Annotated in this window: 124 protein-coding genes, 2 tRNA genes and 1 pseudogene (1 of these 127 cut by a window edge); 77 read left to right on the top strand and 50 right to left on the bottom strand. The window is 67.5% G+C overall.

All coding sequences use genetic code 11. The features are described 5' to 3' along the window. Together U3A55_RS07860 and U3A55_RS07855 are read right to left on the bottom strand one after the other, a co-directional pair. Positions 1–204, bottom strand: partial view of a TatD family hydrolase gene (locus U3A55_RS07860; RefSeq protein ID WP_330990935.1) — the beginning only. Its footprint begins 639 nt before the window's first position; 204 of the gene's 843 nt are visible here — the first part of the coding sequence; it begins with the start codon at positions 202–204; its stop codon lies beyond the left edge, outside the window. A 32-nt stretch (positions 205–236) separates the two neighbouring features. After that, positions 237–677: an NYN domain-containing protein gene (locus U3A55_RS07855; RefSeq protein ID WP_330990934.1), complete on the bottom strand. Its 441-nt coding sequence runs from the start codon at positions 675–677 to the stop codon at positions 237–239. Positions 678–812: 135 nt separating this feature from the next. On the opposite strand from U3A55_RS07855, the gene U3A55_RS07850 reads away from it, so the two are divergent. Further along, the gene (locus tag U3A55_RS07850) at positions 813–992 is read left to right on the top strand and encodes a hypothetical protein (protein ID WP_330990932.1); all 180 of its coding nucleotides are present in this window, start codon (positions 813–815) and stop codon (positions 990–992) included. Here the strand turns inward: U3A55_RS07850 and U3A55_RS07845 are convergent. Continuing rightward, entirely contained in the window at positions 983–1264 is a 282-nt protein-coding gene (locus tag U3A55_RS07845; protein WP_330990931.1) for a hypothetical protein, read from the bottom strand. The genes U3A55_RS07850 and U3A55_RS07845 overlap by 10 nt on opposite strands. Before the next feature lie 100 nt (positions 1265–1364). On the opposite strand from U3A55_RS07845, the gene U3A55_RS07840 reads away from it, so the two are divergent. From U3A55_RS07840 to U3A55_RS07815, 6 genes are all read left to right on the top strand, one after another. Further along, entirely contained in the window at positions 1365–1529 is a 165-nt protein-coding gene (locus U3A55_RS07840) for a hypothetical protein (RefSeq protein WP_227261905.1), read from the top strand. A 29-nt stretch (positions 1530–1558) separates the two neighbouring features. Further along, a complete protein-coding gene (gcvT, locus tag U3A55_RS07835) occupies positions 1559–2638 on the top strand; it encodes a glycine cleavage system aminomethyltransferase GcvT (protein WP_330990930.1) in 1080 nt (359 codons plus the stop codon). A 3-nt stretch (positions 2639–2641) separates the two neighbouring features. Next, positions 2642–3019, top strand: coding sequence for a glycine cleavage system protein GcvH (gene gcvH / locus U3A55_RS07830; protein ID WP_330990929.1), 378 nt, complete (start codon positions 2642–2644; stop codon positions 3017–3019). 152 nt (positions 3020–3171) lie between these two features. Next, entirely contained in the window at positions 3172–4500 is a 1329-nt protein-coding gene (gene gcvPA / locus U3A55_RS07825; RefSeq protein WP_330990928.1) for an aminomethyl-transferring glycine dehydrogenase subunit GcvPA, read from the top strand. A gap of 1 nt (position 4501) precedes the next feature. Beyond that, a complete protein-coding gene (gene gcvPB, locus U3A55_RS07820; RefSeq protein WP_330990927.1) occupies positions 4502–5926 on the top strand; it encodes an aminomethyl-transferring glycine dehydrogenase subunit GcvPB in 1425 nt (474 codons plus the stop codon). 32 nt (positions 5927–5958) lie between these two features. After that, positions 5959–6375 carry a CopG family ribbon-helix-helix protein gene (locus U3A55_RS07815; protein WP_330990926.1) on the top strand — a complete coding sequence of 139 codons (417 nt, stop codon included), beginning with the start codon at positions 5959–5961 and terminating at the stop codon, positions 6373–6375. Here the strand turns inward: U3A55_RS07815 and U3A55_RS07810 are convergent. Next, positions 6336–6542 carry a MarR family transcriptional regulator gene (locus tag U3A55_RS07810; protein ID WP_442978288.1) on the bottom strand — a complete coding sequence of 69 codons (207 nt, stop codon included), beginning with the start codon at positions 6540–6542 and terminating at the stop codon, positions 6336–6338. The genes U3A55_RS07815 and U3A55_RS07810 overlap by 40 nt on opposite strands. Before the next feature lie 129 nt (positions 6543–6671). Next, a complete protein-coding gene (locus U3A55_RS07805; protein WP_330990924.1) occupies positions 6672–8147 on the bottom strand; it encodes an RAD55 family ATPase in 1476 nt (491 codons plus the stop codon). 104 nt (positions 8148–8251) lie between these two features. Between U3A55_RS07805 and U3A55_RS07800 the strand changes: the two genes are divergently transcribed. Further along, positions 8252–8917, top strand: coding sequence for a MarR family transcriptional regulator (locus U3A55_RS07800; RefSeq protein WP_330990923.1), 666 nt, complete (start codon positions 8252–8254; stop codon positions 8915–8917). Positions 8918–8924: 7 nt separating this feature from the next. Here the strand turns inward: U3A55_RS07800 and U3A55_RS07795 are convergent, their stop codons facing one another. Further along, entirely contained in the window at positions 8925–9914 is a 990-nt protein-coding gene (locus U3A55_RS07795) for a HEAT repeat domain-containing protein (protein WP_330990922.1), read from the bottom strand. Between the two features lie 240 nt (positions 9915–10154). Beyond that, entirely contained in the window at positions 10155–10319 is a 165-nt protein-coding gene (locus U3A55_RS07790) for a DUF7838 family putative zinc beta-ribbon protein (protein WP_330990921.1), read from the bottom strand. Between the two features lie 77 nt (positions 10320–10396). On the opposite strand from U3A55_RS07790, the gene U3A55_RS07785 reads away from it, so the two are divergent. Continuing rightward, positions 10397–11671 carry an MFS transporter gene (locus U3A55_RS07785; RefSeq protein ID WP_330990920.1) on the top strand — a complete coding sequence of 425 codons (1275 nt, stop codon included), beginning with the start codon at positions 10397–10399 and terminating at the stop codon, positions 11669–11671. Positions 11672–12655: 984 nt separating this feature from the next. Here U3A55_RS07785 and U3A55_RS07780 read toward each other — a convergent pair. Continuing rightward, positions 12656–12862: a hypothetical protein gene (locus tag U3A55_RS07780; RefSeq protein WP_330990919.1), complete on the bottom strand. Its 207-nt coding sequence runs from the start codon at positions 12860–12862 to the stop codon at positions 12656–12658. Between the two features lie 48 nt (positions 12863–12910). On the opposite strand from U3A55_RS07780, the gene U3A55_RS07775 reads away from it, so the two are divergent. Further along, positions 12911–14149 (top strand): ABC transporter substrate-binding protein, encoded by a 1239-nt coding sequence (locus U3A55_RS07775; RefSeq protein ID WP_330990918.1) that lies wholly within the window; start codon positions 12911–12913, stop codon positions 14147–14149. Here the strand turns inward: U3A55_RS07775 and U3A55_RS07770 are convergent. Both U3A55_RS07770 and aspS read right to left on the bottom strand, forming a co-directional pair. Beyond that, the gene (locus U3A55_RS07770; protein ID WP_330990917.1) at positions 14146–14781 is read right to left on the bottom strand and encodes an NAD(P)-dependent oxidoreductase; all 636 of its coding nucleotides are present in this window, start codon (positions 14779–14781) and stop codon (positions 14146–14148) included. The genes U3A55_RS07775 and U3A55_RS07770 overlap by 4 nt on opposite strands. A gap of 60 nt (positions 14782–14841) precedes the next feature. Next, positions 14842–16152 carry an aspartate--tRNA(Asn) ligase gene (gene aspS / locus U3A55_RS07765; protein WP_330990916.1) on the bottom strand — a complete coding sequence of 437 codons (1311 nt, stop codon included), beginning with the start codon at positions 16150–16152 and terminating at the stop codon, positions 14842–14844. An 85-nt stretch (positions 16153–16237) separates the two neighbouring features. Here aspS and U3A55_RS07760 point away from each other — a divergent pair, with 85 nt between their 5' ends. Together U3A55_RS07760 and U3A55_RS07755 are read left to right on the top strand one after the other, a co-directional pair. After that, on the top strand, positions 16238–16501 hold the full coding sequence (locus U3A55_RS07760) for a glutaredoxin family protein (protein WP_330990915.1): 264 nt from the start codon (positions 16238–16240) through the stop codon (positions 16499–16501). Positions 16502–16618: 117 nt separating this feature from the next. Then, positions 16619–17152: a cob(I)yrinic acid a,c-diamide adenosyltransferase gene (locus tag U3A55_RS07755; RefSeq protein WP_330990914.1), complete on the top strand. Its 534-nt coding sequence runs from the start codon at positions 16619–16621 to the stop codon at positions 17150–17152. Here U3A55_RS07755 and U3A55_RS07750 read toward each other — a convergent pair. Further along, on the bottom strand, positions 17142–18866 hold the full coding sequence (locus U3A55_RS07750; protein ID WP_330990913.1) for an adenine deaminase C-terminal domain-containing protein: 1725 nt from the start codon (positions 18864–18866) through the stop codon (positions 17142–17144). The two genes, U3A55_RS07755 and U3A55_RS07750, sit on opposite strands and share 11 nt — an antisense overlap. A 187-nt stretch (positions 18867–19053) precedes the next feature. On the opposite strand from U3A55_RS07750, the gene U3A55_RS07745 reads away from it, so the two are divergent. Continuing rightward, on the top strand, positions 19054–19308 hold the full coding sequence (locus U3A55_RS07745; RefSeq protein ID WP_330990912.1) for a DUF7553 family protein: 255 nt from the start codon (positions 19054–19056) through the stop codon (positions 19306–19308). A 37-nt stretch (positions 19309–19345) separates the two neighbouring features. Next, positions 19346–19420: transfer RNA gene (locus U3A55_RS07740), tRNA-Val, on the top strand. Positions 19421–19443: 23 nt separating this feature from the next. Here the strand turns inward: U3A55_RS07740 and U3A55_RS07735 are convergent. Continuing rightward, positions 19444–19938 carry a hypothetical protein gene (locus tag U3A55_RS07735; protein WP_330990911.1) on the bottom strand — a complete coding sequence of 165 codons (495 nt, stop codon included), beginning with the start codon at positions 19936–19938 and terminating at the stop codon, positions 19444–19446. A gap of 138 nt (positions 19939–20076) precedes the next feature. Here U3A55_RS07735 and U3A55_RS07730 point away from each other — a divergent pair, with 138 nt between their 5' ends. Beyond that, the gene (locus U3A55_RS07730) at positions 20077–20394 is read left to right on the top strand and encodes a hypothetical protein (RefSeq protein WP_330990910.1); all 318 of its coding nucleotides are present in this window, start codon (positions 20077–20079) and stop codon (positions 20392–20394) included. A gap of 55 nt (positions 20395–20449) precedes the next feature. On the opposite strand, the gene U3A55_RS07725 is transcribed toward U3A55_RS07730, so the two are convergent. Both U3A55_RS07725 and U3A55_RS07720 read right to left on the bottom strand, forming a co-directional pair. Continuing rightward, complete coding sequence (locus U3A55_RS07725; RefSeq protein ID WP_330990909.1) at positions 20450–21469, bottom strand: DNA-methyltransferase; 1020 nt, start codon at positions 21467–21469, stop codon at positions 20450–20452. Positions 21470–21494: 25 nt separating this feature from the next. Beyond that, entirely contained in the window at positions 21495–21779 is a 285-nt protein-coding gene (locus U3A55_RS07720; RefSeq protein WP_330990908.1) for a hypothetical protein, read from the bottom strand. 88 nt (positions 21780–21867) lie between these two features. Here U3A55_RS07720 and U3A55_RS07715 point away from each other — a divergent pair, with 88 nt between their 5' ends. Beyond that, positions 21868–23019 carry a helix-turn-helix domain-containing protein gene (locus U3A55_RS07715; protein ID WP_330990907.1) on the top strand — a complete coding sequence of 384 codons (1152 nt, stop codon included), beginning with the start codon at positions 21868–21870 and terminating at the stop codon, positions 23017–23019. Between the two features lie 174 nt (positions 23020–23193). On the opposite strand, the gene sucD is transcribed toward U3A55_RS07715, so the two are convergent. Then, a complete protein-coding gene (gene sucD, locus U3A55_RS07710) occupies positions 23194–24063 on the bottom strand; it encodes a succinate--CoA ligase subunit alpha (protein WP_330990906.1) in 870 nt (289 codons plus the stop codon). Next, the gene (gene sucC, locus U3A55_RS07705; RefSeq protein WP_330990905.1) at positions 24060–25202 is read right to left on the bottom strand and encodes an ADP-forming succinate--CoA ligase subunit beta; all 1143 of its coding nucleotides are present in this window, start codon (positions 25200–25202) and stop codon (positions 24060–24062) included. Before sucC ends, sucD begins: the two co-directional genes overlap by 4 nt. Positions 25203–25310: 108 nt before the next feature. Between sucC and U3A55_RS07700 the strand changes: the two genes are divergently transcribed. From U3A55_RS07700 to U3A55_RS07685, 4 genes and pseudogenes are all read left to right on the top strand, one after another. Continuing rightward, positions 25311–26267: an NADPH:quinone reductase gene (locus U3A55_RS07700; protein ID WP_330990904.1), complete on the top strand. Its 957-nt coding sequence runs from the start codon at positions 25311–25313 to the stop codon at positions 26265–26267. A 96-nt stretch (positions 26268–26363) separates the two neighbouring features. Further along, complete coding sequence (locus tag U3A55_RS07695; RefSeq protein WP_330990903.1) at positions 26364–27707, top strand: sodium-dependent transporter; 1344 nt, start codon at positions 26364–26366, stop codon at positions 27705–27707. A 95-nt stretch (positions 27708–27802) separates the two neighbouring features. Beyond that, the gene (locus U3A55_RS07690) at positions 27803–29347 is read left to right on the top strand and encodes an acyl-CoA carboxylase subunit beta (RefSeq protein WP_442978290.1); all 1545 of its coding nucleotides are present in this window, start codon (positions 27803–27805) and stop codon (positions 29345–29347) included. Positions 29348–29354: 7 nt separating this feature from the next. Beyond that, positions 29355–29591: pseudogene (locus tag U3A55_RS07685) on the top strand (hypothetical protein); the annotation flags it as partial. Here U3A55_RS07685 and U3A55_RS07680 read toward each other — a convergent pair. Beyond that, positions 29588–29752, bottom strand: a complete 165-nt coding sequence (locus U3A55_RS07680; protein WP_330990900.1) for a hypothetical protein — start codon at positions 29750–29752, stop codon at positions 29588–29590. The pseudogene U3A55_RS07685 and the gene U3A55_RS07680 sit on opposite strands and share 4 nt — an antisense overlap. A 25-nt stretch (positions 29753–29777) precedes the next feature. Beyond that, complete coding sequence (locus U3A55_RS07675; RefSeq protein ID WP_330990899.1) at positions 29778–31169, bottom strand: NCS2 family permease; 1392 nt, start codon at positions 31167–31169, stop codon at positions 29778–29780. 102 nt (positions 31170–31271) lie between these two features. Between U3A55_RS07675 and U3A55_RS07670 the strand changes: the two genes are divergently transcribed. Genes U3A55_RS07670 through U3A55_RS07660 form a run of 3 tightly spaced genes read left to right on the top strand, consistent with a single transcriptional unit; the run spans position 31272 to position 34465 of the window. Next, positions 31272–33113: an acetyl-CoA carboxylase biotin carboxylase subunit gene (locus U3A55_RS07670; protein ID WP_330990898.1), complete on the top strand. Its 1842-nt coding sequence runs from the start codon at positions 31272–31274 to the stop codon at positions 33111–33113. Between the two features lie 44 nt (positions 33114–33157). Beyond that, positions 33158–33457, top strand: a complete 300-nt coding sequence (locus U3A55_RS07665) for a hypothetical protein (RefSeq protein WP_330990897.1) — start codon at positions 33158–33160, stop codon at positions 33455–33457. A gap of 36 nt (positions 33458–33493) precedes the next feature. Then, positions 33494–34465, top strand: coding sequence for a biotin--[acetyl-CoA-carboxylase] ligase (locus U3A55_RS07660; RefSeq protein ID WP_330990896.1), 972 nt, complete (start codon positions 33494–33496; stop codon positions 34463–34465). On the opposite strand, the gene U3A55_RS07655 is transcribed toward U3A55_RS07660, so the two are convergent. The 3 genes from U3A55_RS07655 to U3A55_RS07645 are packed head-to-tail and all read right to left on the bottom strand — an operon-like array spanning position 34462 to position 37223. Further along, on the bottom strand, positions 34462–34902 hold the full coding sequence (locus tag U3A55_RS07655; RefSeq protein ID WP_330990895.1) for a universal stress protein: 441 nt from the start codon (positions 34900–34902) through the stop codon (positions 34462–34464). The two genes, U3A55_RS07660 and U3A55_RS07655, sit on opposite strands and share 4 nt — an antisense overlap. 26 nt (positions 34903–34928) lie before the next feature. Continuing rightward, on the bottom strand, positions 34929–35951 hold the full coding sequence (locus tag U3A55_RS07650) for an amidohydrolase family protein (RefSeq protein ID WP_330990894.1): 1023 nt from the start codon (positions 35949–35951) through the stop codon (positions 34929–34931). Between the two features lie 24 nt (positions 35952–35975). Next, positions 35976–37223, bottom strand: a complete 1248-nt coding sequence (locus tag U3A55_RS07645) for an HD domain-containing protein (protein WP_330990893.1) — start codon at positions 37221–37223, stop codon at positions 35976–35978. A gap of 90 nt (positions 37224–37313) precedes the next feature. Between U3A55_RS07645 and cofD the strand changes: the two genes are divergently transcribed. From cofD to asd, 6 genes are read left to right on the top strand one after another with little or no spacing between them, the layout of a single operon-like run. Next, the gene (cofD, locus tag U3A55_RS07640) at positions 37314–38303 is read left to right on the top strand and encodes a 2-phospho-L-lactate transferase (protein WP_330990892.1); all 990 of its coding nucleotides are present in this window, start codon (positions 37314–37316) and stop codon (positions 38301–38303) included. Then, entirely contained in the window at positions 38303–39040 is a 738-nt protein-coding gene (locus tag U3A55_RS07635) for a tRNA-dihydrouridine synthase (protein ID WP_330990891.1), read from the top strand. Before cofD ends, U3A55_RS07635 begins: the two co-directional genes overlap by 1 nt. Then, entirely contained in the window at positions 39033–39869 is an 837-nt protein-coding gene (locus U3A55_RS07630; protein WP_330990890.1) for a triphosphoribosyl-dephospho-CoA synthase, read from the top strand. The genes U3A55_RS07635 and U3A55_RS07630 overlap by 8 nt, the downstream gene beginning before the upstream one ends. Further along, positions 39866–40474, top strand: a complete 609-nt coding sequence (locus tag U3A55_RS07625) for a DUF447 domain-containing protein (RefSeq protein WP_330990889.1) — start codon at positions 39866–39868, stop codon at positions 40472–40474. The genes U3A55_RS07630 and U3A55_RS07625 overlap by 4 nt, the downstream gene beginning before the upstream one ends. Positions 40475–40498: 24 nt before the next feature. Beyond that, complete coding sequence (locus U3A55_RS07620) at positions 40499–40678, top strand: 30S ribosomal protein S17e (protein ID WP_145848469.1); 180 nt, start codon at positions 40499–40501, stop codon at positions 40676–40678. 50 nt (positions 40679–40728) lie between these two features. Next, on the top strand, positions 40729–41760 hold the full coding sequence (gene asd, locus U3A55_RS07615; RefSeq protein ID WP_330990888.1) for an aspartate-semialdehyde dehydrogenase: 1032 nt from the start codon (positions 40729–40731) through the stop codon (positions 41758–41760). Here asd and U3A55_RS07610 read toward each other — a convergent pair. Beyond that, on the bottom strand, positions 41757–42716 hold the full coding sequence (locus U3A55_RS07610) for a D-2-hydroxyacid dehydrogenase (protein ID WP_330990887.1): 960 nt from the start codon (positions 42714–42716) through the stop codon (positions 41757–41759). The two genes, asd and U3A55_RS07610, sit on opposite strands and share 4 nt — an antisense overlap. A 106-nt stretch (positions 42717–42822) precedes the next feature. Here U3A55_RS07610 and U3A55_RS07605 point away from each other — a divergent pair, with 106 nt between their 5' ends. Further along, positions 42823–43050: a hypothetical protein gene (locus U3A55_RS07605; protein ID WP_227261948.1), complete on the top strand. Its 228-nt coding sequence runs from the start codon at positions 42823–42825 to the stop codon at positions 43048–43050. 280 nt (positions 43051–43330) lie between these two features. On the opposite strand, the gene U3A55_RS07600 is transcribed toward U3A55_RS07605, so the two are convergent. The 3 genes from U3A55_RS07600 to U3A55_RS07590 form a co-directional block, all read right to left on the bottom strand. Continuing rightward, positions 43331–43672 (bottom strand): DUF5615 family PIN-like protein, encoded by a 342-nt coding sequence (locus U3A55_RS07600; protein ID WP_330990886.1) that lies wholly within the window; start codon positions 43670–43672, stop codon positions 43331–43333. Continuing rightward, entirely contained in the window at positions 43672–43953 is a 282-nt protein-coding gene (locus U3A55_RS07595) for a DUF433 domain-containing protein (RefSeq protein WP_330990885.1), read from the bottom strand. The genes U3A55_RS07600 and U3A55_RS07595 overlap by 1 nt, the downstream gene beginning before the upstream one ends. A gap of 127 nt (positions 43954–44080) precedes the next feature. Continuing rightward, positions 44081–45268, bottom strand: a complete 1188-nt coding sequence (locus U3A55_RS07590; RefSeq protein WP_330990883.1) for a hypothetical protein — start codon at positions 45266–45268, stop codon at positions 44081–44083. A gap of 131 nt (positions 45269–45399) precedes the next feature. Between U3A55_RS07590 and U3A55_RS07585 the strand changes: the two genes are divergently transcribed. Genes U3A55_RS07585 through U3A55_RS07560 form a run of 6 tightly spaced genes read left to right on the top strand, consistent with a single transcriptional unit; the run spans position 45400 to position 49973 of the window. After that, on the top strand, positions 45400–46005 hold the full coding sequence (locus U3A55_RS07585; protein ID WP_330990882.1) for a class I SAM-dependent methyltransferase: 606 nt from the start codon (positions 45400–45402) through the stop codon (positions 46003–46005). Between the two features lie 39 nt (positions 46006–46044). Further along, on the top strand, positions 46045–47328 hold the full coding sequence (gene hisD, locus U3A55_RS07580; protein ID WP_330990881.1) for a histidinol dehydrogenase: 1284 nt from the start codon (positions 46045–46047) through the stop codon (positions 47326–47328). Between the two features lie 55 nt (positions 47329–47383). Then, the gene (locus tag U3A55_RS07575; protein WP_330990880.1) at positions 47384–48304 is read left to right on the top strand and encodes a metal-dependent hydrolase; all 921 of its coding nucleotides are present in this window, start codon (positions 47384–47386) and stop codon (positions 48302–48304) included. A gap of 40 nt (positions 48305–48344) precedes the next feature. Then, a complete protein-coding gene (locus tag U3A55_RS07570) occupies positions 48345–49109 on the top strand; it encodes a hypothetical protein (protein ID WP_330990879.1) in 765 nt (254 codons plus the stop codon). After that, positions 49106–49744, top strand: a complete 639-nt coding sequence (locus U3A55_RS07565) for a hypothetical protein (protein WP_330990878.1) — start codon at positions 49106–49108, stop codon at positions 49742–49744. Before U3A55_RS07570 ends, U3A55_RS07565 begins: the two co-directional genes overlap by 4 nt. A 31-nt stretch (positions 49745–49775) precedes the next feature. Beyond that, positions 49776–49973: a dodecin gene (locus U3A55_RS07560; protein ID WP_330990877.1), complete on the top strand. Its 198-nt coding sequence runs from the start codon at positions 49776–49778 to the stop codon at positions 49971–49973. Here the strand turns inward: U3A55_RS07560 and U3A55_RS07555 are convergent. Further along, entirely contained in the window at positions 49970–50335 is a 366-nt protein-coding gene (locus tag U3A55_RS07555; protein WP_330990876.1) for a HesB/IscA family protein, read from the bottom strand. The two genes, U3A55_RS07560 and U3A55_RS07555, sit on opposite strands and share 4 nt — an antisense overlap. A gap of 48 nt (positions 50336–50383) precedes the next feature. Next, the gene (locus U3A55_RS07550) at positions 50384–50917 is read right to left on the bottom strand and encodes a mechanosensitive ion channel domain-containing protein (protein ID WP_330990875.1); all 534 of its coding nucleotides are present in this window, start codon (positions 50915–50917) and stop codon (positions 50384–50386) included. Positions 50918–51024: 107 nt separating this feature from the next. On the opposite strand from U3A55_RS07550, the gene U3A55_RS07545 reads away from it, so the two are divergent. Together U3A55_RS07545 and U3A55_RS07540 are read left to right on the top strand one after the other, a co-directional pair. Next, the gene (locus U3A55_RS07545) at positions 51025–51405 is read left to right on the top strand and encodes a DUF7522 family protein (RefSeq protein ID WP_330990874.1); all 381 of its coding nucleotides are present in this window, start codon (positions 51025–51027) and stop codon (positions 51403–51405) included. 60 nt (positions 51406–51465) lie between these two features. Beyond that, positions 51466–52647, top strand: coding sequence for a pyridoxal-phosphate-dependent aminotransferase family protein (locus U3A55_RS07540; RefSeq protein WP_330990873.1), 1182 nt, complete (start codon positions 51466–51468; stop codon positions 52645–52647). On the opposite strand, the gene U3A55_RS07535 is transcribed toward U3A55_RS07540, so the two are convergent. Both U3A55_RS07535 and U3A55_RS07530 read right to left on the bottom strand, forming a co-directional pair. Beyond that, positions 52639–52944, bottom strand: coding sequence for a DUF7116 family protein (locus U3A55_RS07535; RefSeq protein ID WP_227261960.1), 306 nt, complete (start codon positions 52942–52944; stop codon positions 52639–52641). The genes U3A55_RS07540 and U3A55_RS07535 overlap by 9 nt on opposite strands. 309 nt (positions 52945–53253) lie before the next feature. After that, on the bottom strand, positions 53254–53490 hold the full coding sequence (locus tag U3A55_RS07530) for a DUF5816 domain-containing protein (RefSeq protein WP_330990872.1): 237 nt from the start codon (positions 53488–53490) through the stop codon (positions 53254–53256). A gap of 70 nt (positions 53491–53560) precedes the next feature. On the opposite strand from U3A55_RS07530, the gene U3A55_RS07525 reads away from it, so the two are divergent. Both U3A55_RS07525 and U3A55_RS07520 read left to right on the top strand, forming a co-directional pair. Beyond that, positions 53561–54931 carry a bifunctional metallophosphatase/5'-nucleotidase gene (locus U3A55_RS07525; protein WP_330990871.1) on the top strand — a complete coding sequence of 457 codons (1371 nt, stop codon included), beginning with the start codon at positions 53561–53563 and terminating at the stop codon, positions 54929–54931. Positions 54932–54954: 23 nt separating this feature from the next. Continuing rightward, complete coding sequence (locus U3A55_RS07520; protein ID WP_330990870.1) at positions 54955–55359, top strand: universal stress protein; 405 nt, start codon at positions 54955–54957, stop codon at positions 55357–55359. Here the strand turns inward: U3A55_RS07520 and U3A55_RS07515 are convergent. Continuing rightward, the gene (locus U3A55_RS07515; protein WP_330990869.1) at positions 55340–56236 is read right to left on the bottom strand and encodes a mechanosensitive ion channel family protein; all 897 of its coding nucleotides are present in this window, start codon (positions 56234–56236) and stop codon (positions 55340–55342) included. The genes U3A55_RS07520 and U3A55_RS07515 overlap by 20 nt on opposite strands. Positions 56237–56315: 79 nt before the next feature. Here U3A55_RS07515 and U3A55_RS07510 point away from each other — a divergent pair, with 79 nt between their 5' ends. Beyond that, positions 56316–57083 (top strand): proteasome assembly chaperone family protein, encoded by a 768-nt coding sequence (locus U3A55_RS07510; RefSeq protein ID WP_330990868.1) that lies wholly within the window; start codon positions 56316–56318, stop codon positions 57081–57083. A 229-nt stretch (positions 57084–57312) separates the two neighbouring features. On the opposite strand, the gene U3A55_RS07505 is transcribed toward U3A55_RS07510, so the two are convergent. The 3 genes from U3A55_RS07505 to U3A55_RS07495 all read right to left on the bottom strand — a co-directional run bounded on the left by U3A55_RS07505 (position 57313) and on the right by U3A55_RS07495 (position 61901). Next, positions 57313–59013: a YcaO-like family protein gene (locus U3A55_RS07505; RefSeq protein ID WP_330990867.1), complete on the bottom strand. Its 1701-nt coding sequence runs from the start codon at positions 59011–59013 to the stop codon at positions 57313–57315. A 48-nt stretch (positions 59014–59061) separates the two neighbouring features. Then, positions 59062–59883: a transcriptional regulator TbsP gene (gene tbsP / locus U3A55_RS07500; protein ID WP_330990866.1), complete on the bottom strand. Its 822-nt coding sequence runs from the start codon at positions 59881–59883 to the stop codon at positions 59062–59064. A gap of 62 nt (positions 59884–59945) precedes the next feature. Further along, a complete protein-coding gene (locus U3A55_RS07495) occupies positions 59946–61901 on the bottom strand; it encodes a hypothetical protein (protein WP_330990865.1) in 1956 nt (651 codons plus the stop codon). Between the two features lie 111 nt (positions 61902–62012). On the opposite strand from U3A55_RS07495, the gene glyA reads away from it, so the two are divergent. The 3 genes from glyA to U3A55_RS07480 all read left to right on the top strand — a co-directional run bounded on the left by glyA (position 62013) and on the right by U3A55_RS07480 (position 65251). After that, positions 62013–63260 (top strand): serine hydroxymethyltransferase, encoded by a 1248-nt coding sequence (gene glyA, locus U3A55_RS07490; protein WP_330990864.1) that lies wholly within the window; start codon positions 62013–62015, stop codon positions 63258–63260. An 87-nt stretch (positions 63261–63347) separates the two neighbouring features. After that, positions 63348–64241 (top strand): tetrahydrofolate dehydrogenase/cyclohydrolase catalytic domain-containing protein, encoded by an 894-nt coding sequence (locus tag U3A55_RS07485; RefSeq protein ID WP_330990863.1) that lies wholly within the window; start codon positions 63348–63350, stop codon positions 64239–64241. A 32-nt stretch (positions 64242–64273) separates the two neighbouring features. Continuing rightward, complete coding sequence (locus U3A55_RS07480) at positions 64274–65251, top strand: alpha/beta hydrolase (RefSeq protein WP_330990862.1); 978 nt, start codon at positions 64274–64276, stop codon at positions 65249–65251. On the opposite strand, the gene U3A55_RS07475 is transcribed toward U3A55_RS07480, so the two are convergent. Beyond that, complete coding sequence (locus tag U3A55_RS07475; protein ID WP_330990861.1) at positions 65246–65962, bottom strand: DUF7117 family protein; 717 nt, start codon at positions 65960–65962, stop codon at positions 65246–65248. The genes U3A55_RS07480 and U3A55_RS07475 overlap by 6 nt on opposite strands. A gap of 379 nt (positions 65963–66341) precedes the next feature. Here U3A55_RS07475 and U3A55_RS07470 point away from each other — a divergent pair, with 379 nt between their 5' ends. Continuing rightward, positions 66342–66794 carry a DUF7528 family protein gene (locus U3A55_RS07470; protein WP_330990860.1) on the top strand — a complete coding sequence of 151 codons (453 nt, stop codon included), beginning with the start codon at positions 66342–66344 and terminating at the stop codon, positions 66792–66794. A 39-nt stretch (positions 66795–66833) separates the two neighbouring features. Next, positions 66834–66980, top strand: a complete 147-nt coding sequence (locus tag U3A55_RS07465) for a hypothetical protein (protein WP_330990859.1) — start codon at positions 66834–66836, stop codon at positions 66978–66980. 214 nt (positions 66981–67194) lie between these two features. Here the strand turns inward: U3A55_RS07465 and U3A55_RS07460 are convergent, their stop codons facing one another. From U3A55_RS07460 to U3A55_RS07450, 3 genes are read right to left on the bottom strand one after another with little or no spacing between them, the layout of a single operon-like run. Then, the gene (locus U3A55_RS07460; protein WP_330990858.1) at positions 67195–68784 is read right to left on the bottom strand and encodes an SLC13 family permease; all 1590 of its coding nucleotides are present in this window, start codon (positions 68782–68784) and stop codon (positions 67195–67197) included. A 50-nt stretch (positions 68785–68834) separates the two neighbouring features. Next, a complete protein-coding gene (locus U3A55_RS07455; protein WP_330990857.1) occupies positions 68835–69071 on the bottom strand; it encodes a hypothetical protein in 237 nt (78 codons plus the stop codon). 57 nt (positions 69072–69128) lie between these two features. Then, positions 69129–69389 (bottom strand): amphi-Trp domain-containing protein, encoded by a 261-nt coding sequence (locus U3A55_RS07450; protein ID WP_330990856.1) that lies wholly within the window; start codon positions 69387–69389, stop codon positions 69129–69131. A gap of 75 nt (positions 69390–69464) precedes the next feature. Between U3A55_RS07450 and U3A55_RS07445 the strand changes: the two genes are divergently transcribed. Next, positions 69465–69701 carry a hypothetical protein gene (locus U3A55_RS07445; RefSeq protein WP_330990855.1) on the top strand — a complete coding sequence of 79 codons (237 nt, stop codon included), beginning with the start codon at positions 69465–69467 and terminating at the stop codon, positions 69699–69701. Here the strand turns inward: U3A55_RS07445 and U3A55_RS07440 are convergent, their stop codons facing one another. After that, positions 69702–70928: an AI-2E family transporter gene (locus U3A55_RS07440; protein ID WP_330990854.1), complete on the bottom strand. Its 1227-nt coding sequence runs from the start codon at positions 70926–70928 to the stop codon at positions 69702–69704. 79 nt (positions 70929–71007) lie between these two features. Between U3A55_RS07440 and U3A55_RS07435 the strand changes: the two genes are divergently transcribed. Next, positions 71008–72309 carry an MgtC/SapB family protein gene (locus U3A55_RS07435; protein ID WP_330990853.1) on the top strand — a complete coding sequence of 434 codons (1302 nt, stop codon included), beginning with the start codon at positions 71008–71010 and terminating at the stop codon, positions 72307–72309. Between the two features lie 56 nt (positions 72310–72365). Next, entirely contained in the window at positions 72366–73742 is a 1377-nt protein-coding gene (locus tag U3A55_RS07430) for a class-III pyridoxal-phosphate-dependent aminotransferase (RefSeq protein ID WP_330990852.1), read from the top strand. 36 nt (positions 73743–73778) lie between these two features. Here the strand turns inward: U3A55_RS07430 and U3A55_RS07425 are convergent, their stop codons facing one another. Continuing rightward, positions 73779–74168, bottom strand: coding sequence for a CBS domain-containing protein (locus U3A55_RS07425; RefSeq protein ID WP_330990851.1), 390 nt, complete (start codon positions 74166–74168; stop codon positions 73779–73781). Between the two features lie 39 nt (positions 74169–74207). Next, entirely contained in the window at positions 74208–74531 is a 324-nt protein-coding gene (locus U3A55_RS07420) for a hypothetical protein (RefSeq protein WP_330990850.1), read from the bottom strand. 115 nt (positions 74532–74646) lie between these two features. On the opposite strand from U3A55_RS07420, the gene U3A55_RS07415 reads away from it, so the two are divergent. From U3A55_RS07415 to U3A55_RS07380, 8 genes are all read left to right on the top strand, one after another. Continuing rightward, on the top strand, positions 74647–75558 hold the full coding sequence (locus U3A55_RS07415; protein WP_330990849.1) for an A/G-specific adenine glycosylase: 912 nt from the start codon (positions 74647–74649) through the stop codon (positions 75556–75558). 58 nt (positions 75559–75616) lie between these two features. Beyond that, on the top strand, positions 75617–76204 hold the full coding sequence (locus tag U3A55_RS07410; RefSeq protein ID WP_330990848.1) for a thymidine kinase: 588 nt from the start codon (positions 75617–75619) through the stop codon (positions 76202–76204). A gap of 24 nt (positions 76205–76228) precedes the next feature. Continuing rightward, positions 76229–76492, top strand: a complete 264-nt coding sequence (locus U3A55_RS07405) for a hypothetical protein (RefSeq protein WP_330990847.1) — start codon at positions 76229–76231, stop codon at positions 76490–76492. Between the two features lie 44 nt (positions 76493–76536). Beyond that, positions 76537–78612 (top strand): OB-fold nucleic acid binding domain-containing protein, encoded by a 2076-nt coding sequence (locus U3A55_RS07400; RefSeq protein ID WP_330990846.1) that lies wholly within the window; start codon positions 76537–76539, stop codon positions 78610–78612. 38 nt (positions 78613–78650) lie between these two features. Continuing rightward, on the top strand, positions 78651–80297 hold the full coding sequence (locus U3A55_RS07395; protein WP_330990845.1) for a tRNA uridine(34) 5-carboxymethylaminomethyl modification radical SAM/GNAT enzyme Elp3: 1647 nt from the start codon (positions 78651–78653) through the stop codon (positions 80295–80297). A 426-nt stretch (positions 80298–80723) separates the two neighbouring features. Further along, positions 80724–81287 (top strand): carboxymuconolactone decarboxylase family protein, encoded by a 564-nt coding sequence (locus U3A55_RS07390; protein ID WP_330990844.1) that lies wholly within the window; start codon positions 80724–80726, stop codon positions 81285–81287. A gap of 113 nt (positions 81288–81400) precedes the next feature. Then, a complete protein-coding gene (locus U3A55_RS07385; RefSeq protein ID WP_330990843.1) occupies positions 81401–82366 on the top strand; it encodes a hypothetical protein in 966 nt (321 codons plus the stop codon). A 19-nt stretch (positions 82367–82385) separates the two neighbouring features. Further along, on the top strand, positions 82386–82820 hold the full coding sequence (locus U3A55_RS07380; protein ID WP_330990842.1) for a hypothetical protein: 435 nt from the start codon (positions 82386–82388) through the stop codon (positions 82818–82820). A 54-nt stretch (positions 82821–82874) separates the two neighbouring features. Here the strand turns inward: U3A55_RS07380 and surE are convergent, their stop codons facing one another. Both surE and U3A55_RS07370 read right to left on the bottom strand, forming a co-directional pair. Further along, positions 82875–83660, bottom strand: coding sequence for a 5'/3'-nucleotidase SurE (gene surE / locus U3A55_RS07375; RefSeq protein ID WP_330990841.1), 786 nt, complete (start codon positions 83658–83660; stop codon positions 82875–82877). A gap of 39 nt (positions 83661–83699) precedes the next feature. After that, entirely contained in the window at positions 83700–84470 is a 771-nt protein-coding gene (locus U3A55_RS07370) for a ZIP family metal transporter (RefSeq protein WP_442978289.1), read from the bottom strand. A gap of 155 nt (positions 84471–84625) precedes the next feature. Here U3A55_RS07370 and rqcH point away from each other — a divergent pair, with 155 nt between their 5' ends. The 4 genes from rqcH to U3A55_RS07350 are packed head-to-tail and all read left to right on the top strand — an operon-like array spanning position 84626 to position 88510. Beyond that, a complete protein-coding gene (gene rqcH / locus U3A55_RS07365) occupies positions 84626–86758 on the top strand; it encodes a ribosome rescue protein RqcH (protein WP_330990839.1) in 2133 nt (710 codons plus the stop codon). Continuing rightward, entirely contained in the window at positions 86759–87151 is a 393-nt protein-coding gene (locus U3A55_RS07360) for a hypothetical protein (protein ID WP_330990838.1), read from the top strand. A gap of 35 nt (positions 87152–87186) precedes the next feature. Further along, a complete protein-coding gene (locus U3A55_RS07355; RefSeq protein WP_330990837.1) occupies positions 87187–88254 on the top strand; it encodes an mRNA surveillance protein pelota in 1068 nt (355 codons plus the stop codon). 58 nt (positions 88255–88312) lie between these two features. Then, positions 88313–88510 (top strand): hypothetical protein, encoded by a 198-nt coding sequence (locus tag U3A55_RS07350; RefSeq protein WP_330990836.1) that lies wholly within the window; start codon positions 88313–88315, stop codon positions 88508–88510. Here U3A55_RS07350 and U3A55_RS07345 read toward each other — a convergent pair. Genes U3A55_RS07345 through U3A55_RS07335 form a run of 3 tightly spaced genes read right to left on the bottom strand, consistent with a single transcriptional unit; the run spans position 88507 to position 92330 of the window. After that, positions 88507–89232 (bottom strand): MBL fold metallo-hydrolase, encoded by a 726-nt coding sequence (locus U3A55_RS07345; RefSeq protein WP_330990835.1) that lies wholly within the window; start codon positions 89230–89232, stop codon positions 88507–88509. The genes U3A55_RS07350 and U3A55_RS07345 overlap by 4 nt on opposite strands. A 32-nt stretch (positions 89233–89264) precedes the next feature. Beyond that, the gene (locus U3A55_RS07340; protein ID WP_330990834.1) at positions 89265–89660 is read right to left on the bottom strand and encodes a DUF6789 family protein; all 396 of its coding nucleotides are present in this window, start codon (positions 89658–89660) and stop codon (positions 89265–89267) included. Between the two features lie 39 nt (positions 89661–89699). Next, a complete protein-coding gene (locus U3A55_RS07335) occupies positions 89700–92330 on the bottom strand; it encodes an ATP-dependent helicase (protein WP_330990833.1) in 2631 nt (876 codons plus the stop codon). Between the two features lie 253 nt (positions 92331–92583). On the opposite strand from U3A55_RS07335, the gene U3A55_RS07330 reads away from it, so the two are divergent. Next, on the top strand, positions 92584–93132 hold the full coding sequence (locus tag U3A55_RS07330) for a hypothetical protein (protein WP_330990832.1): 549 nt from the start codon (positions 92584–92586) through the stop codon (positions 93130–93132). Here U3A55_RS07330 and U3A55_RS07325 read toward each other — a convergent pair whose 3' ends face one another. The 3 genes from U3A55_RS07325 to U3A55_RS07315 are packed head-to-tail and all read right to left on the bottom strand — an operon-like array spanning position 93133 to position 94756. After that, a complete protein-coding gene (locus tag U3A55_RS07325; protein ID WP_330990831.1) occupies positions 93133–93507 on the bottom strand; it encodes a DUF7522 family protein in 375 nt (124 codons plus the stop codon). It lies immediately after the preceding gene. A 38-nt stretch (positions 93508–93545) separates the two neighbouring features. Beyond that, positions 93546–94496 carry a zinc-dependent metalloprotease gene (locus U3A55_RS07320; RefSeq protein ID WP_330990830.1) on the bottom strand — a complete coding sequence of 317 codons (951 nt, stop codon included), beginning with the start codon at positions 94494–94496 and terminating at the stop codon, positions 93546–93548. A 38-nt stretch (positions 94497–94534) separates the two neighbouring features. Then, a complete protein-coding gene (locus U3A55_RS07315) occupies positions 94535–94756 on the bottom strand; it encodes a hypothetical protein (RefSeq protein ID WP_330990829.1) in 222 nt (73 codons plus the stop codon). Between the two features lie 93 nt (positions 94757–94849). On the opposite strand from U3A55_RS07315, the gene U3A55_RS07310 reads away from it, so the two are divergent. The 7 genes from U3A55_RS07310 to U3A55_RS07280 all read left to right on the top strand — a co-directional run bounded on the left by U3A55_RS07310 (position 94850) and on the right by U3A55_RS07280 (position 99523). Beyond that, positions 94850–95911: a M20/M25/M40 family metallo-hydrolase gene (locus U3A55_RS07310; RefSeq protein WP_330990828.1), complete on the top strand. Its 1062-nt coding sequence runs from the start codon at positions 94850–94852 to the stop codon at positions 95909–95911. Between the two features lie 40 nt (positions 95912–95951). Then, positions 95952–96137: an LSM domain-containing protein gene (locus tag U3A55_RS07305; protein WP_145848348.1), complete on the top strand. Its 186-nt coding sequence runs from the start codon at positions 95952–95954 to the stop codon at positions 96135–96137. Further along, a complete protein-coding gene (locus U3A55_RS07300; protein ID WP_145848346.1) occupies positions 96134–96310 on the top strand; it encodes a 50S ribosomal protein L37e in 177 nt (58 codons plus the stop codon). Before U3A55_RS07305 ends, U3A55_RS07300 begins: the two co-directional genes overlap by 4 nt. 197 nt (positions 96311–96507) lie before the next feature. Then, complete coding sequence (locus U3A55_RS07295) at positions 96508–96723, top strand: zinc ribbon domain-containing protein (RefSeq protein WP_330990826.1); 216 nt, start codon at positions 96508–96510, stop codon at positions 96721–96723. After that, positions 96724–96894, top strand: a complete 171-nt coding sequence (locus U3A55_RS07290) for a hypothetical protein (RefSeq protein ID WP_330990825.1) — start codon at positions 96724–96726, stop codon at positions 96892–96894. It begins immediately after the preceding gene. A gap of 250 nt (positions 96895–97144) precedes the next feature. Beyond that, entirely contained in the window at positions 97145–98614 is a 1470-nt protein-coding gene (gene purF, locus U3A55_RS07285) for an amidophosphoribosyltransferase (RefSeq protein WP_442978287.1), read from the top strand. 45 nt (positions 98615–98659) lie between these two features. After that, on the top strand, positions 98660–99523 hold the full coding sequence (locus U3A55_RS07280) for a hypothetical protein (RefSeq protein ID WP_330990824.1): 864 nt from the start codon (positions 98660–98662) through the stop codon (positions 99521–99523). Here the strand turns inward: U3A55_RS07280 and U3A55_RS07275 are convergent. Further along, positions 99517–100074, bottom strand: coding sequence for a DUF420 domain-containing protein (locus U3A55_RS07275; RefSeq protein ID WP_330990823.1), 558 nt, complete (start codon positions 100072–100074; stop codon positions 99517–99519). The two genes, U3A55_RS07280 and U3A55_RS07275, sit on opposite strands and share 7 nt — an antisense overlap. Positions 100075–100195: 121 nt before the next feature. Here U3A55_RS07275 and U3A55_RS07270 point away from each other — a divergent pair. The 4 genes from U3A55_RS07270 (at position 100196) to U3A55_RS07255 (ending at position 102967) form a co-directional block, all read left to right on the top strand. Continuing rightward, positions 100196–100280: transfer RNA gene (locus U3A55_RS07270), tRNA-Leu, on the top strand. Positions 100281–100739: 459 nt separating this feature from the next. Next, positions 100740–101237, top strand: a complete 498-nt coding sequence (locus tag U3A55_RS07265; RefSeq protein ID WP_330990822.1) for a helix-turn-helix domain-containing protein — start codon at positions 100740–100742, stop codon at positions 101235–101237. Between the two features lie 87 nt (positions 101238–101324). Then, on the top strand, positions 101325–102452 hold the full coding sequence (locus tag U3A55_RS07260; RefSeq protein ID WP_330990821.1) for an acyl-CoA dehydrogenase family protein: 1128 nt from the start codon (positions 101325–101327) through the stop codon (positions 102450–102452). Further along, positions 102452–102967: an HAD family hydrolase gene (locus tag U3A55_RS07255; RefSeq protein ID WP_330990820.1), complete on the top strand. Its 516-nt coding sequence runs from the start codon at positions 102452–102454 to the stop codon at positions 102965–102967. The genes U3A55_RS07260 and U3A55_RS07255 overlap by 1 nt, the downstream gene beginning before the upstream one ends. Here the strand turns inward: U3A55_RS07255 and U3A55_RS07250 are convergent. Then, on the bottom strand, positions 102952–103197 hold the full coding sequence (locus U3A55_RS07250) for a DUF5822 domain-containing protein (RefSeq protein WP_330990819.1): 246 nt from the start codon (positions 103195–103197) through the stop codon (positions 102952–102954). The two genes, U3A55_RS07255 and U3A55_RS07250, sit on opposite strands and share 16 nt — an antisense overlap. A gap of 83 nt (positions 103198–103280) precedes the next feature. On the opposite strand from U3A55_RS07250, the gene panB reads away from it, so the two are divergent. The 4 genes from panB to U3A55_RS07230 form a co-directional block, all read left to right on the top strand. Continuing rightward, a complete protein-coding gene (panB, locus tag U3A55_RS07245) occupies positions 103281–104093 on the top strand; it encodes a 3-methyl-2-oxobutanoate hydroxymethyltransferase (RefSeq protein WP_330990818.1) in 813 nt (270 codons plus the stop codon). 406 nt (positions 104094–104499) lie between these two features. Then, positions 104500–104748, top strand: a complete 249-nt coding sequence (locus U3A55_RS07240) for a DUF7127 family protein (protein ID WP_330990817.1) — start codon at positions 104500–104502, stop codon at positions 104746–104748. Further along, the gene (locus U3A55_RS07235) at positions 104745–107015 is read left to right on the top strand and encodes a CDC48 family AAA ATPase (RefSeq protein WP_330990816.1); all 2271 of its coding nucleotides are present in this window, start codon (positions 104745–104747) and stop codon (positions 107013–107015) included. The genes U3A55_RS07240 and U3A55_RS07235 overlap by 4 nt, the downstream gene beginning before the upstream one ends. A gap of 53 nt (positions 107016–107068) precedes the next feature. Continuing rightward, a partial coding sequence (locus U3A55_RS07230) for a tRNA sulfurtransferase (protein WP_330990815.1) occupies positions 107069–107974 on the top strand: 906 nt, incomplete at its 3' end.

Genomic DNA, 107974 nt, shown 5'->3' with positions numbered 1-107974 from the left:
CACCACCTTGATGGTCGTCTCGAACACGTGCTCGAAATCCTCCCGCGATTCGGGGAGGGGGCCGAGGTGCCAGGAGGGCTTGTTCACCACGAGCAGGTGGGTGCCGCCGCTCCGCGAGAAGTCCTTCACCGCCTCGACGCCCCGCGCGTGCTCGGGGTCGAGATGCATGTGGTTGTCGAGAACCGGCGTGCCGAGGTCGCGCATATCCACGGATAGCGGGCGGCCGCCTGAAGAAGCTACTCTTCGAGCAGCACCGCGTCCGTCGCCGCGTTCCGCAGCGCGTCCGAACTCCCGTGCTCGCCCGGCGTGACCGCGAGCGTGTCCACGCCCGCCCGCGCGGCCTTCTCCAGCACGGGCTTGAAATCGATATCGCGGGAGGCGATGGCGAGCACGTCGATACCGCCCGTTACCGCGAGCTCGGTCGCGTCCACCGCAAGCTTCACGTCCACATCCCCGCTCGTCACCCGCACGTCGTACCCCCGGGCCTCGCCCGCCTGAATCAACCCCGGCGTCGCGTGCTGGTCGAGATACAGCCGGGTGACCGCGAGCGTCCCCGCGTCCGCCGCGGCCTCCCGCACGTCGTCCAAATCAACGTCGAACTCCTCGCGCAACACGTTCGGCCCGTCGACGAACAGGCCGACCCGCCGCCCGCCGTCCACGAGGTCGCGCAATCCCATACACCGAGGAGAGAGCTGACTCCGCCTAACAGTTCCGGTCCTCCGCCCGACGTACCCTGATTCGAGCGCGAGAGTTGAAACCGGAGGCCGACACAGCCCGGAGTGCCAGCCACGAATCACACCAGCTGGCACACCATGCACTGCACCAACTGCGACAACACCACTGACTTCTCGCTCACGCTCGCCCACACGTTCCCCGTCGGCACACCCGTCTCGGACGGCCCGCCCGCGGTCTCGCTCACGCTCCAGTGCCGCCGCTGCGACAGCCTCGCGGTCGACGGCGACCCTCTCGAAACGCTCCGGGATTACCTGTAGGCGGCCTCACGGAGGCGGCGCGCCACGTCCGTCACGCGATCCGCGGACCAGAACCGACTGAAGTACTCGCGGTCCCGCACGGTCGCGAAACCGCCGTTCTCGAGCTCCTCGATTGCGGCGTCCATCGCCTTGGACAGGCTCGTCCCTCGATAGACGCGTTCCCGACCGTTTCCGGTTTCCACGTCGACGCGAACTGTCGCGTTCACCGTCGACCCGTCGTGGACGACCGACGGGCCCGCGCGCAAAACGACGACACGTTCCGTGCTGGCCACTCCATCTGAACCCCGAAAGTGAACGGACCTGGACACGTTTGTGACTATTTCGTCTAAATAGCTACAAGGCCATAAGACTGCCGGCCGGTCTAATCGGGGTATGGACGAGCGGATTCTCGGAACGACGAAAGTGACGGACCGGTGGCGGATGAGTCTCATCAAAGCTGTCAGAGAGGAGTTCGAAGCACAGGGAGAGAGCGTCGAGGTCGGCGACCAGGTCGTGTTCAAGAAGGTCGGGGAGAAGATCGTCATCGAACCCGCGTAGTTTTCACGTCCGCGTGAGACGACACGGGTATGTCACTGCGGACTCCACCGCTCCGCGACGTACACGCCGCCGCCGGCGCGAAATTCACGGACTTCGGCGGCTGGGAGATGCCCGTAGAGTTCGACTCCATCCGCGAGGAACACACGGCCGTCCGCGAGGACGCCGGCATCTTCGACGTCTCCCACATGGGACAAATCGAGGTCTCGGGTCCCGACGCCGAGCGCCTGCTACAGCGCCTCACCACGAACGACGTGAGCGCGCTCGACCCCGGCGACGCCCAGTACTCCAGTATCGTCACCGCCGAGGGCCACCTCCTCGACGACACCGTCGTCTACGACCTCCCCGACCGCGACGGCTTCCTCTTCGTCCCGAACGCCGGCCACGACGAACAGATGGCCGACCGCTGGACGACTCACCGAGACGACTGGGGTCTGGACGCGACCGTCGAGAACCGCACCACCGAGTACGGGATGGTCGCCGTGCAGGGGCCGAACGCGCCCGACCTCGTCGCCGACGCGACCGACGGCGACGTGCTCGACCTCTCGATGTTCGAGACGACACGAACCGAGGTCGCGGGCGTCTTCTGCCTCGTCTCCCGGTCGGGATACACGGGCGAGGACGGCTTCGAACTCGTCTACGACAACGCGGACGCCGAGACCGTCTGGGGCGCGTTCGACTGCCAGCCGTGCGGGCTCGGCGCGCGCGACACCCTCCGCATGGAGGCCGGCCTCCTCCTCTCCGGGCAGGACTTCGACGCGGAGTCGAACCCGCGAACGCCCTACGAGGCCGGCATCGGCTGGACCGTCAAACTCGACACGGAGTTCGTCGGACGGGACGCGCTCGAACGCGTGAATGAGGAGGGCGTCGACGAGAAGTTCCGCGGCGTCGTCCTTCTGGAGCGCGGCGTCCCCCGACACGGCTACGACGTGACCGACGGTGACGGCCGCGTTATCGGCGAACTCACGAGCGGCACGATGAGCCCGACGCTCGACGAACCCATCGGACTCGGCTACGTCTCCACCGACTTCGAGCCCGGCGACCGCGTCGGCGTCGTCATCCGCGGCGACGAGAAGAGGGCAGAACTTACGACACCCCGCTTCCTCGACTGAACCATGAGCTTCGACGTACCCAGCGACCTGTACTACCTCGAATCGCACGAATGGTACGACCCCGACACCGGACGGGTGGGAATCAGCGACTTCGCGCAGGACGAACTCGGCGACGTGGTGTTCGTCGAACTCCCCGACGAGGGCGACGCCCTCGAACAGGACGACCAGTTCGGCGTCGTGGAGTCCATCAAGGCCGTCAGCGACCTCTACAGTCCCGTCTCCGGCGACGTCTCGGACACGAACACCGACCTCGAGGACGCGCCCGAACTCGTGAACGACGAACCGTTCGGCGACGGCTGGATGCTCGAAATCGAAGGCGTCGACGAGTCAGAGCTGGACGACCTCCTCACCGCCGAGGAGTACCGCGAGCAAATCGAGTGATTCTGCGGCGTCCGTGCCTACTCCGAGTCTGAGGCGGTTGGGGTGATGCACGAGCGTGTATTTTTCTGGCGTGTTCCGGGTTCCGGAACCGGGAGTATGATATCCGCTCGTTCGCATGAGTCGGGTATGCGAACGCACTGTGGTGAGACGCGATGAGCGGCGCGGGAGGGAGTCCGTACGCGCCCCACACGCCCGACGAGACGGCGGAGATGCTCGCGGCCGTCGACGCCGACTCCGTCGAGGACCTCTTCGACATCCCCGAGTCGGTTCGGTTCACGGACGAGTACGGCCTCGACGCCCGGACGGAACAGGAGACGCGACGCGAAGTCGGAAATCTGCTCGCGCGCAACGACGACCTTACGGAGTTCCTCGGGCGCGGCCACTACGACCACTACGTCCCCTCGCTGGTGGACACAATCAGCCAGCGCTCCGAGTTCATCACCTCGTACACGCAGTACCAGCCCGAAATCACGCAGGGATTCCTCCAGGTGCTCTTCGAGTACCAGAGCCTCCTCGTCGAACTCACGGGCCTCGAAATCGCGAACTGCTCTCAGTACGACGCCGCAACGGCGCTCGCTGAAGCCGCGCTGCTCGCGAAACGCGTCCGGCAGGCGGACGGCACGCGCGTTCTCCTCCCCGAAAACACGCGCGACGAACGCGTGGGCGTCGTCGAGAACTACGTCGCCGGCAACGACCTCACGGTCGAAACCTACCCCACCGCGAACGGAACCGTCGACCTCGACGCCCTCCGCGAGACCGTGGACGACGACACGCTCTTCGTGTACGCCGAAAACCCGAGCACCGAGGGCGTCATCGAGGAGAACCTCGACGCCGTCGGCGATCTGGCGGACGACCACGACGCACTGTTCTGCCTCGGCAGCGACCCGGTCGCGCTCAGCCTCCTCCAGCGCCCCGCGGACGTGGGCGCGGACGTCGTCGTCGGCGACGCCGCCGTCCTCGGGATGCCCACGAGCTACGGCATGGGCCTCGGCCTGTTCGCCTGCCGGGAGGACTTCCTCCGGCAGGTCCCCGGCCGATTGGTCGGCGCGAGCGAGGACGCCGCGGGCAAGCGCGCGTACACGCTGACGCTCCAGACGCGCGAGCAACACATCCGCCGCGAGCGCGCCACCTCGAACATCTGCACGAACCAGGCGTGGGTCGCGCTTCGCACCGCCATTCACGCCGCCCAGCTCGGCCCCGGTGGGCTCGTCGACCTCGCCGAACAGATGGTTTCCCTCCCCCGCGACCTAGCGGCCGAACTCGACGACATCCGGGGTGTCCGCGCGCCCGTCCACGACGGCCACCACTTCCGCGAGTTCGTCGCGCACACCGACCAGCCCGCGCCCGCCGTCGCCGCCGACCTCGAAGCCGAGGGGTTCGCCGTGCACGCCGTCGGCGACCACGAACTCCAGGTCTGCGTGACCGACGCGAACGAACCCGCGATTCCGGACCTGGTCGCGGCGTTCGAGGAGGTGGCCTGAGATGGAGCGCTACGACCAGGCCCGATTCAGTCAGGAGGACGACGCCGAGTACGAACCCCTGCTCTCCGAGAAGAGCACGAACGAAGTCGACGTCGAGTCCTCGCTCCCGGACGACCTCACGCGGGACTCGCTCGAACTCCCCGCCCTCTCCGAGCCCGAACTCGCGCGGCACTACGTCCGCCTCAGCCAGCAGAACTACGGCGTCGACACCGGCCCGTACCCGCTCGGGTCCTGCACGATGAAGTACAACCCCAAGTTCACCGAAGACCTCGCGGCCCGCCCCGAGGCGGCCGTCCACCCCGACCGCTCCGCGGAGAGCGTGCAGGGCACGCTCGGCCTCCTGCACGGCCTCCAGGAGCAGTTGAAGGCGATTGGCGGGATGGACGCGGTGACGCTCCAGCCGCCTGCGGGCGCGGCCGGCGAGTTCGCCGGCATCCTGCTCGCGAAAGCCTACCACGAGTCCCAGGGGGAGGGCGCACAACGCGACGAAATCGTCATCCCCGACTCGGCGCACGGCACGAACTTCGCGTCCGCCGCGCTCGGCGGGTACGACGTGGTCGAACTCCCCTCGGCCGAGGACGGCCGCGTCGACCTCGACGCCCTGGAAGCTGCCGTCGGCGAGAACACCGCCGCCTTGATGCTCACGAACCCGAACACGCTCGGACTGTTCGAGCGCGACATCGAGGAAATCGCGGACATCGTCCACGACGCCGGTGGGTTGCTCTACTACGACGGCGCGAACCTGAACGCGCTCCTCGGGCGTGCCCGCCCCGGCGACATGGGCTTCGACATCATGCACTTCAACGTCCACAAGACGTTCGCCACGCCGCACGGCGGCGGCGGCCCCGGCGCGGGACCCGTCGGAGTACGAGAAAACCTCGCGGAGTTCCTCCCGAACCCCCAGGTCAGGGAGACCGAATCGGGCTTCGAGTTCTTCGAACCCGCGTCCAGCATCGGGAAGGTGCACGGGTTCTACGGGAACTGGCTCGTGCTCGTGAAGGCGTACGCGTACATCGCCCGACTCGGTGACGACGGCCTCAGCGACGCCTCGGCGAAGGCGGTGCTGAACGCGAACTACCTCGCGGAACGGGTCGAGTACGACGTTCCGTTCGGGCCGTTCCACCACGAGTTCGTCGCGTCCGCGGGCGACCAGGACGCCGCGGACGTGGCGAAGCGCATGCTCGACTACGCCGTCCACCCGCCGACGACGAAGTGGCCGGAAATCGTGAGCGAGGCGCTGATGACCGAACCCACTGAGGTAGAGGGAAAGCGCACGCTCGACCAGCTCGCTGCCGCGTTCAACGCCGTCGCCGACGAAGACACCGAAACTATCGAGAACGCGCCGGAGCGGACGACCGCGCGCCGCATCGACCAGACGGAGGCAGCGCGCAATCCGCGACTCTCCTGGCACGCCCTCGATAACTAAGGATTAATAATCTCGTCCGCCTCTGTTAGCATATGGCCGTCGTCAGCGTCTCCATGCCGGACGAACTTCTCGAACGAATCGACGACTTCGCGGACTCCCACGGCTACACCGGCCGCAGCGAAGTGTTCCGGGAGGCCGCGCGCAACCTCCTCGGCGAATTCGAGGACAAACGCCTGGAGGACCGCGAACTCCTCGGCGTCGTCACCGTCCTCTTCGACTACCAGAGCACGACCGTCGAGGAGCGCATGATTCGGTTGCGCCACGAGTACGAGGGACTCGTCTCCTCGAACGTCCACAACCACGTCGGCGACCACTACTGCATGGAGTTGTTCATCCTCGACGGCACGCTCGAAGAGATATCGGAGTTCGTCGGGCGCGTCCGCGCGACCCAGGACACGCTCACCGTCGACTACTCCGTCATCCCCGTCGACGGCTTCGCCGGCCTCTGAGGCGCGTACAGCTTCTTCCGCGCGTCGAGCGGATAGACGCGCTCGTCCACCAGCTCCGCGTCCGCGAGCAACCCGATAGCGTGCCTGGTGGTGCGCTTCGACAATCGGCTGCGCTCCCTGATATCGGCCTGCGTCAGCGGCGACTCCGTCTCCAGGACCTTGTACACGAGCTTCGCGCTCGGCGGGAGGGACTCAATACGTGATTCGGCAAAAACGACCACTGGACTGCTGTGCCATATCAGACCGCACTCCGGCCAGGGACCTATCGGTTTCCATCGCGACAGACATAGCCGGTATCACCGGTGGTTGCGGGGCGCCGACAGCACGTTGACGTACGGCGGCTCGGTCGTGTACTCCACGAGACGCGTGCTTCCGAGCGCGCCGCCCGGCGACTTCTCCAGTTTGATGTACTGGAGGCCGGTGCCGTCCAGCCACGTGCGCGCTATCTGCCACGCGCCCTCCCGGTAGAACGCGGCCAGTTCGTCCGGCATCGTCGCGGGATCGTGAACGTACATCGTGTGGTCGTCCGGCCCGTGCAGGGTCGATTCCCGCCAGTACCTGAGTTCGCGGGCGCGCTCCTCGCCGAGCGACTGCACGACCGTCGCCGTGTTGACGACGGTGACGTTCGCCCGCTCGCCGCGCCGCTCGTCTATTTCGCGAAACACGTCCTCGGCGCTGAACGTCTTCCCCAGCGAGAACACGTTCCGATGGCGCTCCTCGTCGCTCTCGACGGCGTCCACGACGAACAGCCGGTTCTCGTCGAACAGGTCGTCGAGGTCTCCGATACGGTCCGCGACGAGGTGACGGAGGTGGTCGAGACTCGTGTTCACAGCGGGGACGAGCGTCACCGTCGCACCGTTCGCGAGCGCTTCGACGACGACGCTCACGACGAGCGCGTGAACGCCCGCGTTCCCGTCGTGCGTCACGAGCGAGGTCGTCTCCCGGAGCAGCCCACCCCCGAGGAGGTCGTCGAGCCCGTCGACACCCGTCGACAACTGTCCGCGCCCGGCGAACTCCGGGGGGAGCGAGCGGTTCCGCGGAACGACGCGGATGGTGCCGTTCGCGAGGTGGAGTTCGTACCGGCGGAGGTCGTGGTCGACGCCGCGCATCTTCGGAATCTCGATGAACCGATGGTACTCGCCGGCCGTGTCGTCGCGCCACACGCGGAACACGCCGTGGAACTTGAACTCGGACGGGTGGTAGTCGGGGACGGTGCCGTCCGCGTCGTCAACTCGCTCGGCGGTGAATATCGAGGTGGCGTCGAACGCCTCGCTGAACAGCCGAATCAGGTCGAGCGTGGCGCGGTGGAACTCGCCGTCCGACGACGCGACCAACCGCACGCCCGACAGGCTGTCGAAGACGACGCGGTCGGCGGGCGCGAACCGTTCGAGGTGTCGTTCGACGTGCGTCGCGCTGAACGGCGGGTCGAACTCCGCGCCGACGACGGCGTCCTCCCCGAGCGTCTCCAGCGTCAACTCTCCCTGCTCGCCGTCGAGTGGGTCGCCGGGCGTCGCGTGGACGGAGGTGATGGTGAGGTTCTCGTGGTGCATTTCGAACGAGAACTCCTCGAAGGCTTCTCTGAGTCCCTGCGGGGACTGTTCGGTCGAGATGTAGAGACAGCGCTCCCCGCGTTCGAGGCCCGCCTGAAGGAAGTTCATCGCGAGCGTGGATTTCCCCGTACCCGGGCCGCCGGTCACGAGGTAGGCTCTGTTCTCCGGGAGGCCACCGTTGAGCGCGCGGTCCAGGATGTTGTCTCCGGTTGGTATCCCCATTCTATCCCTTGATTACGACTCCTCTCCACAAACTCAAATACTTTGGTATACAGTTGGTATGTACCTCGGTACTTCTATTCCTGCGGGGATACCACGCATAGGGTATGCCGAACAGTGAGGATCACGGTGTCGACGCGTTCGTCCTCCGGTCGGACTACCGCGCCGACGTTCTCGCCGCCCTCGCACGCGAGGGTCCCGCGACCCCGACGGACCTAGCCGAACGAACCGGCTACCGACAACCCCACATCTCGCGCACGCTCTCCGAACTCAGAGACCGAAACGTCGTCGAACTCCTCGTACCCGAAGACCAGCAGCGCGGCCGGCGCTACGGCCTCTCCGACCGCGGCACCGACGTGTGGGAGCGATGCCGGCAGGACATTCAGGGCGTCGACTGGTCGTTCGACGACCCGGAGACGGAGAGCGAACACGCTCTCCTCGACCTCCTCCACGACGAATTTGGCGACGCCCTCCGGATGGTCGGGCTCTACGACGGCGACCACGTCACCATCCTCTACGCGACCGAAGACGCCGTCGACGAGTACACGGACGCGGAGTTCGAGCGCGCGCTCCGGCGTCTCGTCCGCGACTACTCACTCGACGAGATGCAACTCCCCCAGGCAAACTTCCGCTTCGAAATGAAAATGTTCGAACGGTTCTCCCTCCTGCGAGTTCGGACCGGCACCGGCATCCAGGCGTCCGCGTCGTTCGAGGCCGACCACGACCTCCGCGTCCCATCCTTCGCCCGCCGCATCGCCGCGCTCTTCTCCTGACCGGAGGCTACCGAGGCGCGCCACACCGCGGACACATCGGCGGCCCGCCCGACGACGGGAGCGCCAGCCCGCAATGGGGGCACTCGCCGTCGGGCGCGGTCATCTCCGCCACTGCCGCCCTCGTGGTGCGCCGTACGCCCGCCAGCGTCCCCACCTCGTCGGGCACGTCCCCTCCGCCGTCACCACGGATTGCGTCGAGCGCGAACGCCGCGCGTTCGGCGACGAACGCCTCGCCGTCCGCCGCCGCCTCCAGCGCGCCCTCGGGGAGCGTCGCGTCGGCACCGGCGCGCGCGAGCAGGCCGACCGCCTCCGCCGCCCGCCCGCGAACGTGGACGCGGTCGTCGTCCAGTCGGCCGGTGAGAGCGTCCGCAGCGGAGGCGAGCCGGCCGGGGTGTTCGGTGCCGACCGCGACCAGCGCCGACACGAGGTGGTAGCGAACGCGGTCGCTCCCGTCGTCGAGATGGTCGGCGAGCGCCGCCACGTGGTGGCGGAGCCTACCCGGGTCGCCGAGCGCGACGCACTCGAGCGCCTGCGCCAGCCGCTCTCGCACCTCGGGCTCGTCGAACTCGAGGCCGACGCGGAGGTCGGCGAGCACGGCCGGCGACGCGACGCTCGGGTGGTCGAGCGCGACGTACCCGAGCGCCTCCGCACACCGCGCGCGAACGAAGTAGAACTCGTCGTCGTCCCGCAAACGGTCGGCGAGCGCGTCCGCGACCGGGCGAGCCGCGTCCGGGTTGGCGTCCGCGAGCGCCGCGAACAGCTTCGCCGCGCCCAATCGGAACGACCGCTCGTCGTCCGTGAGGAACGGCACGACCGCGGCCGCAACCCCGGCGACCGCGTCGGGCCGGTCGTCCGCGAGGTCGCGGAGCGCGTTCAACGCCTGTCGTCGCGCCGCCTCGTCCGCGTTCACGACCCGCGCGAGGCCGTCGCTCGCGGCATCGTACTCGCCGTCCCGGAGAAGCGCGCGCAGTCGGTCCGTCGCTGGCGGGTCGTCCATCGGCCGGTGACTCGTTCGTTCGCGTCCGCCGCCTTCAAGACTCGGGTTCCCGCGCTACGTCTGGCTCTGGTAGAGGAGAACGACGATGGCGACCCCGACGAACAGGTCGGGCAGGAAGCCGAACACCCCGAGTCCGGCCGCGGACTGAACCCGAACACCGAATTCTATATTTCGAAATATGGTTTATCGGGTGGTTCGAGAGCCGAGGGCTTACCGGCGGGAAACGGGAAAAACGCTGCTCTAGACTGCGGTCGAGTCGATTCCGTTGATTCGGACGAACCCGAAACCGCAGTCGGGGCAGTACCACTTCGTCTTCAGGCCGAGGTGGAGGTGCGTGGCGGCGGCGCGGTAGAACTCGCGCTCCTCGTCGCACTCCGGGCACTCGTGGTCGAGTTCGCGGGCCATACGCGGTTGCTCGAACCGTGTCGTGTTGAATCGTTCGGTCCGACCCTTCAATAGCCGGGAGCACGAGCACCCCCGTAATGTCCGAGACGCCCGACCCGCTGGACGCGTTCCGCCAGTTCGCAGCGCTCGAACGCGGCGTCCTCGTCGTGTCGGTGGCGATGTTCGCGTTCAGCCTCGCATTCCAGATGACGAGCCGGTACGTGCCCGAGTACCTCACCGTACTCGGCGCGAGCGCCGGCGTGGTCGGCCTGTACGGAAGCCTCGGCAACCTCGTGAGCGCCGTCTACCCCTATCCGGGCGGCCGGCTCTCGGACCGCGTCGGGTCGCGGCGCGCGCTCACGGTGTTCGGCGCGCTCTCCACGCTCGGCTTCCTCGTCTGGTGGGCCGCACCCGCACTCGCAACGCCCGCGCTCCCGGCGTGGCTCTGGATATTCGCCGGACTGTTCCTCACGCAGGCGTGGAAGTCGCTGGGGCTGGGCGCGACGTTCGCCATCGTGAAACAGAGCGTCACGCAGGACCGGCTCGCCACCGGGTTCGCGAGCACGGAAACCTTCCGACGTGTTGGCTTCCTCCTCGGCCCGCTGCTCGCCGCCGGTATTCTCGCCGTGAGCGTGGACTTCGCCGTGGGATTCCGGTGGGTACTCCTCGTCGCTGTGGCGTTCGCGCTGCTCGCCACGCTCGGCCAGCACTGGCTGTACGACGCCAGCCAGGACTCCCTCGGGAAGACCTTCTCGGGAATTGCGAGCGTTCGGGCCGACCTCCGCGGTCTTCCGAGCGAACTCCGCCCGCTCCTCGTCGCGGATACGCTCGTCCGCTTCGCGAACGGCATGGTGTACGTGTTCTTCGTGCTCGTCGTCACCGACCTCCGCGACCTCTCCTTCGCCGGGTTCGGTGTCATCTTGGGTCCCGCCGCGTTCTTCGGCGTTCTGCTCGCCGTCGAGATGGCTGTCGCGCTCCTCAGCATGCTCCCCGTCGCCCGGCTCGCCGACCGCGTCGGCCTCAAGCCCGTCGTCGCGCTCGGATTCGCGGTGTACGCCGTCTTCCCGGCCGTTCTGATTCTCGCACCCGCGGACCAGTGGGTGTTCGTCGCGCTGTTCGCGTTCTCCGGCCTCCGGTTCGCCGGGCTGCCCGCGCACAAGGCGCTCATCGTCGGCCCCGCCGCCCGCGACGAAGGAGGGAGTACTACGGGCGCGTACTACCTTGTGCGGAACGTCGTCGTGATTCCGAGCGCGCTCCTCGGCGGCCTGCTCTACGACCACAGTCCCGTTCTCGCGTTCACCCTCGCATCCGGTGTCGGCGTGCTCGGCGTCCTCTACTTCCTCGCCCGCGGTGAACGGTTCCACCCTGAATAAACCATATCAGACTATACAAACCTCGAAAAACAAGCCCCACCGATCCCGTATTACATCAGGGTGACAAAGGTGCTGGGGTTGAACTTGAGCTCCAACTAGACGGTAGTAGTGGGGTTCAACTCAACTCCTCGGTCTACAAACCTATCTACGGCTTCAATTCGCTATCTACGGCTTCAATTCGACCGCCGCAGACTACGACACTAACACAGAGGGGCGTATCGAGTCAGCGAGTTAGACGACGCTGAGTCGGATTGGAACAATGGAAATATAAGTAATTCGGAATATAATTAACGTTATTCGCGCGTACAACCGGACTTGTCGTAGATCCTGATCTCGTCAAATAGCCTTTATTGGGTTTATTTCAACTACAGCAAATTTTAGTACCTTCTCTTCAAAGCTGAGTACATGATCAAAATACTCTCAGAAACTCCTCAGGCACGCGTGGTCGATCTCTTGCTCTCATTAGTAGTCCTATTGACCGTGACCGATCACTTCACAACATTAAACCTCGCGACAACTAGTGAGTACATCTTTTTTCTCATCACCCCGCTCGGGTTTCTTCGACTCTATCTTGACTACCGATATCGTGAAAAACGCTCCTAAAAAACAGATTGATACTTTCCAGCACGTGTATAGTGACTTTCGCGGTGATACGTCCTACTTCAGGTATTAGTTAGGCACTTGCGGCGGTGGGTGTCGAGGTGCACTCGATTGACTCTGCTGTGGCGATGAGTGCCGCCTCTGAAATCGAACCGGTCACGCTGTACTGGTAGTCACCACATCCCCACGTGACTATCCCGATACTCCATACATCCTGGTACGCCGGTCTCCTCGTGTATCGAGACTGTCTCACCACCAGGAGTGGTCTCCATCTGGTGGTTCCGCTTCATCATTGACAGAGACGTGGTTTCGTTCACGTATTGGAGTGACGCGCTCACGTTCTCCTCGGAGCGAGTGACACCGACCTGTTCGAGGTCGTATCCCTCAAGGAACGTTTGGCTCGGGGAGCGCGAAGCTCACGTTCTGTGCGGCCGCACTCCGCGAGTCATACGTCCGGACCGACGGGAGTGTCGTCGTTTCAATGGTCGCGTCAGCTGGGGACTCGTACTCGAACGTGGTGTTCGGGACGCCCGTGTTGAACGTGAGGTTGTAGACGGTCGTCACGGTCGTCGTCTCATTCTGCAGTGACATCGGCCTCAGACAGTAACGCCTTTGGTTCTTTAGGCCACCCTAAATCACATGGCTCCGGATCCGGACGAACCCACGGACACGACGCGCAGGAGATACCTCGCCTCCGCCGGCGCGCTCGCCGGCAGCGCCCTGCTTGCGGGCTGCCAGGGCAGCGGCGATACGACGACCGCGACGACAACCGACTCGACGACCGGGGGAACGACGGACGCCGGCACCGGAACGACCGACGCGAACCAGCCGTATTCGGTGTCGATGGCACCCGTCGGCGAGGTGGGGTTCGAGGAACCACCCACGAACGTGATGGTGTACAGCCTCCTCTACGCGGACATGGCGGTCGCGTACGGCTACGGCGACGCCGTCAACTCCCTCGGATTCAGCACGAACGCCGCTGGGTCACTCCACGCCTACTACGACCAGCTCGACGGCGTCTCCTTCGACCAGGAGGGACTCACTCAGCTCAACGAGGGCGGGTCCGGTATCACCGTCGACAAGGAGGTGTTCTACGACCTCAACTCCGACCTCCACCTCATCGACCCCGCGCTCGTCGTCTCCTTCGACGGCTGGGATATCGACGACGTGGAGGAGATCCGCGACAACGTCGCGCCGTGGTTCGGGAACGTTCTCAGCCGCCGGAACACCGAACCCCCCGAAGCGTACGCCGACAGCTACGAGTACTACACGCTCTGGGAGATTTCGGAGAAGGTCGCGCAGGTGTTCCAGGCGCAGGAGCGCTACGACGCGCTCGCCGCGATTCACGACGACGTGCTCTCCACGATTCAGTCGAACCTTCCGCCGGAGTCCGAGCGGCCGACCGTCGCGTCCGTCATCTTCATCGACGGCACCTTCTACCCCTCCAAGTTCAACGCCGACGGGTTCGCACACGCCCACACTCGGCCGATGCAGGCCTCGGGCGCGTTCGCCGAGAGCGACGTGTCCTACCAGTCTTCGTACGACTACGAGCAGATGCTCGAAGTCGACCCCGATGTTATCGTCAACCGCTACAGCTACTCCTACTACGACGTCACGAGCGTTCGGCAGACGCTCGAGGAGGATGAGGTCGGTAGCCGGCTCTCCGCGGTCGAGAACGACCGCGTGTACGCCGGCGGCAACCCACTTCAGGGTCCCGTGATGAATCTCTTCCAGCTCGAGATGACGGCGAAGCAGCTCTACCCTGACGTGTTCGGCGAGTGGCCGGGCTACGACGGCGGTCCTTACCCCGAGATTCCCGAAGAAGAACAGCTGTTCGACCGGGACGAGGTTGCGGCCATCATGAACGGCGACCTCTAGTAGCCGACGCCGACGTTCTCGTGGACGTGCTCGCCCGTTTCGAGTTCGTCCACGAACGCGACCGCGAAGTCCTCCATCGTGATGTAACTCTCGCCCTCGTCGTCCGCGACGAGCTCGTCAACGTTCGTTCTGTACTCTCCTGTGCGTTCGCCGGGTTCGATCATCGCCGCGGGCGCGACGTACGTCCACGCGATGTCGTCGGCGTCGCGGAGACGTTCCAGGGCGTCGATGGCGGAGCGTGCGAGGTCCCCCCAGTCGTCCGGGAACTCCTCGGTGTCCACGAGCAGGGTGTCCGGCGCGACGTGCAGGCCGCCCGCGCCGCCCGTCCACACGAGCCGCTCGACGTCCGCGCGCCGCATTCCCGCGAGCACGGCGTCCATCATCTCGGGGAGGACGCTCGGACCCTCGCTTCCGGCGGGACCGAGCGCGGACGCGACGGCGTCGTGGCCGGCGGCGAGGCGCGCGACCTGGTCTGGGTCGGTGGCATCCCCGACGACGCTCGTGAAGTCCTCGTCCGCGATGTCGTCGACGCCGCTCCGGGAGACCCCGGTGACGGTGTGGCCGCGGTCGAGGAGTTCGCTCGCGATTCGATGACCGATGCGTCCGCTCGCGCCGAGCAGTAGTACGCGCATACCCGGATGGTTCGTCGCGCGGATGAAAGGAGTTCGCGAGTGAGCGCGCGCTGCCGGCTTTTAGGGCGTGAGCCGGTTCGGGTCGCGCGGGAACAGGATGGCTTCCTTGATGTTGTCGAGGTCGCAGACCTGCTGGACGAGCCGGTCGATGCCGAGGCCGTACCCGCCGTGGGGCGGCGTGCCGTAACTCAGCGCGTCGAGGTAGAACGCGAAGTTCGACTCGTCCACGCCCTCCGCCTGCATCATCTCACGCATCTTCTCCACGTCGTGCTGGCGCTGGCCGCCCGAGGAGAGCTCCTGGCCCTTGTAGATGAGGTCGAACTTCCGGGAGGCGATGTCGTCGCCCTCGACGTTCTGCATGTAGTAGAACTTCTCGTCGGGGTAGCCGACGACGAAGAACGCGGGATGGCCCTGGTCTTCGAAGTATTCGCCGAGCAGTTTCTCCCCCTTCGTGTCGAGGTCGGTCGGGTCGTCCGGGAAGTGCCCGAACTCGTCTTCGAGGATGTCGAGCGCCTCGTCGAACGTGATGCGCGGGAAGTCCTCCTCGGGCACCGTGAGGTCCACGTCGAGTTCGTCGAGTTCGTGTTCGGCGTGCTCCGCGACCTGTTCGAGCGCGTACCGGAGGCTTTCCTCCTGCACGTCCATCACGTCGTCGTGGTCCTCGATGTACGCGAGTTCAACGTCGAACATCGCGATTTCGGAGACGTGCCGGCTGGTCGCGAAGTCCTCCGCGCGGAACGCCGTGCCCGTCTCGTAGATCTTATCGAAGCCCGACGCCATGAGAATCTGCTTGTAGAGCTGGGGGCTCTGGGAGAGGAAGGCTTCCTCCTCGTAGTAGACGACGGGGAACAGCTCCGCGCCGCCCTCCGCGCCGCCCTTCGAGATGAGGGGGGTGTCCACGTCGACGAAGCCCTCCCGCTCGAACCAGTCCTCCATCGCGTCCATCAGCACGGACTTCAGGGTGAAGATGGCCTTCACTTCGGGCTGGCGGAGGTCGATACCGCGGTTGTCCAATCGGGTGGAGAGGTCGGCCTCGACATCCTTCGAGATCTCGAGCGGGAGCGGCGCGTCCGCCTCGTCGATGAGTTCCAGCGACTCGGGGACGAGTTCGACGCCGCCGGGCGCCTGCTCGGACTCGGTAACTTCGCCCGAGATACGGACGACGTCCTCCGCGCCGAGGTCCTCCGCCTGCTCGAACAGCTCGGGTTCGCGGTCTTCCTTGAACACGGCCTGCAGGAGGCCTTCGCGGTCGCGGACGATGACGAAGACGAGGCCGCCGAGGTCGCGGAGTTCGTGGACGTGCCCCGCGATGGCGACGGTCTCGCCGTCCATCGCCGGCGTCACGTCGCCGGTGTAGGTGCGGTCTATCATCTACAGTCGCGTAGTCTACTCGTCCACTTGACTACTGCTATCTCCGCCGGAAACTTCTATGTGGCCGGCCGCCCGAGAGTCGGGTATGAGTGACCTCGTCCTGTACTCGCTCGACGGCTGTCCGTACTGCCAGAAGGTCCACGACGCCCTCGACGAGCACGGTATCGACTACGAGACGAAGTGGGTGGAGGGCCTGCACTCGAAGCGAAACGAGGTCAAGCGCGTGAGCGGCCAGCGTGCCGTCCCCGTCCTCATCGACGACGACCGGGGCGTGACGATGGCCGAGAGCAGTAACATCGTGGAGTACGTTGAACGGACGCTCGCGCCGCGGGCGGCGGCGGAGCGATGACTGTCACCTCGTCGTGCGGTCGCTCCGCGACCGCGCGCCTGCTCGCGTCGCAGCCAACGCGTGGGAACATCGTGGAGTACGTCGAGCGAACGCTCGCATCGCGGGCGGAGGCCTAGGATGAAGATCTACACGAAGCGCGGTGACGAGGGGAAGACGGATTTGCGGGATATGTCGCGGGTGTCGAAGACGAGTCACCGCATCGAAGCCTACGGGACCGTGGACGAGGTGAATTCGCTCGTCGGGACGGTGCGGCCGACGGGCTACGAGGACGTGGACGACTGGCTGGAGACGGTGCAGAACCACCTGCACGTCGTGCAGGCGGACCTCGCGAACCCGGAACCCGAGGAGGGCAACCCGGTGGTCGAGGAGGAGCACACGGCGCAGGTCGAGGAGTACATCGACACCGCCGAGGAGGAACTGGAGCCGCTGCAGCGGTTCATCCTGCCCGGGGGAAGCGAACCAGGGGCGAAGCTTCACCACGCGCGCTCGGTGTGCCGGCGGGCGGAACGGCGTGTCGTCGCGCTCGCGGGCGAAGAGGAGATAAACGAGGACGCGGTCGCGTACCTGAACCGGCTCTCGGACGCGCTGTTCGAGTTCGCGCGCCTCGTGAACGCTCGTGAGGGCGTGCGCGAGGAGTCGCCTACGTACTGAGTCCGACTGTTTCCTTGTTCTTCACGTCGGCGTAGCCGTCGACGGTGAGTTTGAGCGAGGGCACGCCGACGAACGTGAGCGTCTGGAGCGCGAGGAACGGCCGGTCGGCGGTGGCGCCGAGGCCGCGGAGCGCTTCCTCGACCGCGCCGATGTGTTGCTCGGTCTCCGTCACGTCCCGCGTCGTGCAGAACCCGTAGAGCGGCGCGGGGAGTTCCGTGACGACCTCGTCCTCGTCGACGACGACCCAGCCGCCGCCGAGTTCGGCGAGGCGGTCCGCCGCGGTTCGCATGTCGGCGTCGTTCGTGCCGACGGCGAGCACGCCCGCGGTCTCCCACGTGATGGTGGTCGCGACCGCGCCCCTGTCCAGTCCGACGCCGGTGAGGAAGCCGACGAACCCGCCGCGGTTCGCGGGACTCCGGTCGTACAGCGCGGCCTTCAGCACGCCCCTGTCCGGGTCAGCGTGCAGTTCGTCGTCCCGTACGTCGGGCGAGACGGTGGTTTCGGAGGTGAGGAGGCCGCCCTCGTGTTCGATGGCGCGCACGTCGTCGGCGTCCGCCGGGGCCGGAACGGCGAGGAAGTCGTCGGGGAGTCGGGGCGTGGTGTCGTACGCGCGCTCGGGGTAGTCCACGGGCTGCGGGCCGACCTGGAGGTCGTGGGTGTCGACGACGACCTCGCCGCCGGCGACGACGGTGGAGACGTCCACGTCGTCGAGGGAGTCGAGGACCAAGATGTCAGCGTCCGCGCCGGGCGCGAGCGTGCCCTTCCCGTCCAGCCCGAAGTGTTTCGCGGGCGTGAGGGTCGCCATTCGGAGGGCGTCCACGGGGTCGACGCCTTCCTCGATGGCGCGCTCGACCGCGGTGTCCATCGCGCCGTCGACGAGGTCGCGCGGCCACGTGCCGTCAGTGGACAGCGAGAAGTCCGCGTCCCCGACTTCGGCGTAGGCGTCGCCGAGCGCTTGTGCGTCGTCGCGGATGGTGCCGACGCGCGCGATGCTGTGGATGCCGTTCTCGACGCGTTCGACGTGGTCGCGGCCGCTGATGGACTCGTGGTCGTCGTCCACGAGCGTGGCGAGTTCCGCGAGGGCGTCGCCTCGACAGCCGGCGGCGTGGGAGCCGACGGTGAGGCCGCGGTCGTGTGCGGCGTCGTAGAGGCTGTGAAGGGGGCTTTCGTGGCCGACGGCGTGAATCCACGCGGCTTCGCCGACGCCGACGACGCGCTCGCGGTCGAGGGTAGCGGCGAGGTCGTCTGGCGTGCAGAGCGGACTGGTGAACGTGTCGAGACACGGGCCGGGCGGAACCGTCACGTGCACCGAGACCGGGAGGTCGGCGGTCGCGTCGAGCATCGCGTCGACGGCGTCCGCGTCCGCGAGTTCGCCCCAGGACGCGAGTTCGGTGACGAGCGTGGTGCTGCCGCCGCGGAGCGCGTACTGGTAGGAGTAATCGAACGCCTGGTGGAGGTCGAGGTGGGTGTGTGCGTCCACGAACCCGGGGACGACGGCTTTCTCGCTGGCTTCGACGACCGTGGTGTCGGGGCCGATGACGCGGTCGGGGTGTTCGGTGAGCGCGGCGACGGTGTCGTCCACGACGGCGACGGCGACATCGTCGAATCGTCGGGTTTCGGGGCGGTAGACGCGGCCGCCGCGGACGACGAGGTCCGCGTGTGTGTCGCCGCGTGCGACGCGCTGCACGTCGCGTACGGGGTCCGTATCGGGCATAGGAAGGGGGTGTTCCGGCGGCGTGAAAGCGGTTGTGATAGCCGCCGGGGTGGGACAGACAACGTCGGGAGTGATGCCAACCGACGTCCAGTTTTAGGCACGCCTAACAACGACTAAAGCGTTCCGATTTAGGCTGGCCTAAATATCTGCCACAAGCGTTTTCTCCACGAGACACCTCCCCACAACTATGAACGAGAAATTCGAGGACGTCCGACACCACGTCGAACGAGCCGTCGAGGACGCCCGCGAAGGCCTCGAAGAGGAGTTCGAGGACGCGGAACGACGCGCCCGCGAACTCGTCGGCAAAGAGAAAGAACCCGAGCCCAGCCGCGTCGAAAAACTCCAGCAGAACCTCAAGGACCTCGAACAGAAAGCCGAAGGCGACGCCCGCGACGCCCTCCAGAAGGCCCGCGACCGCCTCGGCAAGTCCCGGTCCGAATAAGCAGTCTTAAGTTTTCCACCCGGCTACGAGTACATGAGGGTCGGTGGTCTAGTTCGGTTATGACGGCTCCTTCACACGGAGCAGGCCGACGGTTCAAATCCGTCCCGACCCACTTAGCGGTCTTTTGCGGACGGCTTAGTTTTGGAGTCTCCGCTCGATTTCCTGGAACGCGTCCGTTTCTCCGGTTGTGATGAATCGTACTCGTTCGCCGCTTTCGTGGTTGACGTGGAGGACGATGCGTTCGTCGGCGTCGAGTCGGTAGAGCCATGGTACGCCGGCCGCGGCCAGAATGGTGGACAGGCCGGTGCCGAGGCCGACGACGGAGAGCGGTCCGCCGCCGTTGAGGAGGACGTAGTCGGTGAATAGGTAGCCCATGAGACTGGCGATGATGGCGAACAGGTACGCGATCGACCGGAATCCCGACACGGATTTATCGCGGTCTACTCGCGTCTCGGTGACAGCCGTCTGGTCGATTGACGTGGTCTCGTCGGGTCCCTGGTAGTGGAGGGTTCCGTCCGAGTACCTCAGATCGCTGTCGGTCTCTCCGAGTAGGGCTTCGTTCTTGAATACGCCCCTAATTCGGATGGGGTCTTGTTCGGTGTCGGTTTCTTCGTCCGTATATCGGCTCACGCGTCGGGTACACCTGTTGCGAGTGCCGTCGCCCTGTCCGGTATTAAAAATATGGCTTGTCGAGCAGCGGTGTGCTGTATGGGTGGATGGCCCGATAGATTCCGACAATTTTTGTCGGTGGAGCGCGGTTGGTGTGGTATGACTAGTCGTGGGTCTTCTGGGGGGTCGCGTGCGCGGCTGCCCGAGGTCGTGCCGTTCGAGGTGTCTCGTGTGTCGCGGGAGAACTGGGAGGACGGGTCGCGCGTCGCCGACGGGAACGCGTCGTCGCTCCGGGGGCGGTGGGGGACCGTGGGGTCGTCGTGGGAGGTGTCGGTGTTCGTGGCGACTCGGGAGACGGTGCTGTTGCGGGTGCGGACGCCGGTCGGCCGCGAGCGGTTCTACGAGACGACGCAGCGGGACGTACAGGGTGCTGTGACGGCGCTCGACACGTCGTCGCGCTGGCGGCAACTGGACTAGGGTTCCGGTCGGGTTCGCCGTTACGGCTGAGCGCGAGCATGCCGCTCGCGCTCGCTCAGACCGGTGTGTGGCTGGCGCGGTAGCCGTCCGCGACTTCTTCGACATCGTCGACCGCGTAGAGCTGGATGTCGCGTTCGCGCTTGGTGCGGACGGGGAGGTCGTAGTTCGACGCGGTGTACGCGAGGTCGTCGTCGGTCCGTTCGACGTACGCGCGGTGGGCGTCGAGGCGTTCGCGCGCCACGGTTCGGGAGCGCTCTGGTATCCCGTCGATGGTGTCCGCGAACCGGTCGACGAGCGACGCGTCGAGTTCGTACCCGACGGAGTTCCGGGCGGCGCACATCGCGGCGGTCGTGGTGGTGCCGGTCCCCCAGAACGGGTCGAGGACGAGGTCGCCGTGCGTGGAGTACATGTTCACGAGTCGGTAGGGGAGTTCGAACGGGAACGCGGCGGAGCGCTCGCGGTCGGCGTTCTCGACCGCCTGGAGTTCACCCGTGATGTCCGTCCAGAGGTCGCTGAACCACTCGTTGCGTTCCTCCCAGAAGTACGCGGACGCGTAGCGGTCGTCGTCCATCGGTTCGAACCCGCGCTTCCCGCCCTTCCGGAAGACGAGGACGTACTCGTGTTCGAGCGTGACGTACGCGTTCGGCGGGAGCATTCCGCTCCCCATGAACTTCGCGGCGCTGTTCGTGGGTTTCCGCCAGACGATTTCGGGGAGCGGACTGAGGCCTCGCTCCGTGAGCGCGTTCGTGATTCGTGAGTGGTTCGGGTACACGCGGAACTCGTCGAGCGTTCGGGTGGCGTCCCCGACGTTCACGCACGCGATACCGCCGTCGGCGAGCACGCGCGCGACCTCGTCCCAGACGGCGTCCAGCTGGGCGTGCATTCTGTCGAACGCCGTGTCGCCGTCCCCCTCGTCGAGCGCATCGCCTACTGCGGGGTCGGCGTCGCGGAAGAGGTCGTCCCACATCTCTATCATGGGGTACGGGGGTGAGGTGACGACGAGGTCCACCGAGCCGTCCGGGAGGGCGGCCATGTCGCGGGCGTCCGCGGCGAGCGTGCGGTGGGTGGTCTGCATTCGTTCTCGTCCTCGATGGCCGTCCCTATGGTGTTTTCCTCTCCGCCAGCCCCGCGAGCTGGAGGGCGCGGAGGACGCCGAGGTAGAGCGCGCACGCGGCGATGACGAGGATGCCGAGGAGGGAGACGAGCGCGGAGAGCGGGACGAACCGCGCCTCGAACCGGTAGTACCCGAGGTTCCCCGCGGCGACCGCGACGATGGCCGCGACCGCGGCGACGGTGATGAGGGAGATCCCGGAGAGCACGACGGCGGCGATCCACGGGTGGACGAACCGGTTGAGGAACGCGCGAACCGAGCCGAGCGTGGACATATCCCGGCGTACGCGGGCGGGGGAGAAGTGTGGTGTGGTTTCGCGGACGGGACAACGCGCCTAAGTGGCGGCGCGCCGCATCGCCGGTATGGACTCGCGGCTCTCCCGGGAGAATGCGCTCTTCCACCGGGTGTGCGACCGCCTCGTGGACGCGTCCGGCCGGACCGACCACGAAAAAGGCGTCTGTGTGGCGGTCGCGGGTGTCGACGGCGTGTCGTACGCGTGGCTCGGCACGCGGCGGATGACCGAGACTGTCGAACCGCGGGCGGCCGCGCCGCGGAACGACGGGTTCGAGCGCGTGCCGGAACCCACGGTCGGCGGTGACGGCCCGGTCGGGCGCGCGCTCGCCGACCGCGAACCCGCTGTCGCGCCCGCCGCCGCTATCGCCGACGCGGAGCGCCGTGAGGCCGCGGAAGCCGATGGAGTCGAGCGTATTGCGGCGGTTCCGCTCCTGTGGAGCGACGCGCTCTACGGTGTTCTCGTCGCGCACGCACGCGGCGAGGGCGCGCTCTCTCCGGAGTTCGTGGCGGTGCTGGCGGATGTCGGCGCGCTCGTTGGCGCGGCGCTCGCCGCGTCGGAACGCCGCCGCCGCCTCCACGCGGGCCGCCTCGTGGAGCTCGACCTCCGCGTCACCGACGCGGGGAGTTTCCCGTACGACGCGACGCGCGAACTCGACTGTCGTGCGACGATGCTCGGGTACACGGACGACGACGGCGCGTTCACGGTGACGTTCGGCGTCACCGGGCCGGACGCGACCGCTGAACGCGTTCGAGCGGTGACGGACGACGCGGGCCTGCGCGTGTCCGAACCCGCGTCCGGCGGTGTGGTGGCGGAGACGACGCGTCCCGCCGGATCGGTGCTCGGCGCGCTCGCCGACGTGGGTGCGACGCTCGCTGACGGGAGTGTCGAGAACGGCACCGCCAGCCTCACGGCCCGCCTCGCGCCCGGCGCGACCATCCCCGCGGTCGTGGACCGCCTCGACGCCATCGCCGCCACCGTCTCCATCGCGTCGAAGCGCGAAATCGACCGCGGGGAGGCGACCACCGAAGGAGCGCTCGACGCGCTCACCGACCGCCAGCGCACGATTCTCACCACCGCCTACGAGAACGGCTACTTCGAGTGGCCGCGCGACGCGACCGGTGACGACCTCGCGGCCGACCTCGACATCGCGCCCGCGACCTTCCACCAGCACCTCCGCGCCGCCCACCGCAACCTCCTCGACGAACTCCTCGCCGAGTAGCCAGCACGACCGCTCACGACGTTCTCGACTGCTCGACGCTCCATGAGACTGGCATCCATGCTGGTCACGCACGACGCAACAAAAAACGGACTCGAAAGTCCAGCCAACCATCGTGCGGTCGGGTGGGGATCTGCAACGGGTAAACGGTCGCCGGAGGCGACCGTTTAGGGGTTGCTAGAGCAGGTCTTCGATGTGGTCGACGACTTCGTCGGGGGTATCTCCCACAGGAACGCCGGCGTCGTTGAGGGCGTTGATTTTGGACTCCGCGGTACCCGTACCGGAGCCGGAGACGATCGCGCCGGCGTGGCCCATGCGTTTTCCGGGGGGTGCGGTGCGGCCGGCGATGAAGCCAGCGACGGGCGTGTCCATGTTCTCAGCGATGTAGGCGGCGGCGTCCTCCTCGTCCTCGCCGCCGATTTCGCCGCACATCACGACGGCGTCGGTGTCGGGGTCGTTCTCGAACGCTTCGAGGGCGTCGATGAAGTCCGTGCCGATGATGGGGTCGCCGCCGATGCCGATGGCGGTGGTCTGGCCGATGCCACGGCTGGTGAGAGTGTCGACGACCTGGTAGGTGAGGGTGCCGGAGCGGGAGACGAGGCCGACGTTCCCGGACTCGAAGATGTTGCCGGGGAGGATGCCGAGCTTCGTCTCGCCGGGCGTGATGATGCCGGGGCAGTTCGGGCCCTGGAGGCGCGTGTCGACCTCGCTGAGGCGCTTGTTCACTTTCGCCATGTCCTGCGTCGGGATGCCTTCCGTGATGGCGACGACGAGGTCGAGGCTCGTGTCGAGCGCCTCGAAGATGGCGTCCGCGGCGAACGCGGGCGGAACGAACACGACTGACGCGTCGGCGTCCTCGGCTTCGACGGCTTCGTCCACGGTGTCGTAGACGGGGACGCCGGCGACTTCCTGCCCACCCTTCCCGGGCGAGGTGCCGGCGACGACGTTCGTCCCGTATTCGAGCATCTGTTCGGTGTGGAACTTGCCTTCGCCGCCCGTGATACCCTGTACCACGACGCGGGTGTCTTCGTCAACTAGGATACTCATTGGTCTTCCTCCGCGTATTCGACGGCGCGCTGCACGGCGCCTTCGAGGGTTTCTTCGACGGTGACGAGTTCGTCGTTCAGGATTTCGCGGCCCTCCGCGGCGTTCGTGCCGGCGAGCCGGACGACGACGCGCTTCGGAATCTCGTCGAACTGTTCGAGGGCTTCGTTGATGCCCTTCGCGACTTCGTCACCGCGCGTGATACCACCGAAGATGTTGAACACGACGCTGTCGACGTTCTCGTCGCTGAACACCATGTCGAGGGCGTTCGTGACGCGTTCGGCTTTCGCGCCGCCGCCGATGTCGAGGAAGTTCGCGGGCTTCCCACCGTAGTAGTCAACGAGGTCGAGCGTGGTCATCACGAGACCCGCGCCGTTCCCGATGATGCCGACGTTACCGTCCAGGCGGACGTAGTCGAAGCCGTACTCGTTGGCCTTGGCTTCGAGTTCGTCCTCTGCGGCTTCGTCCTCCATCTCCGCGAGGTCGGGGTGGCGGAAGAGCGCGTCCTCGTCGATGTTGAGGACGGCGTCCGCGGCGACGACGTCGTCGTCGCTCGTGACCATCAGCGGGTTGATCTCTGCGTCCGCGGCGTCCTTCGACGCCCAGAGGTCGTAGAGCGTCGTGAGGATGCTCGCCACGTCGCGCGCGACGGCCTTGTCGACGCCGGCGTCGTAGACGACCTTCCGCGCCTGATAGGGATGCATGCCGAACGCGGGGTCGATGTGTTCGCGGGCGATGGCGTCGGGGTCCTCCTCGGCGACTTCCTCGATGTTGACGCCGCCCTTCGTCGACACCATCGCGACGGGCTTGCCCTCGCCGCGGTCCATCGTCACGCCGACGTAGAGCTCGTTCGTGAAGTCGACTGCCTCCTCGACGAGCACTTTCTCGACGGTGTAGCCCTTGAGGTCCATCCCGAGGATGTCCTCGGCGGCCTCCCGGGCTTCCGTCTCGTCCTCGGCGAGCTTGATACCGCCGGCTTTCCCCCGGCCGCCGACGTGGACCTGCGCCTTCACCGCGACAGGATACCCGAGTCGCTCCGCGATGGAGACGACGTCGTCGACGGTGGACGCGACTTCCGACCCCGGCGTCGGGATGCCGGCGTCGGCGAACACGTCCTTCGCCTGATATTCGTGAAGCCTCATGTGCGTTCGTTACTCCCGCCGGGCGTCGCTTAAAGCCGTCCATTTGTGCAAGCGTACCACCCCGGGAACGACGAACACTTATCCGGGTTCGCGGCGACTCTCGGGTGTATGCGCGCAGTCAGATTCCACGAGACGGGCGGGTCGGACGTGCTTCGAGTGGAGGACGTGGCGACGCCGACACCCGGCCCGGACGAGGTGCTGGTGCGGGTGGAGGCCGCGGGCGTGAACCCCGTGGACACGTACAGTCGCCGGGGGAAGCGCGAGCCGCCGGCGTTCCCGATGACGCCGGGCGCGGACCTCGCGGGCGTCGTCGAGGCGGTCGGCGCGAACGTCACCGAGTTCAGCGAGGGCGACCGCGTGTTTGGCACGGGACTCGGACGCACGCAGCAGGGGACGTACGCGGAGTACGCGGTCGCGCGTCCGGGCCAGCTCGCGGGCCTGCCGGACGGCGTTTCGTACGCTGAGGGCGCGGCGGTCGCGCTCGTCGGCGTGACGGCGTGGCGCGCGCTCGTCGACCACGCGGGGCTCGACCCCGCGGAGACCTGCCTGGTTCACGGCGGTAGCGGCGGCGTCGGACACGTCGCGGTCCAGATAGCGGACGCGGCGGGCGCGACCGTCGTCACCACCGCGAACGAGGAGTACGGCCACTCACTCCCCGAACTCGGCGCTGACGTGGTGCTTGACTACGCCCGTGCGGACCTCGCGGACGCGGTGGTGGAGGCGGGGCGGCCGGACGTGATTCTCGACCACCGGCTCGACGAGTACCTCGACCTCGACGCCGCGGTCGCCGCGCAGGGCGCGCGCGTCGTCGGCATCGGCAACACCGCGCCCGAGGCGGGGTTCGCGGACGTGACGGCGGCGCGCCGCGCGGAACTCACCGTGTCGCTGATGAGCATGTTCAACACGCCCGACCTCTCCGCGGTTCTCGCCCGGCTCGCTCGCCTGCTGTCGGCCGGCCAGCTCGCCCCCGAGGTCTCGCGGACGTACGACCTCGACGAGGCCGATGCCGCGCAGCACGCCGTTCTGCACGACTCCGTCTTCGGGAAGCTCGTCATCACGCCGTAAGTGTTTGATTCGGAGGTAATCGGCTGTGTTCGGGCTGTTTCCCGACCGATCTTCTATGGGTTTAAGTAGTCGGGTTGTCGATTGTCGTGGTACGCTATGGCAGAACGAGAGACCTGGGAGACCCGTCTCGGGTTCATCCTCGCGGCGGTCGGGAGCGCAGTCGGCCTCGGGAACATCTGGGGGTTTCCCTTTCAGGCCGGACAGAACGGCGGCGCGGCGTTCCTCGTCGTCTACCTCGCCGTCGTCTTCCTCATCGGCTTCCCCGCGATACTCATGGAGTTCGTTGTCGGGCGGCGAAGCAGGCGAAACCCGATAGACGCATTCCGCGAACTCGGTCACGGCGCGTGGGCTATCGCGGGAATCGTCGGAACGTTCACCGCGTTCTGGGTTCTCTCCTTCTACAGCGTCATCGGCGGCTGGGTGCTCCGCTACCTCGGCGGAAGCGTCACCGGCGCGTACTTCGGTGACGCCACTGCGTACTTCAACGCAATCTCGACCGGCCCCGAAGCGGTCGCGCTGCACGCTGTGTTCATGCTGCTCGTCGTCGGAATCGTCGCGTTCGGCGTCGAGGACGGCATTGAGCGCTCCGCGAAGGTGATGGTTCCCAGCATCGTCGTCCTCCTGTTCGGCCTCGGTATCTGGGCGTCGACGCTCTCGAACGCGGGCGCGGGCTACGACTACTACCTCTCCCCGAACGTCGACGTCATCGTCGACAACATCGCGTCCATCCTCCCCTCGGCGGTCGGTCAGGCGTTCTTCACGCTCTCGCTCGGAATGGGCGCGATGATCGCGTACTCCTCCTACCTCGGCCGCGACGACAGCCTCCCCCGCGACGGCGGTATCATCGTCATCTTCAACACGCTCGTCGGACTGCTCGCCGGGTTCGTCGTCTTCCCGATCCTGTTCAACCTCGGCATCGACCCCGGGAGGGGCGGCTCCGGAACGGCGTTCAAGACGCTCGGCGGCGCGTTCGGACAGATTCCCTCCGGGAAACTCGTCGGCATCGTGTTCTTCTTCGTCCTCCTGCTCGCCGCGCTGTCGAGCGCCATCAGCCTCCTCGAAGTCGTCACGTCGTTCGCGGTGGAGAACACGTCCTACAGCCGCCCCGCGGTCGCGGTCGGCGTCGGCACGCTCGTCTTCCTGCTCGGCGTCCCGTCCGCGCTCTACTCGGATTACCTCACGTGGTTCAACCTCCTCGCGTACGACCTGTTCCTCCCGGCCGCCGTCCTCCTGCTCGCGCTGTTCCTCGGCTGGGTGTACCCCCACGGCGCGGTCGACGAACTCAGACAGGGCACGGCCGTGAGCGCGACGTTCAGCACGGTCTGGCTGTGGTTCGTCCGAATCGTCATTCCGGCCGGCATCCTCCTGACGCTCGTTCTCGGCGTTCAGGAGCTCCTCGTGCAGGCCGGAGTCCTCGAATCCGCGATACTTCTCTCCTGACACCGACTTCGGTGTGACTTCCTGCCAAGGTCGGAACGCCTTTTTGACTGCTGGTCGTTGGCCCGCGTAATGACAGGGTGTTCGAGTCGATGACGATGGACGACCGCATCGAGGAACTCCGCGAGAAGAAGGCCGAAGCCGCGAAGGGAGGCGGGGAGGACCGCATCGAGTCCCAGCACGAAAAGGGGAAGATGACGGCGCGCGAGCGCATCGACTACTTCCTCGACGACGATACCTTCCAGGAGTTCGACCAGCTCCGCACCCACCGCAGCCACAACTTCGGGATGGAGGAAGACCAGATTCCCGGGGACGGCGTCGTCACGGGATACGGCGAGGTCAACGGTCGGAAGGTGTTCGTGTTCGCGCACGACTTCACCGTCTTCGGCGGCTCTCTCGGCGAGGTGTTCGCGGAGAAGGTGACGAAGGTGATGGACAAGGCGATGGAGGTCGGCGCGCCCGTCATCGGCCTGAACGACTCCGCCGGTGCGCGCATCCAGGAGGGCGTGGACGCGCTCGCGGGCTACGCGGACATCTTCCACCGGAACCAGCAGGCGTCCGGAGTTATCCCCCAGATTTCGGCCATCATGGGGCCGTGCGCGGGCGGCGCGGTGTACTCGCCCGCCATCACCGACTTCGTGTTCATGGTGAAGGACACGAGCCACATGTTCATCACCGGCCCGGACGTCATCGAGACCGTGACGGGCGAGGAGGTCGGGTTCGAGGAACTCGGCGGCGCGACCACGCACTCCAGCACGTCGGGCGTCGCGCACTTCGCGGAGGACTCCGAGGAGGACGCGCTGGACAACATCCGACGCTTGCTCTCCTACCTCCCGCAGAACAACGTCGAGGACCCGCCCCGGGTGGAGCCGTGGGACGACCCCGACCGGCGCGACGAGGAGCTCAAATCTATCGTCCCCGACCAGCCCCGGAAGCCGTACGACGTGACGAACGTCGTCGATTCGGTGGTGGACGAGGGGTCCTTTTTCGAGGTGCAGGAGAACTTCGCGAAGAACCTCGTCGTCGGGTTCGCCCGCCTCGACGGCCGGAGCGTCGCCATCGTCGCGAACCAGCCGCGGGTGAACGCGGGGACGCTCGACATCGAGGCGTCCGAGAAGGGCAGTCGGTTCGTGCGGTTCTGCGACTCCTTCAACATCCCAATTCTGACGTTCGTGGACGTGCCCGGGTTCCTCCCCGGCACCGACCAGGAACACAACGGCATCATCCGGCACGGCGCGAAACTCCTCTACGCGTTCAGCGAGGCGTCCGTTCCCCTGATGACGGTCATCACGCGGAAGGCGTACGGCGGCGCGTACGACGTGATGGCGTCGAAGCACATCGGCGCGGACGTGAACTACGCGTGGCCCACGGCGGAAATCGCCGTGATGGGGCCGAAGGGCGCGGTGAACGTCCTCTACAGCGACGAACTGGCGGAGGCCGAGGACACCGACGCGAAGCGCGAAGAACTCATCGACGAGTACCGCGAGGAGTTCGCGAACCCCTACACGGCCGCCGACCGCGGGTACGTGGACGACGTCATCGAACCGCAGGAGACGCGACCGCGGCTCATCGACGACCTCGAAATGCTCACCGGCAAACGGGTCGACCAGCCCGAGAAGAAACATGGAAACATCCCGCTATAACGTCTCCCTGCCGGAGGACGCGAGCGAGGACGAGGCCGCCGCCATCGCGGCGGCCGTGAGCGCGCACCTCCGCGACCGGGAGGCCGCGGCGGCCGCCGCCGAGGCGAGCGGTGAGGCGTCCTGGGACGGCGAACGCTGGGGGTTCGCGGGACGCGTGAACGCCCTTCAGTCCCGGGAGGTTCGGGTGCCTGACGGCGCGCCGACCGACCCGTGGAGCGCGGCGGGGCGAACCGAGCGCTTCTAGCGGTACCGGCCCGTCACCGCACCCGCGGCGAACACGAACAGGCTGGCGGCGGTCGCGGCCGCGAGCGGATACGCGTCAAGGGGCGGCGTTGGTATCAGGGCGGCCCACGCGAGCACGGTGAACGCGACGACCGAGACGAAGATTCCTGTCGAATCGAGCACGACCCGTGGTTCGGGTGCCGGGGTCTTAGATTGTGGCGAGGACGCCGCTCGTGCGGACGGCGAAGTAGACGACGAAGGCGAGGGCGAGGAGCCACTGGCCGACGCTGACCTCGCTGTATTCGCCCGCTGCGGCCTTCATCAGCGGATAGGAGACGATGCCGGCGGCGATGCCGTACGCGATGCTGTACGTGAACGGCATCACGATGATGGTGAGGCCGGCAGGGACGGCGTGGGTCGGGTCGTTCCAGTCGACTTCGGTGACGTTCCCGAGCATGATGATGGCGACGACGACGAGCGCGATGTGGCTCGCGTAGAGGGGGACGGCGGCGGCGAGCGGGACGAACGCGAGCGCGAGCAGGAAGAGGAGGCCGACGACGAGCGCGGTCAGGCCCGTCCGGCCGCCGGCTTCGACGCCGGTCGCGGATTCGATGTAGGCGGTGACGGTGGACGTGCCGAGCATCCCGCCGACGGTCGTGCCGATTGCGTCCGCCATCAGGGGTTTCTCCATCTCCGGGAGGTTCCCGTCCTCGTCGAGGAACCCGCCGACCTGACTGACGCCGGTGAGCGTGCCCGCGGTCTCGAAGAAGTCGATGAAGAAGAACGTGAACACGACGAGCGCGAACCCGAACGCCTCGACGTGCTGGAACCCCTCGACGAACGCGCCGGCGAGCGGCGTGATGTCGTACTGGGGGTCGGGAACGGTCGGGGCGAGCTGGGGGGCGACGCCGAGCGAGGCGACGGCCCAGCCGACGGCGGTCGTCCCGAGGACGCCGAGGATTATCGCGCCGCGCACGCCGCGGGTGTGGAGGGCGAGCGTGAAGAACAGGCCGAGGACGGCGACCAGAGCGACCGGGTTCTGCGCGACGTTTCCGAGCGTGACGATGGTGTCCGGGTGGCTGACGACGACGCTCATTCCTTCGAGGCCGATGATGGCGAGGAACAATCCGAGCGCGCTCCCGATGGCATACTTCACGGGTTCGGGGAACAGTTTGATGACGTACTCGCGCGCGCCGATGGCGGTGAGGACGATGAAGAGCACGCCTTCGGTGACGATAGCGGCGAGCGCGGTCTGCCACGGAATCCCCATCACGCCGACGACCGTGTACGCGAAGAAGGCGTTCAGTCCGAGGCCGGGCGCGAGCGCGAACGGCCGGTTGGCGTAGAACGCCATCACCAGAATCGCGACGGCGGACGCGAGGATGGTGACGACCGCGAGCATCTGCTGGACTTCGGGGACGGTGTACCCGGGAACCGCGATGCCGGGTTTGTCCTCCGTCGCAGCGAGTATCGCGGGATTGACGACGACGATGTAGCTCATCGTGAGGAACGTCGTCAGTCCCGCGAGCACTTCGGTTCTGAGGTCGGTGTCGTGGTCGTCGAGGCTGAAGGTGGCGGCGATCCAGGCGCGTACGGTCATCCTTCACCCACTGGTGGGGGAGGAACTGTTAGTGGTGTCGGTTCCCGTCTCGACCCGTGCTGAACCGACACAATGAGTAGGCCGGTGGGTGAACCCCCATCTATGTTCGAGAAGGTTCTGGTGGCGAACCGCGGGGAAATCGCCGTGCGCGTGATGCGTGCGTGCGAGGAACTCGGCATCGACACCGTCGCCGTGTACAGCGAGGCGGACAAGCACTCGGGTCACGTCCGGTACGCGGACGAGGCGTACAACATCGGGCCCGCGCGCGCGGCGGACTCCTACCTCGACCACGAGGCCGTCATCGACGCGGCCCAGCAGGCGGGCGCGGACGCCATCCATCCCGGGTACGGTTTCCTCGCGGAGAACGCGGAGTTCGCGGGGAAGGTCGAGGACGCGGCGGGCGTGACGTGGGTCGGCCCGCGCAGCGACTCGATGCGCCGGCTCGGCGAGAAGACACAGGCGCGGAAATCGATGGACGCCGCGGACGTACCCATCGTTCCCGGAACCACCGACCCCGTCACCGACCCCGAAGACGTGAAAGCGTTCGGGGAGAAACACGGCTACCCCGTCGCTATCAAGGCCGAGGGCGGCGGCGGCGGCCGCGGAATGAAGGTCGTCGAGGGGCCGGACGAGGTCGCGGACAAACTCGAATCCGCGCAGCGCGAGGGCGAGGCGTACTTCGACAACGACACCGTCTACCTCGAACGCTACCTCGAAAACCCGCGGCACATCGAGGTGCAGATCGTCGCTGACCACCACGGCAACGTCCGCCACCTCGGGGAGCGCGACTGCAGCCTCCAGCGCCGCCACCAGAAGGTCATCGAGGAGGGTCCGTCGCCCGCGCTGACGGACGACCTCCGGGAGAAAATCGGGGAGGCCGCGCGCCGGGGCGCGGACGCGGCGGACTACTACAACGCGGGGACGTTCGAGTTCCTCGTGGAGGACACCCGCGAGAAGGGCGCGGGCGAAGTGCTCGACGCGGACGCGGACTTCTACTTCCTCGAAGTGAACACGCGGATTCAGGTCGAGCACACCGTCACGGAGGAACTGACGGGCATCGACATCGTGAAGTGGCAGCTCAAAATCGCCGCCGGCGAGGAACTCGACTTCTCGCAGGACGAGGTCGCCCTGGACGGGCACGCGATGGAGTTCCGCATCAACGCGGAGAACGCCGCCGACGAGTTCGCGCCCGCGACCGGCGGGACGCTCGAAACCTACGACACGCCGGGCGGCATCGGCGTGCGGATGGACGACGCCCTGCGGCAGGGCGACGACCTCGTGACGGACTACGATTCGATGATCGCGAAGCTCGTGGTCTGGGGGAGCGACCGCGAGGAGTGCATCGAGCGCTCGCAGCGCGCGCTCGCCGAGTACGATATCGAGGGTATCCCGACCATCATTCCCTTCCACCGCTTGATGCTCACCGACGACGCGTTCGTCGCGGGCGAGCACACGACCAAGTACCTTGACGAGGAACTCGACGAGGCGGCGGTCGCCGAGGCGCAGGAGAAGTGGGGGACGGAGACCACGGGCGAGTCCGGCGAGGAGGATGTGGTGGAGCGCGAGTTTACGGTCGAAGTCAACGGCAAACGATTCGATGTCGACCTCGAAGAACGCGGCGCGGCCCCCATCGAGGTGTCAGCGGGCGGTGACGCCGGTGGCGACGGTCAGCGCCCCGAACCCGCGGGCGGCGCGGACGACGACGGCGACGACGTGGTCGTCGAGGGCGACGGCGAGCGCGTCGAAGCCGAGATGCAGGGCACCATCCTCTCCGTCGACGTGGCGGAGGGCGACGAGGTCGCGCCGGGCGACGTGCTGCTCGTCCTGGAGGCGATGAAGATGGAGAACGACGTGGTCGCGTCCAGCGGCGGAACGGTCACGCAGGTCGTCGTCGAGGAGGGCGAATCCGTCGACATGGGTGACGTGCTCGTCGTCATCGAGTAGGCGTCCCAATCTTTATTTTCGGCCGCGCGAATCGCTCGCGTGCCATGTCAACAGTAAGCGTTCGGGAGGGGGTTCGGTACGGGTTCTCGCTGCTCTGGTACCTCGTCGGCGTGTGGCTGGTCGGCGGCCTCGTCGCGTTCGCGGGCATCACCATCACCGGCGGCACGATGGGGTTGGCGATGGACGGGATGTCGCGCGGGTACGCCGCGGAACCGAACACCGCCGCGATGTTCGCGGGCGGCGCGCTCGTGCTCGTCGGCGGCGCTATCGTCTACGCGGGGTCGCTCGGCATCCTCTACAAGATTATCGCGGACGCCGTGAAACGCGGGAACGAAGTCGCCTAACGAGGGCTTCTTACCGCCGCGGTCGTACACTCGGGTATGACCGACACCAGGCAGGCCGTCCTTCGGGCGCTCGCGGACGGCCCGCTCTCGGGGCCCGCGCTCGCGGAGCGCCTCGATGTCTCCCGCGCGGCCGTCTGGAAGCACGTCGAAGCGCTCCGCGACGAGGGCTTCGGGATAGCGAGCACGGACGCCGGCTACGAACTCACCGAGATACCCGAGTACGGCGGCGACTCGGTTGCGTTCGACCTCGACGCGCCCTTTACGGTCGAGTACCACGACACCGTGGAGAGCACGAACGACCGAGCGCGCGCCCTCGCCACCGACGGCCGCGAAGACGTCGTCGTGCTCGCTGACCGCCAGGTCGGCGGGCGCGGCCGTCGCGACCGCGCGTGGGACTCGCCCTCCGGCGGTATCTGGATGAGCGTCGTTCTGCGCCCCGACATTCCGCCCGCCCGCGCGCCGCTCCTCACGCTCGCGATGGCCGTCGCCGTCACCGACGCCGCGCGCGAACACGGCGTCGACGCGACCATCAAGTGGCCGAACGACGTCCTCGTGAGCGAAGTGAACGAGGGCACGCCGGACGCGTCGTCCGGAGGGGCCTTGGTGAGCGACGGGAAGCTCTCCGGGATTCTGACCGAAATGGAGGGTGAGGCGGGACGCGTGTCGTGGGTGGTCGTGGGCGTGGGCGTGAACGCGAACGTCGACCCCGCGGACCTGTACGAGGACGCGACCAGCCTTCGGAACGAGGCCGGACCGGTCGAGCGCCGCGCGTTCGTGCAGCGGGTGCTCGAGCGGTTCGACGACCTCCGCGGCGACCTCGAGCGCGTGCTGCCGGCGTGGCGCGAGCGCACGAGCACGCTCGGGCGGCGGGTGCGCGTCCACCTGCCGGACGGCGACCTCGTCGGCGAGGCCGTGGACGTGACCGAGACGGGAGCGCTGGTCGTCGACACGGGCGAGGAGCGGCGGGTGGTGCACGCGGGCGACTGCGAGCACCTCCGGCCGGTTTAGTCCTCGACGCGCACGGTGAGCACGGGGACGTGGCTGGAGCGCACGACCTTCTCCGCGACGCTCCCGAGGAGCAGGCGGTCGATACCGCCGCGGCCGTGCGTCCCCATCACGACGAGGTCGATGTCGTTGTCCTCGGCGTACCGGACGATTTCGCGGCTCGGCGTGCCGTTGAGGAGGACGCGCTCGACCGGAACGCCGGCGTCCGCGGCGATGTCCGCGACGATGTCGATGGCCTCCTCGCCCTCCTCAGCGAGCAGGTCCGAGACGCCCTCGGTCGTGGTTTCGGCGCCGAGCGAGGCGAAGCTCGCGGTGTTGACGACGTAGACTGCGTGCAGGGTCGCGCCGTGTTCCGCCGCGAGCGAAACCGCGTGTTCGACCGCGCGACGCGTCTCCGCGGAGCCGTCGGTCGGCACGAGAACCCGGTCGTAGAGCCCCATCTATGTGTGAATAAGTCGCACGCGGCTTAACTCTTGAGGAGGACGCGCTTCACGTCGCTCTCGCCCGCGCGCCGCACGACCGCGCGCACGGCGTCCTGATAGCCCGCGAGGTTGTCCGAGTCACCGTCCAGGACGAGCAAGCGCGCCTCGCGTCCCTCCTCGATAGTGCCGTGGTTCCGGTCGAGAACCTCCGCGCCGTTCCGCGTCGCCATCCCCAGCACCTCGGGCGCGGTGCAGTCGCTGAGTTTCGCCGCGAACTCCATCTCGCGGAACATCGAGGGACTGTTGAGGAAAACGTTGTCCGTGCCGAGCGCGACCGTGGTGAAGTCGCTCAGCTCCGCGATATCGGGCAGGCCGACGCCCGTGGTGAGGTTCGAGCGCGGACAGACCGCGATGGGAATCTCCGCGTCCATCACTCGCGTGAGGTGTTCGGGGTCCGCGTGCACCATGTGGACGAGGAGGTCCGGGTCGAGGTCGATGGCAGGATGGATGTCGGTCGCGTCGCGCTCGCCCGCGTGAATCGCGAACGGCTTCCCGGCGTCCCGCGCGGCGTCGCGCTCCGCGCCGAACTGGTCGTCGTTCGCGCCCGTCGCGCCGTACCCGTCCGCCACCGGGAGCACGTCGTCGGCGTCCCCGCGTCCCATCACGAACGGCCGGAGCGCGCGGCCTTCCGCGGCCTCGTGAAGCATCTCGACGCCGCGCCGGCCGCCTTCCCGGAACTCGATGAAGTCCGAGGTCCCCGTCTGCTCCATGAACGCCATCGAACGCCCCATCGCCTCCACCAGTTCCGAGCGGGAGGCCTGCCGCAGCAGTCGGTGCTTGAGGCCGTCCGGCGGCGCGACCAGTTCCTCCAGCGTCAGCCCGCGCCCGGCCTCCTTCGCGATGGAATCCCCGATGTGGGTGTGCGCGTTCACGAACGCCGGCAGCACGATGTCGTCCGACTCCGTCTCGCACTCCTCGACCGCCGCGATTTCGCCGTCCTCGACGACGACGCGCCCCTCGATTGCGTCGAACGTCGGACCGGCGAGGATGGTTCCGTCGAGTTCCATACGTGGTGTCGGACCGCCGTCGCCTTATTCGTTGTAGTCGTCGAGGCTCGCGTACTCGCCCGTGGTGGTCTCGCTCACGAGCGCGCCGTCCATGTCGAGGCCGAGCACGCGCTCCGCCGCCCGCCCGACGGGTTCGGTGAGGCCGTCGGGCGCGTACACGCCGAGCCGCCACTGCTCGCGTTGGGCCATCTGGAGTGCGCGCACGAGCGTGGACTGCTCGTCCAGCCGCCGCACCTCGCCGTTCACGAGCACGCCCGTGGTGGACTCCCGCATCGACGGCTGGCCCTGCACGTCCAGAATCACGTTCTCGCTGTCGACGCCGGCGTCCGCGGCGATGTCGTCCTCGAACGCGGCGACGGTGTCGTGGTCGGGGTCGAACAGCGGTTCCTCGGGGTCGAACACGTCGTCCGCCACGTCGTCCAGTTCCGCCCAGACGGCGCGCTTGTAGAGGTCGCGGTCGGCGAGGCGGTCGGCGAGCGCGCGCGACGCGTCGTGTTCGCGGAGGCGTACGAGGAGTTCGTAGTCGTCCATCCGCCGCAGCCGTTCGCCGGTCACGTCGGTCGATTCGAGGAGGCGTTCGCTCGCGCGGCGCAGCATCGCCTTGGAGATACGGGCGACGTGGTGGCTGTACACGGTCGGGTTCATCAGCGCGCGGGCGAGCAGGAGGGACTCCGCGGTCTGGACGTTCCCCTCCTTGAGGACGAGCCGGCCGTCGATGAACGTGAGTTCTCGGACGAGCCGGCCGGTGTCGATGGTGCCGTAGGGGACGCCGGTGTGGTGGGCGTCCCGGACGAGGTAGTCCATGCGGTCTACGTCGAGTTCGCCGGCGACGAGCTGGCCGAGTTCGTCCTCGCCGGTGACGAGCGCGGTCACGCGCTCGGGGTCGAGACCGTGGTCGTCGAGCACGCCCGCGATGGGTTCGGATTCCACGAGACCGGCCACGTCGTCGTGGTACTTGCCGGTGCGGCGGTGGATGAGGTCCTCGACGTTGTGGCTGTAGGGGCCGTGGCCGATGTCGTGGAGGATGGCGGCGGCACGCACGCGCTCGGCGCGCGGACCGTCGATGCTGAGGTGGTCGAGCGCCCGGGACGCGAGGTGGTAGACGCCGAGGCTGTGTTCGAAGCGCGTGTGGTTCGCCGAAGGGTAGACGAGGGAGACCGTCCCGAGTTGCTTGATGCGGCGCAACCGCTGGACGGGCGGCGTGTCGAGGAGGGCGGCGGCGACGCCCTCGACCTCGATGTGGTCGTGGACGCTGTCCTTCACCGTGTGCATACGCGGTGGTTCGCCGGCATCACGTAAAAACGACCGGACAGGACGGCCGGCGGCGCAAGCGTTTAGCGCGCGGCGGCCACACTCCCGGGTATGGTGACGTTTCTCGCCGGCGGCACGGGGACGCCGAAACTCCTCGCCGGCGCGCGCAGGGTGTTCGACGGCCCGCACACGGTGGTGGGGAACACGGGTGACGACGTGGAACTCGGCGGTCTCCTCGTCTCCCCGGACATCGACACCGTGCTGTTCGACGGCGGTGGCGTGCTCGACCGGGAGACGTGGTGGGGTATCGAGGGCGACACGACGGAGACGCACGAGGAACTGACGCGCCTCGCCGAGGCGGCGGATATCGACCCCGAACCCCGCTACCTCCCCGACGAGAAGCAGACCGCGGGCCGGCGGATTGCACGCTGGCGGCGGTTCTCGGGCGCGTGGGAGTTCATGGAACTCGGCGACAGGGACCGGGCGGTGCACGTGTTCCGGACGAGCCTCCTCGACGAAGGTCACTCGCTGACAGAGGTGACGCGGACGCTCGCCGACGCGTTCGGCGTTGACGCGGACGTCGTGCCGATGAGTGACGACCCGGTGGCGAGCATCGTCCACACGCCCGAGCGCGAACTCCACTTCCAGGAGTACTGGGTCGCGGAGCGCGCCGAACCCCCGGTGGAGCGCGTGGAGTTCCGGGGCGCTGCGGACGCCGAGGCGAGCGACGCGGCGCTCGCGGCCGTGCGGGACGGACCGGTGGTGGTCGGGCCGTCGAACCCGATTACGAGCATCGGGCCGATGCTGGCGCTGGACGGCCTGCGCGACGCGCTCCGGGAGACGACGGTGGTGGCGGTGTCGCCGTTCGTCGAGGACGAGGTGTTCAGCGGACCGGCGGCCGAACTCATGGAAGCCGAGGGGTACGACGCGAGCACGCGCGGGGTCGCGGACGCCTACGACTTCGCGGACGCGTTCGTGCTCGACACCGAGGACGGCACGGACCTCGCGCGTCCCACGGTCCGAGCGGACACGCGGATGGACGACGACGCGGACGCTCGCCGCGTCGCCGAGGCCGCCGCGGACGCGCTGGAGGTGGCGTAGTGTTCGAGCCACGGGTCGCGCTCGCGAGCCTGAGCGGCGACGCGGACGCCGCGTGGGCGCGCGCCGCGAGCGAGTACGCGGATCTGGCGTTCCTCGGCGGGCTCGCGCTGGACGACGCGACCCGCGCGGCGGCCCGCGAGATGGTCGCCGACCGCGAGCGGACTGAGTTCCTCCCCGACGACCCGCTCGACTTCCTCGCGGGCGAACTCGACGCGCTCGCGGACGCCCCCCTCCGGGGCGGGTTCAACGTTCGGACGACGACGCTCGCCCCGCTCCGCGCGGCCGCCCGCGAGTGCGCCGCTCGCGACGCCGTCCTCGAAGTGAACGCGCACTGCCGCCAGTCGGAGATGTGCGCCGCCGGCGCGGGCGAGTCCCTCCTCCGGGACGCCGACCGCCTCGCCGAGCAGGTGGCGGCCGCGAGCGACGCGGGCGCGACCGTCTCGGTGAAGGTCCGCGCGGAGGTCGACGGCGTCGACCTGCCCGCGCTCTCCCGGGAACTCGACGTGGCGGGCGCGGACTGCCTGCACGTCGACGCGATGGACTCCGAGTACGTGATTCGGGACGTCCGGGAGTCGTTCGACGGCTTCATCGTGGCGAATAACGGCGTTCGCGGCCGCGAGACTGCCCGCGAGTACCTCGACTACGGCGCGGACGCGGTGTCGGTGGGGCGGCCGAGCGACAACCCGCGCGTCCTCGCGCGAGTGAACGACGCCGTCCGGGAGTGGTTCGATGCGTAGCCCCGGCGCGAACGCGGAACTCGCCCTGCTGCTCGAAGTGGCGGGCACGCCGAAACCCGGGAACGTCGACCGCCACCGCGACTTCCCCGACTTGCGGTTCGAGCACTTCCTCGCGGGCGCGGTCGGCGCGCGTCCCGGCCTCGACGACGCCGAGTCCGGCGCGCCGGTCGGCGAGGCGTTCGAGCGCGCGGTCGTGGGGATGAGCGAGCAGTCGGGCGGGAACACCCAGTTCGGTTGTCTCCTCCTCCTCGTGCCGCTCGTCCGCGCCGCGAGCGAGCGCGCCCTCACGCCCGAAGCGCTCACGCACGTCGTCGAACACACGACCGTCGCGGACGCCGCGGGCTTCTATCGCGCGTTCGACCACGTCGACGTCTCCGTCCCCGACCTCCCCGAGGACGCGGACGCGCTCGACGTGCGCCGCGGGGGAGACGCCGTCCCCGAACTCGAAGCCCGCGACCTCACCCTCTACGATATCATGGCGGAGAGCGCGCCCGAGGACGGGAACGCCGTCGAGTGGACGACGGGCTTCCGGCGGACGTTCGCCGCCGCCGACCGCATCGAGGCCGGCACGGGGTCGATACTCGACCGGGTGACGGACGCCTTCCTCTTCCTCCTCGCGGACGAACCGGACTCGCTCGTCGCCGGCCAGCACGGCCGCGAGGTAGCGCGCGAGGTATCCGACCGGGCGAGCGAACTGCTCGACGCGCCGGACGCGGATATCGCCGCGTTCGCGGACGACCTCGTGGCGCGCGACATCAACCCCGGAACCACCGCGGACGTCACGAGCGCCGCGCTGTTCGTCGCGCTCGAACGCGGAGTGTCCGTATGAGCGAGTGGCCCGCCCGCCTCCGCGGCGTCACCGAAACCGTCGTGACGACCCGCGGCCCGAACGAGAAGTGGAACGCCGCGGCACTGGGGGTGCACGCGCCGAAACGCGGCGCGGACGACGCGAACACTGCGTCTCCGGCGACGGCGACGACGTGGGGGCGGACGCGGACGCGCGGGAACTTCGAACGCCGCGGGGAGGGCTACGTGCAGTTCACGACCGACCCCGTGCTGTTCGTGGAGGCGGCGCTCTCGATTCACGAGACCGACGGCCCCGTGCTCGACGCGGCGGACGCGTGGGCGCGGGTGACCGTGGAGCGCGTGGAGTCGGGCGAGTCGGGGGGAACGGAGTGGGTGGAGTGGGCGCTGACGCCCGTCGAGACGGCGGTCGTTCGGGAGGCGGTGGCGACGACGAACCGCGGGTACTACGCGGTCGTCGAGGCGACGGTGGCGGCGTCGCGGCTGGATGTGCCCGCGTACGACGAGGACGTGCTCCGGGAGCGTCTCGACTACTTCGCGGACGTGGTCGAGCGCTGCGGGGGCGAGCGGGAGCGCGAGGCGATGGCGCTCGTCGCCGAGTACAGCGCGTACGAGAACGAATCCTTTTAACGCTCGGCGGAACAAACCCCCGGTATGGCCATCAAGCCCGACTACGTCAAGAAGACGGGGAACATCCTCATGGAGCGATACCCCGACGCGTTCAGCCGCGAGGACTTCGAGCACAATAAGGACGCCGTCGTGGAACTGACGAACATCGAGTCGAAGGAAGTCCGCAACCGCATCGCGGGCTACATCACGCACAAGCGACAGTAGTTTTCCCCGCAACCGAAGCGCTTTGAAGTTCTTCCCGACTAGAGAGGGGTATGGTAAACGTAGGCGTACTCGGGGCGACTGGAGCCGTTGGCCAGCGATTCATCCAGTTGCTCTCGGAGCACGACGAGTTCGAGCTGACGACCGTCACCGCGAGCCCCGAGTCGGCGGGCAAATCCTACCGGGAGGCCGCGAAGTGGCGTGTCGACACGCCCATCCCGGAAGACGTGGCGGGCCTCGAAGTCCGGGAGACCGACCCGGACGCGATTCCGGACGACGTGGACCTCCTGTTCTCCTCTCTCCCGTCGTCGGTCGCGGAACGCGTCGAACACGGCTTCTGTGAGGCTGGCTACGTCGTCTCCTCGAACTCCTCGAACGAGCGCACCGCGGACGACGTGCCGCTCGTCATTCCCGAAGTGAACGCGGACCACCTCGACCTCATCGAGGTGCAGCGCGACGAGCGCGGCTGGGACGGCGCGCTCGTGAAGAACCCGAACTGCTCGACCATCACGATGGTTCCGACGCTCGCTGCGCTCACCCAGTTCGGCCTCGACACGGTTCACGTCGCCACCCTGCAGGCGGTGTCGGGCGCGGGCTACTCGGGCGTCACGTCAATGGAAATCCTCGACAACGTCCTTCCCCACATCGGCGGCGAGGAGTCGAAGATGGAGTCCGAGTCCCGGAAGCTCCTCGGCGAGTTCACGGGCGCCGAAGTCGATTGGCACGACGTGGACGTGTCGGCGTCCTGCAACCGCGTCCCAACCCTCGACGGCCACCTGGAGAACGTCTGGGCGGAACTCGACGACGACCCCACCGTGGCGGAGGTCGCCGAGGCGTTCGCCGAGGCGGAGACGCAGGACCTCCCGAGCGCGCCCGACCCCCTCGTTCACGTGTTCGAGGAGCCGGACCGCCCGCAGCCCCGTCTCGACCGGATGCTTGGCGGCGGAATGGCGGTCGCGGCAGGCGGCATCCAGCAGACGGAAAGCGGGATTCAGTACAACACGCTCGCGCACAACACCATCCGCGGCGCCGCGGGCGCGAGCGTCCTGAACGGCGAACTCCTCGCGCGCGACGGCTGGCTCTAGTCGACGCGGTTCTTCAGTTCCTCGTCGGCCGCGAGCCGGTTCACGTTCTCCGCGAGGATGTCCGCGAGCCGCGTCCAGTGCTGTGGCGTGTGGCCGGCGTTGTGGGGCGTGACGAGGCAGTTGTTGAGCGTCCAGAGCACGTGGTCGGGTGGGAGCGGTTCGGGGTCGGTCACGTCGAGCGCGGCGCCCCGGATAGACTCGCCGCGGAGCGCGTCCACGAGTGCGTCCGTGTCGACGACGCCGCCGCGCGCGACGTTCACGACGACTGCCTCGGGTTCGAGCGTTTCGAACTCCGCGGCGCCGATGAGTCCCTCCGTGGTCTCGGTGAGCGGGCACGCGAGCACGACGTAATCGCTGCGGGCGAGCGCGTCGTGTACGTCCGCGGGGTCGAACCCGACGACTTCGTCCGTCGGCCCGCCCTTCTCGGGCGTGTACCGGACGCCGATGGTGTGCGCGCCGAACCCCCGGAGGCGCTGTTCGACCTCCGTCCCGATGGCGCCCAATCCGACGATGGTGACGGTCGCGTCCGTGAGTTCGCCGTGGGCCTGGTAGTGCCGCCATTCGCCGCGCTCGGACTGCCGGAAGCCCTGCTGGAGGTTCCGCGCGAACGTCAACACGTACCCGAGGACTTGCTCGGCGATGCCGGGCGCGTGGATGCCCGCGCCGTTCGTCACCGCGACGCCGCGCTCGCGCAAGGCGTCCATCGGCAGGTGGTTGTAGCCGGCGTACGCGCACGCGAACAGTTCGATGTCGTTCGCGGCGTCCAGCAGGTCCGTGTCGATGCTCGTGCCCGTGACGATATCGGCGTCCGCGACGGCATCGCGCTCGGCGTGCGGGGTCGCCGCGTACCGAATCTCGTGGTCGGGAAGGCGTTCCTCGAGCGCGTCCGCGTACTCTCGCGACGACAGGCCGTGCGTGTCCGCGCGCAACACCGTAATCGTGGGTCGACTGCTCATACTCGCGTCTCGACGCCCGGCCGCCTAATCCGTTTCCGTCGCGGCGTCGCGTCCGCGTTCGCCGGTTTGCCAAGGGTTTTTGGCGGGCATCGGCAACACTCGGGGTATGAGCGACGATGCGAGCCTCTCGTGTCACGCGAAACTCGCGCGCGTGGTGCTCGCGAACCGCGGCCCACTCTCCCCGAGCGAGATAGCGGACGAAGCCCGCATCTCGGAGGCGGACGCCGCGACCGCGATGGACGAACTCGTCGAGGCCGGCCGCGCCGAGTGCGTCTGCGGCGTCTGCGAGACACGCGAGCAGGTGTACGCGCTCCTCGAAGAAGCGAAGGCGTAGCCCTCTTAGCCACACGCTCCCTACTCCTGCGTGCGCGCCGTTTGTCCCCACCTGAGCGAGCCTACCAGGGTGCGATGACGACTGGAGAACCCCGGCGCGCACGACATTCGTCGCGCAAGCGACCGCGGAACGGTTTCGGAGCCGGCGAGTACGGCTCCGGGGTAGCGTCCATCGCTCGCCCGCCACGAGGGTTTCCCGGCCGACGCGGCACGCCGCCTCGGGATGACGCCGGCCGTTAGTGTCGCGGGCGCACATTTCACGTATTCGGGGAAGATGGCATCTATAGCCAGTTCCGACTCACGTATTCGAGCGTCACCTCGGACTGGTCTATGTACCCGGAGAGTTCGTGTACGATGTCTCCGACCTCTTGAGCCGAAAGTGTCTGATCTTTCTGGAAGAGAATGCCAGCAGTATCCCCACTATCCGGCTGGGTAACGAAGTCGTCATCTTGCGTGAGAATGAGGCGGTTTGTCTCGCGTCCGTACGTAGCGATCGCTCCGTCGTCAGTCCCGAGGCCGAGTTCTTCGATATCGCCGACCCATTCGACATTGTGATCGAGTTTCCGCGGGTAGTTGATCGTCGCCCGCTCGACGTTTTCGTCAGCGAGGATGCGATACCCCATTAGTCCCGCACACTGTCGGGATCGGTCGTCAAGTGGTCGTGGGCTTCGATGGCGGATTGCCGCTGGCGTTCGATCGTCCGCATCTCCTCAGGATGGTCATGATAGTAGGTGAGCGCCCGATAGACATCGGCCACGTCGAGGTCGTGGCGATCGGCGACCGTTCTCGGGGAGAGTTCTCGACCTTCGACCTGTTCTTTGAGGAATTGAACAGTAATCCGTCGGCCTTCGAGATGTGGTTCGTCGTGGAGTTCCCGCACGATACGTCTCGTCACCTGGCTCATACTGTACGCTACGCCGCCATCATACTTGAACGACTGGACTTCTGCCCGATTTCACGTTCACCGGGCCTACTAGTAGAACCTCGTCCGATAGTGTCGGAGGCGACCTCTCACTCGATACCCACGCCGCTCAGCCGTTCGTGGCGTTCTTGATACCCGCCACCAGTCGATACGTGACGTTCCGTTCAGTCCCGGAGACGCCGGCGAACCCGAACGCGTAGTCGCCGCGCACGGGGTCGTCGTGGAGCGAGAAGGACGACCCGTTCTCGGTCGCGATCACGTAGACGGCCTCGCCGGGTTCGAGGCGGGCGTTCGTGGTGACTGTGCCCGCCACGTCACCGGCGCGCGCGGGAGGATTGGGACCCCAGACGGGGTCGGTGGACGCGCCGACGTGGAGCGTCGTGTTCGCCGGGAGCGCACCGCCGTCGGTGTTCCGGAGTTCGACCGCGTGGCCGTCCGCGACTATCGACAGCGAGAGGTGTGGTACGTCCGCGACCCACGACGGCGGCCCCGTCCACTCCGCGTCAGTGTCGAGCGCTATCGAGTGCTCGGTGCGCACCGTCGCGCCGTCGGAATCCGCGGTCGTCGTGGCGTCGATGTCGTGCACGACGCCGTCGGGGGTGACGAGCACCGTCCCCTCGTAGGCGTCGTACAGTCCGTTAGCGGGCGACGTCTCGTCGGCGGTGAACTGGACGAACGTCCGGCCGCCGCGTTCGACGGTGCCGTTGACGCTGTAGTTCCCGCCGGCGAGGAGCAGATGGAGCGCGGACCCCGGTCCGAACGCATCGTCGTTCGTCCACGCGCGAGTATTGGTGAGGGAGTCCTGCACGACCCCGTAGTGCGTCTCGCCGTTCACGACGGCCCGCGAGTACCCGCGCGCGTCCGTCTCGTAGAACTCTGCCGTAACTCGGCGGTCGTCGGTCGTGCGTTCGAACGTGCTGTAGTACGGCGTCCGGCTCGCGCCGCGCGCGTAGCTCCGAACCACTGTCTCGTTCGGGTTCGTCCACCGCTGCGTGATCACCATCGACTCGTTCGCCACCGCGGCGAAGTGCGCGTCGAGAAGCCCGGAGACGTTCACGAGCGTCCCGTTCGCAGCGACACCCGGCGGGTACTGCTCCGCGCTGACGTTCGGCGACCACGTCCCGGTCGTCGTCGCGCTGGTCGTCGTGTCAGTCGTCGTCGAGGTGGTCGATTGTGTCGTCGCGCCGGTCGTCGGTGCGGTTGTCTCGGTGGTGGTCGTCTCGCTGCTGCAGCCGGCGGTGACGAGGAGGAGGGCGACGCAGCCGACGAGGACTGCGTGTCGTGTCGGGGAATTCATACTATGCACGTGGCAGGTGTCTGTGTAAAAGTCCGGTGGCTGTCGGCCGCCGCCCTCAATTCGCCGTTCGGCCGGCGGAACCACTACGGTCGCGGCCGTCGACCGTTCGGTATGAACGGCTGGTGGTCGTGGTGAGCGTGAGTGTGGAGCGGCCGCTGGGTCGGGTGTACGACGCGGCGTACGCGGGCGTGCCGAATTGGGATATCGGGCGGCCGCAGCGGCCGTTCGTTCGGCTGGTGGAGTCGGGCGTGCTCGACGGCCCGCTGCTGGACGTGGGGTGCGGGACGGGCGAACTCGCGCTGTTCGCGGCGCGCCACGGCTACGACGTGCTCGGCATCGACCTCTCCGAGCTGGCGGTCGCGCAGGCCCGGGAGAAGGCGAGATGGCGGCGGGTTTCGGCGCACTTCCTCGTCTGGGACGCGCTCCGCGTGTCGGCGTTCGCGGACACCGGCCTCTGGTTCGGGAGCGTGCTGGACTCCGCGATGTTTCACGTGCTCGGCGAGCGCGAGCGCGACGCGTTCGTCCGCGAACTCCATGCCGTCCTCGACTCGGGCGGCCTCTACTGCGTGCTGGGCGACCGACGAATGGACGAGCGCGACGTGTACGGGGTGAGCGTCCCGGAACTCCACGAGCGCTTCCCCGCGGAGCGCTGGGAACTCGTCTACGCCGAGGAGACGGCGTTCGAGCGGCGGTGGGGCGCGACGCCCGCGGTGTTCGCGGTGCTGCGGCGGCGGTGAGGCGAACGGTTTTCACGTCTCGCGTGCCTCGATATCGGTATGACTCTCGACCCGGAGCGCGTCGCGGACCTCGGTCCCGAGCGACGCCGCGCGCTCTTCGAACGCGACGCGGGCGTGGAGGCGGTTCGCGGGGACGTTCGCGACATCCTCTCGCGGGTTCGCGCGGAGGGCGACGCGGCGCTCCGCGAGTTCGCGCGCGAGTTCGACGACACCGACGTGGGGAACCTCGACGTGACCGACGAGGCCGAGCGCGCGTACGACGACCTGGACGACGACACTCGGCAGGCCATCGACGACGCCGTGGAGAACGTCCGCGAGTTCCACGAGGCCCAGGTTCCCGAGGACTGGCGCGACGACTTTGGCGGCCGCGAACTCGGACGCCGGTTTCGCCCCATCGAGCGCGCGGGCGTCTACGTCCCCGGCGGCGCGGCGGCGTACCCGTCCTCGGCCATCATGGGCGTCGTGCCGGCGAAAGTGGCGGGCGTGGAGCAGGTCGCGGTGGCGACGCCGCCCGCGGACGAGATGAACCCGGTGACGCTCGCGGCGATTCACGCGGCGGGCGCGGACACCGTGTACGCCGTCGGGGGCGCGCAGGCCGTCGGCGCGCTCGCGTACGGCACGGAGACCGTCAACTCCGTCCAGCTCGTCGTCGGCCCCGGGAACAAGTGGGTGACCGCGGCGAAGGCCGAAGTTCGAGGTGAGGTCGAAATCGACTTCCTCGCCGGGCCGTCCGAGATTCTGGTGCTGGCTGACGATACCGCCGACCCCGCGCTCGTCGCGGCGGACGCGCTCGCGCAGGCCGAACACGACCCGAACGCGTCCGTGGTCGTCGTGACCGACGACGAAGCCACCGCGGACGCCGTCTGCGAGGAAATCGACGCCCGGCTCGGCGAGCGCGAGCGCGCGGACATCATCGAGGAGTGCCTGCGGAGTGACGCGAGCGGCGTGTTCGTCGCGCGCTCGCAGAGCGAGGCCGTGCTGTTCGCGGAGGAGTACGCCGCCGAACACCTCTCGATTCAGGCCGACGAGGACGAGGCCATCCTCGGCCGCATCACGAACGCGGGCAGCGTCTTCCTCGGACCGTACACGCCCGTCGCCGCCGGCGACTACGCCACCGGCACGAACCACGTCCTCCCGACGAACGGCCGCGCGAAGGTCACCGGCGGCCTCAGCGTCGACACGTTCCTCCGCGCGACCACCGTCCAGCGCCTCGACCGCGACTCGCTCGGCGACATCCGGGACACCGTGACGACGCTCGCGAACGCCGAAGGCCTCGAAGGCCACGCCGCGAGCGTCGACGCCCGCTTCCGGGACGAGGAGTGACACCACGCCGCGCGGCGACGGCGAACTTATATTTCCGAACCCACTCTCGCTAGGTATGTTCGTCGGCCACGAGACGCTCGCGTTCGCCCTCGTCGCCCTCGCGGCGCTCCGCCTCGGGCGCTCGAAACCGGAGGCGCTCGCGCTCGGCGTCGCCGCGGGCGCGTTCGCCGCGGTCCCCGACGTGGACATGGTGTACGCGCCGGCCGGCCTGCTCGGCCTCGACTCGGCGGGCGCGTTCGCCGCCGCGAACGCGTTCTGGGGCGCGTCCACGGTGGTGCACCGCGCGATGACGCACTCGCTCGTCGTCGCCGTCCCCGCCGCGCTCGGGTTCGCGCTCGCCGCACACGACTCCCGGGCCCGGTGGCTCGCCGCGCCCGTCCTGCTCGCGCTCGTCGGTGTCGCCGCCGTCGCGAGCGGCCCGCTCGGCGCGTTCGTCATGGCCGTGTACGTCGCCGCGGGCGCGCTCGTCGCCGTACTCGCCAGTCGTCGGCTCGCGCTCGGCGTTCGGGAAGTCGCGGCGGTCGCGCTCGCCGGCCTCGTCACCCATCCGTTCGGCGACCTCTTCACGGGGGAGGCGCCGCAGTTCCTCTATCCCTTCCACACCCTCGTGTTCGACGGTCGTGTCGCGCTCGCCGCGGACCCGACGCTCCACCTCCTCGGCGCGTTCGGCGTCGAACTCGCCGCTATCTGGCTCGGCGTCCTCACCTACCTCCACCTCACCGACCGCTCGCCCTGGCGGCACCTGAACGTCCGTGCCGCGGGCGGTGCCGCGTACGCGCTCGCCGCGTTCGTCATCGCGCCGCCGACGCTCGACACCTCCTATCAGTTCGTGTTCAGCGTGCTCGCCGTCGGGTTCGTCGGCGTCGTCCCCGACTGGGAGCGCCGCCTCCCCGCGCCCCCGACCGCGGCGGTCACCGGACTGGCCGCCGTCACCGTCGCCGGGCTCGCGTACGCCATCGCGTACGTCGCCGCCTGACCCCCAAAGTTTCGTAACCCGGGCGCTCCAAGCGAACGTGATGAGTCAGTCGGGACAGCTGGAGTCGCTCCTCGAAGACCGGCAGTTGAACGCCGCGCTCGCGTGGCTACTCGTCGCGCTCGTCGCGTTGGTCGCCGTCGAGAGCGCGCTCGACCAGGACTGGGTGTGGGTCGGGTTCACGCTCGTCGCCGCCACGCTCGCCGTCGTCCCGCCGCTCGCCTACCGGAACCTCCGCGTGATGCTGCCGTGGGAGGTGCTCGCGCTCGCGCTGCTCCCGGACCTCGCACGCGCCCTCCTCTACACGCCGTTCGTCGTCGACCTCGCGACCTACTTCGCCGTCGCGGCGCTCGCGCTCGTTGTCGCCGTCGAACTCGACGTGTTCACCACCGTCCGCATGACGGAGTGGTTCGCGGTGCTGTTCGTCGTTCTCTCCACGCTCGCCACCGCGGGCGTGCTCGCCGTCGGCCAGTGGCTCTCCGACGTGTTCTTCCACACGCACTTCCTCTACGCGGAGTCCCCCGAGATACCCGACCAGGTGGCTGACGGCGGCGCCGTCGACACGCTCCTCTGGCTCTCGGACGTGTTCGTCGGCACCACCTTCACCGGGTCGACCGCGCTCTCCGTTCCGCCGGCCGTCGAGGAAGCCGCTCTGAACACGCTGATGTGGGACTTCGTCGCCGCCACTCTCATCGGACTCCTCGCCGGTATCGTGTTCGAACGCTACTTCCGTCGGCGCGCCGACGCCCACCTCCGGCTTCCCGAGGGCGTCGAACAAGCCCTCGATATCGAGGAGGGCGCGGAATGAAACTCCGCGACGCCATCGGCGTGAGCGAACAGACCCAGCGCCGCATCACGCGCGCGATGCAGCTCTCGCTCGTCGGCATCGTCTTCGTCGGCCTCGATAGGGGTAATCCCGGTATCATCGTGAACGGCGCGGTCGCGTTCAGCGTGACGTACGTGCCTGCGCTCCTGGAGCGCGACTACAACCTCCCGATGGATTCCGGCCTCGTCCTCTGGATGACGCTCGCGGCGTTCCTGCACGCCGTCGGCACCCTCGGTCCCTACCAGAACATCGCGTGGTGGGACCACGTCACGCACGCGCTCTCCTCGTCGCTCGTCGCCGGCGCGGGCTACGCGTTCACCCGGGCCGTGGACGAACACAGCGACGACATCGAGTTCCCACCCCGGTTCTCGTTCGCGCTCATCCTCCTCGTCGTCCTCGCGTTCGGCGTACTCTGGGAAGTCCTCGAATTCGCGCTCAGTCAAGCTGGGAGCGCGCTCGGTCAGGGCGGGTCCGTGCTCACCCAGTACGGCCTCGAGGACACCATCAAGGACCTCGTGTACAACACGCTCGGCGGCGTTATCGTCGCTATCTGGGGGACCGCGTACCTCGCGGACGTGGCGAGCGCCGTCCGCGAACGCTACCTCAGCGGCGAGTAGTTTTAACGTCCCATGCCACCAACACGCACGCGTGGTTTACAAGAAAATCACCCTTATCGGGCGTAGCGAGGAGAGCTTCGAGGCCGCGGTGGACGACGCAATCGACCGCGCGGAAGAGACGCTGGACAACGTTTCCTGGGTCGAAGTCGTCGAACAGGGCGTCGAAGTAGGGAGTGTCGAGAATCGAGAGTATCAGGCGGAAGTCGAGGTCGCGTTCGGGCTCGATTAAGTACGGAAGGATTCGCCGCAGCCGCATTCGGCTTCGACGTTCGGGTTTTCGACGTGGAAGCCCGCGGCCTGCAGGCCGTTCTCGTAGTCGAGCTGGCTGCCCTCGATGTACTTCAGGCTGCTCGGGTCGACGAACACGCGGAGGCCGTGGTGTTCGGTGATGGTGTCGTCGCCCTCGGGTTCGTCGTCGAACCGCATCCCGTAGGAGAGCCCCGCGCAGCCGCCCTGCTGGACGAACAGTCGGAGCCCCGCGATGTCTGTGTCGAGACCTTCGTTTTCGAGGAGGCTAATGGCCTGGGAGGCTGCTTCCTCGGTGACCGTGACCGGCGCGCCGTCGCCGCCGGACTCGGCAGTCGTGCTCATACTCCTCCATTCTTCGGCCAGCGGAATAAGGATGCCGCCCCCAGCAGTCTACTCGGTCTCGTTCGAGTTCGCGCGCTTCGTCCACTTCTTCTCGATTTCGGCGTTCGCGCGCACCACCGTGTCGCCGTCAACGTCGATGCGGGTCTTCCGGAGCTCTATCTCCTCGACGGTGCCGGTGGTGTCGCCGGCGGTGACGGTGTCACCGGGGTTGAAGTCGGGGTCGCGCAGGAGGTAGATGCCGGCGACCGCGTCCGCTATCATTCCCGAGAGCGCGTACGACACGCCGAGCGCGAGGAAGCCCGAGGCGGTGCCGAGCGCGGCCGCGATGTCGTTCAGTCCGACGATGGCGAGGAAGCCCAGGATGACGCCGAACCAGAGGAACACCGCGATAACGGTCCAGCAGAACGTGACGTACAGCGGCTGGTCGTCGAAGACGCGGCGGAGGAACGCCTTCACGATATACCCCACGAGCGTCACGAGGACGGCGGCCAGCAGGAGGAAGACGACGCCCGACGCGACTTTTGGCAGCGCGCCGACGACGCCGTCGACGAACTCCGCGACCGTCTGTTCGATGAGTCCCATACTCCCTGCTTGGGCTGGCGGGCGAATAAAACGCGGCGGCCGCGCGGTGAGATACCAAGGCGCTAAGGGGCCGGGTCGTGGAACCGCTACCATAGTGGCGAGAACGCATGAGTGATGCTGATGCAGTCGTTGACCGTTTGCGGCGGGAGTTCGGTGACGCGCTCCGCTCCGTGACGCACTACGACGCCGACGGCTACCGCGACCTCTACGTCCGGGACGATGTCGACTCCAGATACGACGACGACCGAATGGAACGGATCGCCGAGGAGACCCGGATGGAGGCGTTGCAGAGCACGTACCTCCGCGACCTCTTCCGGCCCGTGCACGGCGATTTCGAGTGCACCGCCCGGTTCTTCGCGGAGGGCGTCGAGATAAACTACACCGTCTCCGAAACGCGCGGGTTCGCCATCGGTCTCGACCGCGACATCGGCGACGCGGACTCCGTCGCGGACCGCGCGGAGCGCGCGCTCGCCGCGACAACGGAGTAGGGTGACGGGGCGGTCGCCGGAACGTGAACGCTTTTGGACGCGCTGGAGGTACGCGGACGTATGCAGGACTCACCCGAGGTCGGCGAACTGACGCCGCCCGACCGCACCCTGATGGGGCCGGGACCGAGCCCCGTCCATCCGCGCGTGCTGCGGGCGATGAGCACGCCGCTCGTCGGCCACCTCGACCCCGCGTTCGTCGATATCATGGACGAGACGCAGGACCTCCTCCGGTACGCCTTTCGCACGGAGAACGAGTGGACGCTCCCCGTCTCCGGCACGGGGAGCGCCGCGATGGAGGCCGCAATCGGCAACCTCGTCGAACCCGGGGAGACGATGCTCGTGCCGACGAACGGCTACTTCGGCGGGCGAATGGCGGAGATGGCGCGGCGCGCCGGCGGCGAGGTCGTGCACGTGGACGCGCCGTGGGGCGAACCGCTCGACCCCGCGGACGTGCAGGACGCGTTCGACGCCCACCAGCCCGACGTGTTCGGATTCGTGCACGCGGAGACGTCCACGGGCGTGCGTCAGCCCGACGTTCCCGAACTCACCCGTATCGCGCACAGCCACGACGCGCTCGTCGTCGCCGACACGGTCACCTCGCTCGGCGGCGTCGAACTCCGCGTCGACGACTGGAACATCGACGCCGCGTACGCCGGCCCCCAGAAGTGCCTGTCGTGTCCGCCCGGCGCGAGCCCGCTCACGCTCAACGACGACGCGATGGACAAAGTCCTCTCCCGCGAGGACCCTTCTCGCTCGTGGTACCTCGACCTCTCCCTGCTGGAGGGCTACTGGGGCGACGAGCGCGCGTACCACCATACCGCACCCGTCACGAACGTGTACGCGCTCCGCGAAGCCCTCCGCCTCGTCGCCGAGGAAGGCGTCGAGGAACGCTGGGCGCGCCACCACCGGGTCGCTGGCGCGCTCAAATCCGGCGTGGAAGCGATGGGGCTCGAACTCGAACCTGAAGACGACTACTGGCTCCCCAGCCTCAACGCCGTCCGCGTCCCCGACGGCGTCACCGACACCGCCGTCATCGACTTCCTCCGCGAGCACTACGACCTCGAAATCGCCGGTGGACTCGGCGATCTTTCTGGTACGATCTTCAGAATCGGCTGCATGGGACACGGCGCCCGCGAGAAGAACGTCGCGTTCCTCCTCACTGCGCTCGCCGACGCCCTCGACAGCCTCGGCGCGAACGTCGACGCCGAGGCCGGCCTCGACGCGGCCCGCCAGTCACTCTGAGGGCGCTCGCGCGACCTCGTACTCGCCGTCCTCCTCGACCCCGATGACCGCATAGTCGTAGTCGGGTGCGGCTCGGTCGAGCAGGTCTCCGAGGTCCGGAACGTAGTCCTTCCACGTCACGAAACAACGCATCCGGTCGCCCGACGGCGTGTCTACGTCGTCCGTGACCGCGAGCACCTCGACCTCCTTCCAATCCCGGGCCGCCGTGAACGTCGCGCCGTCGCCCGCGACGCTGTATCCGAGGTCGGCGAAGATCGACTTGGCTTCCTCAGACGGTGGGCCAATGTGTGACACCATCTACCACACCCTACAGGGGCGGGGGTGATAAGTTTTGCCGCCCCACCTTTTTACTCGGCGGGTCGCGCGAAGCGCGACCGCTTGAGTAAAAACCTGGAGGGAAAAAGCCGAGCGCGCCGTTGGCGCGCTCGGAGAACGGCGCATCTCCGATGCGCCGACGGAACCGCCACCGCACCGCTACCGCAGGGCGCTATTCGTGCGCCGCGTTCCCGTGAACGAGCGAACAGGCGGCCGGAGGCCGCCGAACGGACGAACGGCGCAGCCGTGAGTCGAGCGAGTGGGAGCCAGGGGCGCGAATAACTCGGAGAGTTATTCGTGCGCCGCGTCCCATTCGTCGGGTTTCCGGAGGTTGCCGCAGTCGTTGCACTGGATGCGCCCCATGGAGTCCATGGCGTTGTCGAGGGTTTCGCAGTTGAGACAGTACCACCCGTACTTCCGTGTGCGTTCGGAGTCGCGGTAGACGGCGAGGAAGGGCGCTTTCTCGCCGCGTTCGCCCTCGTCCTCGGCGACGTAGAGCGTCTCGTCGTCGGTCGTGATTTCGAACATGGTTGTGGAAGGCGGCGGCGGCCCTTAGCGATGACGACACGTTCAATGTCGGCGACGGCTTCGTTCCTGTATGAGTCTTCGTTTCCTCCACTATTCGGACGTGGAGAACGCCCACGACGACCCCGAGCGAATCGGGCGGCTCGCGGGCGCGCTCCGCGAACTCGCCGGCGACGACACCGTGGTCGCGGGGACGGGCGACAACACCTCGCCGGGCGTACTGCCGCTCGTGACCGAGGGAATGCAGGCCGTGGACTTCTTCGAGGCCGCGCGAACGGACGTTGAGACGTTCGGGAACCACGACTTCGACTACGGCGTCGAGGCGACTCGGCGCGTGGTCGCGGCGTCCCCGCAGACGTGGGTGAGCGCGAACGTCCGCGAGGACGGCGAGCGGTTCGCGGCGGACGCGGGCGTCGTGCCGTGGCTCACGCTCGACCGCGCCGGCACCACCGTCGGCGTGACCGGCGTCACGGACCCGAAGACGCCCTCGATAAACCCGAACGCGGACGCGGTGACGTTCGACGATCCAATCAAGGCCGTACAGGAGGCCGAGGCGGAACTCCGCGAGGCGGGCGCGGAGCACGTCGTCGTCCTGAGCCACCTCGGAAACGGCGACCGGGAACTCGCTGTCGAGACTGATGTCGACGTGATTCTCGGGGGCCACGTCCACACGGAACTCCAGGAGCGCATCGAGGGGACGCTCCTCACCCGGCCCGGCGTGAACGGTGAAGTCGTCTACGAGGTCGCGCTCGACGACGACCCCGCCGTCACTCGGCACCGCGTCGCGGAGTTCGGCGTGAACGAGACCGTCGCCGCGGCGCTCCGTGACCGCGAGTCCGACGCCGCGCTGGACGAGGTCGTCGCGCACGTCGACGACCCAATCGAGCGCTCTGAGGCGACGACGTTCCGCGGGGAGAGCCGCATCGGGAACTTCGTCGCGGACGCCTACCGCTGGGCGGGCGACGCCGACGTGGGCCTCCAGAACAGCGGCGGCATTCGCTCCGGGCCCGCCCTCGACGGCGACGTGACGGTCGCCGACCTCGTTTCGGTGGTGCCGTTCGACGAACCCGTTGCCGTCGCCGAACTCACGGGAGACGAACTCCGCACTGTCCTCCGTCAATCCCACGGCGCGACCGTCGGGTTCGGCGAGGCCGACTGGTGGCACTCGCACGTCAGCGGCGTCGAACTCGTCTGGGACACGGTTCAGGAAGAACTCGTCGAGGTCACGGTCGCTGGCGAACCGCTCGACCCCGACGCGACCTACACGGTGGCGACGAACGACTACCTCTTCCACACCGACCACGAGTTCCCGCTGCTCGACCACGACCACCGGACGGGAACGCTCGACACGCAGTACGAGGTGCTCGCCGCGTACGCCCACGAGTTCGGTATCGACCCCGCCGTAGAGGGTCGGATTCGTCGCCGTCCGACGAAGGAGGCTTAGGCACCCCGAGTGTACGCGTCGGTATGTCACTCGTCGTTGTTCCGGTTCGCTACCCGCTCACGGAACACTCGAAGGGAACGCTGGAGGCGGCTATCGAGGAGGCGCGCGAGCGCGACGCCGACCTCACGATTCTTCACGTGAACCTCTATCAGGACGATCGGCGGGTCACGCGAACCGCACTCAAGCACGCCGTCGAGCGCGCGTTCGGCCCGCTCGACTTCGCGCGGTACGTCGTCCGCCGGAGCTTCCTCGTCGAACAGGCCATCCTCGACGAGGTCGCGGGCGAGGACGCGGACGTGGTCGTCATCGGCCACAAACAGATGCCGCGCTGGCGGCGCACGCTCCGCCGGCTGTTCGGCACGCCCGACATCGAATCCTTCCTCCGCGCCGAACTCGACTGCGAGCTCATCAGCGTTCCCGGTCGCTGAGGTCCGTGTCCGGGCGACTGTTCATGTCGTCGAACACCACGTGGCGGTGCGGGTACGCGATGTTCACGGACTCCGTCTCCTGGAGTTTCTCCCAGATTTTCTCCTGGACGGCGGAGCGCACGGAGAGGAGTTTGTAGGGTTCGCGCGCCCAGTACCGGAGCGTGAGGTTCACCGAGCTATCGCCGTACTCGTCGATGTAACACGTCGGCTTCGCGGGGTAGCGCGCGCTCCCGATGCGGACGCCGGGGCCGCCCGAGATGACTTCGTCCACCTCGCCGGCCGCCGTCTCGATGAGGCGGCGGGCCTCGTCCAGATCGCCTTCGTACGTCACGCCGACGCTGAGCGAGAGCCGCGTGCGCTCGTCCTCCGCGGAGTAGTTGATGATGTCGCGCTCGCGCATCGCCCCGTTCGGCACGACGAGGAAGGTGTTGTCGAGCGTGAACACCTTCGTGTACCGGAGCGTGATGTCCTCCACGAACCCGCGCTCGCCCGTGTCCGTGATTTCCACGAGGTCGCCGATCTCGTACGGCTGGTCGGCGAGCACGAACACGCCGTTAATGACGCTTCCGACGATGGGCGCGAGCACGAGACCGAGCACCGCGGAGAACACCGTGACGGACAGCACGAGGTCGCCGAGTTCCAGTCCCAAAAAGCCCATCGCGGCGAACGCGCCGACGAGGATCGAGCCGACGCGGAGCGACCGGAGGATGGTGCGGGTGACGCTCGGACGCTGGAACCGTCGTGCTATCCGCCGCCCGAGCACGCGCACGAGGAGTTTCCCCGCGTACCAGCCGGCGACGATGACGACGACCGCGAACAGGAGGTTCCACTCCTCGCGTCCCCACCAGTCGAGCGACACCACGCCCTCCAAGACCATACGGGACGCACGGCGCCGGCCCCCTAAACGGTTGCCCACCGCGACAATCTCTAAGACCCTCCCCGAAATACTCTCGACCATGACTGACGCGAACCGCTTCGCCGCGGACCCGCTCACGCACGACGACCCCGACTTCTCCATCACTCACGACGCGGAGCCGAGCGGCGTCCTCCTCGCGGGGTTCTCCAGCTTCGGGCTCGCCGGCCTCACCGCCGTCGACTACCTCGTGGACCGACTCGACCTCGAAGAGACCGGTCACGTCACCGTCGACTCCCTCCCGTCCATCACGCCGTTCGAGAACGGCCAGCCCCGCCACCACACCCGCTTCTTCTCCCGGGACGACCTCGACATCACCGTCCTCACCGGCGAGCTCTACGTCCCCCAGCTCGCCGCCGACGCCCTCACGACCGCCATCACCGACTGGACCGCGGAGAACGACGTTCGCGAAATCGCCATCCCCGCCGGCATCCCGCTCGCGCACGGCCCCGACGACCACCGCACCTTCTACATCGCCACCCCCGACTACCACGAGAAACGCCTCACCGACCACGACATCCCACCGATGGGGTCCGGCTTCCTCGACGGCGTCAACGCGGGCATCCTCGAACACGCCATCGACACCGACCTCGCCGCCGCCACCTACGTCACGCCCGTTCACGCCGAGGTCCCCGACGTCGACGCCAGCCTCCGCCTCCTCGACGCCCTGGACACCGTCTACGACCTCGCCCTCGACACAGAACCACTCGAACAGTTCGCCAAACAGGTCCGCGACTACTACGCTGAACTCAACGCCCGCGTCGAAGCGGTCGACGACTCCCAGCGCCCCGACGACCGCATGTACATGTAGAGCGCACCGTTTTTCGCGTCGAGTCGCCGCAGGCGACCGCGCAGCCAAAAACCTGCACGAAAAAAGCCGCGAACGCGGAGCGTTCGCGGTGAATCGCCGCACTTCGTTCGGCGAATGCTACCTACCCGCGCTGTACGCCGTGATGACGGTGGGTGCGTCCTCGGAAGCGAGGTCGCGCTGGTTGCCGTCGCGGGGTTCGAGTTCGACGCGGCCGGTGTCGCGGGCGCAGTCAGGGGAACGGGTGATAGGTCTTCTCCAGGTCGGGTTCGAATCCGAGGGCTTCCGGAACGGATTCGGCACGCTTGCCGAAGTAGGGGTCGCCGACGAACAGCGGCTGAGCGTTCGGGACGAGGACGCGCGCGGCCTCGAAGCCGAGCGAGTCGAGGTCGCGGGTGGTGAGGCGGGCGGCGTAGGCGTCGAGGTCGGCGTCCGCCAGCCGCGACACGACCGCGTCGAGTTCGTTCTCGGGAACCCCGTCGGGGCCGACGGAGTCCGTCGGAACGACCGTTTCGGGGGTGACGAAGTCGCGGACGCGTCCCGGGTAGTCGGCGTACGCGCCGATGGCGCCCTCCTGCTCGGCGGCTCCTTCGCGGCCCATCGCGCGGAGTTCCATCCAGTTCTGGACGGCTTCCTCCAGCGCGCCGCGCGCGGCTTCGTCCGGGTCCAGCGACGCGCTCGACCCGAGCGCGAACCGCGGCCACTCGTCCCGGGTGACGGCGACGCCCACGACGGGGACGTCCACGTCCTGCGTCAGTAGGAACGCGGTCGCGTCGAGGCCCTCGCTGCGCGCGCGCTTCGCGAGCTCCGCGTACCCGCCGTCCTCGACCGCGAGGCCGAGCGGGTCGTACGTCGAGTACCACGCGAGCATCGCCGCGTCCCGCTCTACGACCTCGTACAGCCCGGAGAGCACGGCCTCCTCGGCGGTGTTCCCGAGTCCGAGACCGGTCGTAATCGAGTCCCGGTAGCGCTCCTCGTGCGGCGGGAACTGCACGAACTCAGCGGGGAGCAGGGCGTCGTCGCCCGAGTCGAGGTGTTCGCCGCGAACCCACCGGAGCGCGTCGTCGGGGTCGGGCGTCGGCGCGTTCTCGGGGAGCACGAACTCGGTCGGTGGGACCGCGTCAGGATGGGTCGGCATCGCGGTCTCGAACGCCGACGACCGGTAGACGCCCGCGGCGTACCGCTCCAGCGCCTCCCCCACCGCCTTCACGTACGCCTCGTTCCAGTCGGTGGCGACGCCGGCGGCCTGTCGCGCGGCGGTCGCGTCGCTGAACGCGCTCGTGTCGTTCACCTGCGCGAGGTAGTACGGCGCCGGGTAGGACTCGCGCTCCCCGACTGCGGCCACCGCGCCCACGCGGTCGTCCACTGCGCGCGCCGCCGCGTCCGCCGCCGCGTCGATATCCCGGGATTCGCCAGACCAATCGAACGCGCCGTCGCGCTCGCCACCGCAGACGGGGCACGTCGGCACCGGAAGGAACGACCGCTGCGTATGCGGTGCCTCGACGACGTGCCCGCCGAAGGACTCGCCGCTGAGCGCGCGGACCGCCAGCCGGCCCGCGAGCGCACCCGCGAACCGCACCGTGCTCCGGTCAGCGCTCGGCGCGTCCACCGTCTCGAACCCGTCCGCGGCGACCCGCGAGTGGAGGCACGCGAAACAGCCCTCGTTCGGCCAGAACCCCGAGACGGCGGCGTCGACGTCCGCGAGCGCGTGCCCGCCGAGGCCGCCGACCTCCACCGCCAGCCACGGCCCCTCGATGGCTCGGTTCGCCGTTGCGAACCCGTCGCTTCCCGCGAGACCGACGACGACGGCGAGGTCCGCGTCCGCGGCGCCCGATACGTCTCGGTCCTCGACGACGGCGTCCGCGTCGGAGAGCGCTGCCCGAACGGCGTCCGCGGCCGACCCGCCACCGACGACCGCGACGATGTCACTCATGACTACGCGAACGAAAACCGGGGAGAAAGACGTGGCGGATTCGGCGGCTTACGCGAGGATTGTCTGCGCGACGGACGCGAGTTCGCCGGGTTTCGCGTCCTGCAGGCGGTCGTCCGCGAACTTCAGTCGGAGGCGCGGCCGTCCGACATCGATGGGGACTTTCTCCGTGTCGATGAGGCCGAGGTCTTCGAGCTTGGTCTTCGTGCGGCTGAACGTCGCCTTCGACGCGATGCCGACGTCCTCGCCCCACTTCGAGATGTCGTAGAGGAGCACGCGGTTCTTCGCCGCGACGAGCAGGCTGAGCGTGACCTCGTCGATGCTGTCCTCGTCGCCGCGCGCGGTCTCCATCGCGGCGAGCGCGGATTCGAAGTCCGCCTCGACCTCGCTCCCGATTTCCTCGCTGAGCGTGCGCTCGACGCGGCTGATACCGGGCGTGCGGAGGGAGAACTCGTCAGCGGCCTCCCAGTCGGCCTCGGCGGCGTCCAGCACGTCCGCGACGAACGCGTCGTCGTCCGTCGTTAGACCGCCGGTCTCGTTTCCGGCGTCGACCAGGGAGACGACGCGTTCGCCCGTGACGAACGTCGAACTCCGCGGGGGCTCTTCGGTCGTGCGGAGCGAGAGCACGTCCGCCTCGACGAGGTCCGCGGTGTTGCTCGCGACGATGAAGTCGTCCATCGTGTCCTTGAGGAGGCGTTCCTCGGCGACGAGGCGGACCGACGGGAGATCGGCGTCCGTCTCGGTCGCGGCGTCGACGAAGGCCTCGATGACGTTCGCCGACGGGTTCCGGACGTAGAGGTCCGAGGGTTCTTCGTCGAGAATCGTGGATACGACCTCTGAGACGGTCGCGCCGAGTAGGTTCTGGGTTGCCATACCCTCACGTAAGGCCCGCCACCGTATATAATTTACTCGATATTGGTCGCGAGTAAAGTAAGTCAGAGGCGCGTGACCGCTGCGTCCGCCCAGACGAACTCGCCGTCGAGCACCACCGGCGCGTCCACGTCAGCCAGCACGTCGCGGAGTTCCGCCCCGCTCAAGGTCGCAGTCTCCCGGCGGCCGGACGGGCCGGCCCGGTGCGGCGGGAACGGCGACGGCTCGTACTCGCCGTGCGTCCACACGCTCCCGCCCTCGTACGCGACCTCGTAGCCCGCGTCCGTCGACGTGACCGTGAACACGCCCGGCGACCGAACGCCCCCGTGCGGGAGCGACCACGTCCCGTCCCCGACGACAGCGTAGTCCTTCCCCATCACGATGCGTCGCCGGGCGACCGAGAGCGCGCGCTCGATTCCGAACCCGGCGACGAGCAGGCGCGCGAACGCCGTGCCCACCTGCGCCGCGTGCTCGTCCAAGACTTTTCTGAAGGTCACGGCGCCCGCGGCGCTCCCGCGTTCGACCAGCCGAACGCCCTCGTGGTAGGACCCGCAGGCGTTCAGGAAGAACGTGCGCGCGCCCACGTCGTCGAGCGAGTCGGCGGACAGGCGGCCGTCCGCGCACAGCAGGCCGTCCTCGTCGCAGTGCCCGATGTAGTGCACGAAGTCCGTGTCGGCCTCGAAAACCCCGGCGAGCTCCGTCGTGGCGAGGTCCGCGTGCAGCGTCACGTCGATCGGGCAGTCCGTCGCGCGGTCGCGGTAAATCTCGGTGACGCGGTCGCGCTCGCGCGCCATCCCGGGGTCGTTCAGCACTACGTGGACGGAGAGGTCGCCGCCCACCGGGTCGACGGACCGCTCGTACGTTTCCGGCACGGCTTTGAACACGTCGATGGGCGTGCCGTCGGCGAGCCAGCCGTGCCGGCGGCCCGCCCGGAGCTGCGGGTTCTCCATCTCCACGGTCGCCACGGGACCCGGCGTCGTCCGATAGAAGTCGTCGAGCGTGCGCGATACGAGTTCTCGACTGTCGAGCGTCGTCGTCTCCGCGGGGTGGACGTGCGCGAGTCGATGGAGGAGTCCCGGGAGCGCTCGAACGCTCTCCGGCGTCGCGTCGACGTACATCGAGAGCGGCCACTCCGGGAGCGAAACCGCGTCGAACGACGCGTCCAGCGCGGCCGAGAGACGCGCGGCCGGCGGCGCGGACGCTACCGCTGGCTCGACGCCGAGCGCGTCGAGACGCTCGGCGTCACCGTACCACGCGAGCGCGTCCAGCCAGAACGCGCGCTCGAGCAGCACCGCGGCCTGTCCGTCGACGAGCGGTTCGTCCACGCTCGCGGCGGGCGCGCGGAGTCGCGCAGGGCCGTCCGTGACCGTCACGCTCGCGCCGAGGTAGTGCGCGAGCGGCGCAACGCCGAGCACGTCGTCGAGCGCGGCGGGAACGGTCACGTGGATGCCCGTCTCTGGGGCGTCGGCCGTCGTGCTGTCGTCGCTATCGGTGTCCGCGCCGAAGTCGATGCGGGGCGGGTGGCGGCGCATCGTCGGGCGCGCCCGCGCCGGACCCGTGGTGCGGAGGGCGGCCGCGCTCGCGGTGACGGCGTCGGCCAGGCCGCTCGGCGTCGCTGGAACGCTAACGCGGCCGGTTGGAGTGGTGGCGCGGCCGAGGAACCCGAGGGCGACCTTGGTCGGCGCGTCGAACTCGACCCGGACGCCGTCGTGAGTCCGGTAGACCGTGGCGGGCCCGTCGAAGCGCGCGCGGACTTCGAGCGGTCCGAGGAGGGAGAGGACGTGTGCGTCGTCGGGAAGTTCGTGGTCGTCGGTCGAGAGTCGCCGTGACGGCGTAGCTCCGTGGAGAACGGTCGTCGCCGGGACGCTGAACCCCGTCGTGTAGCCGGCGACAGCGGTGTCGACGGGCACGTCGAACTCGTCGGGCGCCGCGCGCGAGAAGTCATCGGCGTCAACGCTACAGGCGTACCCGGCTCGGTCGACGACCCGGACACCGGCCGTCGTGACTTCCCGCGATAACACGGCGTTCGGTACACTCCACATGTTTATATTCCTGTCGAGCGGGCGGTTGGATTATCTCGGTGGTTGTCGGAGGTGGGTACACTTATGCTGTCGCGTGCGCCGGATTCACGCATGCGCTACGACAAGGTCAGAGAGGTCGACGATGCCGTCGCGGACGCGCTCGCTGGTGAGGAGGAGCGTCAGGAGGACACGCTCGCGATGATCGCGAGCGAGAACCACGCGAGCGAGGCCGTGCTTCAGGCGCAGGGGAGCGCGCTCACGAACAAGTACGCGGAGGGCTATCCGGGGTCGCGGTACTACGCGGGCTGCGAGTACGCGGACGACGTGGAGGAGCTCGCCATCGAGCGCGCGACGGAGCTCTGGGGCGCGGACCACGTGAACGTCCAGCCGCACTCGGGGTCCTCGGCGAACATGGGCGTCTACTTCGCCGTCCTCGAACCCGGCGATAAGATCCTCAGCCTCGACCTCACGCACGGCGGCCACCTCAGTCACGGCCACGCCGCGAACTTCGCGGGGAAGCTCTACGACGTCGAGCACTACGAGATCGACGCGGAGACGGGCCGCATCGACTACGACGACCTGAAGGCTACCGCGGAGGAGTTCGACCCGGACATGGTCGTCTCCGGGTTCTCCGCGTACCCGCGTGCGGTGGACTGGGAGGCCGTGCAGGAGGCCGCGGACGTCGCGGACGCCTACCACATGGCGGACATCGCGCACATCACCGGCCTCGTCGCGGCGGGCGAACACCCGAATCCCGTCGGCATCGCGGATTTCGTCACCGGGTCGACGCACAAGACGATTCGCGCCGGCCGCGGCGGCATCATCATGTGCGACGAGGAGTACGCGGACGCCGTCGACTCCGCGGTGTTCCCGGGCGCGCAGGGCGGTCCCCTGATGCACAACATCGCCGGGAAGGCCGTCGGGTTCGGCGAGGCGCTCGACCCCGACTTCGCGGAGTACGCCGCCCAGGTCGTCACTAACGCGAAGGCGCTCGGCGACCGACTCAAGGAACACGGGTTCTCTCTCGTCTCCGGCGGCACCGACACCCACCTCGTGCTCGCGGACCTCCGCGAATCCCATCCCGACGTGTCCGGCGGCGACGCCGAGGAGGCGCTGGACGAGGTCGGTATCGTCCTGAACGCGAACACCGTTCCCGGCGAGACGCGCTCCGCGTTCGACCCGTCCGGTATCCGCGCCGGCACGCCCGCCCTCACCACGCGCGGGTTCGACACCGACGACATGGAGACCGTCGCGGACTGCATCGCGCGCGTCATCGACAACATCGGCGACGCCGAGGTGTACGCCGAGGTCGCGGCGGACGTGCAGGAGCTCTGCGACGACCACCCCGTCTACGAGTAGGCACGAACACGAACAACTCTCTCCATCTACTTCCTTCCCTATACACGAACCAGCAATTTGAAGGGTGGCGCGCGCCCACCGTCTGGCATGACCTCCGTCATCGACGGGAACGCCGTCGCCGCCGACGTGCGCGAGGATGTCTCCGCCGTCGTCGACACCCTGACCGACGCCGGCGTGACGCCGCGCCTCGCAACCGTCCTGATGAACGACACGCAGGCGAGCGCCACCTACGTCTCGATGAAACAGCGGGACTGCGAGGAAGTCGGTATCGCCGCCGAGGACGTTCGCATCGACGCCGACGCGCCCGCCGAGGAACTGTTCGACACAGTCGCGTCGCTCAACGATCGCGACGACGTGCACGGCATCCTCGTTCAGGACCCGACGCCCGACCACGTGCCCGACGAGCGCGTGCTCTCCGCGGTCTCGCCCGCGAAGGACGTGGACGGCTTCCACCCCGAGAACGTCGGCCGACTCGTCGCCGGCAACCCCCGATTCAAGCCCTGCACGCCCCACGGCGTCCAGAAACTCCTCGAATCAGAGGGCATCGACCCCGCCGGAAAGGAAGTCGTCGTCGTCGGCCGGTCGAAAATCGTCGGGAAGCCGCTCGCGAACCTCCTCCTCCAGAAGGGAGATGGTGGAAACGCTACCGTCACCGTCTGCCACTCTCGAACGGACGACCTCGCCGCACACACTCGGCGCGCGGACATCGTCGTCGCCGCGGTCGGCGTCCCCGAACTTGTCGACGGCGACATGCTCACCGACGGCACGACGGTCATCGACGTGGGCATCAATCGCGTCGACGACGACTCGGAGAAGGGCTACCATCTCGTCGGCGACGTGGACTTCGAGAGCGCGAAAGCCAAGGCGGACGCCATCACGCCCGTCCCCGGCGGCGTCGGCCCGATGACGCGCGCGATGCTCCTCTACAACACCGTGAAGGCCGCGAGCGAAATCGAGGACGTGCCCGTCGACCTCCCCTGACCTTTTTCCCGGCCGCGAGCGCCGCATAGGGTATGCCCGACCTCCACCCGGCCGTGCGCGAGTTCCTCGACCAGCTCGACGCGATGGGCGGCCCCGATATTCACGACCTCCCGCCCGCGGACGCCCGCGGCCTCCTCGAACGCATGAACAGCGGCGCTGACGGCCCCAGCGTCGACTCCGTCACCGCCCGCCCGGCATCCGGACCCGACGACGACATCCCCGTCCGGGTCTACGACCCCGGAACCGGCGACGACGCGCCCGTCGTCGTGTTCTTCCACGGAGGCGGATTCGTTCTCGGGTCGCTCGACAGTCACGACCCGGCTTGCCGCGAACTCGCGAACGAGTCCGGCTGCGTCGTCGTGTCCGTCGACTATCGACTCGCGCCGGAACACCCGTTCCCCGCAGCGGTCGAGGACGCGTACGCCGCGACCCGCTGGGTGAACGAGCACGCGGGCGACCTCGGTGTCGACCCGGACCGGCTCGCCGTCGCCGGGGACAGCGCGGGTGGGAACCTCGCCGCCGCCGTCAGCCTCCTCGCGCGCGACCAAGCCGATAACGACGCGCCTGCGCCGTGGAGCGCTGCGGACACCGACCCGCCCGACATCGCGCGACAGGTGCTCGTCTATCCGACGGTGTCGCTGCTGCGCGCGTGGCCGAGCCACGAGGAGAACGGCGAGGGATACTTCCTCAGCCGCGACGACATGGCGTACTTCGAGGGGCACTACCTCGACAGCGACCTCCACGGCGTGAACCCCTACGCGGCCCCGCTGGAGGCCGCGGACCACGCGAACCTCCCGCCAGCGGCCGTTGTCACCTGCGGGTTCGACCCGCTGCGCGACGAAGGCCGGGCGTACGCTGACCGCCTCGAAACCGCGGGTGTCCCGGTCGAACGATACCACTACCCGGACCTGATTCACGGAATTCTCACGATGAACGCGGGTCTCGCGGACCTCCCGCCCGCCCACGGCGTGCTCGCGGATATCGCTGCGGACCTCGCCGAGAGCCTATAGGTCGTCGAGCAGGGAACGCGCCCGCTCCGCGTCCTCGTCGTCCCCGCTCCGAACGCAGTCCCCGACCGCGCGCGCCGCCGCGACGAGGCGTTCCGACGCATCGAGCGGTACGCCCCCGTCGAGCGCCTTCACGCGCTTCACGTGGTCGCCGAGCGCTTCGAGGAGCGCAGCCGCCTCGTCGGGCTCGTCGTCCTGGGTGTCGAGCCACGACCGGAGTTCACGGCGGTACTCGCCGACTGAGGTCGCGTACGCCAGTCCGCGCACGTCAGTGAGCGACGCCGGCACGTCCCGTTCGCCCGGCCGCTCGCCGTCCGCGGCGCCGCGGAGGAGCGTCAGGAAGTAGTACTCCTCGTCGTCGTCCACGGACAGCGCGCGCTCCAGCTCGGACGCCGCGTATCCGAGTTCGCGCGCCGCGAGGTACGTGTCGTCGAGGTCGCGGAGGTCGCCGCCGGAGACGAAGCCGCGCTCGCGAGCGTACGCGTTCGCGGCGCTCGCCGCTTCCGCTGCGGCCTCCGCCAGCGTTGCGTTCGCGGCGAGCGTCCGCGCGCTCCCGAGGTCGAACGCGGACGCCACGTCCGTGTGGTAGACGCGTTCGTCGTCCGTCCCGACGCTCCGCATGCTCCCGCAGTCGGGACACGTCACGCTCCCGGTCTCGTAGTACGACCAGCGCGTCCCGCAGTCCTTGCACTCGCGCTCCCCGCGAATCTCCATGCGCGTACTGGGGACTGCGCGCTCAAAGAAGGCGTGGTGTGCGTGCACGCGGCGGCAGCGATGGAACGGGCGTCCGCCGCGGGTTGCTCTCGCCCGTTCCCCTTTGTCAGGTCACGCGGTCTACTGGCCGCGTCTTCCTACATGAGTATCGGGGGCTCTCATCGTTCCGTGAGCGAATGCGAGCGGGCGGCGCACGGACGAGAGCGAAGTGATGGGAGTACGCCGCTTTCAGTCCAGGTTTTGCCAGCGAGCGAGTGAGTCGAGCGAGCGCAGTAAAACGTGGGTCTGCACGACCCCCTACACTTATCCGTGGTCGTGCGATACACTCACGTGATGTCTCAACACACGGTTTCCGTGTCCGAGGATAGAGTAAGCCGCCGTGAGGCGGCTGGTCGAGAAATTCTCGTCCAGTAGTCCTTCTCCCACCGCGACCGCGGACGGCGGAACGGTCCACGTCGAAGTCGACGGGCACGTCCACGGCCTCAGCCGCGAGCAGGCCGACGCGTTACGCGACGAACTCGAAAACGCGCTCACCGGCCGTGAGGAGTTCCTGAACACCGCCTGCGAGCGCCGACTCGACGGCTCGTTCGTCGTGGAGCGCCGGGGTGCCGATTCCGCGGGCCACCGGAAGGTGTTCGAGTCGTTCGACGAGGTCGCTCGGTTGTTCGACCGGCTCCCCGCGGAGTTCACGGCGGACGACCTTTCCGCGACCGGACTCACTGGCGGACGCCGCCACATGGTGCTGTGGTTCCTCGTTGAGCACCCCGAGTTCGCGTGTTCGCTGGCGAGCCGACAGCCGCTGACCGCGGCCAAGGACGAGGGGGGTGCGTAGGAGCGGGGACTTTTCCGGGAGCACTCCTTATCCGCGGGTATGCGTGACGAAGAGGAGATTCGCGAGCAGTACGAGTTTCTCGAGGAACAGCTTGAATCCGAGGAGATGAACCACAAAGGGGTGCGCGAAATGTTCACGTACTACAAACGTGCACTCGGGTGGGTGTTGGAGGAAGAATACATTTAGCGGCAGTCGCTCCGCTCGCCGATACCTTTATCTTCGTACGTCCGTTTGATTCGGGTGACGCTTCGCTTGGAGGGCCGAAGCGTCAGCGGGGACCAATTCAGGGCGGCAGCGACCCCGGGTTTTCCGGGGTCATGCCTTTCCCCTTCTGAACTACGCCACACAGCGTCGGCTACGTGTTTTCTTACCCGGCAAAATAGAGAGCGTGGCGTCTGGCTTACCAGAGGATTGCGGGCCAGACGAAGTAGAAGAGCGCGGTGATGAGCACCGTGAGGACGAGCGTCATCAGGATGTTCAGGACGACGCCCGCGCGCATCATGTGTTTCTGGCGGATGTAGCCGCTGCCGAAGACGATGGCGTTCGGCGGGGTGGCGACGGGGAGCGCGAACGCGAAGCTCGCGGCGACCGCGCCGGAGACGGCGAGGAAGACGGCTGCCGCTTCGGGGACGACGCCGAGCGTCCCGGCGAGCACGCTCCCGAGGCTGACGAGCACGGGAACGACGATGGTGGCGGTCGCGGTGTTCGAAGTCATCTCGGTGAGGAAGATGATGAGCAGGACGACCGCGAGCACGATGAGGACGACGGGGGCGTCGGTGAGGTTACCGAATATTCCGGTCGCAATCCAGCGCGTCGCGCCGGTCGCGGCGAACGCGTCGGCGAGCGCGATACCGCCGCCGAACAGGAGGATGGTCCCCCAGTCGATGTCTTCGAGGTCGTCCCATTCGACGGTGTCCGCGAGGACGAGCGCGGGGATGGCGTACAGGCCGACCATCACGTAGTAGAGGAGTCCCTGGTGGCCCTCGACGCCGAGCAGGGTTTCGCCCGACCCGCCGTAGAGCGTCGTCCAGAACGCGGGCGAGAGGTCGAGTCCGAGCACGGTTTCGAGCAGCCAGTGGAGCGGGCCGCTGAGGCCGCCGAGCACCCACAGGCCGGCGGTCGCGGCGAAGATGTAGGCGACGCGGCGGGCGCGCGGCCCGAGGTCGCCCTCCTCGTCGAGGTACTCGCGGGCCTGTTCGCGGGCGTCGCTCACGTCGTCGATTTCCGGTGGGAACAGGCGGAACGTGAGGACGTACCAGACGATGGGGAGCGTGATGACGACGATGGGGATGCCGATGATGAGCCACTCCGCGAAGCTGATACTGTAGCCGAGTTGCTGTTCGAGGACGGCGGCGACGACGGCGTTCGGCGGCGTGCCGATGAGGGTGCCGACGCCACCGACGGAGGCGGCGTACGCGGTGCCGAGCAGGGTCGAGATCTGGATGTTCGAGAAGGAGTCCGCGTCGTCGCTCTGCTCCTGGACTTCGTCGCGGCCGACGACCTGCGCGAGCACGCCGAGCGCGATGGGCGTCATCATCGCCGTGGTGGCGGTGTTCGACACCCACATCGAGAGGAGCGCGGTCGCGATCATTATCGCGCCGATGAGGCGGCGTGGTGTGGAGCCCATGCGCGCCATGATGTAGAGCGCGATGCGGCGGTCGATGTCGTACTTCTGGAGCGCGTTCGCGAGCATGAACCCCGCGATGAAGAGGAAGATGAGGTGGTCCGCGAACCCGGCGAGCGCCGTATCGATGCTGGGGTAGACGCCGAGTGCGGTGAGGAGAACAGGTATCGAGAGCGCGGTGACGGCGAGCGGTATCGCGCCGGTCACCCAGAGCACGGCGGCGAAGACGAGGGTGGCGAGCGCGTACTGTCCTTTCAGGGAGAGGCCGGCGAGGTCGGGGCCGAACGCGACCGCGACGGTGAGTATCACGGCGACGAGGAATGTGGCGAGTCGGCCGCGTGGACTCCGAATATCCATCTGTATCATTGATACAGCACCCTCTACCGAGTACTATCCGTAATGATTTTCGATAGGAGTCAGAAGTGCGCGACCAGCACGCGCACCTGCTCGTCGGTGAGTTCGTCCGCGTACAGTTCGAAGAGCAGTCGCCGCCGGTCCCCAGTCAGTCCGCGACTCCCCGACTCCAACATCGAGACGTGTGCCTGCAGAATGCCGTCCATCGCGCGCTCGACGCCGCGTTGCTCGTACCCCGCGGCCACCCGGAGCAGTCGCCACGCGCGCGGCGACACCGCCGAGAGGTCTACGTCGTCCATCCGTATCGAGCGTCGCACACGTCCGCTAAATTCCTGTCGCCCTGCGGCGTCCCGCCGTCAGGCGACTTCGAAGTCGCCGCCACCGCCCTCGTTCGCGCCATCCGTCCACTCCAGTTCGAGTTCCAGGCTGGTCTCCGCGCCCTCGCGTTCGACCTTCACCTCGAACTCGACGGTCTCCGGCGGATTCACCGTGAACTCCTCGCCGCCCGAGCGGAGCGTCACCGCGCCGTCGTCGAGTCGGTCCGCGACCGACCGCAGGTAGTCCGCGACCGCCGCGCGCGATTCGTCCGTCTCGCTCTCGAACAGGACTTCCTCCATACCGGGTGAACGCACCGGGAACGCATAACCGTGGTGACGACACGCTTACGCCGCGGAGACGCGTCCGCTCGCGTGATGGGTTCGCGCACGCGCACCGCGCTCGTCGGTCTCGTCGCCAGCCTCGCCGTCAGCGTCCTCGTATATCACTACACGGGCTGGTTCGTCTTCTTCGTCGCGCTCCCGTTCGTCCCGCTCCTGTTCCGCGGCGACGACCGGCCGCCGGTCCGCGAGTGCCCGCAGTGCGGGTTTTCGACCCGCGACCCCGAGTACGACTACTGTCCCCGCGACGGCGCCCGGCTCGTCGAGCACTGACTACTCGCCGGACTCCGTCCCCCCGGCGCTCGCAGCGGACTCCTCCTCGTCGTCTCGCTCGTCCGCCGATTCGCCCTCGCTGTCCGCCGATTCGCCCGCGGTCGGTTCTTCTGCGGGCGCCGGGTTCTCGTCCGCCGCGACGAGGCCGCCGATGGCGTCGGCTTCAATGGGTCGGCCGGCGATGAGTTCCGGGAGCACGAGCTTCACGAAGTGCACGATGAGCACGAGGAGCATCGGCCCGAGGAAGAGGCCGTACCAGCCCCAGAGGAGCGGGCCGAAGATGTACGCGAGCATCACCATTCCGAGGTGGAGGCCGCGTCCGGAGACGTACGGGCGGAGGACGAGGTCGGGGATGACGTCGACGATGAGGAAGGAGACGACGAAGAAGAGGAGGGGGAACCAGAGGAGGGCGGTGCTGGTGGAGACAGCAATCCCGGCGAGGTAGGCGAGCACGGGGACGTAGATGAGTTTGATGCCGACGACGGGAATGAGGCTGGCGACGCCGGTGAGAACGCCGAGCAGAACGGGGTAGGGGATGCCGAGGCCCGCGGGCGCGACGTAGTCGAGCGCGCTGTACGAGATACCGCCGATGATACCGGTGAAGACGGCGTTGAGGATGTTCCCGAAGAAGATGTTGGAGAAGTCGTGGTCGACGCGCGCGAAGTACGTCTCGACGACGCCCTCCGAGTCGGAGAACCGGCGGCGGAACCACTGGGAGAGGCGGTGGTCGTCCCGCAGGAGGTAGAACGCCATCGTAATCATGACGAACAGGTGGAGGGCGGCGGTCCCGATGAACCCGAGGTAGCCCGAGGCGTTCGAGACGAACACCCGGACGGCCTCGACGAAGTTCGGGTCGTCGAGCAGCGACTGCGGGTCCTGCACGATGCCGGAGATGTCGATGTAGGGCTGGAGGATGGCTTCCAGTTGCGTGAGCTGGATGTCGCGCGCGGCGAGGAACTTATCGAGCTCCTGGAGGCCGACCGCGAGCGTGTACACGAGCAGGAGGAGCGCGGGGAGCGCGAGCGCGAGCAGGCTGATGGCGGCGGCGAGGCTCGGCGGCCGGACGCGTTTCTTCAGCCGGCGGTAGACGGGGCGGGTGGCGTAGTAGAGGAAGACGCCGAAGACGAACGTCCCGAGGAAGCGGTAGACGACGAGCGCGAGCGCCAGCGTGAGGAAGGCGCCGACCGCCCACCAGCCAGCGCGCGCCCGGTCGTAGTCGAACTCCATACGGGTGAGTACCGCGGGGGTGACAAAAACGTTCCACCCTGCCGCATCGCTTATGTCCCCCCGTCGGTAAGTCGCGGGAGTGCCGCTCGGAGCCGAGAACCTCGTCGCGTCGCCGCCCCTCGACACCAGCGTCGCCCGTATCGTCCTCGCGGTCGCGCTCGGGCTGTTCTTGGGGTTGGAGCGCGAGTGGTCGCAGAAGGCTGCGGGAATCCGGACGTTCGCCCTCAGTAGCGTGCTCGGCGCTATCTTCACGCTCCACGACTCCGCGCGCTGCGCGGGCGACGGCGTCTGCGTCCCCCTGCTCGTCCCCGTCGGTGGACTGTTCGTGACGGTGCTCGCGGGTATTCTAATGTACAACGGGATGGAGTCCGACGAGGGCCTCCACCTGACGACGGCGGTGAGCCTCGTCGTCGCGTACGGCGTCGGCGTGCTCGCGGCGCTCGGTGAGACGCTGCCCGCGACCGTGGTCGCGGTGACGAGCAGTCTCCTCCTCGTGTTGAAACGGGAACTCCACGGGTTCGCGTGGGGGCTGAACCGCGAGGAGATGCGGTCGGTGACGGAGTTCGCCATCCTCTCCTTTGTCGTCTACCCGCTCCTCCCGGCCGGAACGGTCCCGGTCTCGCTGGGTCCCGCGACGGTCGACATCGAACCACGCGTCGTCTGGCTGATGGTCGTGTTCGTCGCGGGCATCGGCATCGCGAACTACGTCGTCGTGAAGACGTACGGCTCGAAGGGAATCGCCGTCACGGGCTTCTTCGGCGGACTGGCGTCCTCGACGGCCGTCGTCGGGACGATGCTCGACCACGTCGGGGAGCGCGCGGAGGCCGCGGCGTACGCCGTCGCGGGCGTGTTGCTCGCGAACGCGGCGATGGCGCTCCGGAACCTCCTCATCGTGCTCGTGTTCACGCTCGGCAGTCGGCCGCTCTGGCCGGTCGTCCCGCCGCTCGCGGTCGTCGTGGTCGGGAGTATTGCGGTCGCCGCGTTCACCGCGGACTGGAGCGAGAGCGTGCCGATGGAGCTCGACAGTCCCTTTTCGACGCGGAACGCGCTGTCGTTCGGCGCGATGTTCGCTATCGTGCTCGCTGCGGGCGGGCTCGCGGAGGCGGAGTTCGGCGCGGTCGGATTCTACGCGACCGCGGTCTTCTCGGGGTTGGTGTCGAGCGCGGGCGCGACCACGTCGGCGGTCGTCCTCTACCGCACCGGCGGTCTCGACTCGCACACGGCGGTGGTGGCGGTGTTCCTCGCGACCGCGTCCAGTATCGGCGTGAAGGTCGCGCTCGCGGCGACGAGCACGAACCGCGCGTTCGCCCGCCGGGTCGCCGGGTGGAGCGTCGTTCTCCTCGTCGCCGGCGGCGTCGTCGCGGCCGTCTCCGTGATGTAATACTTGCCGGGGGCGAAACGGACACCTTTTATCTCGCGGGCGTGCCTTCTCCCCACATGAACCGGGAGACAGCAGAGCCGAGTGTCACCGAGATGCCCGGCGAACGCGCGAAGCAGTGGGCTGACCACCACGGCCAGCACGCCGCCCCGAGCACGTACGTCTACGACTTCGTCTGGGACACAACCGAGTGGGCCGAAGGCCCCTTCTGCACCGACGTGGACGGGAACGTCCTCCTCGACTTCACGAGCCACGTCGCGTCCGCCCCGCTCGGGTACAACAACCCGAAAATCATGGACGCACTCGAGGGGTTCGGTCTCGTCGACCCCCTGAAAATCGCCGGCCAGGACTTCTACGTCTCGAACGGCGGCACGCTCGACGACCCCGAGATTCCGGGGCCGACCCAGCTACTGGACCGGCTCACCGAGGCGACGAGCCACTACGGCCTCGACACCGCCTTCCTCTCGAACTCGGGCGCGGAAGCCGTCGAGAACGCTATCAAGATCTGTTACGCCGACGGCGGACACCGCGCGATAACGACCGAGGGCGCGTTCCACGGCCGAACCCTGGGGGCGCTCAGCCTCAACCGCTCGAAGTCCGTGCAGCGCCGCGGCTACCCCGAGATTCCGGGCGTCGTCAGCGTCCCCTACTGCTCGTGCGAGGGCGAGTGCACCTGTGGCTGGAAGACCGACGGCCCCGGCGGGAACGTTCTCGCCGACCGCCTCCACCCGACCCGCGGCAACATCCCCGCCGAGGAGGTGTCCTTCCTCATCATCGAACCCCAGCAGGGCGAGGGCGGCTACCGCGTCCCCAGCGACGAGTTCGCCCGGGACATCGCCGACCTCACGGCCGAACACGGGTTCAAACTCATCTCCGACGAGATTCAGGCCGGCCTCGGCCGCACGGGCGAGATGTGGGGTATCGACCACCTGCCGTTCGACCCCGACGTCATCACGTCCGCGAAAGGCCTCCGCGTCGGGGCGACCGTCGCCAGCGAGGACCTGTTCCCGGAGGAGAAGGGACGGCTCTCCTCGACGTGGGGCGCGGGCGACATCCTCGCGTCCGCGCAGGGCGTCGCCACTCTCGACGCTATCGAGGAACACGACCTCGTCGAGAACGCGCGCGAGCGCGGCCGCCAGCTCACCGAACTCGTCTCGGACTACGACTCCGAGTACGTCGTCGACGTGCGCGGCCGCGGCCTGATGTTCGCCATCGAACTCGACACCAAAGACCGCCGCGAAGCCCTCGTGAAAGCCGCGCTGGAGCGCGGCCTCCTCACGCTCGGCTGCGGGTACAAGGCGCTCCGCCTCCTCCCGCCGCTCGACGTGACCGAACGCGAAATCGAACTCGGCACGAGCGTCCTCTTCGACGCGCTCGAAAGCCCGCGCGTGAAACAGGCGAGTCCGAGCCTCGAACACTCAGAGGACGCGGTGTAGCTCCGAAAAAGCTCGATACGTGGGTCGGTCGCGCGATTACGCGGCGGTGGAGAGGTAGGCGGTGATGTCCGTCGTGGATATCATGCCGATGACGCCGGCGGTGTCGTCGACGACGGGGATGTGGTGGATGCCGTGGTCGATGAGGGTTTCCGCGACGTCCACGATGGGTTCGTCCGCGGTGACGGTGACGAGGTCGGTGCTCATGTACTTCGAGACTGGGTCGTCGCGCGTGATGGTGCCGTCGGCGGTGATGGCGACGAAGTCGGTGGCGGTGAGGATGCCGACGAGTTCGTCCTCCTCGTTCACGATGACGACGGAACTGATGTCGTGGTCCCGCATCACGGACGCGGCTTCCTCGACGGGCGTATCGGGGGTGACGGTCTGAATCGGCGCGGACATCAGACGGCCGACGAAAATGTCTTCCATACCTGTCGGTTGTGCCACCACCCACAAAGGTGCTTTCGCTTAGTACTGGTAGCGCCGGCCGTCCTCCTCCGTCTGCGGGAACTCCCGACCGCCCGTCATCTCCTCGAAGCTCATCCCGGAGAGGTACTCGTCGTAGGTCGCATCGTACTCGCTGCGGAGGTGGAAGTCGAGTTTCCCCGACTGCACGAGCGTGTCGAAGAACTGGTGGACGGCGCGCTGCACGATATCGTCCACGTCCTCGGCGTCGAGCGCCGCGCTCAACATCGCCAACTCCGTGCGGGTCTCGCGGTCGAGGGAGACCGCGTGGTCGGTGAGCTCCGCGTTCTCTTCCTCGACGGCGTCCTGCAGGTCGTCCAGACTCATGACGCGACGTTCTCACGGGCGCGGAAAACGCCTTTCGCCTCCGCGCGGGCCGTCCGCCCGCGCGGCCGGCCCTGAACCACAACCGAGTTACCCGGCGCGGCCCACGGTTCGCGTGATGAGTGAGGCCGCGGACTGCCTGCCCGAGGACACGGACGCCGTCCGGAACGCTCTCGTCACCTGGTACGAGGACGACCACCGCGACTTCCCGTGGCGGAACACCGACGACGCCTACGAGATTCTCGTCTCTGAGGTGATGAGCCAGCAGACCCAGCTCGAACGCGTCCGCGAGGCCTTCGACGAGTTCCTCGCGAAGTGGCCGACCGTCCACGACCTCGCCGCCGCGAGCCGGGGGGACGTGGTGGCGTTCTGGACCGGGCACTCCCTCGGGTACAACAACCGCGCGCGCTACCTCCACGAGGCCGCCGAGCAGGTCGTCGACGACTACGACGGCGCGTTCCCGGAGTCGCCCGAGGAACTCCAGGAGCTGATGGGGGTCGGGCCGTACACCGCGAACGCGGTCGCCTCTTTCGCGTTCAACAACGGGAACGCCGTCGTGGACACGAACGTCAAGCGCGTCCTCTACCGCGCGTTCTCCGTGCCGGACGACGACGCGGCGTTCGAGGACGTGGCGGGATTCCTGATGCCCGCGGACGAGTCTCGCGTTTGGAACAACGCCGTCATGGAACTCGGCGGCGTGGCCTGTGAGAAAGTCCCGTCCTGCGACGAAGCCGGGTGTCCGTGGCGCGAGTGGTGTGACGCCTACGAGTCGGGGGACTTCACCGCGCCCGACGTGCCGACCCAGCCGAGTTTCGAGGGGAGCCGGCGACAGAAACGCGGACGCGTCATCGCCGCGCTCTCCGAGCACGACGCACTCGCGCTCTCCCAGCTGGGGCCGAAGGTCCGCGTGGACTACGGCGGTGACACCGGCGCGGAGTGGCTGCGCGGCCTGCTCGCCGACCTCGAAGACGACGGTCTCGTCGCGGTCGAAGAACGCGACGGCGAGACGGTCGCCCGCCTCCGGGAGTGAGTGGCGCGGGACGCGGAGAACGGAACCGTTTTTCTCCTCGCCCACCCCGGCTTCTCGCATGCACGCCATCACGAACAGCGGGTGGGTGGAGGTCATCACCGGCTGTATGTTCTCGGGGAAGACGGAAGAACTCCTCCGTCGGCTCCGGCGCGCCGAAATCGCGGGTCAGGAGGTCGCGGCGTTCACCCCGGCTATCGACGACCGGTACGGCGAGGAGTCGCTCGGGTCGCACGCGGGCAACGAGTGGACGGCCACGGTGGTCGAGAACGACCCCGAGGGCGTCCGTTCGATTCCCGGTATGCTGAACGGGGAGCAGGTCGTCGCCATCGACGAGGCGAACTTCTTCCCCGCGGAACTCCTCGACATCTGCGAGGACCTCGCGGCGGACGGCCGCCGGGTCGTGGTGTCCGGAACCGACCAGACGTTCCGCGGCGACCCCTTCCACCCGCTCCCCGCGCTGATGGCGACGGCGGAGTACGTGGAGAAACTCCAGGCCATCTGTACGGTGTGTGGGGAGCCGGCGACCCGGAACCAGCGCCTCATCGACGGCGACCCCGCGCACGCCGACGACCCGACCATCATGGTCGGCGCGGCGGAGTCCTACGAGGCGCGGTGTCGGAACTGCCACGAACTCCGCGAGGACTAAGGACGCGCCCGGCGAGCACTCGGTATGCTCGCACTCCAGCTGGACGACTTCATCGTGGAACTGAAGGACGGCGCGCTGAAGAACGTCGGCCCGTCGAACAAGTCGGGGTCGGCGAAACTGTTCGACACCGCGGCGGTCGAGGCGCGCGAGTTCGGGGACAAACGCGTGAAGGTCGTCGCCGAGGACGACGAGGGGAACGAGGTGCAGGTGGCGTTGTTCCCCGAGCAGGTGCGGGCGCTGGCGGACGACATCGCCGAACTGGAAGCGGAGAGTCGCGTTCTGGAATAGGCTTTCGACAATCGTTTAGGGGAGGGATTACTTCAACTCACTAAATGGGTACGTGTATTATCTGCGGCTCGTCTGTCGACGGTCGTATCTGTCAGACCCACGAAGAGGACGTCGTCTTCGAGTTCCGCGGCGACGACGCGAACCAGCTCATCCCCGGCCGGTACTACGTCGGTTCCGTGGACGGGTTCGCCGAGTTCGGCGTGTTCGTCGACCTCGCGCCGTCCGTCACGGGTCTCCTGCACCGCAGCGAGATTCCCGGCCGCATCGAGTCCCTCGACTGGGAGGACGGCCAGACCGTGTACGTTCAGGTGGACGAGGTCCACGGGAACGGTAACGTCGACCTCTCGTGGTCGATTCGGCAGAGCGAACGCGACTTCCGCGGGAAGCTCATCCAGGACCCCGACGCGGAGACGACCGCCGAACTCCCCGACGACGAGGACGCCGCGCCCGCCGGCGCGGTCGAACAGGTCGAAACCGAACAGGAATCCGAGTCAGAGCCGGAACCCGACTCCGAGAGCGAACCCGAGCCGGAGCCCGAAGCGGAAGCAGCGTCCGAGCCCGAAGCGGAGCCGGAACCAGTCGAGGAGTCGGCGGAAGCCGAGTCCGAGAGCGAGGAGTCGGCCGAACCGGTGCACGTGTCGGCTGGCGAGCTGGAGGAGTTCGTCGGCGAGCTCGTCGCGCTGGAGGGCGAACTCACGTCGACTCGGCAGACGAGCGGTCCGACAGTGTTCGAGCTGACGGACGAGACGGGAGTCATCGAGTGCGCGGCGTTCGTGGAAGCAGGCGTTCGTGCGTACCCCGAAATCGAGACGGGTGACGTGGTTCGGCTGGTCGGCGAGGTCGAGCGACACCACGGGGAACTCCAGGTCGAGACGGAGGAATTGGACGAACTCACGGGGGACGCTCGGGAGACGGTGCTCGCGCGGCTGAACGACGCGCTGGACGAGCGCGCGCGGCCGGACGACACGAGCCTTCTCGTCGAGGACGACGATATCGGGGTCGTGCAGGACGGCCTCGTGACCGCCGCGACCGCGGTTCGTCGCGCCGTCGCGGAGGGCCGCCCGGTCATCGTGCGGCACACGGCGGACGTGGACGGCTACGTCGCCGGGGCCGCCATCGAGCGCGCCGTCCTCCCGCTCGTGCGGGAGGAGCACGCGGTCAGCAACGCCGAGTACCACTACATCGACCGTCGGCCGCTCGACGGCGACTTCTACGGCATGGAGGCCGCGACGAACGACGTGACCTCGATGCTCGAAGCCGAGCAGCGCCACGACGAGAAACACCCGCTGTTCGTGCTCGTCGGCACCGGGAGCACCCGGGAGTCCCTCGACGGCCTCGGCCTGCTCGACGCGTACGACGCGCGGAGCGTCGCAATCGACGGCGGGTACGCGGACGGCGAGGCCGCGGACGCCGCGACCGTGCTCGCCAGCCCGACTCAGGAGGGCGGTGACGCGGTCCGGACGGGCGTGCTCGGCGCGCACCTCGCGGCGCTCGTGAACGCCGACGCCCGCGACGACATCGCCCACCTCCCCGCCGCCGCGTTCTGGGAGGACACCCCGGACGTGTACGCGGACGCCGCGCGCGACGCCGGCTACGACGCCGGTGAGCTCGCGGACATCCGTGACGCCATCGCGCTCGAAGCGTTCTACCAGTCCTACGAGGACAAGCGCGAACTCATCGCGGACCTCCTCTGGGAGGAGAACGACTCGCTCGCCGCGCACGTCGCCGGCCAGTTCCGCTCGAAACTCGACACGGAACTGGAGACCGCGCGCCGCCACCTCTCCGCGCGCGGTGAGGACGGCGTGACGTTCGACGTGCTCGACGTGGGCGCGTTCACCCACAAGTACGACTTCCCGCCCGAGGACCTCCTGCTCGACGCGCTCTTCCGCGACCGGAAGGACGAGGTCGACGTGCTCGTCGGCGCGAACGAGGACGAGATTCGCCTCCGCAGCACCGAGCACGTCGACACCCGTGCGGTCGGCGAGGCGGTCGCCGAGGAACTCCCCGATGCGGGCGTGACGCCGCGCGGCGCTGACGACGGCCACATCGAGTTCCTCCGCGGCGAACGCGACGCCGTCATCGACGCCGTCGTGGACGCCGTCGCCGCGCAGCTCGACTAACGACATCCTTTTCCTCGCGTGTCCGCTTTCGTTTTCTAATGAGTTCAGGGTCGGAGAGCGCGTTCGAGGCCGCTTGCGACGAGCTCGTCGACCGACTCCTCGCGGGCGAGGTCGCGCAGGAGGACATCGAGCAGGCGAAGATGGACGTCTGCGGCGAGTACTCCGCGCCGAAAGTGCCGACGCACTCCGAACTGCTCGACTACGCGCCCCAGAGTCGCCGCGAGGAGCTGGAGGACCTCCTGCAGCGAAAGCCCGTGCGCACTGCGTCGGGCGTGACGCCGGTCGCGGTGATGACCAGTCCGCACATGTGTCCGCACGGGAAGTGCCTCTACTGTCCCGGCGGCCCGGCGTCCGAGTTCGATTCCTCGCAGTCGTACACGGGACACGAGCCCGCGGCCGCCCGCGGCGAGCAGAACGACTACGACCCCTACGGGCAGGTGATGCTTCGCCTGCACCAGCTCCGCGAAATCGGGCATCCCGTCGACAAGGTGGAGCTCATCATCATGGGTGGAACGATGACCGCGCGCAGTCACGACTACCAGGAGTGGTTCGTGAAGCGCGCGCTCGAAGCGCTCAACGACTTCGACCCCGGGCAGGAACCCGCGCCCGCGGAGGGCGTGTCGTTCGCGCAGGACCCCGAGGAGTACGACTTCTCGTACCTGGAGGACGTGAAGACGGCGAACGAGTTCGGGAACATCCGGAACATCGGGACGACGTTCGAGACGAAGCCGGACTGGTGTGACCCCGAGCAGATAGACCGGATGCTCGATTTGGGCGGGACGAAGGTCGAGGTCGGGGTGCAGACGACGTACGAGCGCATCAACCGCGAGATGCACCGCGGACACGGGATGCAGGCGTCGATGGACGCGAACCGCCGGCTCCGGAACGCGGCGTTCAAGGTCGGGTTCCACATGATGCCGGGGCAGCCCGGGATGACGGAGGAGATGATTCTGGAGGACTTCCGGCGGCTGTTCGAGGAGCCCGAGTGGCGGCCGGACTACCTCAAAATCTATCCGACGCTCGTCGTGCGCGGCACCCGCATCTACGACCAGTGGCGCCGCGACGAGTTCGACCCCCTCGGGAACGAGCAGGCCGCCGAGCTGGTCGCGCGCGTCATGAAGGACATCCCGCGGTACGTCCGATTGCAGCGCGTGCAGCGCGACATCCCCGCGGACTTCATCGACGCGGGCGTCTGGAAGTCGAACCTCCGCCAGCTCGCCTGGCAGAAGCTGGACGAGCACGGCTGGACGTGTAACTGCATTCGCTGTCGCGAGGTCGGGATGAACGACGAGGACCCCGAGAACATCGAACTCGACGTGCTGACCTACGAGGCCGGCGGCGGCACGGAGCACTTCATCAGCTTCGAGGACTTCGAGAAGGACCTCCTCGTCGGGTTCGCCCGCCTGCGCTTCCCGAACACTCCGGTGCGGCGAGAACTCGACAACGCCGCGTTGCTCCGCGAACTCCACGTCTACGGCGGCGAGACGGGCATCGGCGAGGAGAGCCGGGACGACCAGCACCAGCACCGGGGCTACGGCCGCCGCCTCATGGAACGCGCCGAGGACATGGCCGCCGACGCCGGCTACGACAAACTCTCCGTCATCTCGGGCATCGGCGCGCGCCAGTACTACAAGCAGAAACTCGGGTACGTACAGGACGGCCCGTACGTGAGTAAGAGCCTCTGAGGTCTCGAAGCGCTATCCAAACCCCTCAATTATACAATCTGTGGGTGTCCTGGTCCGTCGGTAAGCCGTCTTTGTCGAACTCCTATCGGTCGGTATTCTCGTCTTCGATAGCGATAGGGCTCGACGGGGGGTTTTCATCGTCGAAGTACGACCGTAGCGCGAGTTTCGTGCCAAGATACGACGACGCGACTAGCAGTGCAAATACGATAGGGCCCCAAAAAAGGATAACCTCAATGAGTGCCATACTTTAGTATATGAATCATCTGAGAATAATCTTTTTACTCTGACCGTATTCGATACTGGACAGTCAGAGTGGTCTGGCGATGTTGCAAGTGCGGCTGGCGGTCTCGTACCGGATCAGCGATTCTTCGCCGGTCAGACTTAGCGCCCCTGTAGAGTTATCCCGGTCGCGTGCGTGGTCTCGGTATGGATATTCGTGGTGAGCCGCGGGTGCCGTACGTCGAGTCGCGCGAGGAACTCCCGGAGTCGCAGCGCGAGTACTACGACCGAATCACGGCGAGCCGAGACGAGATAATTGGACCGTTCGGCGTGCTTCTCCACAGTCCGGTGTTGGCGGGCCGCGTGGCGGATTTGGGGACGTATCTCCGCTTCGAGAGCGCTCTCCCCGAGGGATTGCGGGAGTTGGCTATCGTGGTCTCCGGGCGTGAGTTCGACGCGGCGTTCGAGTGGGCGGTGCACGCGCCGCTCGCGCGCGAAGCGGGCGTGACCGAGGCCGCGCTGGACGCCGTACTGGACGATACGCCGGTGGACGCCCTCCCGGCGGCCGAGGGACTGGTGATTCGATACGGCCGCGAACTCTGGCGCGACCACGCGGTGTCGGACGAAACGTACCAGGCTGCAGAAAACGCGTTCGGCGTGCAGGGCGTCGTCGACCTCACCGCACTGCTGGGATACTACGGGCTGGTCGCGTGCGTGCTGAACGCGTTCCAGGTGTTGCCGGCGGCGGAGACGCCGTTATCTGTATATTAATAGTGTAAAAGAACATCTGGTTATAGTAGTATAGTATATATTTATAATTCCAATTTATAAATATAGGATATCTAACAAAATCTTCTTCCTATACCATCTATATTGTGTTGTGTATGAAGATAAATAATGTCGGACGAAGGAATTTCCTTATAGCTACAGCTTCTGGAATAGGCCTATCCGGGGTTTCAACTATATCCGGCGCACGCAGTAAAGACGCTTCAGAAAATCTAGAGCGTATAATAGAAACGTCCTTTAAAATACTCAAAACCAGCGGGCCGCAGGCCCAAAAACAATTCCTTATAAATAATGGGGTAGTCAGCACTTATAAAAAAAAAGTCTCATCAGTTTTTGGAAATAAATTTGGGCAGTATCAATCAAAGAGAATGGAAAATTCAACAAATAGTTCAAAAAGCTCCGTAACACTACAATCAGCACCGCCCGAATACTGTGTTGAGCCTAATACGTGCGACTATGAGCCAGATCTCGAGGCGTCTCTTTCCATCGTTAGTGACCCGGTGGTTTCAGATCGGTACTATGTTTCCCTTTCCTCACGATACCGGTATCGATATCGAGCACCAATCGGTCATCGAGGTGCGACGATGACATTTGGACCTGAGAGTCCTCAAGATGGCTGTGGACTTGCATGGGATCCGGATAGTTGGTCACTACCTACCTCCAGACCAGGTGATAATATTGACACCACTTCGAATGTAGTCTGGGACAACGGTAGTGAAAGTGGTGGGGACGGCATTGGATTTAGAATTGATAGCGAACAGGCTTGCTTAGATAGTGGTATAACAGATAACTCCCCGAACGATGGGGTTGATCAGACAGAGTGGACTGATTGGTCCTATGGGATGGTTGAACTCACAACGGATGCGGGACATCAAGTCGGAGATAAAATATGGGGTAAGTATATTTACACCTGGAATGACAGCTCACTCTCCTTCGGGATTAATGCGGGAGTAGGACTGAATGGTCCAAATATTGGGTTGGCCATTACTGGTTCGAGTAGCGTAAAGACAGAAGACGTTGGAACGAATCCAGATGGATACGAGTTGGTAGTGACAGAGCCATAGCCACCGGATCCCCTCAACTATGACACAAAACGAGGCCGACATGATTTCCCGTCGATCTCTCTTGGGTTCGGCTTGCGCTGGCGGCATAGCGGCTGTCTCGGGGTGTGTTCAGTTCCTTGAGGGCGACGATTCGTCCGACGAGGACTCAGCGGAGGTCGTTGTAATTAACGAGACTGACCGACCGCAGGCGTTCCGCGTTCGTCTCATTGTGCGGTCTGGTGCGACGGTTCTCGATCACGAGTACCGACTCGACGCGGGGATGGTTGACTCGACGCAGACGATCCCGCGACAGCCTCTAGTCGAAGACATCCGTGTACCGGACGCATCGTTCGAGATTACGCGGGACTTCGATGAGTTCCGCGTCGGCTGTATCGATGCGAACGTTCAGCTTCGCCTCACGACAGAGGGGTTGTTCGCGACGACGCAGTGTTCCGCGTGGGTGAACGGTCGATAGAACGTTCAGGAGGTTTGAGCTGGTTTTGTTCGTGCAGGACGCCGCGTTCGCGGACTACTTCTGGATGTCTACGAGTCCGCCGGCGGTCGCGCCGGGCGCGACGTCGTGCGGGGCGGTGAGGGGGCTGACGCTGATTTCGTCGTCCACGACGGCGCGGCGGTCCGTGCCCTCGGGGTCGGGGACATCGCGCTCGAACAGTTCGTTCCAGAACTTGTCGTTGACGTTCACGCCCTGTTCGGTGAACTCGGCTTCGAGTTCGTACTCCTGGGTGGGGCGGGTGACGCGGTAGACGTTGTTCTCGGTCTGTCCCGTGGCGGGGGCGTTGACGGTGAGGTAGTCCGCGGTCGGGAGGAAGTCGTCCTCGACGAACCCGGGGAGGAGGTCGTGGACGGCGTCGGCGGCGGTCTCGAACGTCGGGTACGTGGGTTCGTAGCGGTCGCCGGGCGTGTACTCCCAGTCGTACATGGAGACGGCGATGGCGGGGTAGTTGAGGAACGAGGCTTCCATCGCGGCGCCGATGGTGCCCGAGCGCGCGAGGATGTGCGCGCCGATGTTCGGGCCGTCGTTACAGCCGGACACCACGATGTCCGGGTCCACGTCGAGTGCGGCGACGCCGATGGCGACGCAGTCCGCGGGCGTGCCCTTCACGGCGTAGCCGTGGTGGCGTTCGTCGTACTCGACTTCGCCCCAGCTCCGGGTCTGGCCGGTGCCGGACTGGTTCTCCTCGGGCGCGACGACGGTCACGTCGTGCGTCTCGGAGAGGCGGTCGTAGACGGCTTCGAGGCCCGGGGCGTCGATACCGTCGTCGTTCGTGAGCAGGACGGAGAGACTGCCAGTCATTGGGAGGGGGTAGCGAGCGACCCCGGTAAGGGGTTGCGGTTACGCCGCGAGCGCCACGTCGAGGTAGAGCATGAGGACGACGCCAAGCATCGTGCCGAGCGTCGCGATTCGCTCGTGGCCGCGCGCGTGGGTCTCGGGGACGATTTCGTCCGAGATGACGAACAGCATTCCGCCGGCGGCGAACCCCATCGCGTACGGGAGGATGCCGGTGGAGAGCTGGATGGCGTACGCGCCGAGCACGGCGATGGGGATTTCGACGACGCCCGCGCGGATGCCGGTGAGCGCGGCGTACGTCGAGCGGTCGAACCCGGCGTTGATGGCGGCGACGGAGACGGCGAGGCCTTCGGGGATGTTCTGGAGGCCGATGGCGAGCATCAGCGCGAGCGCTTCCCCGATGTTCCCGGAGCCGAACCCGACGCCGACGGCGAGGCCCTCGGGCATGTTGTGGATGGTGATGGCGACGATGAACAGGACGACGGACGCGTACCGGGCGTTCTGCGTGGCCTGATCGGCGCGCTTGCGGCCGGTGATGAGGACGTGGACGTGCGGGACCCAGCGGTCGGCCTGGTCGAGCACGAGCACGCCGAGGAGGATGCCGGCGATGACCTGGAGCGCGCCCGTGCTCCCGCCGCCGGCGGCCTCGATGCCGGGGAGGATGAGGCTGGTGAAGCTCGCGGACAACATCACGCCCGCGGCGAACCCGAGGAGGGCGTCGAGCGAGCGCTCCGATGGGTCGCGCCACACCAGGACGAGCGACGCGCCGACGAGGTTCATTCCGGCGATGACGAGACCGCCGACGAGCGCCTGCATCACCGGGTCGGTTCCGGCGATGTCGAGGAAGGCGTCTTCGAGCACTATCTCGCCCTCCGGTCGTGAGTCATCGAGTGGGTCGTGGGCGCCCGGTCAGTTAAGCGTTCACGCCGCCGGGTCGTTACGTCTTTCCTGCCGCCCCCGCTAGACTGGGTATGAGCGAGAAACGCGAGATGACGAGCGTCGACCTCGTCGCCCTCACCGCGGAACTCAACACGTACGCGGGGGCGAAAGTCGACAAGGCCTACCTCTACGGGGACGACCTCGTCCGACTGAAGATGCGGGACTTCGACCGCGGGCGCGTCGAACTCCTCGTTGAGGTGGGGGACACGAAGCGCGCGCACGTCTCGGCGCCCGAGCACGTTCCGGACGCGCCGGGGCGGCCGCCGGACTTCGCGAAGATGCTGCGAAACCGCCTCTCGGGAGCTGACTTCCACGGCGTTCGCCAGCACGGCTTCGACCGCATTCTGGAGTTCGAGTTCCGCCGGGAGGACGCGGACACGAAAATCGTCGCGGAGCTGTTCGGGGACGGGAACGTCGCCGTTCTGGACGAGAACGACGAGGTCGTGGACTCCCTCGAAACCGTGCGGCTGTCGTCGCGGACGGTCGCGCCCGGCGCGCAGTACGGCTTCCCGTCGCAGCGCGTGAACCCCTTGGACCTCGACTACGAGGCGTTCGCGGCGCAGATGCGGGACTCCGACACCGACCTCGTGCGCACCGTCGCCACCCAGCTCAACTTCGGCGGGCTCTACGGCGAGGAACTCTGCACTCGCGCGGGCGTCGAGAAGACCATGGACATCGCGGACGCCGGGGAGGACGAGTATCGCGCGCTCTACGACGCGATGGAGCGCCTGTTCGACCCGATACAATCCGGCGACCTCGACCCCCGCGTGTACTACGACGAGGAGGAGGGCCCGGAGTCGCAAAGCGACTCCGAACGGGCGAGTGCGGAGCGAAGCGATGCGCGCGTGGACGTGACGCCGGTCCCGCTGGAGGAGTACGCGGGCCGGGAGTCGGAGGCGTTCGACTCCTTTAACGCGGCGCTCGACGACTACTTCACGAACCTCGGCGGCACCGAGGAAGAGGAGGGCGGCGCGGGCGCGTCGAAGCCCGATTTCGAGTCGGAAATAGAGAAGCAGGAGCGAATCATCGCCCAGCAGGAGTCCGCAATCGAGGACTTCGAGCGGGAGGCCGAGCGGGAGCGCGAGAAGGCCGAGTTGCTCTACGGGAACTACGACCTCGTGGACGACATCCTCTCGACGGTGCGGGACGCGCGCGCGGCCGGGCACTCCTGGGACGACATCGAGGAGCGGTTCGCGGCGGGTGAGGAGCGCGGCATCGAGGCCGCGGAGCACGTTCAGGGCGTGAACGAACAGCAGGGAAGCGTTCGCGTGCGACTGGACGGTCACACTATCAGTCTCGACCCCGAGTCGGGCGTTGAGAAGAACGCGGACGACCTCTACACGGAGGCAAAGCGCATCCAGGAGAAGAAGGAGGGCGCGCTGGAGGCCATCGAGAACACGCGCGAGGAGCTCGAAGCCGTTCGCGAGCGCAAGGAGAACTGGGAGGCCCCCGAGGAACCGGAGGAACCGGAGGAGGTCGATTGGCTCTCCCGGAGTTCGATTCCCGTCCGGAAGCCCGAGACGTGGTACGACCGCTTCCGGTGGTTCCGCACGAGCGACGGCTTCCTCGTGCTCGGCGGGCGGAACGCCGACCAGAACGAGGAACTCGTCTCTAAGTACATGGACGGCTACGACCGCTTCTTCCACACGCAGGCCCACGGCGGCCCCGTCACGGTATTGAAGACGACGGAGCCGAGCGAGCCGTCGAAGGACCTCGACGTGCCCGAGCAGAGCCTGGAGGAGGCGGCGCGGTTCGCGGTGACGTACTCCTCTGTCTGGAAGGACGGCCGGGGCGCGGGCGACGCCTACATGGTGATGCCGGACCAGGTGTCGAAGACCGCGGAATCCGGCGAGTACCTCTCGAAGGGCGGGTTCGCGATTCGCGGCGACCGCACGTACTTCCAGGATATCGCGGTCGGGTGCGTGGTCGGCATCCAGTGCGAGGGCGAGACGCGCGTCATCGGCGGGCCGCCGTCCGCCATCGAACCGCGCGCGGAGACGACGGTGGAACTCGAACCCGGCGAGTTCGCGCAGGGCGACGCCGCCAAACGCATCTACCGGGAGTTCCGCGAGCGGTTCGCGGACACGTCGTTCGTGCGGAAGGTCGCGAGCCCGGACGAGATTCAGAAGTTCATGCCGCCGGGCGGGAGTCGCCTCGTCGAGTAGATGGTGTCCGTGTCGCCGGTGCCGGAGGCGCGGCGTCGCCGCGAGTACTGGGCGTGGGCGGCGGTCGCGCTCTACGTCCTGCTCACGGTCGACCTGCTGACGACGATGGCTGCCGCCGAGGTCGCGGGCGTCGGCGCGGAGGCGAACCCCTACATGCGGTGGGCGCTCGCGCAGGGCGTGTGGACGCTCGTCGCGCTGAACCTCGCCGCGCTCGTCGTCCTCGCCGGCCTGTTCTGGGCGGTCATCGCGCTCACCACGCGCACCGGCGACCCCTACCGGGACGTGGTCGCGCTCGCGTACGAGGTCTGGGTGGGGCTGCTCATCGCCGCCGGCCTGCTGGTCGCGGCGAACAACCTCCTCGTCGTCGCCGTCGGCGTCGACCTGTTCATATAACAGGACACTTACCCCGAGAACTGGTAGTTCGAGGTATGCAAGTGAAGGAGTGGACGTCGGTCGAGGGTGGCCGCGAGCGGGTCACGCTCGTCCCGGAGTCCCTCGACGACCTCTGGCATCTCACGTACGTCGTCGAACCGGGCGACCTCGTCGGCGGCGACACCCATCGCCGCATCCAGCGCGCGGAGGACGACATGCGGGATACGGGCGGGGAGCGCGAACACATGCACGTCACGCTCGACGTGGAGGGCGTGGAGTTCCACAAGTTCTCGAACCGCCTCCGCATCTCGGGCGTCATCGAGCGGTGTAGCCGCGAGGACCAGCTGGGTCTCCACCACACCATCAACGTCGAGGAGTACGACGAACTCACGATAGAGAAACACTGGAAGCCCGACCAGCGCGAGCGCGTGGAGGAGGCGAGCGAGGCAACCGACCAGCCTGACGTGGCTATCGCGACCGTCGAGGAGGGCGAGGCGCACATCCACACGGTCGCGCAGTACGGCGTCGAGGAGCGCGGGACGTTCACGGGGACGACGGGGAAGGGCGAGTACGCCCGCGGCCGCGAGGAGCTGTTCGGGGAGGTCGCGGCCGCCCTGAATCGGATGGAGACGGACGCCATTATCCTCGCCGGCCCGGGATTCACGAAGCAGGACCTCCTGGATTTCGTCGCGGAGAACTACCCCGACCTCCCCGAGAAAATCACGACCGTGGACACGAGTTCCGTGGGTGGCCGCGGCGTCCACGAGGTCCTGAAGCGCGGCGCGGTCGAGGACGTGCAGGCCGAGACCCGCATCGCGGAGGAATCAGAGTTGATCGACGAACTCACCGAGCAGATAGCGACGGAGGGGAAGGCCGCGTACGGCATCGAGGAGGTGGAGAAGGCCGTCGAGTTCGGCGCGGTCGAACACCTGCTCGTGCTCGACGACCGCCTCCGCCGCGAGCGCGCCGGCGAGGGCGACTGGGACGTCGACATCAACGACCTCATTCAGTCCGTCGAGCGACAGGGCGGGAGCGTCACCGTGTTCAGCCACGAGTACGCGCCCGGCGACCAGCTCAAGAACCTCGGCGGCATCGCCGCCGTCCTGCGCTACCGCCTCGACTAACAGTCGAGTCCGCTTCGACCCCCCAGACTTTTTGTGCAATCGAGAATATATTCTTGATATGTCGCTTCGCGACCCGAACTCCGTCTTCGCGGTCGTCGTCCTCCCGGTAGTCTGCGCGGCGCTCGGGTTCGCGGCGTTCGGCCCGCTCGGCCTGCTGGTCGGCCTTACGCTCCCGCTCCTCCTCGTCGCGAACCTCCCTGATGCGGACGAGCGCGTCGCGGAACTCGAAGCGCGCGTCGAAGAACTCGAAGACTAGAACTCGACCGTCTCGCCCTCCCGCGCGAGTTCCACGTCGCCGCCGTAGTGCTCGCGAATCGAGTCGAGCAGCTCCTCTTCTTTGCCGTCGGTGTGCGGGTAGCGGTGGGTGAGGTAGACGGTGCCGTAGTCGTTGCCGGCGAGCGCGCGGCCGAGCGCGCTCGGCGTCGGGTGGTTCGACACGTCGACCTCGTCGGGGAACGAGCAGTCGTGCACGAACACTTCGGCGCCGTCCGCGAACGCGGCGAGGTCGTCGAAGGCCTCCGAGTCCCCGCTGTACGCGACGTCGCCGATACGATAGGCGAAGCACTGCATCGAGTGTCTGGTCTCCATCGAGTCCACGTCGAACCCGGCGACGGAGAACTCGCCCCCGATGTCGCGGAGCGTGAGGTCGACCCTGCCCCGGAGGTAGTCGTGCACTTCCAGTAAGCCCTCCACGAGGTCGGTGGTTCCGGGCGGCCCCGCGACGGTGAGGGATTCCTCGCCCGCGAGCCAGCGGGCTTTCAGGAGCGGGAGGAGGTCGCTCACGTGGTCGGTGTGATGGTGGGTCAGGAGGACGGTGTCGACGCCCTCGTAGCCCGCGGGAGTTGCGGCGAGGCGGTGGAGCACGCCGCTCCCGCAGTCCAGCAGCAGTCGTTGTTCGTCGTTTTCGAGGAGGATGCCGGACTGGACGCGCTTGCCGGTCGGCATCGCGCTCCCGGTTCCGAGAAACGTGACGCGCATACCCCGACTCGTGCGGGGAGGGAGAAAAGCGTCTAGAAGTCGCTCGCGAACTCGACGTGGCTGTACGTCAGGAGGTAGCCGTACGCGAGCGCCGCGACGCCCGCGACGGCCGCACACATCGCCACCTGGTCGGTGTTCAGGCAGTCGAGCACGACGAACCCGAGCCAGACGGGCACTGCGTTGATGAACCCGCCGGCGAGCACGCCGCCCTCCGGGAGGAACGCGAGCGAGTAGTGGTACGCGAGCGGGTAGAGAAGGCCGAGCACGAGGAGGTAGATGGAGAACGCGGCGAGCGCTCCCGTGATGCCCGCGATGTTCACGAACGGGTCCGCTTCGTACCCGATAGCCGGTGCCACTCCGTAGAGAACCAGGAAGTGCGCGATGACGCCGATGAGCCCGCCGAACACCGCGCTGGCTTCGCCTCGCATACCCGTGCCGTCACGGCGGCGAAACAAGAACGTATCGGGTTACAGGCTCGCCCAGTCCACCATTCGCCGGTACGTCTCGTCCGTCCGGAGCGCGGATTCGTCGCCGACGAGCACCATCGCCTTCTTCGCGCGGGAGAGCGCGACGTTCAGCCGCCGGTCGTCCTCGAAAATCGGGCTTTCCATGTCGTCGGACGCGACGAACGACACGACGATGACTTCCTTCGACGACCCCTGGAAGCGGTCCACGGTGTCCACGGCGACGCCGGCCGGGACGCACCGGCCGATCTCGGTGACTTGCGCGCGGAACGGCGCGATGACGCCGATGTCGGCGGGGTCGAGGCCGGCGTCGAGATAGGACTCGACGAGGCTGGTGACGCGCTCCGCTTCGGCTGCGTCCGTGTGCGCGGCGTCGGTTCCCGCGACGTGTTCGAACCGCACGCCCTCCGGAACGCCGGTGACGCCGATGTCCGCGAGCGACTGGCCCGCCACTTCGGCCGTCGCGGGCCGGAGCTGGCCGTCGTAGAACTCGGTCGAACTGAACGCCTGAATCCGCTGGCTCATCCGGTACTGCTGGTCGAGCATCACGCCCGCCTCCGGGTGTTGTTCGATGAGCCGCTCGAACAGGGACTCGGAGAGCCGGCCGCCCGACCGCACGACCGGCGGAAGCTGTTGGTGGTCGCCGACGAGCACGAACGTCTCGGCGCGGTTCGCGGCCGCGAGCGTGTCCGGCTCGGTGAGCTGGGATGCCTCGTCCACGAGCGCAACGTCGAACTCCTGCGAGCGCAGGATGCGCGACCCGCACGTCGCCGTTGTCGCCGCGACCACGTCCGCAGATTCGAGCTTCTCGGCCTGCTCGCGGGGATCGCCGGACTTCGACAACCGATACGTCTGCATATCCTCGCGGACGCCCGACTCCGTGCCGACGCGCACGATGTCGTCGAACCCCTGGTCCTCGATTGCTTCGAGCGCGTTGTCCACCGCGCGGTTCGTGAACGCCGACAAGAGCACGCGCTCGCCCCGCGCGACGAGTTCGCGGACGATGCGGGCGATAGTGTATGTCTTCCCCGTTCCCGGCGGGCCGTGCACGAGCGCGAAGTCCTCCGCGTTCAGCGCCCGATTGACGGCGTCGTTCTGCGCGTCGTTGTTGTCGATGAACGTCTCCGTCCCCGACTCGAACCCGGGGTCTTCCCGGCCGAACAGCACGTCGCGGCGGCGCTCGTCGGACTTGAGGACGAAGTCGTGGAGCGCCGAGAGCATCCGGCTCACGTTCAGGTCGCTCGGATACACGTCGAGTCGCCGGAGTTCGACGGGTTCGTCCGTCGACACCACCACCTCGTCCGCGTCGAGGCGTTCGACGCGCGCCATCTCCGCCGTCCCGTGCACGGGGTCGCCGTCGTTCGCCAGCACGCGGTCGCCCTCCCGAATCTTCGAAGTCGCCGCGGACGGCCGCTTCGCGGTGAGCCGCCACCGGCCGTCGGGGAGTTCCTCCCGGGAGTCGGGTTCGAGGCCGACGATGGCGCGGTCGTCGTCAGCGCGCTCCTCCGGGCTCTGCTTCCAGAGTTTCGCGTACTCCCGATGGACTTCGCGGCGCTCGGCCTCGATGGCGTCGTAGAGGTCGTCGAAGTACTCGCGCTCCGCCTCGGGGAGTTTCCTGCCGATTTGGCCGGCTTTCGACTCTTGGCCGAGTCGCCCGGAGACGACCATGCAGGCGTCCTGCTCGAAGCAGTACTCGCACGTCGCGTTCCCCTCGTAGCCCGTCGGCGTGGTGTCGGAGAATTCGAGCGCGGCGAGGTGGTTGCGGGTGCGGACGACGAATTCGAGGAGGCCCTTCCCGATGCTGAACTCCTTCGCGGGACTCAGGTCGCCGCTGGCCTCGTTGCGCGCCATCGCCGCGTTCTTCGTGTAGAGCAGAGTGCCCGTGTCCGCGGGGACGCCTCGTTCCGAGAGCAACAGCGCGTAGCACGCGGCCTGAATCTTGTCGTGGAAGCGGGGGTCGCGGTTCGTGTTCTTCCCCGTCTTCAATTCGACCGGCATCCCGCGGCGGATGGCGTCACAGCGGCCCTTGATGCCGAACGTGTCCGACACCAGCGTGTACTCCGAACGCCACTCGTCCTCCTCCGTCAGCAATCCCTGATTCAGCCAGCCCTCGATGGCGCTCGCGTTCTGCCGCACGTCCTCCCGCACCTCCGCGAACTCCTTGTCCAGCAATCCGAGTTCGAGGCCGGCCTCCCGCACGCGTTCGTCGATTGCGTCGTCCAGGTCGCGTCCGCGGAGGAGGTCGCCGAACACCTCGTGGACGATAGTTCCTTTCGTCACCGCGTACTTAAGCGGGAGCGCCTGCATCTTCGAGAGGTAGTACTGGCGCGGACACTGCACGAACTCCCGTACGTCCGTCACGTTCACCAGGAACTCCGGCTCCACCACCACGTACGACTCCTTCCCCGTCGCGTACTGCGTCTCTCCCGCGTACTCGCGCTCCTCCGCGTCCGTCACCAGCAACTCCATGCCCGGCGCGAGGTACTCCGCCGACTCCGTCCACTTCCCCCACAGCGACACCTCGCGGAACGAGGACTCCTCGCGGAGCGTCACGTCCAGCACGTCGCGCTCGCCGTACTGCGTGCTCACCGACCGGACCTCCCCCACCTCGGCGACCTCGCCCCGTACGTTCACACACGAGGTAACGGCGGCGCGAGAAAAACGCTGTCGCTCCCCGGAACAGTCTTCGCCTCCGCCAACTCACCCGACACCGCTTCCGCGTCCGCGAATTTCGAATTCCCACCCCGTGGTTGGTCGGTAGGGCGGGATGCGTGGAGTGGGTCGCGGTGCGAGTGGAACGGTCGGCGGAACGCGCGGTTGGTGGTCGGGGGATGATGTGGTTCGGATGGCGATACGCTTACCGTCGTCACGCCGTAACGTCGAGTGTATGCGAGTCCGTGACTGGAAGGACATCGTGGAGGACGTCGTGGATAGCGGCGCGGACCCGGACGGCTGGCGCGCGGTCGCGGGGGACCGGTCCGGCGGCGTCGGCGAGTACCTCTACCTCGGGCATCCGAGCGCGGGCGTCTATCAGCTCAAGACGTACGCGAAGAACCCCTACGAGGTGAAGGGCGCTGGCGCGCGGGTGGCGCGACGGCTGGACGACGAACTCGACTCCTTGTTCCCGGAGAAAACTGGGGGTGGGTTCGCGGTGCAGTCCCCACCGGAGGACACCGAGGACGCCGAGGAGAAGGCGCGGCGACTCGAGGAGGTCGTGAAGACGCACGCGGACGCGCCGACGACGTCCGACGCGCTGTTCGAGGACGTGATGGACGCCATCGACAGCCCCGCGTTCGGGCCGATGGAGTACGACCAGTACGGCCGGCCGAACGAACTCGACGGGCTGTCCGATACCTTCGAGGAGGCGGAGGAACTGTTGACGGAGGAACTCGACGACCTCATTGAGTCCGACGACGTGGGGCGGGGCTTCCAGTAGTCAGGCGGTCCCGTCGATGACGGCCGTGCACTCGTCGACGAACTCGCCGAGGCCCTGCGCCACGTCGCGGTCGAGCGAGACGAGCACGCCACCGTTCTCCGGGTCGTAGAAGTGAATGACTGCGGCGTTCTCGTACAGTTCGACGTTCGCTTGACTCGCGCCGAGCGCGCCGTACCGGTCGTCGTCGCTGATGGGCGCGTAGGCGCGGGCGTTCTCGACCAGGTCGTCGAGGAACGTCCGGAACTCCTCGGTCTTGAGGTCGTCCCGGAGGTAGAGGAGCGTCCAGTCGTCGCTGGTGTACCGGACCGCGCCGCGGAACGCGTCGCCGGCGCGTTCGCGCACCATCCCGAGGAGTCGCTTGTACCGCTCAGACATATTTTCAACCACGTGTCCAAGAGGAAAAACGTTCGGGTCTACGCGACACGCGCGAGCCACCGCCCGGGCGTGTCGAGTTCGTCGCTCCGCGGGAGGTTCTCCTCGGTGTTCCAGACGAGGCTGGCAGTCTCCATGCCGCGCGCGTCCACAACGGCGTCGAAGAACTCCCGGCCGCGTTCGTACTGCTGGCGCTTCAGTCCGAGACCGAGCAGGTGGCGGAAGAGCTTCGTGACGGGGCCGCCGCCGCGCCGGCGCGCGTCGAGTTTCCGGCGGAGGTCGCCGTACTCGCGGTCGAACGCGCGGTCCATCAGCAGTTCGGCGTAGCCCTCGACGGCGGTCATCGCGAGCAACACTTCTTCGAACTCGTCGGTGTCGAGGCGGTACTCGTCTTCGAGTTCGGTGATGCCCGCGCGAAGCCGGGATTCGAGGTAGTCCGTGAGCCACGGCGCGGCGCCGAACTCGGCGGCGTGCGTGACTTCGTGGAAGGCGATCCAGCGGCGGAAGCGCGCGAACGGCACGTCCAGCGAGTCGGCGGCCTCCACGATGTTCGGGTGGACGAAGTAGAGTTCGTGCGCGTCGGCGTCCGCGAGCAGGAGGGGGTCGTACTGGCCGAGGACGTTCCGCGCGAGGAAACCGAGCGCGGCCGACGCGCCGCCCGTGTTCAGGGCACGGGAGACGCCGGGGAACGCGGGTTGTACGTCGTTCAGCGGGCCGAACGCGCGCTCGAACGTCCCGGCGTTCGCGTCTATCCAGTGGTGGCGGTTCATCACGGAGACCGCCTCGGGGACGTCGAAGTCGAGCGTGGAGACCTCGCGGATGCGCTCGCGGGCGTCCCGAACGTCGCCCGCGTAGGCCTCGCGCTCGGCCGTGGTGAGCGTGAGGTCGCCGGGCGGCGTCCCGGCTTTCGCGGCGTCACGAACCGCGTCCCAGTCGACGAGCGAGTCGCCGGACGCGGACGCGACCGCGCGAACGCCCTCGAAAAGACTCATACCTGTCCTCGGTCACCCGACGAAATAGGTCTTGTGCGTCAGTTCAACAGTTTCTTCGCCGCGACCGCGACGCCCGCGAGCACGGCGAGCGCGACCAGTGCGGGAACGAGCGCGGACCCGCTCGAACCGGTCTCGGTCTCTTCGTCGGCGTCGAACGACGATTCCTCGCCGAATACGCTCCCGTCCTCGCCTTCCTCGGGACCGAAGTTCGCCGTGGGCTTGAACTCGCTGTCGTGGAAGTGAATCTCGAAGATTCCCATACCCAACAGTTCGTCGGGGACCGTGTTAGCCGTTATGGGACTGGGGCGCTCGGGTTCCGTGGCGTTCATAGTCACGGGCCTTCGAATCGAAGTATGGACAGAGACCGCCGCGAGTTCCTCGACGCACTCCTCGACACCGCGAGCCCGTCCGGGTTCGAAGCGCCCGCCCAGCGCGTCTGGGTGGACTACGTGGAGGCGTTCGCGGACGACGTTCGCACCGACGCGTACGGGAACGCGGTCGCCGTCTACGAGGGCGGCGACGGCCCCGAGTTCCTCTTCGGCGGCCACGCCGACGAAATCGGCTACATGGTCGCGAAGGTGGACGACGACGGCTTCATTCACCTCACGCCCGTCGGCGGCTCCGACAAATCCGTCTCGAAGGGCCGGCACGTCGTCGTGCACACGGACGACGGCCCCGTGAACGGCGTTATCGGCCAGACCGCCATCCACCTCCGCGACCCCTCGGACGAGGAGTACGACGACATCGGCGAGATGACCGTCGACGTCGGCGCCGAGGACGAGGCGGAGGCGCGCGAACTCGTCTCCGTCGGCGACCCGATCACCGTCGCCGAGGGCGTCCACGACCTCGCCGGGCATAGGGTCGCGGCGCGCGGCCTCGACAACCGCGTCGGCATCTGGGTCGCCGCCGAAGCCCTGCGCCGCGCCGCTGAACGCGGCGTCGACTCCACCGTCTACGCCGTCTCCACCGTTCAGGAGGAAGTCGGCCTGCAGGGCGCGAAGATGGTCGGGTACGACCTCGACCCGGACGCCGCCGTCGCCGTGGACGTGACGCACGCCTCCGACAGCCCCGAGTTCCCCGGCGACAAGCACAACGAAATCAGCCTCGGCGACGGGCCCGTGGTCGCACGCGGCTCCACGAACCACCGCGAACTCGTTGCGGCCGTCCGCGACGCCGCAGACGCCGAATCCATCGACGTGCAACTCCAGGCCGCCGGCGTCCGCACCGGCACCGACGCCGACGCCTTCTACACCAGCCGCAGCGGCGTCCCCTCTCTCAACGTCGGCCTCCCGAACCGCTACATGCACACGCCCGCCGAAGTCGTCGACCAGCGCGACCTCGACGCCGCCGCCGACCTCCTCGTCGCGCTCGCCGACCGCGAAGCCGGCCGCGACGCCTTCACGGTCGACATCTAGGTCCGATATATTTAAGCGTGCGACGGGCTGGTGTGTGGGTATGAGCGGCCGACCTCTCGACATCCTGGAGGACTCCCTCGACGAACCCGTCTCCGTCCACCTCAAGGACGGCGAAATCTTCGAGGGCGTTCTCACCGGCTACGACCAGCACATGAACCTCGTCCTCGAAGACGGCGAAGACACAACCGTTATCCGAGGCGACAACGTCGTTACCATCAAACCATGACCGGCTCCGGAACTCCCAGCCAGGGTAAGAAGAACACCACCACGCACGTCAAGTGCCGCCGGTGCGGCGAGAAATCCTATCACGTCAAGAAGGGCAAGTGCTCCTCGTGCGGCTTCGGCAAGTCCGCCAAACGCCGCGACTACGAGTGGCAGGGCAAGACCGGCGACAACTAACCACCTTTTTCCACCTCGGGTCGCGCAGAGCGCGACCGCTCGGTGCAAAAACCTGGAGGGAAAAAGCCGCGAGCCGGCGGCTCGCGGTAGGGAGTCGGTGTCACTACCGCCTCGCTCCGCCCACCTGACTCAGCTCCCCACCCTGTCCGCTGCGCCCGGCACAAAACTCATAGTAGGCGGATAAGAGCATTCTACGTATGGTCCCGCAAGACGGCGAGCGCGGCTGTCCGAAGTGCGGTCACACGGAGACCGACGTCGGAGAGATTTCGACCACCGGCGGCGGCCTGTCGAAGATGTTCGACATACAGACGAACAGTTTCAACGTGGTGTCGTGTGCGAACTGCGGGTACTCGGAACTCTACCGCGACACGACCTCCGGGACGAGCGACATCGTGGATATCTTCCTCGGATAGATGACCGGGGGCGCGCTCGTTCTCGCCGTCCTCGTGCTCGGCGTCGGCGGGGGGTTCGTCCTGTACGCGCTCGTTCGTGCTGAACACGACAAGCGCGAGCGGATGAACCGCGAGGACGCCGAACGGGAGGCGCGGCGGGACGCCGACGACGGTCAGCGGTCGCGGAGGTAGTCGCCGAGCGCGTTCGAGAGATTGTAGACCGTGTAGACGGCGTACAGCATCACGAGTGCTGCGAGCGCAGCGACGATATCGAACTGGTTGAACCCAAACATAGTGGTAGACTCCCGTGGAGTTTGCATAAACCTTCTGCGGGACGACGAACCCAATATTTACGCATGTTCGTGTATACTTTCTCTTTCAGTTGCGGCGTTGCGCGCACAATCACGGGTGTTTTTATCTGTGGGTGATTCAAGAACTAGCCATGGAAGATGGCGCTGGCGCGAGCCGCCCCGCGACCGGAATGACCGAGAAGTGCGGCGTCGTCGGCATCAGTCTCGCGGAGCGGGACGCGGCGCTCCCCACGTACTACGCGCTGTACGCGCTCCAGCACCGCGGCCAGGAGTCGGCGGGCATCGTCACCCACGACGGCTTCCAGCAACACCAGCACGTCGAGATGGGGCTCGTCGGCGACGCCTTCGACGAGTCCGACATCGACTCGCTCACCGGCAGCACCGGCCTCGGCCACGTCCGATACCCCACGGAGGGAAGCCTCGATAAGTCCTGCGCACAGCCGTTCTCCGTGTCGTTCCGCGGCGGCGCGCTCGGCCTCAGCCACAACGGCAACCTCGTGAACGCCGACGAAGTCAGGGACGAACTCGAAGCGACCGGACACGCGTTCACGAGCGACGGCGACACCGAAGTCATCGCGCACGACATCGCGCGAAACCTCCTCGAAGCCGACCTCGTGCGCGCCGTCAAGCGAACGATGGAGCGCATCCACGGCTCGTACGCGCTCACCATCATGCACGACGACACCGTGATGGGCGTCCGCGACCCCGAGGGGAACCGCCCGCTCTGCATCGGCGAACTCGACGACGGCTACATCATCACCTCGGAGTCCGCCGCCATCGACACGCTCGGCGGCGACCTGGTGCGGGACGTGCAGCCCGGCGAACTCGTCGTGCTCCACGAGGACGGCACGGGGTTCGAGTCCTATCAGCTGTTCGAGCGCGACCGGAGCGCGCACTGCTTCTTCGAGTACGTCTACTTCGCCCGCCCGGACTCCGTCATCGACGACGAACTCGTCTACGAAGTCCGACGCGACCTCGGCCGCGAACTCTGGGCGGAGTCCGGTGTTGACACGGACGTGGTGATGCCGGTACCCGACTCGGGGCGCGCGTTCGCGTCCGGGTACTCCGACGCCGCGCACGAGGACGGCGCGAGCGTCGAGTTCGCTGAGGGTCTGATGAAGAACCGGTACGTCGGCCGCACGTTCATTATGCCGACGCAGGAGGCGCGCGAGCGCGCGGTCCGCCTGAAACTCAACCCCATCAAGTCGACCGTCGAGGGGAAGTCCGTGACTATCATCGACGACAGCATCGTCCGCGGAACCACGTCGAATCAGCTCGTCGAACTCGTTCGGGACGCGGGCGCGGAGGAAGTCCACGTCCGCATCGGCGCGCCCGCCATCCTCGCACCCTGTTACATGGGCATCAACATGGCCACCCGGGACGAACTCATCGCCGCTGATAAGAGCACCGAAGAGATCCGGGACGAGATCGGCGCGGACAGCCTCTCCTACCTCTCCGTGGACGCCGTCGCGTCCGCTATCGGGAAGTCCCGTGACGACCTCTGCCTCGGCTGCGTCACTGGCGAGTACCCCTACGATATCGACGGGGAGACGACCGACCGCGAGGTCGAGCGGCCCGTGGTCGCGTCCGCCGACGACTAAGCCGAGTCGGCCGGTTTTTTCAGCCCAGTCGCACTACCGGCACGCGTGACACGCGCCCTCCCACTCGCCGCCGTCTGCATCGCGCTCCTTCTCGCCGGCTGTGGCGCACCCGTCGCCGATACGTCGACGGCGAGCACGTCACAGTCGACGACCGCCCACCCGACCGCGTCCACGACGACCGAAGCGACAACGACGACCGCAACAACGGCGACCGAGACGACGCCGAACGCGCCGTCCGATGCCGACTACCCGCCGGGCGTCACCGCTGCGGGAGTCGAGAACGCGGGCCGCCTCCTCGCCGCGCACGAGGCGTCGGTCCTCGACCGCGGCGTCCACACCATCGCTCAGACGACCATCGACGGTGTCGTTCGCGAGCAGGCGTTCGGCGTTGTCTCCCAGTCGGTTGTGCGGTTCGCGCCGAACGGGAGTCGCGTCCGCTGGACGAACGCGGGCGTGAACTCGATCAGGAACGAGACAACCGCGCAGGACACGCGATACTACGCGAACGAGACCGCGGTCGCGACGCGTGTCCGCCAGCAGGGGAACGTTACCGCCCGCGAACGCAATCGAAGCGACCTCTACGACGACATCCTCCTGAACGCCGCGAGCCAGCGCCGGGTGCTCCAGTCGTCGCTCGCGAACGCGGAGTACGCGGTGGCGAGCGTCGAGGAGCGCAACGGCACGACCGTGACGACACTCGTCGCGGAGAACGGCACGTACGACGGCGACCGTCCAGTGACGGCGTTCGACGCGACGCTCGAAGTCTCCGCGTCGGGGCGCGTGCTGTCGTTCACGCGGACGCGAACCCTCCGCACCGCCGCGTCGGTCGAACACCACCGGACGGCGGTGACGTGGCGTCCGGTCTCCCTCCCGGTGTCGCCGCCGGCGTGTACGCCGTGGCGTCAGTAGACGACGTAGAGGAGGAGGTAGACGACGATTCCCAGGAAGAAGGAGACGAGCCAGAGCGACGCCGCGACCCGGCCGACGCGCGAGTGCGGCGTCCCGGGAAGCTCCGCGACGGTGTGCGTGCCGGCGAGGACGAGCGCGTACACCACGAGGGGGACGCACACCATCGCGAGCGCCATGTGCACTATCAGTACCGGGAGGTAGAGGAACTGATACACCGCCTCGGGGCCGCCGAACTCGGTCGTGCCGTGGACGACGAGCCGGTAGAGGTAGAGCGCGAGGAACCCCGCGAACAGCAGGGTGCTCGTCGCCATCAGCGCGCGGTGGCGGTCGAACTCGCGGTTCCGCGCGGCCCGCCAGCCGAGCGCGATGGTGGCGATAGCGGTCGCACTGATGAGCGCGTTCAGCGTCGGAATCACGGACACCAACGGCTCGTAGGTCGGGAGGAGCGAGGCGGGAATCACGCCGCGGACCGCCGCGACCACTACCGCGAGCGCGAGGGCGCTCACGACGCCCGCAACCCCGACCGTGTGCCGACGGATGAACGACTGCATAACCCTGTCTTGCGCCGCCCGCGTCAAAACCCTACCGTGCGGCCGTCCCCCAGTCGGCCCGCGAATCGTAGGGGTTTTATTATGGCCGCGGCTACGGTGAAGTGCAGCGAGACACGCGCGAGCGTGGGTAGCCAAGCTAGGCCAAAGGCGCAGCGTTGAGGGCGCTGTCCTGTAGAGGTTCGCCGGTTCAAATCCGGTCCCACGCATCGCCAGCCACAGTGGATGTGTGGCGGATTTGAGCCACGCCGGATTCGTCCGGCGGAGGTTCAAATCCGGTCCCACGCATCGCACCGGACGGACACACCGTCCAACGCTGCGATGCACGGTGATCTCCCCTACCGGGACATCACCCACGCACAACCTTACTGACGAACCAACACCGACCAGCCACGGTGTTCCCCTACCGGGACACTACTCGACTCTGCAGAGTCGAGTCGGCAACTGGGCGGCTACGCCGTCCAGTCGAGCATCCCGAACCCGGAGGGTTCGGGTGGCAGCCGAACCGCCTCGCGGTTCGGCCCGCTCACCCACGCACAACCTTATTGACGCACTCACACCGATAGCAGCGACGGCGTTCGATGGTCGGTATCGCCGTGGTGTCCTTCTGTCCGCTCTCGTGCCGGTAAGCGAGGTGTTAAAATGGGTAGTCCGCCATAGGGGTGTGTATGGCCAAGTATTCGACCGGTGGGTCCTCCGGTGGTGGGTCCAGTGGGTCCTGTGAGCTCTGCGGGACCTCGTCGGAGTCGTTGACGACGGCGAGCGTTGCGGGCGCGGAGTTGCAGGTGTGTTCGGATTGTGCGAACCTCGACGAGTCGTCGAAGACGGAGCGCGAGGTGTCGGAGGAACAGCAGCGTCGGAAGCAGGCGGCGCAGAACACGGCGCAACAGTTCGACGCGGCGTCGGGCGATTCGAAGCGCTGGGAGGAGGAGGGGACGAACTACGAGGGCGACCAGCTCCCGTATCTCTCCTCCGATTACGGGCGGACGATTCAGAAGGCTCGGCAGGCCGAGGGACTGCAGTTGGCGGAGCTGGCGGACGAACTGGAGGTTAGTGAGAACGACCTGCTGGCGGTCGAGCAGGGGCGGGCGAACCGCGCGGGCGTGGGCGGGTCGCTTATCGCGAAATTGGAGGACCGACTCGGTGTGAGCGTGACGCAAGAGTAGTTCTCGCGGCGGTGCGGTGGATAGATCGACGGGGAGCGACCGCTGTGGAACCCGGCGTTTTTTCTCCTCTTCCGGCGAGTATTGCGTATGGAGCTCTCTGCGGAGCAGGAGGCGATTCGGGAGGTCGCACACGAGGTCGCGGTGGAGGAACTCGCGCCCGTGGCGGCCGAGGCGGACCGAACGGAGACGTTCCCGGAGGCCGTGTGGGACACGCTCGGCGACCTCGATTTGACGGCGATGACGGTGCCCGAGGCGTACGGCGGGCTGGACGTGGAGAAACTCACGTACAGCGTGGTGAACGAGGAGCTCGCGTACGGGATGCTGTCGGTGGCGACGGCGCTCTCCGTGCACTGTCTCGCCACGTCCTGTCTGGCGGAGTTCGGGAACGACGCCCAGAAGGAGCGCTGGCTGCCGGCGATGGCGGACGGGCGCCCGGTGGGGGCGTTCGCGCTCTCCGAACCGCAAGCGGGGTCGAACCCGGCGGGGATGGAGACGGAGGCGCGCCGCGAGGGCGACGAGTACGTCATCAACGGGACGAAGCAGTGGATAACGAACGGCGAGCGCTCGGGCGTCGTCATCCTCTTCGCGAAAACGGACCGTGACGACCCGGGGAGCATCACGCAGTTCGTCGTGCCGAAGGACACCGACGGGCTCTCGGTCGGCCCGCGCGAGGAGAAACTCGGTCTGCGCGCGAGCGACACGACGACGCTGACGTTCGACGACGCCCGCATCCCCGCGGAGTACCGTTTGACGCCGGAGGGCGAGGGGTTGTCGGCGGCGCTCCACATCCTCACCGGCGGCCGCGTCGGCATCGCGTCGCAGGCGGTCGGACTCGCGCAGGCCGCGCTCGACGACGCGGTCGCGTACGCGCAGGACCGCGAGCAGTTCGACCAGCCAATCGGGCAGTTCGGGAGTATCCGGGAGAAGGTGGCGGAGATGCGGACCGAACTTCAGGCGTCGCGACTGCTCTGCCGGGACGCGGCCGCGACGGCCGACCGCGGCGAAAACTACCAGGAGGCGGCGGCGATGGCGAAGTATCACGCGAGCGAGGCCGCCGTCGACATCACGAACGAGGCCGTCCAGATTCACGGCGGCTACGGTTACACGACGGATTTCGACGTGGAGCGATACTACCGGGACGCGAAGATTACGACCATCTACGAGGGCACCTCCGAGATTCAGAAGGAGGTCATCGCCCGGGGGCTCCTCGACTAATGGACGGCGTCGTCTACGACCTAGATGGGACGCTCGTCACTCTCCCCGTGGACTGGCGAGCGGTGACCGCCGACCTCCGCGCCCTCCTCGACGCCGAGGGCGTGAACGCCGCCGAGTACGCGACGTGGGGGTTGCTCGACGCCGCCGAATCCGCGGGCGTCGGCGACGAGGCCGAGCGAATCATCAGCGAATACGAGCGGGAGGGCGCGGCAGCCGCGACGCGGCTGCCGTTGGCGGACGAACTCGCGGCGAGCGACGCTCCGGTGGCGGTGTGTTCGCTGAACTGCGAGGCCGCCTGCCGGGTCGCCCTCGAACGCCACGACCTGCTCGACTGTGTCGAGGCGGTTGTCGGTCGGGACTCGGTCGCGGAGCGGAAACCGCATCCGGAGCCGTTGCGGGCGGCGGTGCGCGCGCTCGACGTACCCCCGGAGCGCGCGGTGTTCGTCGGCGACGCCGAACGCGACGAGAAAACTGCGAACCGCGCAGGCACGGACTTCCGTTACGTCGACGGCTGACGCGCGCGCTTTCGCGCGTAGAGGAAGACGGGGACGGCGGTGAGAATCCAGACGACAGCGCCGACGCGGATGGCGAACATCGCCATCGCCGCCCACGTTCTGAGGTCGGTGAACACGGAGAGCAGCGCGACGACGGGCGCGCCGACGACGATGGTGAGGACGAACGTCGTCTGCATCACCCACGCGTAGTCCACGCCCTCCGCCTCGTACGTCTCGACGCGCTCTGGCACACCAGACTACTGGGAGTGTGTCCGCATAAACCCCGCTCTTCCGGTTCGGAAACGCTTACCGGGTTCCTCGCGCATCTCGACGTATGCCGACCGTTCAGGACATCCGTCGGAAGGCGGGCGACGAGCCGATAACCATGCTCACGGCGTACGACGCGCCCACCGCGGCCGCCGTCGAGGCCGCTGGTATCGACATCGTGCTCGTCGGGGACAGCATGGGGAACGCCGTGATGGGCTACGAGTCGACAATTCCCGTGACGATGGACGACGTGGCGAGCCGAACGGGTGCGGTCGCGCGCGCGACGGACGAGACGCTCGTCGTCGCAGACATGCCCTTCCTCAGCTTCGGCGCGAGCGAGTCCGAGAGCGTCGAGAACGCGGGCCGCCTCCTCAAGGACGCGGGCGCGCAGGCCGTGAAACTAGAGTGCGGCGACCACACCGTCGAGCTGACCGACACCCTCACCTCGCTCGGCATCCCCGTGATGGCCCACCTCGGTCTCACCCCCCAGCACGTCAACCAGCTCGGCGGCTACACTCGTCAGGGAACCACCGAGGACACCGCGAGCGAAATCCTCCGTCTCGCCGAAGCCCACGCCGAGGCGGGCGCGTTCAGCCTCGTCCTCGAACACGTCCCCGCGAACGTCGCCGCCCAAATCACCGACGCCATCGACATCCCCACCATCGGCATCGGTGCCGGCCCCGACACCGACGGCCAAGTGCTCGTCGTCACCGACGTGCTCGGCATGACCGACTGGAGCCCGCCCTTCGCCAAGCAGTACGGAACCCTCAAGGAGGACATGGAGTCCGCCATCACCGAGTACAAGCAGGACGTCGAGAACGGCGACTTCCCCGCGAGCGAACACAGCCACACCGCAGAAGACCTCGACGAACTCTACTAACCCACCTTTTTACTGTGAGGGGTCGCTCCGCGACCCCTCCAGTAAAAACCTGGAGGGAAAAAGCCGGTCGCCGGAGGCGACCGGTGAACGGCGCATCGAAGATGCGCCGACAGGAAGTTTGTTTTTCGACACTGTCTCGATAAATTTCTCGGGCGAGTGCGCTCGGTGGGACTACGGACGTGACCGGTCCGCGTACTGAGTTTTCGCGCGGTTCGGTTGTTCCGTTCGTGTGTCCGCGGTACGTGCTGGTGCCAACGGTGTTTAGGTCGATGCGCGTGTACGTCGAAGTACGCAGTCGCCCCACGATAAGTGTGAACCGCAATTCTACCGTTAGTCGAAAGACGCCACCCGTACCACCCACGCTGAAGGAATCTTTAAATACTTAGCGGACTAACTATGAGTTAGCATGAAGGAACGAACCTCCGTCAGCGAGCACGGCGAGATGGTCCGTCAGTACGACTACGACGACCGGACCGTCGTCGCCGCCGACCTCGGTACGAGCGCCGACGACGTCTCCGTGGATATCGTCGACGACACGGCCATCCTCGTCGACGAAACCGGCGAGAGCCGGCAGCGCGAGTTCGACATCCCCACCGGCGACGTGGCGAAAGCAACTATTACGAACGGCGTCGTCACCATCGAGGTGGAACGATGAAACTCACGGTCAAACCGCTGAAACAGAAGGACGCCGGCCGTGGACTGGCCGCCATCGACCGCCAATCGATGCAGGAACTCGGCCTCGAGAACGGCGACTACATCGTCATCAGCGGGAAGGACTCGGGTCGCGCCGTCGCGCGCGTCTGGCCCGGCTACCCCGAGGACGACGGTCAGGGCGTCGCCCGCATCGACGGCCGCCTCCGCCAGGAGGCCGACGTGGGTATCGACGACAAGGTCGAGGTGGAGAAGGCGGACATCAAGCCCGCCGGCGCCATCACGGTCGCGCTCCCGCAGAACCTGCGCGTGCGCGGCGACATCTCCCCGATGGTGCGCGACCGCCTGAGCGGCCGCCCCGTCACCGCCGGGCAGACCGTCCACATCAGCTTCGGGTTCGGCGGCCTCGGGTCGTCGAGCGGCCAGCAGATTCCCGTGAAAATCGCGGACACGGAGCCGGACGGCACGGTCGTCGTCACGGACTCGAGCGAGATTCAGCTCTCCGAGCGGCCCGCAGAAGAGATTCAGACGGGCGGCGGCGAGAGCGGCGACGCAACGCCGAACGTCGCGTACGAGGACATCGGTGGCCTGGACGACGAACTCGAACAGGTCCGGGAGATGATCGAACTCCCGATGCGTCACCCCGAGCTCTTCCAGCAACTCGGCATCGAACCGCCGAAGGGCGTGCTCCTGCACGGCCCGCCCGGCACCGGGAAGACGCTCATCGCGAAGGCCGTCGCGAACGAAATCGACGCGCACTTCGAGACCATCTCGGGCCCCGAAATCATGTCGAAGTACTACGGGGAGTCCGAGGAGAAACTGCGAGAAGTGTTCGACGAGGCGGAGGAGAACACGCCCGCCATCATCTTCATCGACGAGATCGACAGCATCGCGCCGAAGCGCGGTGAGACGAGCGGGGACGTGGAACGCCGCGTCGTCGCGCAGCTCCTCAGCCTGATGGACGGCCTCGAAGAGCGCGGGGACGTGACGGTTATCGCCGCCACGAACCGCGTGGACGCCATCGACCCCGCGCTCCGCCGCGGCGGCCGGTTCGACCGCGAAATCGAAATCGGCGTCCCGGACAAGGACGGCCGCAAGGAAATCCTCCAGGTGCACACGCGCGGAATGCCGCTCGCCGACGGTATCGACATCGACGAGTACGCGGAGAACACGCACGGATTCGTCGGCGCCGACATCGAATCCCTGGCGAAGGAGTCCGCGATGAACGCGCTCCGCCGGGTGCGCCCGCAGATAGACCTCGAATCGGAGGAGATAGACGCGGAACTCCTCGAATCCATCCAGGTCACGGAGGGCGACATGAAGGACGCGCTGAAGGGCATCGAGCCGTCCGCGCTCCGCGAGGTGTTCGTCGAAGTCCCCGATGTCACGTGGGAGAGCGTCGGCGGCCTCGAAGACACGAAAGAGCGCCTGCGCGAGACCATCCAGTGGCCGCTCGACTACCCCGAAGTGTTCGAGTCGATGGACCTCGAATCCGCGAAGGGCGTCCTACTCTACGGCCCGCCAGGCACGGGGAAGACCCTGCTCGCGAAGGCCGTCGCGAACGAGGCGAACTCGAACTTCATCTCCGTGAAGGGCCCCGAGCTACTCAACAAGTACGTCGGGGAGTCCGAGAAGGGTGTCCGTGAGGTGTTCGAGAAAGCCCGGTCGAACGCGCCGACGGTGGTGTTCTTCGACGAAATCGACTCCATCGCGGGCCAGCGCGGCGGGAACATGAGCGATTCGGGCGTCGGCGAGCGCGTCGTCAGCCAGCTCCTCACCGAACTGGACGGCATCGAGGACTTGGAGGACGTGGTCGTGGTCGCGACGACGAACCGCCCCGACCTCATCGACTCCGCGCTCCTGCGGCCGGGTCGACTGGACCGCCACGTGCACGTTCCGGTGCCGGACGAGGACGCGCGGCGCGCCATCCTCTCCGTGCACACCCGGAACAAGCCCATCGCGGACGACGTGGACCTCGACGAGGTCGCGTCGCGCACGGACGGATTCGTCGGCGCTGACCTCGAGGCGCTCGTTCGGGAGGCGACGATGAACGCCACCCGCGAGTTCGTCAACTCCGTCGGCCCCGAGGAGGCCGCGGAGAGCGTCGGGAACGTCCGCGTCACGATGGACCACTTCGACGCCGCGCTCGACGAGGTCGGCGCGAGCGTGGACGAGGAGGTCCGCGAGCAGTACGAGGAGATCGAACAGCGCTTCGAGACGGCGGAGAGTCCCGAACAGGAGGCGTTCGAGACCGGGCACGCATTCCAGTAAGCCCCTCTCGATTTTTCGAAGGCCGTAAGGCGTCTCCCTCGCTAGAGCGTGGTATGATTCCTCCCGGTGCGGACACCGTGCTCGTGCGGCACGGGGACGTCGGTTCGAAGTCCGCGAAGGTGCAGTCCGACATGGAGCGCGTACTCCGGGAGAACCTCAAACGCACGCTCGAATCGCGGGACATCGAGGCGTCCGTGGACGTGCGGTGGGCGCGGATTTTCGCGAGAGGCGACGACGTGGACGCGATAGCGGACGCCGCGACGGACGCCTTCGGCGTCGTCTCCGCCAGCCCGTGTCTCGTGGTCGACCCGACGATGCGCGGCATCCGGCGCGCGCTCGCGAACACCGCCCGCGAACACTACGACGGCGGCGCGTTCGCCGTCGAGGCACGGCGCGCGGGCAGCCACGACTTCACGAGCCAGGACATCGGCCGGGACGGCGGCGAAGCCGTCTGGGAGGCCGTCGCGGACGAGTTCCAGCCCGAAGTCGACCTGGACGACCCCGACATCACCTTCTTCGTGGAGTGCCGGGACGACGCCGCGTACGTCTTCCTCGAAAAGCGCGACGGCCCCGGCGGCCTGCCGCTGGGAACCCAGCGCCCGCTCGTCGCGCTCGTTTCCGGCGGTATCGACTCGCCGGTCGCGGCGTACGAGGCGATGAAACGCGGCGCGCCCGTGATTCCGGTCTACCTCGACCTCGGGCCGTACGGCGGCCCCGACCACGAGGCGCGCGCCATCGAGACGGTGCGCCGGCTCTCCCCCTATGCGTCCGGCCGCGACCTCACCGTCCACAAGGTTCCCGCCGGCCCCGCGGTCGAGCGCGTCGTCGAGGAGACGGGCGCGGAGCGGATGCTCGTCTACCGCCGCCTGATGTACCGCATCGCGGAAGCCGTCGCCCAGGAGGCGGGCGCGGTCGGCGTCGTCACGGGCGAGGCGCTCGGCCAGAAGTCGAGTCAGACC

Source organism: Salarchaeum sp. III, assembly GCF_036418315.1.
In the GTDB taxonomy this organism is placed as follows: domain Archaea; phylum Halobacteriota; class Halobacteria; order Halobacteriales; family Halobacteriaceae; genus Salarchaeum.
The sequence above is the reverse complement of the archived record's forward strand: the minus strand, read 5'-3'. Positions and strand labels throughout refer to the sequence as shown.

What these genes read in the sequence shown, in the direction of transcription:
- U3A55_RS07855 (WP_330990934.1), bottom strand. Translation starts at nt 677, where the DNA reads ATGGGATTGCGCGACCTCGTGGACGGCGGGCGGCGGGTCGGCCTGTTC.
- U3A55_RS07850 (WP_330990932.1), top strand. Translation starts at nt 813, where the DNA reads ATGCACTGCACCAACTGCGACAACACCACTGACTTCTCGCTCACGCTC.
- U3A55_RS07840 (WP_227261905.1), top strand. Translation starts at nt 1,365, where the DNA reads ATGGACGAGCGGATTCTCGGAACGACGAAAGTGACGGACCGGTGGCGG.
- gcvT (WP_330990930.1), top strand. Translation starts at nt 1,559, where the DNA reads ATGTCACTGCGGACTCCACCGCTCCGCGACGTACACGCCGCCGCCGGC.
- gcvH (WP_330990929.1), top strand. Translation starts at nt 2,642, where the DNA reads ATGAGCTTCGACGTACCCAGCGACCTGTACTACCTCGAATCGCACGAA.
- gcvPA (WP_330990928.1), top strand. Translation starts at nt 3,172, where the DNA reads ATGAGCGGCGCGGGAGGGAGTCCGTACGCGCCCCACACGCCCGACGAG.
- gcvPB (WP_330990927.1), top strand. Translation starts at nt 4,502, where the DNA reads ATGGAGCGCTACGACCAGGCCCGATTCAGTCAGGAGGACGACGCCGAG.
- U3A55_RS07815 (WP_330990926.1), top strand. Translation starts at nt 5,959, where the DNA reads ATGGCCGTCGTCAGCGTCTCCATGCCGGACGAACTTCTCGAACGAATC.
- U3A55_RS07805 (WP_330990924.1), bottom strand. Translation starts at nt 8,147, where the DNA reads ATGGGGATACCAACCGGAGACAACATCCTGGACCGCGCGCTCAACGGT.
- U3A55_RS07800 (WP_330990923.1), top strand. Translation starts at nt 8,252, where the DNA reads ATGCCGAACAGTGAGGATCACGGTGTCGACGCGTTCGTCCTCCGGTCG.
- U3A55_RS07795 (WP_330990922.1), bottom strand. Translation starts at nt 9,914, where the DNA reads ATGGACGACCCGCCAGCGACGGACCGACTGCGCGCGCTTCTCCGGGAC.
- U3A55_RS07790 (WP_330990921.1), bottom strand. Translation starts at nt 10,319, where the DNA reads ATGGCCCGCGAACTCGACCACGAGTGCCCGGAGTGCGACGAGGAGCGC.
- U3A55_RS07785 (WP_330990920.1), top strand. Translation starts at nt 10,397, where the DNA reads ATGTCCGAGACGCCCGACCCGCTGGACGCGTTCCGCCAGTTCGCAGCG.
- U3A55_RS07780 (WP_330990919.1), bottom strand. Translation starts at nt 12,862, where the DNA reads ATGTCACTGCAGAATGAGACGACGACCGTGACGACCGTCTACAACCTC.
- U3A55_RS07775 (WP_330990918.1), top strand. Translation starts at nt 12,911, where the DNA reads ATGGCTCCGGATCCGGACGAACCCACGGACACGACGCGCAGGAGATAC.
- U3A55_RS07770 (WP_330990917.1), bottom strand. Translation starts at nt 14,781, where the DNA reads ATGCGCGTACTACTGCTCGGCGCGAGCGGACGCATCGGTCATCGAATC.
- aspS (WP_330990916.1), bottom strand. Translation starts at nt 16,152, where the DNA reads ATGATAGACCGCACCTACACCGGCGACGTGACGCCGGCGATGGACGGC.
- U3A55_RS07760 (WP_330990915.1), top strand. Translation starts at nt 16,238, where the DNA reads ATGAGTGACCTCGTCCTGTACTCGCTCGACGGCTGTCCGTACTGCCAG.
- U3A55_RS07755 (WP_330990914.1), top strand. Translation starts at nt 16,619, where the DNA reads ATGAAGATCTACACGAAGCGCGGTGACGAGGGGAAGACGGATTTGCGG.
- U3A55_RS07750 (WP_330990913.1), bottom strand. Translation starts at nt 18,866, where the DNA reads ATGCCCGATACGGACCCCGTACGCGACGTGCAGCGCGTCGCACGCGGC.
- U3A55_RS07745 (WP_330990912.1), top strand. Translation starts at nt 19,054, where the DNA reads ATGAACGAGAAATTCGAGGACGTCCGACACCACGTCGAACGAGCCGTC.
- U3A55_RS07730 (WP_330990910.1), top strand. Translation starts at nt 20,077, where the DNA reads ATGACTAGTCGTGGGTCTTCTGGGGGGTCGCGTGCGCGGCTGCCCGAG.
- U3A55_RS07725 (WP_330990909.1), bottom strand. Translation starts at nt 21,469, where the DNA reads ATGCAGACCACCCACCGCACGCTCGCCGCGGACGCCCGCGACATGGCC.
- U3A55_RS07720 (WP_330990908.1), bottom strand. Translation starts at nt 21,779, where the DNA reads ATGTCCACGCTCGGCTCGGTTCGCGCGTTCCTCAACCGGTTCGTCCAC.
- U3A55_RS07715 (WP_330990907.1), top strand. Translation starts at nt 21,868, where the DNA reads ATGGACTCGCGGCTCTCCCGGGAGAATGCGCTCTTCCACCGGGTGTGC.
- sucD (WP_330990906.1), bottom strand. Translation starts at nt 24,063, where the DNA reads ATGAGTATCCTAGTTGACGAAGACACCCGCGTCGTGGTACAGGGTATC.
- sucC (WP_330990905.1), bottom strand. Translation starts at nt 25,202, where the DNA reads ATGAGGCTTCACGAATATCAGGCGAAGGACGTGTTCGCCGACGCCGGC.
- U3A55_RS07700 (WP_330990904.1), top strand. Translation starts at nt 25,311, where the DNA reads ATGCGCGCAGTCAGATTCCACGAGACGGGCGGGTCGGACGTGCTTCGA.
- U3A55_RS07695 (WP_330990903.1), top strand. Translation starts at nt 26,364, where the DNA reads ATGGCAGAACGAGAGACCTGGGAGACCCGTCTCGGGTTCATCCTCGCG.
- U3A55_RS07690 (WP_442978290.1), top strand. Translation starts at nt 27,803, where the DNA reads ATGGACGACCGCATCGAGGAACTCCGCGAGAAGAAGGCCGAAGCCGCG.
- U3A55_RS07675 (WP_330990899.1), bottom strand. Translation starts at nt 31,169, where the DNA reads ATGACCGTACGCGCCTGGATCGCCGCCACCTTCAGCCTCGACGACCAC.
- U3A55_RS07670 (WP_330990898.1), top strand. Translation starts at nt 31,272, where the DNA reads ATGTTCGAGAAGGTTCTGGTGGCGAACCGCGGGGAAATCGCCGTGCGC.
- U3A55_RS07665 (WP_330990897.1), top strand. Translation starts at nt 33,158, where the DNA reads ATGTCAACAGTAAGCGTTCGGGAGGGGGTTCGGTACGGGTTCTCGCTG.
- U3A55_RS07660 (WP_330990896.1), top strand. Translation starts at nt 33,494, where the DNA reads ATGACCGACACCAGGCAGGCCGTCCTTCGGGCGCTCGCGGACGGCCCG.
- U3A55_RS07655 (WP_330990895.1), bottom strand. Translation starts at nt 34,902, where the DNA reads ATGGGGCTCTACGACCGGGTTCTCGTGCCGACCGACGGCTCCGCGGAG.
- U3A55_RS07650 (WP_330990894.1), bottom strand. Translation starts at nt 35,951, where the DNA reads ATGGAACTCGACGGAACCATCCTCGCCGGTCCGACGTTCGACGCAATC.
- U3A55_RS07645 (WP_330990893.1), bottom strand. Translation starts at nt 37,223, where the DNA reads ATGCACACGGTGAAGGACAGCGTCCACGACCACATCGAGGTCGAGGGC.
- cofD (WP_330990892.1), top strand. Translation starts at nt 37,314, where the DNA reads ATGGTGACGTTTCTCGCCGGCGGCACGGGGACGCCGAAACTCCTCGCC.
- U3A55_RS07630 (WP_330990890.1), top strand. Translation starts at nt 39,033, where the DNA reads ATGCGTAGCCCCGGCGCGAACGCGGAACTCGCCCTGCTGCTCGAAGTG.
- U3A55_RS07625 (WP_330990889.1), top strand. Translation starts at nt 39,866, where the DNA reads ATGAGCGAGTGGCCCGCCCGCCTCCGCGGCGTCACCGAAACCGTCGTG.
- U3A55_RS07620 (WP_145848469.1), top strand. Translation starts at nt 40,499, where the DNA reads ATGGCCATCAAGCCCGACTACGTCAAGAAGACGGGGAACATCCTCATG.
- asd (WP_330990888.1), top strand. Translation starts at nt 40,729, where the DNA reads ATGGTAAACGTAGGCGTACTCGGGGCGACTGGAGCCGTTGGCCAGCGA.
- U3A55_RS07610 (WP_330990887.1), bottom strand. Translation starts at nt 42,716, where the DNA reads ATGAGCAGTCGACCCACGATTACGGTGTTGCGCGCGGACACGCACGGC.
- U3A55_RS07605 (WP_227261948.1), top strand. Translation starts at nt 42,823, where the DNA reads ATGAGCGACGATGCGAGCCTCTCGTGTCACGCGAAACTCGCGCGCGTG.
- U3A55_RS07600 (WP_330990886.1), bottom strand. Translation starts at nt 43,672, where the DNA reads ATGGGGTATCGCATCCTCGCTGACGAAAACGTCGAGCGGGCGACGATC.
- U3A55_RS07595 (WP_330990885.1), bottom strand. Translation starts at nt 43,953, where the DNA reads ATGAGCCAGGTGACGAGACGTATCGTGCGGGAACTCCACGACGAACCA.
- U3A55_RS07590 (WP_330990883.1), bottom strand. Translation starts at nt 45,268, where the DNA reads ATGAATTCCCCGACACGACACGCAGTCCTCGTCGGCTGCGTCGCCCTC.
- hisD (WP_330990881.1), top strand. Translation starts at nt 46,045, where the DNA reads ATGACTCTCGACCCGGAGCGCGTCGCGGACCTCGGTCCCGAGCGACGC.
- U3A55_RS07575 (WP_330990880.1), top strand. Translation starts at nt 47,384, where the DNA reads ATGTTCGTCGGCCACGAGACGCTCGCGTTCGCCCTCGTCGCCCTCGCG.
- U3A55_RS07570 (WP_330990879.1), top strand. Translation starts at nt 48,345, where the DNA reads ATGAGTCAGTCGGGACAGCTGGAGTCGCTCCTCGAAGACCGGCAGTTG.
- U3A55_RS07565 (WP_330990878.1), top strand. Translation starts at nt 49,106, where the DNA reads ATGAAACTCCGCGACGCCATCGGCGTGAGCGAACAGACCCAGCGCCGC.
- U3A55_RS07555 (WP_330990876.1), bottom strand. Translation starts at nt 50,335, where the DNA reads ATGAGCACGACTGCCGAGTCCGGCGGCGACGGCGCGCCGGTCACGGTC.
- U3A55_RS07550 (WP_330990875.1), bottom strand. Translation starts at nt 50,917, where the DNA reads ATGGGACTCATCGAACAGACGGTCGCGGAGTTCGTCGACGGCGTCGTC.
- U3A55_RS07545 (WP_330990874.1), top strand. Translation starts at nt 51,025, where the DNA reads ATGAGTGATGCTGATGCAGTCGTTGACCGTTTGCGGCGGGAGTTCGGT.
- U3A55_RS07540 (WP_330990873.1), top strand. Translation starts at nt 51,466, where the DNA reads ATGCAGGACTCACCCGAGGTCGGCGAACTGACGCCGCCCGACCGCACC.
- U3A55_RS07535 (WP_227261960.1), bottom strand. Translation starts at nt 52,944, where the DNA reads ATGGTGTCACACATTGGCCCACCGTCTGAGGAAGCCAAGTCGATCTTC.
- U3A55_RS07530 (WP_330990872.1), bottom strand. Translation starts at nt 53,490, where the DNA reads ATGTTCGAAATCACGACCGACGACGAGACGCTCTACGTCGCCGAGGAC.
- U3A55_RS07525 (WP_330990871.1), top strand. Translation starts at nt 53,561, where the DNA reads ATGAGTCTTCGTTTCCTCCACTATTCGGACGTGGAGAACGCCCACGAC.
- U3A55_RS07520 (WP_330990870.1), top strand. Translation starts at nt 54,955, where the DNA reads ATGTCACTCGTCGTTGTTCCGGTTCGCTACCCGCTCACGGAACACTCG.
- U3A55_RS07515 (WP_330990869.1), bottom strand. Translation starts at nt 56,236, where the DNA reads ATGGTCTTGGAGGGCGTGGTGTCGCTCGACTGGTGGGGACGCGAGGAG.
- U3A55_RS07510 (WP_330990868.1), top strand. Translation starts at nt 56,316, where the DNA reads ATGACTGACGCGAACCGCTTCGCCGCGGACCCGCTCACGCACGACGAC.
- U3A55_RS07505 (WP_330990867.1), bottom strand. Translation starts at nt 59,013, where the DNA reads ATGAGTGACATCGTCGCGGTCGTCGGTGGCGGGTCGGCCGCGGACGCC.
- tbsP (WP_330990866.1), bottom strand. Translation starts at nt 59,883, where the DNA reads ATGGCAACCCAGAACCTACTCGGCGCGACCGTCTCAGAGGTCGTATCC.
- glyA (WP_330990864.1), top strand. Translation starts at nt 62,013, where the DNA reads ATGCGCTACGACAAGGTCAGAGAGGTCGACGATGCCGTCGCGGACGCG.
- U3A55_RS07485 (WP_330990863.1), top strand. Translation starts at nt 63,348, where the DNA reads ATGACCTCCGTCATCGACGGGAACGCCGTCGCCGCCGACGTGCGCGAG.
- U3A55_RS07480 (WP_330990862.1), top strand. Translation starts at nt 64,274, where the DNA reads ATGCCCGACCTCCACCCGGCCGTGCGCGAGTTCCTCGACCAGCTCGAC.
- U3A55_RS07475 (WP_330990861.1), bottom strand. Translation starts at nt 65,962, where the DNA reads ATGGAGATTCGCGGGGAGCGCGAGTGCAAGGACTGCGGGACGCGCTGG.
- U3A55_RS07465 (WP_330990859.1), top strand. Translation starts at nt 66,834, where the DNA reads ATGCGTGACGAAGAGGAGATTCGCGAGCAGTACGAGTTTCTCGAGGAA.
- U3A55_RS07460 (WP_330990858.1), bottom strand. Translation starts at nt 68,784, where the DNA reads ATGATACAGATGGATATTCGGAGTCCACGCGGCCGACTCGCCACATTC.
- U3A55_RS07455 (WP_330990857.1), bottom strand. Translation starts at nt 69,071, where the DNA reads ATGGACGACGTAGACCTCTCGGCGGTGTCGCCGCGCGCGTGGCGACTG.
- U3A55_RS07450 (WP_330990856.1), bottom strand. Translation starts at nt 69,389, where the DNA reads ATGGAGGAAGTCCTGTTCGAGAGCGAGACGGACGAATCGCGCGCGGCG.
- U3A55_RS07445 (WP_330990855.1), top strand. Translation starts at nt 69,465, where the DNA reads ATGGGTTCGCGCACGCGCACCGCGCTCGTCGGTCTCGTCGCCAGCCTC.
- U3A55_RS07440 (WP_330990854.1), bottom strand. Translation starts at nt 70,928, where the DNA reads ATGGAGTTCGACTACGACCGGGCGCGCGCTGGCTGGTGGGCGGTCGGC.
- U3A55_RS07430 (WP_330990852.1), top strand. Translation starts at nt 72,366, where the DNA reads ATGAACCGGGAGACAGCAGAGCCGAGTGTCACCGAGATGCCCGGCGAA.
- U3A55_RS07425 (WP_330990851.1), bottom strand. Translation starts at nt 74,168, where the DNA reads ATGGAAGACATTTTCGTCGGCCGTCTGATGTCCGCGCCGATTCAGACC.
- U3A55_RS07420 (WP_330990850.1), bottom strand. Translation starts at nt 74,531, where the DNA reads ATGAGTCTGGACGACCTGCAGGACGCCGTCGAGGAAGAGAACGCGGAG.
- U3A55_RS07415 (WP_330990849.1), top strand. Translation starts at nt 74,647, where the DNA reads ATGAGTGAGGCCGCGGACTGCCTGCCCGAGGACACGGACGCCGTCCGG.
- U3A55_RS07410 (WP_330990848.1), top strand. Translation starts at nt 75,617, where the DNA reads ATGCACGCCATCACGAACAGCGGGTGGGTGGAGGTCATCACCGGCTGT.
- U3A55_RS07405 (WP_330990847.1), top strand. Translation starts at nt 76,229, where the DNA reads ATGCTCGCACTCCAGCTGGACGACTTCATCGTGGAACTGAAGGACGGC.
- U3A55_RS07400 (WP_330990846.1), top strand. Translation starts at nt 76,537, where the DNA reads ATGGGTACGTGTATTATCTGCGGCTCGTCTGTCGACGGTCGTATCTGT.
- U3A55_RS07395 (WP_330990845.1), top strand. Translation starts at nt 78,651, where the DNA reads ATGAGTTCAGGGTCGGAGAGCGCGTTCGAGGCCGCTTGCGACGAGCTC.
- U3A55_RS07390 (WP_330990844.1), top strand. Translation starts at nt 80,724, where the DNA reads ATGGATATTCGTGGTGAGCCGCGGGTGCCGTACGTCGAGTCGCGCGAG.
- U3A55_RS07385 (WP_330990843.1), top strand. Translation starts at nt 81,401, where the DNA reads ATGAAGATAAATAATGTCGGACGAAGGAATTTCCTTATAGCTACAGCT.
- U3A55_RS07380 (WP_330990842.1), top strand. Translation starts at nt 82,386, where the DNA reads ATGACACAAAACGAGGCCGACATGATTTCCCGTCGATCTCTCTTGGGT.
- surE (WP_330990841.1), bottom strand. Translation starts at nt 83,660, where the DNA reads ATGACTGGCAGTCTCTCCGTCCTGCTCACGAACGACGACGGTATCGAC.
- U3A55_RS07370 (WP_442978289.1), bottom strand. Translation starts at nt 84,470, where the DNA reads ATGCAGGCGCTCGTCGGCGGTCTCGTCATCGCCGGAATGAACCTCGTC.
- rqcH (WP_330990839.1), top strand. Translation starts at nt 84,626, where the DNA reads ATGAGCGAGAAACGCGAGATGACGAGCGTCGACCTCGTCGCCCTCACC.
- U3A55_RS07360 (WP_330990838.1), top strand. Translation starts at nt 86,759, where the DNA reads ATGGTGTCCGTGTCGCCGGTGCCGGAGGCGCGGCGTCGCCGCGAGTAC.
- U3A55_RS07355 (WP_330990837.1), top strand. Translation starts at nt 87,187, where the DNA reads ATGCAAGTGAAGGAGTGGACGTCGGTCGAGGGTGGCCGCGAGCGGGTC.
- U3A55_RS07350 (WP_330990836.1), top strand. Translation starts at nt 88,313, where the DNA reads ATGTCGCTTCGCGACCCGAACTCCGTCTTCGCGGTCGTCGTCCTCCCG.
- U3A55_RS07345 (WP_330990835.1), bottom strand. Translation starts at nt 89,232, where the DNA reads ATGCGCGTCACGTTTCTCGGAACCGGGAGCGCGATGCCGACCGGCAAG.
- U3A55_RS07340 (WP_330990834.1), bottom strand. Translation starts at nt 89,660, where the DNA reads ATGCGAGGCGAAGCCAGCGCGGTGTTCGGCGGGCTCATCGGCGTCATC.
- U3A55_RS07330 (WP_330990832.1), top strand. Translation starts at nt 92,584, where the DNA reads ATGCGAGTCCGTGACTGGAAGGACATCGTGGAGGACGTCGTGGATAGC.
- U3A55_RS07325 (WP_330990831.1), bottom strand. Translation starts at nt 93,507, where the DNA reads ATGTCTGAGCGGTACAAGCGACTCCTCGGGATGGTGCGCGAACGCGCC.
- U3A55_RS07320 (WP_330990830.1), bottom strand. Translation starts at nt 94,496, where the DNA reads ATGAGTCTTTTCGAGGGCGTTCGCGCGGTCGCGTCCGCGTCCGGCGAC.
- U3A55_RS07315 (WP_330990829.1), bottom strand. Translation starts at nt 94,756, where the DNA reads ATGGGAATCTTCGAGATTCACTTCCACGACAGCGAGTTCAAGCCCACG.
- U3A55_RS07310 (WP_330990828.1), top strand. Translation starts at nt 94,850, where the DNA reads ATGGACAGAGACCGCCGCGAGTTCCTCGACGCACTCCTCGACACCGCG.
- U3A55_RS07305 (WP_145848348.1), top strand. Translation starts at nt 95,952, where the DNA reads ATGAGCGGCCGACCTCTCGACATCCTGGAGGACTCCCTCGACGAACCC.
- U3A55_RS07300 (WP_145848346.1), top strand. Translation starts at nt 96,134, where the DNA reads ATGACCGGCTCCGGAACTCCCAGCCAGGGTAAGAAGAACACCACCACG.
- U3A55_RS07295 (WP_330990826.1), top strand. Translation starts at nt 96,508, where the DNA reads ATGGTCCCGCAAGACGGCGAGCGCGGCTGTCCGAAGTGCGGTCACACG.
- U3A55_RS07290 (WP_330990825.1), top strand. Translation starts at nt 96,724, where the DNA reads ATGACCGGGGGCGCGCTCGTTCTCGCCGTCCTCGTGCTCGGCGTCGGC.
- purF (WP_442978287.1), top strand. Translation starts at nt 97,145, where the DNA reads ATGGAAGATGGCGCTGGCGCGAGCCGCCCCGCGACCGGAATGACCGAG.
- U3A55_RS07275 (WP_330990823.1), bottom strand. Translation starts at nt 100,074, where the DNA reads ATGCAGTCGTTCATCCGTCGGCACACGGTCGGGGTTGCGGGCGTCGTG.
- U3A55_RS07265 (WP_330990822.1), top strand. Translation starts at nt 100,740, where the DNA reads ATGGCCAAGTATTCGACCGGTGGGTCCTCCGGTGGTGGGTCCAGTGGG.
- U3A55_RS07260 (WP_330990821.1), top strand. Translation starts at nt 101,325, where the DNA reads ATGGAGCTCTCTGCGGAGCAGGAGGCGATTCGGGAGGTCGCACACGAG.
- U3A55_RS07255 (WP_330990820.1), top strand. Translation starts at nt 102,452, where the DNA reads ATGGACGGCGTCGTCTACGACCTAGATGGGACGCTCGTCACTCTCCCC.
- panB (WP_330990818.1), top strand. Translation starts at nt 103,281, where the DNA reads ATGCCGACCGTTCAGGACATCCGTCGGAAGGCGGGCGACGAGCCGATA.
- U3A55_RS07240 (WP_330990817.1), top strand. Translation starts at nt 104,500, where the DNA reads ATGAAGGAACGAACCTCCGTCAGCGAGCACGGCGAGATGGTCCGTCAG.
- U3A55_RS07235 (WP_330990816.1), top strand. Translation starts at nt 104,745, where the DNA reads ATGAAACTCACGGTCAAACCGCTGAAACAGAAGGACGCCGGCCGTGGA.